The organism is Devosia sp. (assembly GCF_024707125.1).
Classification (GTDB): Bacteria; Pseudomonadota; Alphaproteobacteria; order Rhizobiales; family Devosiaceae; genus Devosia.
This window is the reverse complement of the sequence record NZ_JANQAH010000001.1, coordinates 1-98,908: the sequence shown is the minus strand read 5'-3', so window position 1 is coordinate 98,908 and position 98,908 is coordinate 1. Positions and strand designations below refer to the sequence as shown.

The 98,908-nt window shown below is 61.9% G+C and carries 97 protein-coding genes and 5 pseudogenes; 54 read left to right on the top strand and 48 right to left on the bottom strand.

All coding sequences use genetic code 11. From position 1 onward, the window contains the following. The 5 genes from sseA to NVV77_RS00490 all read right to left on the bottom strand — a co-directional run. The coding region (gene sseA / locus NVV77_RS00510; RefSeq protein ID WP_295409608.1) for a 3-mercaptopyruvate sulfurtransferase at nucleotides 1-790 on the bottom strand (790 nt) is incomplete at its 3' end. 270 nt (nucleotides 791-1,060) lie between these two features. After that, nucleotides 1,061-2,044 (bottom strand): ABC transporter ATP-binding protein, encoded by a 984-nt coding sequence (locus tag NVV77_RS00505; protein WP_295409605.1) that lies wholly within the window; start codon nucleotides 2,042-2,044, stop codon nucleotides 1,061-1,063. 2 nt (nucleotides 2,045-2,046) lie between these two features. Then, nucleotides 2,047-2,838, bottom strand: coding sequence for an ABC transporter permease (locus NVV77_RS00500; RefSeq protein WP_295409602.1), 792 nt, complete (start codon nucleotides 2,836-2,838; stop codon nucleotides 2,047-2,049). After that, nucleotides 2,835-3,719 carry an ABC transporter permease subunit gene (locus tag NVV77_RS00495; RefSeq protein ID WP_295409599.1) on the bottom strand — a complete coding sequence of 295 codons (885 nt, stop codon included), beginning with the start codon at nucleotides 3,717-3,719 and terminating at the stop codon, nucleotides 2,835-2,837. Before NVV77_RS00495 ends, NVV77_RS00500 begins: the two co-directional genes overlap by 4 nt. A gap of 125 nt (nucleotides 3,720-3,844) precedes the next feature. Continuing rightward, nucleotides 3,845-4,954 carry an ABC transporter substrate-binding protein gene (locus tag NVV77_RS00490; RefSeq protein ID WP_295409596.1) on the bottom strand — a complete coding sequence of 370 codons (1,110 nt, stop codon included), beginning with the start codon at nucleotides 4,952-4,954 and terminating at the stop codon, nucleotides 3,845-3,847. A gap of 522 nt (nucleotides 4,955-5,476) precedes the next feature. Between NVV77_RS00490 and NVV77_RS00485 the strand changes: the two genes are divergently transcribed. Beyond that, complete coding sequence (locus NVV77_RS00485; RefSeq protein ID WP_291406525.1) at nucleotides 5,477-6,406, top strand: aminotransferase class IV; 930 nt, start codon at nucleotides 5,477-5,479, stop codon at nucleotides 6,404-6,406. Further along, entirely contained in the window at nucleotides 6,403-7,134 is a 732-nt protein-coding gene (locus NVV77_RS00480; RefSeq protein WP_295409586.1) for a hypothetical protein, read from the top strand. Before NVV77_RS00485 ends, NVV77_RS00480 begins: the two co-directional genes overlap by 4 nt. Nucleotides 7,135-7,293: 159 nt before the next feature. Here NVV77_RS00480 and NVV77_RS00475 read toward each other — a convergent pair whose 3' ends face one another. Further along, on the bottom strand, nucleotides 7,294-8,313 hold the full coding sequence (locus NVV77_RS00475; protein ID WP_295409583.1) for a LacI family DNA-binding transcriptional regulator: 1,020 nt from the start codon (nucleotides 8,311-8,313) through the stop codon (nucleotides 7,294-7,296). 486 nt (nucleotides 8,314-8,799) lie between these two features. Here NVV77_RS00475 and NVV77_RS00470 point away from each other — a divergent pair, with 486 nt between their 5' ends. From NVV77_RS00470 to NVV77_RS00445, 6 genes are all read left to right on the top strand, one after another. Continuing rightward, nucleotides 8,800-10,068 (top strand): ABC transporter substrate-binding protein, encoded by a 1,269-nt coding sequence (locus NVV77_RS00470; protein WP_295409579.1) that lies wholly within the window; start codon nucleotides 8,800-8,802, stop codon nucleotides 10,066-10,068. 93 nt (nucleotides 10,069-10,161) lie between these two features. After that, nucleotides 10,162-11,142: a carbohydrate ABC transporter permease gene (locus NVV77_RS00465; RefSeq protein ID WP_295409576.1), complete on the top strand. Its 981-nt coding sequence runs from the start codon at nucleotides 10,162-10,164 to the stop codon at nucleotides 11,140-11,142. Further along, nucleotides 11,142-11,987 (top strand): carbohydrate ABC transporter permease, encoded by an 846-nt coding sequence (locus NVV77_RS00460; protein ID WP_295409573.1) that lies wholly within the window; start codon nucleotides 11,142-11,144, stop codon nucleotides 11,985-11,987. The genes NVV77_RS00465 and NVV77_RS00460 overlap by 1 nt, the downstream gene beginning before the upstream one ends. Nucleotides 11,988-12,000: 13 nt before the next feature. Further along, nucleotides 12,001-13,005 (top strand): ABC transporter ATP-binding protein, encoded by a 1,005-nt coding sequence (locus tag NVV77_RS00455; RefSeq protein ID WP_295409570.1) that lies wholly within the window; start codon nucleotides 12,001-12,003, stop codon nucleotides 13,003-13,005. A gap of 182 nt (nucleotides 13,006-13,187) precedes the next feature. Continuing rightward, nucleotides 13,188-13,976, top strand: coding sequence for a ThuA domain-containing protein (locus NVV77_RS00450; RefSeq protein WP_295409566.1), 789 nt, complete (start codon nucleotides 13,188-13,190; stop codon nucleotides 13,974-13,976). 184 nt (nucleotides 13,977-14,160) lie between these two features. Next, a complete protein-coding gene (locus tag NVV77_RS00445) occupies nucleotides 14,161-15,204 on the top strand; it encodes a Gfo/Idh/MocA family oxidoreductase (protein WP_295409563.1) in 1,044 nt (347 codons plus the stop codon). Nucleotides 15,205-15,376: 172 nt separating this feature from the next. On the opposite strand, the gene NVV77_RS00440 is transcribed toward NVV77_RS00445, so the two are convergent. Beyond that, a complete protein-coding gene (locus tag NVV77_RS00440; RefSeq protein WP_295409560.1) occupies nucleotides 15,377-16,159 on the bottom strand; it encodes an SDR family oxidoreductase in 783 nt (260 codons plus the stop codon). A 97-nt stretch (nucleotides 16,160-16,256) separates the two neighbouring features. Here NVV77_RS00440 and NVV77_RS00435 point away from each other — a divergent pair, with 97 nt between their 5' ends. Both NVV77_RS00435 and NVV77_RS00430 read left to right on the top strand, forming a co-directional pair. After that, nucleotides 16,257-16,763, top strand: coding sequence for a MarR family transcriptional regulator (locus tag NVV77_RS00435; RefSeq protein ID WP_295409557.1), 507 nt, complete (start codon nucleotides 16,257-16,259; stop codon nucleotides 16,761-16,763). 100 nt (nucleotides 16,764-16,863) lie between these two features. Further along, nucleotides 16,864-17,115: a GlsB/YeaQ/YmgE family stress response membrane protein gene (locus NVV77_RS00430; protein WP_295409552.1), complete on the top strand. Its 252-nt coding sequence runs from the start codon at nucleotides 16,864-16,866 to the stop codon at nucleotides 17,113-17,115. Between the two features lie 5 nt (nucleotides 17,116-17,120). Here NVV77_RS00430 and NVV77_RS00425 read toward each other — a convergent pair whose 3' ends face one another. Beyond that, nucleotides 17,121-17,393 carry a DUF2277 domain-containing protein gene (locus NVV77_RS00425; RefSeq protein WP_295409544.1) on the bottom strand — a complete coding sequence of 91 codons (273 nt, stop codon included), beginning with the start codon at nucleotides 17,391-17,393 and terminating at the stop codon, nucleotides 17,121-17,123. 95 nt (nucleotides 17,394-17,488) lie between these two features. Beyond that, entirely contained in the window at nucleotides 17,489-19,090 is a 1,602-nt protein-coding gene (locus NVV77_RS00420) for a bifunctional UDP-sugar hydrolase/5'-nucleotidase (RefSeq protein ID WP_295409535.1), read from the bottom strand. 250 nt (nucleotides 19,091-19,340) lie between these two features. Between NVV77_RS00420 and NVV77_RS00415 the strand changes: the two genes are divergently transcribed. Beyond that, nucleotides 19,341-19,991 carry a ThuA domain-containing protein gene (locus tag NVV77_RS00415; protein ID WP_295409529.1) on the top strand — a complete coding sequence of 217 codons (651 nt, stop codon included), beginning with the start codon at nucleotides 19,341-19,343 and terminating at the stop codon, nucleotides 19,989-19,991. A gap of 6 nt (nucleotides 19,992-19,997) precedes the next feature. Here NVV77_RS00415 and NVV77_RS00410 read toward each other — a convergent pair whose 3' ends face one another. Together NVV77_RS00410 and NVV77_RS00405 are read right to left on the bottom strand one after the other, a co-directional pair. Beyond that, nucleotides 19,998-20,636, bottom strand: coding sequence for a DUF1109 domain-containing protein (locus tag NVV77_RS00410; RefSeq protein ID WP_295409527.1), 639 nt, complete (start codon nucleotides 20,634-20,636; stop codon nucleotides 19,998-20,000). Further along, the gene (locus tag NVV77_RS00405; protein ID WP_295409524.1) at nucleotides 20,633-21,184 is read right to left on the bottom strand and encodes a sigma-70 family RNA polymerase sigma factor; all 552 of its coding nucleotides are present in this window, start codon (nucleotides 21,182-21,184) and stop codon (nucleotides 20,633-20,635) included. The genes NVV77_RS00410 and NVV77_RS00405 overlap by 4 nt, the downstream gene beginning before the upstream one ends. Nucleotides 21,185-21,345: 161 nt before the next feature. Here NVV77_RS00405 and NVV77_RS00400 point away from each other — a divergent pair, with 161 nt between their 5' ends. The 4 genes and pseudogenes from NVV77_RS00400 to NVV77_RS00385 form a co-directional block, all read left to right on the top strand. Then, entirely contained in the window at nucleotides 21,346-21,657 is a 312-nt protein-coding gene (locus NVV77_RS00400) for a hypothetical protein (RefSeq protein WP_295409522.1), read from the top strand. Nucleotides 21,658-21,751: 94 nt separating this feature from the next. Next, entirely contained in the window at nucleotides 21,752-22,600 is an 849-nt protein-coding gene (locus NVV77_RS00395; protein WP_295409520.1) for a cytochrome b/b6 domain-containing protein, read from the top strand. Then, on the top strand, nucleotides 22,597-23,388 hold the full coding sequence (locus NVV77_RS00390; RefSeq protein WP_295409517.1) for a molybdopterin-dependent oxidoreductase: 792 nt from the start codon (nucleotides 22,597-22,599) through the stop codon (nucleotides 23,386-23,388). Before NVV77_RS00395 ends, NVV77_RS00390 begins: the two co-directional genes overlap by 4 nt. A gap of 416 nt (nucleotides 23,389-23,804) precedes the next feature. Next, nucleotides 23,805-24,923, top strand: a pseudogene (locus tag NVV77_RS00385) (DEAD/DEAH box helicase); the annotation flags it as partial. Nucleotides 24,924-25,322: 399 nt separating this feature from the next. Here NVV77_RS00385 and NVV77_RS00380 read toward each other — a convergent pair. The 3 genes from NVV77_RS00380 to otsB all read right to left on the bottom strand — a co-directional run bounded on the left by NVV77_RS00380 (nucleotide 25,323) and on the right by otsB (nucleotide 28,582). Beyond that, nucleotides 25,323-26,189, bottom strand: a complete 867-nt coding sequence (locus NVV77_RS00380; RefSeq protein WP_295409513.1) for an intradiol ring-cleavage dioxygenase — start codon at nucleotides 26,187-26,189, stop codon at nucleotides 25,323-25,325. Nucleotides 26,190-26,291: 102 nt separating this feature from the next. Continuing rightward, a complete protein-coding gene (locus tag NVV77_RS00375; RefSeq protein WP_295409512.1) occupies nucleotides 26,292-27,707 on the bottom strand; it encodes a trehalose-6-phosphate synthase in 1,416 nt (471 codons plus the stop codon). Nucleotides 27,708-27,796: 89 nt separating this feature from the next. Continuing rightward, the gene (otsB, locus tag NVV77_RS00370; protein ID WP_295409510.1) at nucleotides 27,797-28,582 is read right to left on the bottom strand and encodes a trehalose-phosphatase; all 786 of its coding nucleotides are present in this window, start codon (nucleotides 28,580-28,582) and stop codon (nucleotides 27,797-27,799) included. A 223-nt stretch (nucleotides 28,583-28,805) separates the two neighbouring features. On the opposite strand from otsB, the gene NVV77_RS00365 reads away from it, so the two are divergent. Next, complete coding sequence (locus NVV77_RS00365; protein ID WP_295409508.1) at nucleotides 28,806-28,952, top strand: hypothetical protein; 147 nt, start codon at nucleotides 28,806-28,808, stop codon at nucleotides 28,950-28,952. A 123-nt stretch (nucleotides 28,953-29,075) separates the two neighbouring features. Here the strand turns inward: NVV77_RS00365 and NVV77_RS00360 are convergent, their stop codons facing one another. The 5 genes from NVV77_RS00360 to NVV77_RS00340 form a co-directional block, all read right to left on the bottom strand. Next, entirely contained in the window at nucleotides 29,076-29,639 is a 564-nt protein-coding gene (locus tag NVV77_RS00360) for a nucleoside deaminase (RefSeq protein WP_295409619.1), read from the bottom strand. Nucleotides 29,640-29,704: 65 nt separating this feature from the next. Beyond that, on the bottom strand, nucleotides 29,705-30,463 hold the full coding sequence (locus NVV77_RS00355; protein WP_295409507.1) for an META domain-containing protein: 759 nt from the start codon (nucleotides 30,461-30,463) through the stop codon (nucleotides 29,705-29,707). Nucleotides 30,464-30,535: 72 nt separating this feature from the next. Further along, nucleotides 30,536-31,045, bottom strand: a complete 510-nt coding sequence (locus NVV77_RS00350; protein ID WP_295409505.1) for an ureidoglycolate lyase — start codon at nucleotides 31,043-31,045, stop codon at nucleotides 30,536-30,538. Between the two features lie 2 nt (nucleotides 31,046-31,047). Then, entirely contained in the window at nucleotides 31,048-31,866 is an 819-nt protein-coding gene (locus NVV77_RS00345) for a bifunctional allantoicase/(S)-ureidoglycine aminohydrolase (protein ID WP_295409504.1), read from the bottom strand. Between the two features lie 76 nt (nucleotides 31,867-31,942). Beyond that, nucleotides 31,943-32,272: a helix-turn-helix transcriptional regulator gene (locus NVV77_RS00340; RefSeq protein ID WP_295409503.1), complete on the bottom strand. Its 330-nt coding sequence runs from the start codon at nucleotides 32,270-32,272 to the stop codon at nucleotides 31,943-31,945. Between the two features lie 50 nt (nucleotides 32,273-32,322). Here NVV77_RS00340 and NVV77_RS00335 point away from each other — a divergent pair. Continuing rightward, nucleotides 32,323-32,782: pseudogene (locus tag NVV77_RS00335) on the top strand (SRPBCC domain-containing protein). Continuing rightward, nucleotides 32,779-33,141, top strand: a complete 363-nt coding sequence (locus tag NVV77_RS00330) for a hypothetical protein (protein WP_295409497.1) — start codon at nucleotides 32,779-32,781, stop codon at nucleotides 33,139-33,141. The pseudogene NVV77_RS00335 and the gene NVV77_RS00330 overlap by 4 nt, the downstream one beginning before the upstream one ends. A gap of 59 nt (nucleotides 33,142-33,200) precedes the next feature. On the opposite strand, the gene puuE is transcribed toward NVV77_RS00330, so the two are convergent. Together puuE and NVV77_RS00320 are read right to left on the bottom strand one after the other, a co-directional pair. Further along, nucleotides 33,201-34,619 (bottom strand): allantoinase PuuE, encoded by a 1,419-nt coding sequence (gene puuE, locus NVV77_RS00325; RefSeq protein WP_295409494.1) that lies wholly within the window; start codon nucleotides 34,617-34,619, stop codon nucleotides 33,201-33,203. A gap of 58 nt (nucleotides 34,620-34,677) precedes the next feature. Beyond that, nucleotides 34,678-35,661, bottom strand: a complete 984-nt coding sequence (locus tag NVV77_RS00320) for a LysR family transcriptional regulator (protein WP_295409491.1) — start codon at nucleotides 35,659-35,661, stop codon at nucleotides 34,678-34,680. A gap of 155 nt (nucleotides 35,662-35,816) precedes the next feature. On the opposite strand from NVV77_RS00320, the gene uraH reads away from it, so the two are divergent. The 11 genes and pseudogenes from uraH to NVV77_RS00265 all read left to right on the top strand — a co-directional run bounded on the left by uraH (nucleotide 35,817) and on the right by NVV77_RS00265 (nucleotide 50,476). Next, nucleotides 35,817-36,170, top strand: coding sequence for a hydroxyisourate hydrolase (uraH, locus tag NVV77_RS00315; protein ID WP_035080590.1), 354 nt, complete (start codon nucleotides 35,817-35,819; stop codon nucleotides 36,168-36,170). Nucleotides 36,171-36,173: 3 nt separating this feature from the next. Next, nucleotides 36,174-37,640: a xanthine dehydrogenase small subunit gene (gene xdhA, locus NVV77_RS00310; RefSeq protein ID WP_295409486.1), complete on the top strand. Its 1,467-nt coding sequence runs from the start codon at nucleotides 36,174-36,176 to the stop codon at nucleotides 37,638-37,640. Next, nucleotides 37,640-39,970 (top strand): xanthine dehydrogenase molybdopterin binding subunit, encoded by a 2,331-nt coding sequence (xdhB, locus tag NVV77_RS00305; RefSeq protein ID WP_295409483.1) that lies wholly within the window; start codon nucleotides 37,640-37,642, stop codon nucleotides 39,968-39,970. The genes xdhA and xdhB overlap by 1 nt, the downstream gene beginning before the upstream one ends. Nucleotides 39,971-40,135: 165 nt before the next feature. Beyond that, nucleotides 40,136-40,997, top strand: a pseudogene (xdhC, locus tag NVV77_RS00300) (xanthine dehydrogenase accessory protein XdhC). A 1-nt stretch (nucleotide 40,998) separates the two neighbouring features. Beyond that, nucleotides 40,999-42,516, top strand: coding sequence for an ABC transporter ATP-binding protein (locus tag NVV77_RS00295; RefSeq protein WP_295409616.1), 1,518 nt, complete (start codon nucleotides 40,999-41,001; stop codon nucleotides 42,514-42,516). Further along, on the top strand, nucleotides 42,513-43,598 hold the full coding sequence (locus tag NVV77_RS00290; RefSeq protein WP_295409480.1) for an ABC transporter permease: 1,086 nt from the start codon (nucleotides 42,513-42,515) through the stop codon (nucleotides 43,596-43,598). Before NVV77_RS00295 ends, NVV77_RS00290 begins: the two co-directional genes overlap by 4 nt. Then, complete coding sequence (locus NVV77_RS00285; RefSeq protein ID WP_295409477.1) at nucleotides 43,598-44,518, top strand: ABC transporter permease; 921 nt, start codon at nucleotides 43,598-43,600, stop codon at nucleotides 44,516-44,518. The genes NVV77_RS00290 and NVV77_RS00285 overlap by 1 nt, the downstream gene beginning before the upstream one ends. A gap of 55 nt (nucleotides 44,519-44,573) precedes the next feature. Then, the gene (locus tag NVV77_RS00280) at nucleotides 44,574-45,659 is read left to right on the top strand and encodes a BMP family ABC transporter substrate-binding protein (protein WP_295409474.1); all 1,086 of its coding nucleotides are present in this window, start codon (nucleotides 44,574-44,576) and stop codon (nucleotides 45,657-45,659) included. Nucleotides 45,660-45,731: 72 nt separating this feature from the next. Further along, on the top strand, nucleotides 45,732-46,958 hold the full coding sequence (locus NVV77_RS00275) for a urate hydroxylase PuuD (RefSeq protein ID WP_295409471.1): 1,227 nt from the start codon (nucleotides 45,732-45,734) through the stop codon (nucleotides 46,956-46,958). Next, complete coding sequence (gene guaD, locus NVV77_RS00270) at nucleotides 46,955-48,256, top strand: guanine deaminase (protein ID WP_295409468.1); 1,302 nt, start codon at nucleotides 46,955-46,957, stop codon at nucleotides 48,254-48,256. The genes NVV77_RS00275 and guaD overlap by 4 nt, the downstream gene beginning before the upstream one ends. 57 nt (nucleotides 48,257-48,313) lie before the next feature. Then, nucleotides 48,314-50,476 (top strand): malate synthase G, encoded by a 2,163-nt coding sequence (locus NVV77_RS00265; RefSeq protein ID WP_295409465.1) that lies wholly within the window; start codon nucleotides 48,314-48,316, stop codon nucleotides 50,474-50,476. 48 nt (nucleotides 50,477-50,524) lie between these two features. Here NVV77_RS00265 and NVV77_RS00260 read toward each other — a convergent pair whose 3' ends face one another. The 4 genes from NVV77_RS00260 to ade are packed head-to-tail and all read right to left on the bottom strand — an operon-like array spanning nucleotide 50,525 to nucleotide 55,097. Beyond that, nucleotides 50,525-50,878 (bottom strand): DUF6693 family protein, encoded by a 354-nt coding sequence (locus NVV77_RS00260; protein WP_295409462.1) that lies wholly within the window; start codon nucleotides 50,876-50,878, stop codon nucleotides 50,525-50,527. Nucleotides 50,879-50,935: 57 nt separating this feature from the next. Then, nucleotides 50,936-51,697 carry a DUF2470 domain-containing protein gene (locus NVV77_RS00255; protein WP_295409460.1) on the bottom strand — a complete coding sequence of 254 codons (762 nt, stop codon included), beginning with the start codon at nucleotides 51,695-51,697 and terminating at the stop codon, nucleotides 50,936-50,938. Nucleotides 51,698-51,755: 58 nt separating this feature from the next. After that, nucleotides 51,756-53,384, bottom strand: a complete 1,629-nt coding sequence (locus NVV77_RS00250) for a CocE/NonD family hydrolase (RefSeq protein ID WP_295409457.1) — start codon at nucleotides 53,382-53,384, stop codon at nucleotides 51,756-51,758. Between the two features lie 3 nt (nucleotides 53,385-53,387). Then, nucleotides 53,388-55,097, bottom strand: coding sequence for an adenine deaminase (gene ade, locus NVV77_RS00245; RefSeq protein ID WP_295409454.1), 1,710 nt, complete (start codon nucleotides 55,095-55,097; stop codon nucleotides 53,388-53,390). Nucleotides 55,098-55,220: 123 nt separating this feature from the next. Between ade and NVV77_RS00240 the strand changes: the two genes are divergently transcribed. Next, nucleotides 55,221-55,376: a hypothetical protein gene (locus tag NVV77_RS00240; protein WP_295409451.1), complete on the top strand. Its 156-nt coding sequence runs from the start codon at nucleotides 55,221-55,223 to the stop codon at nucleotides 55,374-55,376. A 2-nt stretch (nucleotides 55,377-55,378) separates the two neighbouring features. Here the strand turns inward: NVV77_RS00240 and NVV77_RS00235 are convergent, their stop codons facing one another. Continuing rightward, nucleotides 55,379-56,860 (bottom strand): diguanylate cyclase, encoded by a 1,482-nt coding sequence (locus tag NVV77_RS00235; RefSeq protein ID WP_295409447.1) that lies wholly within the window; start codon nucleotides 56,858-56,860, stop codon nucleotides 55,379-55,381. Nucleotides 56,861-57,027: 167 nt separating this feature from the next. Between NVV77_RS00235 and NVV77_RS00230 the strand changes: the two genes are divergently transcribed. Both NVV77_RS00230 and NVV77_RS00225 read left to right on the top strand, forming a co-directional pair. Next, nucleotides 57,028-58,074: an NAD(P)-dependent alcohol dehydrogenase gene (locus NVV77_RS00230; protein ID WP_295409444.1), complete on the top strand. Its 1,047-nt coding sequence runs from the start codon at nucleotides 57,028-57,030 to the stop codon at nucleotides 58,072-58,074. Nucleotides 58,075-58,135: 61 nt separating this feature from the next. Then, nucleotides 58,136-58,684, top strand: coding sequence for an MgtC/SapB family protein (locus NVV77_RS00225; RefSeq protein ID WP_295409441.1), 549 nt, complete (start codon nucleotides 58,136-58,138; stop codon nucleotides 58,682-58,684). 253 nt (nucleotides 58,685-58,937) lie between these two features. Here NVV77_RS00225 and NVV77_RS00220 read toward each other — a convergent pair whose 3' ends face one another. Continuing rightward, nucleotides 58,938-59,384 carry a hypothetical protein gene (locus NVV77_RS00220; RefSeq protein ID WP_295409439.1) on the bottom strand — a complete coding sequence of 149 codons (447 nt, stop codon included), beginning with the start codon at nucleotides 59,382-59,384 and terminating at the stop codon, nucleotides 58,938-58,940. A gap of 279 nt (nucleotides 59,385-59,663) precedes the next feature. On the opposite strand from NVV77_RS00220, the gene NVV77_RS00215 reads away from it, so the two are divergent. Beyond that, nucleotides 59,664-61,415, top strand: a complete 1,752-nt coding sequence (locus NVV77_RS00215; RefSeq protein ID WP_295409437.1) for a hypothetical protein — start codon at nucleotides 59,664-59,666, stop codon at nucleotides 61,413-61,415. 3 nt (nucleotides 61,416-61,418) lie between these two features. On the opposite strand, the gene NVV77_RS00210 is transcribed toward NVV77_RS00215, so the two are convergent. The 4 genes from NVV77_RS00210 to NVV77_RS00195 all read right to left on the bottom strand — a co-directional run bounded on the left by NVV77_RS00210 (nucleotide 61,419) and on the right by NVV77_RS00195 (nucleotide 65,340). Continuing rightward, on the bottom strand, nucleotides 61,419-61,751 hold the full coding sequence (locus NVV77_RS00210; protein ID WP_295409434.1) for an SMR family transporter: 333 nt from the start codon (nucleotides 61,749-61,751) through the stop codon (nucleotides 61,419-61,421). Further along, complete coding sequence (gene murD, locus NVV77_RS00205) at nucleotides 61,748-63,049, bottom strand: UDP-N-acetylmuramoyl-L-alanine--D-glutamate ligase (RefSeq protein WP_295409431.1); 1,302 nt, start codon at nucleotides 63,047-63,049, stop codon at nucleotides 61,748-61,750. The genes NVV77_RS00210 and murD overlap by 4 nt, the downstream gene beginning before the upstream one ends. Then, nucleotides 63,039-64,370, bottom strand: coding sequence for a hypothetical protein (locus NVV77_RS00200; protein WP_295409428.1), 1,332 nt, complete (start codon nucleotides 64,368-64,370; stop codon nucleotides 63,039-63,041). The genes murD and NVV77_RS00200 overlap by 11 nt, the downstream gene beginning before the upstream one ends. Before the next feature lie 79 nt (nucleotides 64,371-64,449). Beyond that, nucleotides 64,450-65,340 carry a metallophosphoesterase gene (locus tag NVV77_RS00195; RefSeq protein WP_295409425.1) on the bottom strand — a complete coding sequence of 297 codons (891 nt, stop codon included), beginning with the start codon at nucleotides 65,338-65,340 and terminating at the stop codon, nucleotides 64,450-64,452. 213 nt (nucleotides 65,341-65,553) lie between these two features. Here NVV77_RS00195 and NVV77_RS00190 point away from each other — a divergent pair, with 213 nt between their 5' ends. Then, nucleotides 65,554-66,027: an NUDIX domain-containing protein gene (locus tag NVV77_RS00190; RefSeq protein WP_295409422.1), complete on the top strand. Its 474-nt coding sequence runs from the start codon at nucleotides 65,554-65,556 to the stop codon at nucleotides 66,025-66,027. Between the two features lie 3 nt (nucleotides 66,028-66,030). Here the strand turns inward: NVV77_RS00190 and NVV77_RS00185 are convergent, their stop codons facing one another. Next, complete coding sequence (locus NVV77_RS00185; protein ID WP_295409419.1) at nucleotides 66,031-66,990, bottom strand: glutathione S-transferase family protein; 960 nt, start codon at nucleotides 66,988-66,990, stop codon at nucleotides 66,031-66,033. Nucleotides 66,991-67,354: 364 nt separating this feature from the next. Here NVV77_RS00185 and NVV77_RS00180 point away from each other — a divergent pair, with 364 nt between their 5' ends. The 3 genes from NVV77_RS00180 to NVV77_RS00170 all read left to right on the top strand — a co-directional run bounded on the left by NVV77_RS00180 (nucleotide 67,355) and on the right by NVV77_RS00170 (nucleotide 69,777). Continuing rightward, the gene (locus NVV77_RS00180; RefSeq protein WP_295409416.1) at nucleotides 67,355-67,903 is read left to right on the top strand and encodes a GNAT family N-acetyltransferase; all 549 of its coding nucleotides are present in this window, start codon (nucleotides 67,355-67,357) and stop codon (nucleotides 67,901-67,903) included. A gap of 78 nt (nucleotides 67,904-67,981) precedes the next feature. Continuing rightward, nucleotides 67,982-68,602: a CoA pyrophosphatase gene (locus NVV77_RS00175; protein ID WP_295409412.1), complete on the top strand. Its 621-nt coding sequence runs from the start codon at nucleotides 67,982-67,984 to the stop codon at nucleotides 68,600-68,602. Next, a complete protein-coding gene (locus tag NVV77_RS00170) occupies nucleotides 68,599-69,777 on the top strand; it encodes a CCA tRNA nucleotidyltransferase (RefSeq protein ID WP_295409408.1) in 1,179 nt (392 codons plus the stop codon). Before NVV77_RS00175 ends, NVV77_RS00170 begins: the two co-directional genes overlap by 4 nt. 15 nt (nucleotides 69,778-69,792) lie before the next feature. Here NVV77_RS00170 and NVV77_RS00165 read toward each other — a convergent pair whose 3' ends face one another. The 4 genes and pseudogenes from NVV77_RS00165 to NVV77_RS00150 all read right to left on the bottom strand — a co-directional run bounded on the left by NVV77_RS00165 (nucleotide 69,793) and on the right by NVV77_RS00150 (nucleotide 72,561). Further along, nucleotides 69,793-69,990: a DUF1059 domain-containing protein gene (locus NVV77_RS00165; RefSeq protein WP_295409405.1), complete on the bottom strand. Its 198-nt coding sequence runs from the start codon at nucleotides 69,988-69,990 to the stop codon at nucleotides 69,793-69,795. Nucleotides 69,991-70,055: 65 nt separating this feature from the next. Then, nucleotides 70,056-71,189 (bottom strand): AAA family ATPase, encoded by a 1,134-nt coding sequence (locus NVV77_RS00160; RefSeq protein ID WP_295409402.1) that lies wholly within the window; start codon nucleotides 71,187-71,189, stop codon nucleotides 70,056-70,058. A 13-nt stretch (nucleotides 71,190-71,202) separates the two neighbouring features. Then, nucleotides 71,203-72,075, bottom strand: coding sequence for an oxygen-dependent coproporphyrinogen oxidase (hemF, locus tag NVV77_RS00155; RefSeq protein WP_295409399.1), 873 nt, complete (start codon nucleotides 72,073-72,075; stop codon nucleotides 71,203-71,205). 17 nt (nucleotides 72,076-72,092) lie between these two features. Beyond that, nucleotides 72,093-72,561, bottom strand: a pseudogene (locus NVV77_RS00150) (tRNA (cytidine(34)-2'-O)-methyltransferase). 227 nt (nucleotides 72,562-72,788) lie between these two features. Here NVV77_RS00150 and petA point away from each other — a divergent pair. From petA to NVV77_RS00125, 5 genes are all read left to right on the top strand, one after another. Beyond that, a complete protein-coding gene (petA, locus tag NVV77_RS00145; protein ID WP_295409397.1) occupies nucleotides 72,789-73,316 on the top strand; it encodes a ubiquinol-cytochrome c reductase iron-sulfur subunit in 528 nt (175 codons plus the stop codon). Nucleotides 73,317-73,330: 14 nt separating this feature from the next. Continuing rightward, nucleotides 73,331-74,584, top strand: a complete 1,254-nt coding sequence (locus NVV77_RS00140; RefSeq protein ID WP_295409394.1) for a cytochrome b/b6 — start codon at nucleotides 73,331-73,333, stop codon at nucleotides 74,582-74,584. 14 nt (nucleotides 74,585-74,598) lie between these two features. After that, a complete protein-coding gene (locus NVV77_RS00135) occupies nucleotides 74,599-75,453 on the top strand; it encodes a cytochrome c1 (RefSeq protein ID WP_295409391.1) in 855 nt (284 codons plus the stop codon). 210 nt (nucleotides 75,454-75,663) lie between these two features. Further along, a complete protein-coding gene (locus tag NVV77_RS00130; RefSeq protein WP_035080537.1) occupies nucleotides 75,664-75,858 on the top strand; it encodes a hypothetical protein in 195 nt (64 codons plus the stop codon). Between the two features lie 22 nt (nucleotides 75,859-75,880). Then, nucleotides 75,881-76,414 (top strand): adenine phosphoribosyltransferase, encoded by a 534-nt coding sequence (locus tag NVV77_RS00125; RefSeq protein WP_295409387.1) that lies wholly within the window; start codon nucleotides 75,881-75,883, stop codon nucleotides 76,412-76,414. A 69-nt stretch (nucleotides 76,415-76,483) separates the two neighbouring features. On the opposite strand, the gene NVV77_RS00120 is transcribed toward NVV77_RS00125, so the two are convergent. The 10 genes from NVV77_RS00120 to NVV77_RS00075 all read right to left on the bottom strand — a co-directional run bounded on the left by NVV77_RS00120 (nucleotide 76,484) and on the right by NVV77_RS00075 (nucleotide 84,646). Further along, nucleotides 76,484-76,882 carry a hypothetical protein gene (locus NVV77_RS00120; RefSeq protein WP_295409385.1) on the bottom strand — a complete coding sequence of 133 codons (399 nt, stop codon included), beginning with the start codon at nucleotides 76,880-76,882 and terminating at the stop codon, nucleotides 76,484-76,486. Between the two features lie 71 nt (nucleotides 76,883-76,953). Next, complete coding sequence (locus NVV77_RS00115) at nucleotides 76,954-77,352, bottom strand: VOC family protein (RefSeq protein ID WP_295409382.1); 399 nt, start codon at nucleotides 77,350-77,352, stop codon at nucleotides 76,954-76,956. Nucleotides 77,353-77,514: 162 nt separating this feature from the next. Then, nucleotides 77,515-77,688: a hypothetical protein gene (locus NVV77_RS00110; RefSeq protein ID WP_295409379.1), complete on the bottom strand. Its 174-nt coding sequence runs from the start codon at nucleotides 77,686-77,688 to the stop codon at nucleotides 77,515-77,517. A gap of 337 nt (nucleotides 77,689-78,025) precedes the next feature. Next, a complete protein-coding gene (locus NVV77_RS00105; RefSeq protein ID WP_295409375.1) occupies nucleotides 78,026-79,045 on the bottom strand; it encodes a TerC family protein in 1,020 nt (339 codons plus the stop codon). Nucleotides 79,046-79,281: 236 nt separating this feature from the next. Further along, on the bottom strand, nucleotides 79,282-79,572 hold the full coding sequence (locus tag NVV77_RS00100; RefSeq protein WP_295409373.1) for a hypothetical protein: 291 nt from the start codon (nucleotides 79,570-79,572) through the stop codon (nucleotides 79,282-79,284). A gap of 85 nt (nucleotides 79,573-79,657) precedes the next feature. Then, complete coding sequence (locus NVV77_RS00095; protein WP_295409371.1) at nucleotides 79,658-80,215, bottom strand: MaoC family dehydratase; 558 nt, start codon at nucleotides 80,213-80,215, stop codon at nucleotides 79,658-79,660. Next, entirely contained in the window at nucleotides 80,212-80,685 is a 474-nt protein-coding gene (locus tag NVV77_RS00090; RefSeq protein WP_295409368.1) for a MaoC family dehydratase, read from the bottom strand. Before NVV77_RS00090 ends, NVV77_RS00095 begins: the two co-directional genes overlap by 4 nt. Before the next feature lie 89 nt (nucleotides 80,686-80,774). Beyond that, nucleotides 80,775-83,069, bottom strand: a complete 2,295-nt coding sequence (locus tag NVV77_RS00085; protein ID WP_295409365.1) for an EAL domain-containing protein — start codon at nucleotides 83,067-83,069, stop codon at nucleotides 80,775-80,777. Between the two features lie 58 nt (nucleotides 83,070-83,127). After that, entirely contained in the window at nucleotides 83,128-83,601 is a 474-nt protein-coding gene (locus tag NVV77_RS00080) for a molybdopterin-dependent oxidoreductase (RefSeq protein WP_295409362.1), read from the bottom strand. A gap of 163 nt (nucleotides 83,602-83,764) precedes the next feature. Then, complete coding sequence (locus tag NVV77_RS00075; RefSeq protein ID WP_295409359.1) at nucleotides 83,765-84,646, bottom strand: AraC family transcriptional regulator; 882 nt, start codon at nucleotides 84,644-84,646, stop codon at nucleotides 83,765-83,767. A 90-nt stretch (nucleotides 84,647-84,736) separates the two neighbouring features. Here NVV77_RS00075 and NVV77_RS00070 point away from each other — a divergent pair, with 90 nt between their 5' ends. From NVV77_RS00070 to NVV77_RS00040, 7 genes are all read left to right on the top strand, one after another. Continuing rightward, the gene (locus NVV77_RS00070) at nucleotides 84,737-86,191 is read left to right on the top strand and encodes an alpha-glucosidase/alpha-galactosidase (protein ID WP_295409356.1); all 1,455 of its coding nucleotides are present in this window, start codon (nucleotides 84,737-84,739) and stop codon (nucleotides 86,189-86,191) included. Between the two features lie 135 nt (nucleotides 86,192-86,326). Further along, complete coding sequence (locus NVV77_RS00065; RefSeq protein WP_295409353.1) at nucleotides 86,327-86,599, top strand: CopG family ribbon-helix-helix protein; 273 nt, start codon at nucleotides 86,327-86,329, stop codon at nucleotides 86,597-86,599. A gap of 17 nt (nucleotides 86,600-86,616) precedes the next feature. After that, nucleotides 86,617-86,880, top strand: coding sequence for a type II toxin-antitoxin system RelE/ParE family toxin (locus NVV77_RS00060; RefSeq protein WP_295409350.1), 264 nt, complete (start codon nucleotides 86,617-86,619; stop codon nucleotides 86,878-86,880). A 107-nt stretch (nucleotides 86,881-86,987) separates the two neighbouring features. Then, the gene (locus tag NVV77_RS00055) at nucleotides 86,988-88,529 is read left to right on the top strand and encodes a tryptophan halogenase family protein (protein WP_295409346.1); all 1,542 of its coding nucleotides are present in this window, start codon (nucleotides 86,988-86,990) and stop codon (nucleotides 88,527-88,529) included. Continuing rightward, nucleotides 88,526-89,107, top strand: a complete 582-nt coding sequence (locus tag NVV77_RS00050; protein WP_295409343.1) for a LysE family transporter — start codon at nucleotides 88,526-88,528, stop codon at nucleotides 89,105-89,107. Before NVV77_RS00055 ends, NVV77_RS00050 begins: the two co-directional genes overlap by 4 nt. Before the next feature lie 205 nt (nucleotides 89,108-89,312). Then, nucleotides 89,313-90,410: a redox-regulated ATPase YchF gene (ychF, locus tag NVV77_RS00045; RefSeq protein WP_295409339.1), complete on the top strand. Its 1,098-nt coding sequence runs from the start codon at nucleotides 89,313-89,315 to the stop codon at nucleotides 90,408-90,410. Continuing rightward, the gene (locus NVV77_RS00040; protein WP_295409336.1) at nucleotides 90,410-90,850 is read left to right on the top strand and encodes a GNAT family N-acetyltransferase; all 441 of its coding nucleotides are present in this window, start codon (nucleotides 90,410-90,412) and stop codon (nucleotides 90,848-90,850) included. Before ychF ends, NVV77_RS00040 begins: the two co-directional genes overlap by 1 nt. On the opposite strand, the gene NVV77_RS00035 is transcribed toward NVV77_RS00040, so the two are convergent. Then, entirely contained in the window at nucleotides 90,844-91,662 is an 819-nt protein-coding gene (locus NVV77_RS00035; protein ID WP_295409333.1) for a phytanoyl-CoA dioxygenase family protein, read from the bottom strand. The two genes, NVV77_RS00040 and NVV77_RS00035, sit on opposite strands and share 7 nt — an antisense overlap. 85 nt (nucleotides 91,663-91,747) lie before the next feature. Between NVV77_RS00035 and NVV77_RS00030 the strand changes: the two genes are divergently transcribed. After that, entirely contained in the window at nucleotides 91,748-92,554 is an 807-nt protein-coding gene (locus NVV77_RS00030; RefSeq protein WP_295409330.1) for a helix-turn-helix domain-containing protein, read from the top strand. A gap of 80 nt (nucleotides 92,555-92,634) precedes the next feature. Here NVV77_RS00030 and NVV77_RS00025 read toward each other — a convergent pair whose 3' ends face one another. Further along, nucleotides 92,635-93,555 (bottom strand): helix-turn-helix domain-containing protein, encoded by a 921-nt coding sequence (locus tag NVV77_RS00025; RefSeq protein WP_295409327.1) that lies wholly within the window; start codon nucleotides 93,553-93,555, stop codon nucleotides 92,635-92,637. A 215-nt stretch (nucleotides 93,556-93,770) separates the two neighbouring features. Between NVV77_RS00025 and NVV77_RS00020 the strand changes: the two genes are divergently transcribed. The 4 genes and pseudogenes from NVV77_RS00020 to NVV77_RS00005 all read left to right on the top strand — a co-directional run. Then, the gene (locus NVV77_RS00020; protein WP_295409613.1) at nucleotides 93,771-95,798 is read left to right on the top strand and encodes an ABC transporter substrate-binding protein; all 2,028 of its coding nucleotides are present in this window, start codon (nucleotides 93,771-93,773) and stop codon (nucleotides 95,796-95,798) included. Nucleotides 95,799-95,976: 178 nt separating this feature from the next. After that, nucleotides 95,977-96,987, top strand: a complete 1,011-nt coding sequence (locus NVV77_RS00015; protein ID WP_295409324.1) for an ABC transporter permease — start codon at nucleotides 95,977-95,979, stop codon at nucleotides 96,985-96,987. Continuing rightward, a pseudogene (locus tag NVV77_RS00010) lies at nucleotides 96,984-98,170 on the top strand (ABC transporter permease). The gene NVV77_RS00015 and the pseudogene NVV77_RS00010 overlap by 4 nt, the downstream one beginning before the upstream one ends. A gap of 10 nt (nucleotides 98,171-98,180) precedes the next feature. Next, a partial coding sequence (locus tag NVV77_RS00005) for an ATP-binding cassette domain-containing protein (protein ID WP_295409321.1) occupies nucleotides 98,181-98,908 on the top strand: 728 nt, incomplete at its 3' end.

Genomic DNA, 98,908 nt, shown 5'->3' with positions numbered 1-98,908 from the left:
AGGAGCCGTCATAGACGGCGACGGTCTTGGCGCCGACCTGGTCGAGGGCGAGAGCCAGGGTGGAGGCGGTGACGCCGGAGCCGCAGGAGGTGATGATAGGTTTTGAAAGATCCACGCCGCGTTCGGCGAAGATGGCTTTGAGCGCCTCGGGGGATTTGAGGACGCCGTTTTCGGAGAGGAGGCTTACCGGGATATTGCGGCTGTTCGGAATGTGACCGGCGCGGAGGCCGGGGCGGGGCTCGGGGACTTCGGCGTGGAAGCGCGGGGCCGGGCGCGCGTCGAGGATTTGAGCGGCTTCGTCCCGGCTGCGGGCGCGGACGAAGTCGAAATCGGCGACGCGATCGGGGTGGAACTTGACGTCGAAATGCGCGGCGCGCTTGGCGACAAGGCCGGCTTCGAGCGGGCGGCGCTCGGCGCGCCATTTTGGTCCGCCGCCGGAAAGGATGTGTACTTTTTCGGCGCCGAAGGTCTTGAAGGTCCACCAGACGCGGGGGGCGCTGAAAAGGCCGAGCTCGTCATAGATGACGATGGTCATATCGCTGCCGATGCCGAGGGCGCCGACCATGTGGGCGAAGTCGGCCGGCGAGGGCAGCATGTGGGGCAGGTTGGTGGTGGTATCGGCGATGCCGTCGATGTCGAAGAAGACGGCGCCCGGGATGTGGCCAGCGAGGTATTCTGCCTGGGCGTTGCGCGCGGCGTTGGGCATGTGCCAGCTGGCGTCAACGACGATTAGGCCGGGATCGCTGAGATGAGCGGCGAGCCATTCGGTGGTGACGAAGGTGGTGTCCATGGCGCGATTCCCGGTTGTGTTGGCGGGAGAATGGGCCGGGGCGGGGTGGGTGGTCAAAGGGTATTTAGGAAGGTGCGTAGTTCGGGTGTGGGCAGACGTGCCGCCCCAATCTCGGTGTCATTCCCGCGAAAGCGGGAATCTCCGTTTCGCAAACAGGGGTTCCCGCTTTCGCGGGAATGACACCGTGGAAAGAGAGAGGCGCTGGTGCCAGATGGATTGCCGGGACAAGCCCGGCAATGACGATGGAAGGGTGGGGCTGCTGGGCGGGAACTACGCCCCCAGCGTCAGCACGTCCTTGGCGGCCAGGTGCAGCGTAACCGTGTCGCCGCGCTGGGGTGGGGTGAGGGCGTGGCTATTAAAAGTGTCGATGCTGATGGGGGTGCCGGCGACGTCGACGCGGAGGCGGACGACGGAGCCGAGGAAGCCGACGTCGGAGATGGTACCGGTCAGGGTCGTGTCGGTTTCGGGGCGCGGGGTGAGGGAAATCAGCTCGGGGCGGATGGCGCGGTTGGGGCCGAAACTGGCTTCGGGGAGCGTGTTGAGCTGGCCGACGAAGGTGGCGACGAAGCGGGTCGAGGGGCGGTTGTAGATTTCGTGGGGCGAGCCGGTCTGGTCGAGATTGCCTGCGTTCATGACCACGATGCGATCGGAGATGGACATGGCCTCTTCCTGATCGTGGGTGACGAAGACGGTGGTGATGCCCAGGTCCTGCTGGATGGCGCGGATTTCTTCGCGGAGGGAGACGCGGATCTTTGCGTCGAGCGCAGAGAGCGGTTCGTCGAGGAGGAGGAGGCGCGGTTTGGGCGCGATGGCGCGGGCGAGGGCGACGCGCTGCTGCTGGCCGCCGGACATTTCATAGGGGAAGCGCTTTTCAAAACCGGGCAAGCCGATGAGTTTGAGCATTTCCTCAACGCGGGCGCGACGTTGGTCGGCGGGCATGCCGGCGATTTTCAGGCCAAAGGCGATGTTGTCGCCAACGGTCAGGTTCGGGAAGAGGGCGTAGGCTTGGAAGACCATGCCGAGCTTGCGCTGGTTGGGCTTCAGATGCGTGATTTCTTCGCCATCGACGCGGATGGAGCCGGAGGTGGGGCGTTCGAAGCCGGCGATCATCCGGAGGATCGTGGTCTTGCCGCAGCCGGAGGGGCCGAGGAGCGAGATGAACTCGCCCTTTTCGAAGGCGAAGTTGACGCCCTTCACGACCGTATTGGTGCCGAAGGATTTGACGAGGTTCTGGACTTCGAGGAAGGCGGCCATGGTCAGTCGGTCCTGGCGGAAGTGCGGGGGGCGAAGCGGCCGAGCACGTTGATCATGCCCATGGCGCCCCAAGTGATGATGAAGGAGATGATGGCGAGTGCGGCGGGCTCATAGGCGCGATTGGTGCCGATGCCGACGAGATAGGGGCCGAAGGCCGGCCGATTGAGCAGGCTCGCAATGGTGAATTCGCCGATGACGATGGCGAAGGTCAGGAAGGCGCCGGAGAGGATGGCGACGAGAATATTGGGCAGGATGATCTGGCCGATGATCTGGAGCTGGTTGGCGCCGGCGATCTGGGCGGCTTCGGTCAGGGTGCCGATGTCGATGGTGCGCATGCCGTTGTCGACGGCCCGGTACATGTAGGGCAGGGCGAGGGTGACATAGGCGCAGGTGAGCAGGATATCGGTGCCGAGGACGGAGCCGGTGAAGGGGATCAGCGAGGAGGAGCCGTAGAGGCGGATATAGCCATAGACGAGCACCAGCGCGGGGATGACCAGCGGCAGGAGGGTGACGAATTCCATGAAGGGGCGCAGCCAGGGCATGCGCAGGCGGACGAAATAGACCGCGGGGACCACGACGAGGATGCCAACGATGATGGTGAAGAGGCCGACGACGACTGAGTAAGTGAAGCTCGAGGCGAAATAGGGGTCGGCGAAGACCGAGGCATAGGCGTCGAAGGAATAGGTGCCGCGGCGCATGCGCAGGGAGAATTCGAAGGTGGCGGCGAGCGGGACGATGAAATAGGCGCCGCCGAGGATGAAGACCAGCCAGGCCCAGAACTTGTCGGACTTCATTTCATCCACCTTTCGGCGCGGGCGGCGACAACGAGATAGATGACGTTGGCGAGCGAGGTGATGACGATCATGCCCAAAGCCAGCGCGGCGCCGAGGCCGGGGTTTTGGAGGGCATCGCCGCGGATCTGGTTGTAGAGCAGCACGGTGACGATGTTGAGGTTCGAACCGGTGAGCGCCCAGGCGGTGGCGATGGCGCCGAAGGCATTGGCGAAGAGCAGCGACAGGGTGCCGAGGACGGACGGCCAGAGGATGGGGAAGCCGATATAGCGCCAGAACTGCCAGGCATTGGCGCCGAGGGTCTGGGCGGCTTCGTTCCATTCCTTTTTGAGGCCGTCGACGGCGGGCGCGATGGTCAGGACCATCAGGGGGATCTGGAAGTAGAGATAGGTGAGGGTCAGGCCCCAGAAGGAGAAGAGGTTGAAGCCGCCCTGGCGATAGATGTCGAAGTCGAACAGCGTGCGGATGACGATGGTGACAAGGCCGAGGCGTCCGAGGGTGGCGATGAAGGCGAAGGCCAGGGGGACGCCGGCGAAATTGGAGGCGACGCCGGAAAAGGTCATTACGGCGGAGCGCAGGCCCTGGGGCAGCTTTCCGCGGATGATGGCGAGGGTGATGGCGAGGCCGATCAGCGCGCCGAGAATGGCGGAGGCGCCAGAAATCCGGATCGAAATCCAGTAGGCGGCCATGATCTGGTCGGTGAAGAGGCCGGCGATGTTATCGAGGGTGAAATTGCCGGCACGGTCGGTGAAGGCGGCGCCCATCAGCGAGAGCGTGGGCAGGAAGAGGAACATCACCGCGAAGATGACGAAGGGGAGAACCGCGAGGGAGTCCCAGGGGATGCGGCGGGGTGGTTTGGAACCGGGCAGGTCGATGCTCGACATATGACGCCTTTCAGCCGCGTCATTCCCGCGAAAGCGGGAATCTCTCTGCGTGGAGAGGGAGGGATTCCCGCTTTCGCGGGAATGACGCCGTGGGAGTTTCCACCCCCACGGCGCTGGACTGGAGCTTACTGAACCGAAGCGCCGACGGTGCTGTCCCAGCCGCCGGTGATGGTGGCCTTGTTGGTGTTCTGCTCTTCGATCGAGGGGAACACGGCCTTGGCGTAGTTTTCGGCAGCCGGGAGCTTGGCCATCAGGTCGGCCGGGAGCTTGCCGGCTTCGGCGAGGGCGTTGAAGCGGATCGGGTGGCAGTAGCCAGCGAGCCAGCCGAGCTGACCTTCGTCGGAATAGAGGTATTCCATCCAGAGCTTGGCAGAGTTCGGGTGGGGTGCGAAGGCCGAGATAGCCTGGACGTAGACGCCGGCAACAACGCCGTCGGACGGCACGACGACTTCGATCGGCGGGTTGCCGTTGAGGTTGTCGCGAGCGGCGAGCAGGTTGTAGTCCCAGTTGATGGCGATCGGGGTCGTGCCCTGGGCAATGGCGGCAGCTTCAGCGTCGACCGGGACGAAGTTGCCCTTGTCGTTGAGGGCCTTGAAGTATTCAAGGCCTGCCTGGGCAGCAGCGTCCTGAGCGGCACCGGTCGACAGACCAGCGGCGAAGACCGACATGATGGCGTTGTTGGCAGTACGCGGATCACCAGCCAGAGCGACGGAGTTGGCGAACTCGTCCTTGTTCAGGTCAGCCCAGGAAGTGGGGTTGTCGCCGGTGATGATGTCCTTGTTGATGCCGAAGGCGAGCACGCCATAGTAGTCGCCGTACCAGAAGCCATCAGCGTCCTTGGCATCGTCCGGGATTTCGTCCCAGGTCGAGACCTTGTAGGCCTGCAGCAGGCCTTCGTCCTTGGCCTGCGGGCCAAAGGCGAGACCGATGTCGAGGACGTCGGGGGCCTGCGGGCCGGTATTGCCCTTGTTGGCGCGGACGGCTTCGAGCTCGTCGGCCGAACCGGCGTCGGGGTTCAGTTCATTGACGGCGATGCCAGGATACTTGGCCTTGAAACCTTCGATCACGCCGCCATAGTTGCACCAGGAATGGGGCAGGGCGATCACGGTCAGCTGGCCTTCGGTCTTGGCGGCTTCGTAGAGCGCTGCCAGATCGGTTTGGGCGAAAGTCGGAGCCGCGAAGCTGAGCACGGTGAGAAGCGAAACCGAGGTGGTCAGCGCAGACTTGAACGTCATTCTTTGTCTCCCTGAATGAGCAGTCGCGGGCTTTCCCACGGGGAGAGCCGCTGCGAACGGGCGAGGGAGTAGAGGGGCGGCATGACAGTGCAATGACAGTTGTATGACGGCGAGGCGTCGCCCGTGAGCGGGCGATACTTGCCGCAACACCAGTATATTGCGCCTATCTGCCCATCTGCTCGCGTCCTCCCAGCCGCAAGGGGAGATTGCCCAATTGTGACAGTTTCGTCCAGATGGTCAAAAATTTCGGTTTGAAGGTGGATTGGGCGAAGGAAACAGAAGCCAACGACCACCACCGGCGTCACCCCGGCGAAGGCCGGGGCCCATCCTGAGATGATGTCGCCTCATCTGCACTTTCGGGGTTTTCGCGCGGCGGGGGATGGGCCCCGGCCTTCGCCGGGGTGACAGCCGGTGGGTGGGGAAGAAGTGCACGCGTGGGCTGAAGCATAAACTCGGCACTCGACACCGGCGGCCTGAGAGGAGATGTTTCCGGCGCGTCTAACGAATAGAAAGCCTACTCTGATGGCCTATGGCGTTCATGCCTATGCGGACGATCCGCGCAATGCTTCCATTCTTATTGCCGTCAACGACCAGCTGATGCCGCGCGACAAGGCGGTCGTGTCCGTTTTCGATTCCGGGTTCGTTTTGGGCGATGGCGTTTGGGAGGGGCTGCGGCTGCACAAGGGCGGTATTCCGTTTCTCTGGGCGCATCTTGAGCGGCTTTATGAAGGGGCGAAAACGCTCGATTTTTCGGTGGGGCTGACGCCGGACGAATTGGTGAAGCGGATTTTTGATTGTCTTGCCGCCAATGGCATGACCGATGGCGTGCATATCAGGCTGATGGTGACGCGCGGGATCAAGGCGACGCCTTATCAGGACCCGCGGGTGACGATTGGCGATGCGACCATTGTCATCATTCCCGAATACAAGGCGCCGTCGCCAAAGCCGGATGGGATTTCGCTCTTCACCTCGACGATCCGTCGTACGGCGCCGGATATGCAGGACCAGAAGCTCAACTCGCACTCGAAGCTCAATTGCATCCAGGCGTGTATTCAGGCGGCGAAGGCGGGGGCGGATGAGGCGCTGATGCTGGACCCGCAGGGGTTTGTGGCGACGTGTAACTCGACGCATTTCTTCATTGTGCGGCGGGGCGAGGTCTGGACCTCCACCGGGGATTACTGCCTCGGGGGGATTACGCGCGGGAATATCATCCGGGTCGCGGAAGCTGCGGGGATCACCGTGCGGCAGAAGAATTTCTCGCTGACGGATGTTTATGGGGCGGATGAGGCCTTTGTGACCGGCACGTTTGCGGGACTTACGTCGGTGCGTGAGGTGGATGGGCGGCGGATGGGGCATCCGCTGAAGGGGCCGGGGCCCATTCCGGGCGAGATGACGGCGCGGCTGGCCGGGCTTTATCGGGAGCTGATCGAGGCGGAGACGTTCCGGCCATGAGCGAAGTAAGAAGGATTGCCATGTGGTCGGGGCCGCGGAACCTTTCCACGGCGATGATGCGCAGCTTTTCCTCGCGGGCAGATAGTTTTGTGAGTGATGAGCCGTTTTATGCGGCCTATCTCAAAGCGACGGGGCTGGTTCATCCCATGCAGGAGGAGGTTCTGGCCTCGCAGCCGCAGGACCCGGATGCGGTGGTGCGGCATATCCTGGGGCCGGTACCGGGGGGCAAGGCCGTCTGGTATCAGAAGCATATGAGCCATCACATGGTTGAGGGCTTTCCGCTCGACTGGATGGATGAGGTCACCAATGTGTTCCTGCTGCGATCGCCGGAGCGGGTGTTGGCGTCCTATGCGCAGAAGCGGGAGAGCGTGACGCTGGCCGATATCGGGTTCGAAGGGCAGGCGATGCTGTTCGACCGGGTGGCGCAAAGGACTGGGACGGCGCCGGTGGTCGTGGATAGCGACGATATCAGGCGCAATCCGGAGGGGATGCTGCCGGCGCTTTGTGCGGCGGTGGGGCTGGATTGGGATCCGGCCATGCTGAGCTGGCCGAAAGGGCCGCATGCGGAAGATGGGGTGTGGGGGGGCCATTGGTACAATGCTGTCTACAATAGCACCGGGTTTTCGCCGCCCGACGAGATTGGGCCGCTGCCGGATCGGCTAGCTCAGATCGCGGATGAAGCACGGCCGTTTTATGAGCGGATGAAGGGGTTTAGGCTCGGGGCGTGAGGTTTTGATTCAGCCACCGAACGTCATCCTCGGGCTTGACCCGAGGACGCTTCACTTGGTCATGGTTGGTAGTGCAGAGCCCTCGGGTCAAGCCCGAGCGTGACGATTGAGACGGGCGGAGCGCTCGCGCCAAGGGCAAGCGGCTAGGCATTTGGCGCCCTAAAACAGCGGCGCCGGCCCGGAGCTTTCGCGCAGCACCAGTTCTACCGGCCAGAGCTCATGAATGTCGGCGACCGGCTTGCCGCCCAACAGTTGCAGCAGCAGTTCGGCCATGCGTTCGCCGGCCTGGCGGATGGAGGAACGGGTCGTCGACATGGTGGGGTACATGTTGTCGGCGTTGAGATAGGGGAAAACGTCGTCATGGGCGATCATGGAGACGTCGGTGCCCAATTGCATGCCGGCTTGGCGGATGGCGCGGAAGACGCCGAGGGCGGTCATCATCGAGCCGGCCAGAAAGGCCGTGGGGCGGGGGCGGAGCTCGAGCATGGACTGGGCCATGCGGAAGGCGACTTCGTCGGTGAAGACTGAATTGCCCATCAATGCCGGATCGAACGGGACGCCGCGGGCCGAGAGGGCGGCCATGTAGCCGAGCTCCCGATGCTCGGCAAAGGTGCGGCCCTTGACGCCATTGAGCAGGGCAATGCGGCGGTGGCCGAGATCAAGCAGGTGGCTGGTGGCGCGCTCGAGGGCGCCGGTATTGTCGATGTCGAGCCAGGCGACAGGCTTGGCGACATTGGTGCGGCCATGCAGCACGAAGGGGACCTTCAGCTCCATCAGCAATTCGGCCCGCTCGTCCTTGAGCGTGGGCGAATGCAGAATCATGGCGTCGACGCGCTGGCTGGCGGCAAGGCGGCGATAGGCGGCCAGCTCTTCCTGGTGCGAGGCGACGGTCGCGACAACGATGTCGATATCCTGCGTTGCCATGCGGCCGCCAAGGCCCGAGAGGAATTCGGACATGTGGGGGCCGAGTTCGTCGGCGCCGCGCAGGACAAGGCCAATGGCGCCGGCGCGGCCGGTGGCGAGGCGCAGGGCGCTGGCATTGGGGCGATAGCCAAGCTGTGCCGCAGCCTCGGAAACACGCGCACGCGTCGCTTCCTTGACTTCGGGATAGCCATTGAGCGCGCGGCTCACCGTCGTTTGCGACAGGCCGAGATGCTCGGCAAGGTCTTTCAATCTCATAGCGGCTTCTGGCCCAGATGGTTTCGGCGCCCGGTTTTCCGGGGCTTGGCCTTGCGGCCGCTGTGTTCGCCTCGCCATTAGGGCAGGCAGGGCTCTTTGACCAGAGCCTTTGCCCAACTCCTCCAAAGTGCATTCAAAGCGATTTCAATTTTTGATGCAAGAGGGCTTCAAAGTTTGAAAATGGCTGAGGTGCGTACATCAGATCGATTTTAACGATTTGGCCCAAAAGTGACGTTCTGCAATTTGTAAGATATTGAAAATAAATGTGATTTTGTAGGTGTGAGCAAAAATGGTGAAAATTGGCCGCGGTCGGTGCTTGACAGTTTTCTGCGGCTCTGGTTCCTTTTCATCCAAAGCGCTTTGAAAATCTGCCGGCGTGAACGGTGGGGTGGGTGCTTTAGGGGAGGGAATTGCGGGCTCACGCGTGCTGCGTTGGGCCGCGCCGTTTTGCCTCCCTGCGCAAGGTTTCTTTCGGGAGGATTTCCAATGACACTGAACAAGTTGCTTGTCGCGATGCTGACGAGCGTGACGCTGGTGGCTGGGGCGGCGCAGGCTGCCGAGCTCTCCATCGTTTCCGGCGATACCGGCACGGGCCTTGAGTTCCTGCGCGGCCAGCTCGACAAGTTCGAGGCCGACACGGGTCACAAGGTGACCATCGTTCCGATGCCGTCCTCGACCACCGACCAGTTCGGCCAGTACAAGCTGTGGCTGGCTGCCGGCAATACCGACATCGACGTCTACCAGACCGACGTGATCTGGGCGCCGCAGCTCGCCGACCAGTTCCTCGATCTTTCGGAAGCCGCCAAGGATATCGTGGGCGACCACTTCCCCTCGATCATCGAGTCCCAGACCGTGGGCGACAAGCTCGTGGCTCTGCCGGCCTTCACCGACGCTCCGGCGCTCTACTACCGCAAGGACCTGCTGGAAAAGTACGGCAAGACCGTTCCTGCTACCTGGGCCGAGCTTGAAGCGACCGCCAAGGAAATCATGGATGCGGAACGCGCTGCCGGCAACGCCGAAATGTGGGGCTTCCTGTTCCAGGGCAATGCCTATGAAGGCCTGACCTGCAATGCGCTTGAATGGGTCAAGTCCTTCGGCGGCGGCCAGATCGTTGAAGCTGACGGCACCATCTCGATCAATAACGAGCAGGCTGCCAAGGCCATCGACATGGCTGCTGGCTGGATCGGCACCATCTCTCCGGAAGGCAACCTGGCCTATATGGAAGAAGAAAGCCGCGGCGTCTGGCAGCTCGGCAATGCCGTGTTCCACCGCAACTGGCCCTATGCCTACTCGCTCGGCAATGGCGCGGACTCGCCGATTGCCGGCAAGTTTGACGTTGCTCCGCTCCCGGCCGGCGACGGTCCGGAAGCCCGCTCGGCTGCCACTCTCGGCGGCTGGAACGTTGCCGTTTCCAAGTACTCGCCCGATCCGGATGCCGCCATCGAACTGGCGCTCTATCTGAGCTCGTCCGAAGTGCAGAAGGAACGCGCCCTGATGCAGTCCAACCTGCCCACGATCGAAGCGCTCTATGACGACGCCGACATCGCTGCAGGCCAGCCGATCATCCCGGCCTGGAAGGAAATCTTCCAGAACGCCGTGCCGCGCCCGTCCGCTCCGACCCAGGTCAAGTACAACGAGGTCTCCTCGCTGTTCTGGAGCGCCGTGCACTCCACGCTTTCGGGCAATGGTACTGCTGCCGAGAATCTTGAAGTTCTCGAAGCCGACCTGACCGAACTCAAGGGCGACGCCTGGTAAGTCCTCCCAGGGCCCAGCAGCAAGGCGGACGGCCGGGATTTCCCGCCGCCCGCCTTGCGCAATAGATGACCATAGGCGTTGGGAGGAGCAACGATGACAACCGAAACACTGGCGTCTTCCACCAGGGTGGCCGCGCCAAAAGTGAAATCGGAACTGATGCAGCAGCGCATTCGCGCCGCGCGCCTGTTCCTCATCCCAATGCTGATTGCTCTCGCGGTGGTGGCCGGCTGGCCGCTACTGCGATCGATCTATTTTTCCTTCACCGACGCCTCGCTGAGCAATCTGGACGAGGCGCAGTGGATCGGCTTTGGCAATTACCTGCGCTGGACCGTGCTTGAAAGTGGCTCGGTGCGCTGGCGTGGCCTGTTGGTCGATCCGGCCTGGTGGAACGCGGTGTGGAACACCGTGCGCTTTGCCTTCGTCTCGGTGCTTTTCGAAGCCGTGCTCGGGATGATGGTGGCGCTGGTGCTCAATGCCGAGTTCAAGGGCCGTGGTATCGTTCGTGCCGCCATCCTGATCCCGTGGGCCATCCCGACCATCGTTTCCGCCCGTATGTGGGGCTGGATGCTCAATGACCAGTTCGGCATTCTCAATGATCTTGGCATGCGCCTTGGCCTCCTGAGCCAGAAGGTTGCCTGGACTGCGACCGCCGAAACGGCGATGACCGCAGTGTTGATCGTCGATATCTGGAAGACGACGCCGTTCATGGCGCTGCTCATTCTGGCCGGCCTGCAGATGATCCCCAAGGATATCTATGAAGCCGCCGAAATCGACGGCGTGCATCCGGTCAAGCAGTTCTTCAAGATCACGCTGCCGCTGGTTCGCCCGGCGCTGATGGTCGCGATCATCTTCCGCCTGCTCGACGCGCTGCGCATCTTCGACCTCATCTACGTGCTGACGCCCAATAGCGCGGCGACCAAGACGATGAGCGTGCTGGCGCGCGAAAATCTCTTCGACTTCGACAAGTTCGCCTATGGCTCGGCCATGTCGACCTTGCTGTTCCTGATCATCGCCGTCCTGACCATCCTCTATATCTGGCTGGGCCAAGTGAAGTTTGACGGGGGAGACCGATAATGGGTGCGACTTTCGATCTCTGGAAAGCGACCAAGTGGACGCTGTTCTACCTGCTCGTAGGCTTCATCGTCCTGGTGAGCGTGTTCCCGTTCTACTACGCGATCCTGACCAGCTTTAAGTCGGGTACGGCGCTGTTCCAGGTCAATTACTGGCCGACCTCGTTCAGCCTCGACAACTATTGGAACGTGCTCAATTCGGGCAGTTTCCCGCGCAACCTGCTCAATTCGATCTTCGTGTCCTCGGTCACGGTGATCCTGGCGCTGTTTCTTGCCATCACCGCGTCGTTTGCGCTGGCCCGCGTGCGGTTCCGGGGCAGGGGGCTGTTGCTGCTGACCATTCTGGGGATTTCGATGTTCCCGCAGATGGCGGTGCTGGCCGGCCTCTTCGAGGTGATCCGAGCCCTGGGCATCTACAACACGCCATGGGCGCTGATCTTCTCCTATACGATCTTTACGCTGCCGTTCACCGTGTGGGTTCTGACGACCTTCATGCGTGACCTGCCGGTGGAAATCGAAGAAGCGGCCATTGTCGACGGGGCTTCGCCCTGGGTGATCATTACCCGCGTGTTTATGCCGCTGATGTGGCCGGCGCTGGTGACGACGGGCATCCTCGCCTTCATCGGGGCGTGGAACGAGTTCCTCTTCGCGCTCACCTTCACCTCCAGTAACGAGACACGCACCGTGCCGGTGGCCATCGCGCTGCTCTCGGGCAGCACCCAATATGAAATCCCCTGGGGCAACATCATGGCTGCCTCGGTCATCGTCACCGTGCCTCTGGTGATCCTCGTTCTCGTCTTCCAGCGCAAAATCGTGTCGGGCCTGACGGCCGGCGGCGTGAAGGGCTAAGGAGTTTTAGAAAATGGCTGCGATCGAACTTCGCAATGTCCGCAAGTCCTTTGGCATGGTCGACGTGATCAAGGGCGTCGATCTGGAAGTCCGCAAGGGCGAGTTCATGGTGTTTGTCGGCCCTTCGGGCTGTGGCAAATCCACCCTGCTGCGCCTGATCTCGGGACTTGAGGATATTACCTCGGGCGAGATGCTGTTTGACGGCAAGCTGGTCAATGCGCTGGCGCCTTCCAAGCGCGGCATTGCCATGGTGTTCCAGTCCTATGCGCTTTATCCGCATATGACGGTCTACGAAAACATGGCCTTCGGCCTGACGCTCGAAAAGGGCAAGGGCAAGGAAGAGATCCAGCGGCGCGTGGAAAAAGCCGCCGACATGCTGCAGATCCGGCAGTATCTCGACCGCCTGCCCAAGCAGCTTTCGGGCGGTCAGCGCCAGCGCGTTGCCATCGGCCGGGCCATCACCCGCGATCCGAAGGTGTTCCTCTTCGACGAACCGCTGTCGAACCTCGACGCCGCGCTGCGTGTGGCGACCCGTATCGAGATCGCCAAGCTCCACGAGAGCATGGACCACGTCACCATGATCTATGTGACACATGACCAGGTGGAGGCCATGACCCTGGCCGACCGCATCTGCGTGCTGCGCGATGGTCTTGTCGAACAGGTCGGCACGCCGATGGAGCTCTATGAGCGCCCGGACAGCATTTTCGTTGCCGGCTTTATCGGCTCGCCCAAGATGAACTTCATTGCCGGCGACAAGGCCGACAAGTTCGGTTGTGCGACGCTGGGTATTCGCGGCGAGCACATGGACATCAAAGCCGATGGCATTTGGGAAGGCACAGTGATCCATACCGAAAATCTCGGTGCGGATTCCTATGTCTATCTCGATATGGGCCAGGAAGAACCGGTCGTGGTACGCCTCGACGGTGCGGTCAGCTATCAGAGCGGCCAGGTGCTCAAGGTTTCGCCGCAGGAAGAGCGCATTCATCGTTTCGATGCCGCGGGCAAGCCGATCCGCTAAATCAATCACAAATGCCGTGGCGGCCCTAGGGCCGCCACAAAACCAATCGCTGCGTCATTCCCGCGAAGGCGGGAATCTCCCTTGATCGATGAAAGGAGATTCCCGCCTTCGCGGGAATGGCGCAGAGAAATGAGAAAGGGCCGATGCCTCCACATCCGGCTCGTCAAACTAGGAGACTACCAATGCCGATCCGTACCCTGGTCTGGGGCGAGAACGTCCACGAGCAGAAGAACAAGACGGTTGCTGAAAACTATCCCAACGGGATGCACAACCAGATTGCCTCGCTCATCGCGCAGGATAGCAATATCTCGACCAAGACCACGACGCTGCAGGAACCGGAACACGGGCTGACCGATGCCGTGCTGGCCGAAACCGATGTTCTGGTCTGGTGGGGCCATGCGGCTCACGACAAGGTCGACGACGTCGTCGTCAAGCGCGTCATGGAACATGTGTGGCAGGGCATGGGCCTGATCGTGCTGCATTCGGGCCACCACTCCAAGGTCTTCAAGGGACTGATGGGTTCGCCGGCGAACCTCCACTGGCGCGAAGCGGGCGAACGCGAACGCCTCTGGGTCGTCAATCCGGGTCATCCGATCGCCAAGGGCCTGCCGGCCTACTTCGAGCTCGAATATGAAGAAATGTATGGCGAGCCCTTCTCCGTGCCGGAGCCGCTCGAAACCGTGTTCGTTTCCTGGTTCCAGGGCGGCGAAGTGTTCCGTTCGGGCCTGACCTATCGTCGCGGCGCGGGCAATATCTTCTACTTCCGCCCCGGCCACGAAACCTATCCGACCTATCACGACGCCAATGTGGGCCAGGTGCTGCGCAATGCGGTCAACTGGGCCTATAACGGCGACCGCCATTCGCACCTGATGAAGGCGCCGAATACGCCGGTTGGCGAAGCGATCGAAAAGATCGAAGAACGCGGCGCCAAGCTTTCGTCGGCCGACCATGCAGGCGAAGTGAAGAAGTAAGACGCAATTTCCCTTCTTTCGTCATTGGCCGGCTTGTCCGGGCAATCCAGGGGCCGCGAGCGCGGTAATGGATCGCCCGGACAAGCCGGGCGATGACGATGGGGTAGGTATCGAGGGCTACTTTGCGGCCCCGGTGAGTTGAAAACTGTTTAGCGGCTGCCGCGGCGGCCAAGGAATCAAAAGAATGCGTATCCTCATTCTGGGTACCGGCGGCATGGCCAATCAGCATGCCAAGCATTTCGCTGCCATCGACGGCGTGACACTGGTGGGCGGCGTGGACGTCGATCCGGCGCGGGTCGAGGCGTTCAACAAGGTCCACGGTATCGAGAGGGGTTTTGGCTCGCTCGACGCGGCCCTGGCCTGGGGCGAGTTCGACGCGGTGGCCAATGTCACCCCGGACAGCATCCACCATCCGACGACCATGGCGGCACTGAATGCCGGCAAGCACGTCTTCTGCGAAAAGCCGCTCGCGACGGACCATGCCAAGGCCATGGAAATGACCGAGACGGCCGAGCGGCTGGGCCTCGTTAACATGGTCAACCTGACCTATCGCAATGTCGCGCAGCTGCAGAAGGCGCGCGAGATCGTGCAGTCCGGTCAGGTCGGCGCCGTCAAGCATTTTGAAGCGAGCTACCTGCAGAGCTGGCTGGTTTCGAAGGCGTGGGGCGACTGGCGCACGGAAAGCCAGTGGCTGTGGCGCCTGTCGAAGAAGCACGGCTCAAACGGCGTGCTGGGCGATATTGGCGTGCACATTCTCGACTTTGCCGCCTATGGCGCTGGCAGCGATTTCTCGGATGTGTTCTGCCGCCTACACACCTTTGACAAGGCTGAGGGCAACCGGATTGGTGAATACGATCTCGACGCCAATGACAGCTTTGCCATGACGGCGCAGCTGGAGAATGGCGCGCTGGGCGTGGTCCATGCAACGCGTTGGGCGACCGGCCACTTCAATGAGCTGCGCCTGCGCGTCTATGGCGAAAAGGGCTCGGTGGAAGTGCAGCATCGGCATGACTGGTCGAAGCTGTTTACGTGCCTTGGCGACGATATCGAGACCGGTACCTGGACCGAGGTTGCGGTCGACCCGGTGCCGACGAATTATCAGCGTTTTGCTGAAGCGGTGCGGGCCGGGAAGAACCTCGAGCCGAGCTTCCGCCATGCGACCAATATCCAGAAGGTGCTGGATCTGGCGACGGTGACGGATAGGGATCGGGCCGAGCATAAGGTGTAAGCCGGGCGCGGTTCGCTCCTACGAGAGATGTTCTGCCGGGAACAGAGATCCCGCTTTTGCGGGAATGACACGGTGGAGGCATTTCAGGATGGGCCCCGGCGTTCGCCGGGGGGGGACATCCGTGGGTTGCGATAAAAAAAGGCCGCTCCGAAATCGGGGCGGCCTTTTTGTTTCAGGCGGCTTGGTAGCGTGAGGCCGGCTTGCCGTTCTGGGTGCCGCCGAAGAGGTTTTGGCGGGCGGTGTCGTAGGTGTTCCAGAGCTCGAGGTCGTGGACCGAGGGGAGGGTGACTTCTTCGCCGCGGTCGAGGCCGGCGAGGGCGGCGTCGACGAGGTTTTCGGCGGTCATGAAGACGGACTGGTCGAAATTGGCGATTGGTACGCCGGCGGCTTCGTAGAATTCGGTGACGGTGCCGGCGGGGAGGACGGCCTGTACCTGGATGCCGTCGGCTTGCACTTCCTGCTGGATGGCGCGGCTATAGGTCAGGACGAAAGCCTTGGTGGCGCTGTAAAGCGAGGTGGCAGGCATGGCGTGGAAGGCCATGACTGAGCCGACATTGACGATGGCGCCGGACTTGCGGGCGCGCATGGCCGGAAGGGCGGCGCGGGTGAGGCGCATGAGGGCGGTGACGTTGAGGGCGAGGGTCTGCGCTGCGGCTTCGTCGCTGAGGTCAGCGGTCGAGGAAATCGGGCCCATGCCGGCATTGTTGACCAGAAGGTCGATCTCTTCGTCGCGTAGTACGGTTTCGATGCTGGCCATGCCGGCGTCGGCCGAGAGATCGGCAGCGATGGTGCGGACGGAAACTTTGTGAGCCTGCTGCAATTGGGTCGCGAGGTCTGCGAGACGCTCGGCGCGGCGGGCGACGAGGACGAGATCATAGCCGCGGGCGGCGAGGCGCTGGGCGTAGACGGCGCCGATGCCAGAGGAGGCACCGGTGATGAGAGCGGTTTTGGACATGGAATGCTCCTTTAATTGAGTGCTCAACTAATTGGGATCGGACCATGTTCTTGTCAATGGTGATGTGCTCAACTATTTTGTCGAGTGGAGAATGACAATGGCAAAAATCACGCCCGCAGATGTCGAAAGCACTGAAGCCTATGACCCGCTCACCTGCACGCATACCGCGCTGCGGGTGGCGTCGCGGCAACTGACGCAGCTTTATGACGATGCGCTGGCCGCGTCGGGGCTGACTTCGGGGCAGGCGCTGCTGGTGGCGCGGATCGATGAGCTTGGCGGCGCGCCGAGCGGAACGGGGCCGTCATTGCAGGCGCTGGCGAAGCGGCTCTCGATCCAGATTTCTGCGCTGACGCATGCACTGCGGCCGCTGGTGCGCGATGGGCTGGTGGAGGTCGTGGTGGACGCGAACGACAGGCGGGTGAAGCGGGCGGTGTTGACCGAACAAGGGCTCAAACAGACACGGCAGATGTATGTGCTCTGGCAAGAGCTGAACGAGCGGATAGACGCGGTATTGGGGGAAGGGACGACCGAGCAATTGCGCGGGCTCGCCAACCTCGTGGCGGCGCCCGGCTTTGCCCAGAAAGTGCTGGCGCGGCCGGAATAAGCGGGAAAACTAGGGGGCACAATGCCCCGATTGCGGGTTCGCTCTTGCAAGCTTGGGAGGGCATTCCAATTTATGGCGCTGTTATCGTGGGAGCGTCGCAATGGGAATTGTCTGGGCCATCATCATTGGTTTTCTGGCTGGCCTGATCGCCAAGTGGATCACGCCGGGCGATAACAAGCCGCAGGGGTTCATCCTCACGACGGTGCTGGGCATTGTCGGCTCGGTGGTGGCGACCTGGCTTGGGCAGCAGATCGGCTGGTATGGGCCGGGCGATGGGGCGAATTTCATCGGCGCTATCGTTGGTGCAGTGGTGATCCTGCTGGCCTGGGGGCAGTTGGCACGTCGGGTTTAGCGCCCTCAGGTGGTGCCGTAGCGCTCGCGGGCTCGTTCGCGAGCCTTGGCCGCGACGACTTCGCGATCCCTGGGCGGGGCCTTGGTGTCGAGGGCGGTCAGCAGCTTGCGGACTGATTTCTCGATCTCTTCCACGGCGTCATAAAATGCCGCCTCGTTGGCATGCGACGGGCGGTTGAAGCCGGAAATCTTGCGGACGAATTGCAGGGCCGCCTCATGCATTTCGTTCTTGCTGGCGGGCGGCTCGAAATTGAAGAGCGGCTTGATGTTGCGGCACATGGTGTTTTCCGTTTGTGGGATGTCGCATCGGTCAAAAGAGATAACGCAAAAGGGCGCCCGATGGGCGCCCTTCGTGTTTGGTGTCGCGAAAAACCTTACTTCACGGTGATGCGGCCATCGAGGTAGGGCGTGTATTCGCCACCCAGCTTGGCGAGGTATTCGGCGACGACCTGTTCGAGCGGCGGGCCGAAGTCATAGGGGTTTTCGCCCGAAGCGAAGGTTTCGTAGCCGTCGCCGCCGCCGCGCACGTAGTTGTTGGTGACGACGATGTAGTCGGCTTCTTCGTCGATCGGCACCCAGGTGTCGCCTTCGCCCTTGACCAGCACGTCGCTGATGCGGCTGCCGGCGGGATTGGCGAGGGTGTAGGTGTACTTGAGGCCAGCGACCTGGGCGAAGCGGCCGGCGCCGTTTTCGATGTCGCTGACGCCGTTTTCGAGCGCTTCGATAACGTCGGCACCGCTGATCTGCACGGTAGCGAGGGTGTTGGAGAAGGGCAGGACGGTCAGCACGTCGCCGACGGTGATTTCACCGGCGTCGATGGAGGCGCGGACGCCGCCGCCGTTCTGGAAGGCGATGGTGGCGCCCTGGTCGGCAACGCGATCGAGAATGGCGTCGGCGAGGAGATTGCCCATGGAGCATTCCTGCACGCGGCAGACTTCGCGGGCGCCTTCGAGCTTGTCGGTGGTGGTGCCGATGACCTGGCTGGTCATTTCCTCGATGGGGCCGAGCAAGGTTTCGAGCTGGCCCTTGAAGTCTTCGTTGGCGACGACCGAGGCGTCGATCAGGTAGGGCTCGCCTTCAGCCTTGGTGACCACGCCATTGTCATCCCAGGTGATGGCGATATCGCCCAGATACTTGCCATACTGGTTGGCCTGGACGACGGGGACTTCCACGCCGGCCGGATTGGTGACCATGGTCGGGTAGGGGCCGGCGGCGCCTTCGGCGGTGTTGGAGAGGAGCGTGTGGCTGTGGCCGCCGACGATGACGTCGACCAGCGGCAGAGAGGCGGCGACGTTGAGGTCTTCGTTGTAGCCGATGTGGCTCAGGAGGATGATCTTGTTGACACCGGCCGCATCGAGCGCTTCGGAGGCGCCGCGTACATATTGGATGACGTCGTGGAATTCGACGTCGCCCGGTGAGGCGATTTCAGGGGTGTCTTCGGTGGTGGCGCCGATGATGCCGATCTTTTCGCCGCCGACTTCGACGACGATGGAACCCTGAACCTTGCCGCGCAGGCCTTCATCGCGGGTGACGTCGAAATTGCCGCCAATGATCGGGAATTCGGCCGCTTCGATGAATTTCAGGAATTCTTCCGGGCCATCGTCGAATTCGTGATTGCCGGTGGCAACGACGTCAAAGCCCATCTGGTTGAAGAAGTCGGAAACGACCTTGGATTTGTAGGTGGTGTAGTAGAGCGAGCCCTGGAAATTGTCGCCGGCCGAGAGCAGCAGCGAATTGCCCGCTTCGTACTTGGCGCGAGTATCGTCAATGATGGTTTTGAGGCGCGCAATGCCACCAAAGCATTCGCCGGCTGCGTCGGTTTCAGCGTCGCAATTGGAGTCCGAACCGGTGATCGGATCGAAGCGCGAATGGAAGTCGTTGATGTGCAGGATGTTGAGTGTGAATTCGGCGTGAGCGGCGGTCGAAAAACCGGCGCAGAGGGTGAGCGCGGTGGCGCCCAGCAAAAGCTTCTTCATCCCTGTGGTTCCTTCGTGATTGCAGCAAGGCCCTGCTTCGACTTCCGGCGCTCCCGACATTTTTTCGTGCCACCACTGAAGCATTAAGGGGAGTTAACCAGCTAATTGTGACAGTGGAAAGTGTTTCATTTCCGAGATTTATCCAACGGATGGCAGCGCACGAATGGGCACTGCAATCGATGCCATTTGGGGTTTCAATAGCGGATGAGTCAGGTATTCTCCGCCCCGTTTGATTTGAGGGGGTGCCCTGATGCGCAGTGCTTTGATCGTCTATGGCGGCTGGGAAGGCCATGATCCCGAGGAATGCGCGACGATCTATCGTCGCTGGCTGCACGAGGATGGCTATTCGGTGCGCACGGCGACCGAGACCAGCGCCTTTGCCGATCCCTCCATTCGCGACCTGTCGCTGATCATTCCGATCTTCACGATGAGCAAGATTGCCAAGGAAGAGGCGGAGAACCTCACCAAGGCTGTCGAAGGCGGCGTGGGTCTTGCCGGCCACCATGGCGGCATGAGCGATGCTTTCCGCGAAGCGGTGGACTATCAGTTCATGGTCGGCGGCCAGTGGGTGGCGCATCCGGGCAATATCATCGACTACACCGTCGACGTGACCAAGCCCGAGGACCCGATCATGGCGGGGATTTCAGGCTCGTTCCCCTACAAGTCCGAGCAGTATTACATGCATGTCGACCCCTCCAACGAGGTGCTGGCGACGACGACTTTTACGGGTGAGCACGCCTATTGGATCGACGGCGTGGTGATGCCGGTCGTCTGGAAGCGCCGGCATGGTAAGGGCAAGGTGTTCCACATGACGTTGGGGCATCAGGCCAAGGAATTCGAGAATTCCAACATGGCGACGATCATGCGTCGTGGCATGAACTGGGCGGCCAAGGACGAATAGTCCGGCCTACCAGCGCAGAACGAACTTTCCGATGACGGCGCCGAGGAGGGCCGTCATCGCGATCCCCAGCGAATACCAGACGGCCATGAACATCATGCCGGTTTCGCCACAGTAGAAGGCATAAGCCCAGGCGCCGAAGCCGCCTGCGACGAGGCCGGCGGCAAAGCCTGCCAGGGTGGGCGAGCGCGGCGCGGTGGTGCGTAGCGCAGAAAGCAAAGCAATCAGCACAGGCGTGCCGGCGAGCGTGATCAGCCATGGGCAGACCATGGCGGTCTGGCCCATGAGCATGGGCATCGACCAATCAGCGCGCATCCACATCATGGTGCCGCTGCCGAGGGCAAGGAGCGCGAGGAGGCCAGCGCCGGCAAGGGGCCAGATGATGAGGCCATCGGGGCGGGCGAGGACCGGCGCGGCAGCGAGGCCGAGGAGGCCGAAGGCCAGCGTGTAGCCGAATTTTACCCAGAACATCATGGCGCTATCTGCGCCGCCGAAGGATCGGCCCATCATGAGGTCGAGCACGAGATAGACGCCGACTATGGTGACGAGCACGCCGATGACGAGGGCGAGGATGAGCCGGCGCTCGATGGCGCGGGGCGGGGTGGGTTTCAGATCGGCGGCGAGGCGATTTATGAGGTCGTCGGTCATTTCTCGCCTCCGGCAAACTTGCCCATCAGAGCTTTCAAACCGCGATGAATGGAGACCTTTGCTGCGGCTTCGGTGATGCCATGGCGGGCGGCGGCTTCGGCGACGGTGGCTCCTTCGAGGCGGGTCTGGCGGATGAGGTCGGAGGTGCGCGGAGGCACCTGGCTCAGGACGGTTTCGATGTCGTGGCGATCGGCGGCATTGGCGCTGTCGTCGCTGGCGAAGATTGGCGCGTCGTCTTCTAGAGGCACCGTGGGGCGGATGGCATAGCGGCGGACGTGGTCCACGAATTTGTGGTGGGCGACGGCGTGCAGCCAGGCCGTGAAGGGCCTGGTGCGATCGTAGGTTTCGCGCCGCGTATGCACGGCCAGCAGGGTTTCCTGCACGAGGTCCTCCGCGTGCGAAGCATGAGCGGGACTGAGGCGGCGGGCAAACCAGGGACGCAGATAGCGCGTCAGGTCGGCCAGAAGCATTCGATAGGCGGTAGCGTCGCCATCGAGCGAAGCGAGCATCAGCCCGCGCAGCCGCATCTCGGTTTCGTCCGCCTGCATCACGTTCCCATTCGTCCCCTCTGCGCCAATGGTTACACGGCGGCGCAGAGAAAGTTGAGCCGATATCACGACGCGGTGATTGCGTAACGGATTGGGATGGGCAGACGAATGGCTGGGCATGGACGCGCCGGAGGGGCGGGTCTCAATGGGAGATTTTTCCGATGCACGTTTTCAAGACGATCACCCTTGCTGCCCTGATGGTTGCCGGAGCGGCGCCTGTTTTCGCCGAGGATGCGATGGCTCCGGCCATGGATGCCATGGCGCCGCAGGCCATGATCAGCGATGCCGACCTTGAGCTTTGCCTGACGCAGGCGGCGGCTATCACCTTTGCCGAGGCGATGACGGCGGCGACCGTTGCCTGCAATGGTCTCCACGAAGGCATGGATGTAATCGGGGCGATCCGATCGCTGGGCATGGACGAAAAGATGGAAGCCAATCCCATGGCGGGCGGTGCCATGGCGCCGGCGATGTAAGAAAACGCAGTCACAAACAAGTGTTGGCCGCCATTTGTCCCGTGCGTTACCGTTGCTAGTGAACGGGGCGAATGGTGCCGCCAAGGGGACGTTCATGACAGATGTAGAAAAAGCACCGCTGGCCAAGGGGCCGCTGATCTACCGTCAATCGGTGTGGACGCGCGTGACGCATTGGGTCTGGGCGATCTGCCTGTTCTTCCTGCTGCTGTCGGGGCTGCAAATTTTTAACGCTCATCCGGCGCTCTATATCGGGCAGCAGTCGGGATTTGAGTTCGACAATGCGGTGCTTGAGATCGGGGCGGTGAATACGCCTGAGGGGCCGCGCGGGCGCACGACGGTTTTTGGGCAGACGTTTGATACGACCGGTGTGCTCGGCATGAGCGGCACCGCGGAGGCGCCGCAATATGTGGGCTTTCCGGGGGCTGTCACTATTCCATCGTTTCGTGATCTGGCGACGGGACGAGTGGTGCATTTCTTCTTTGGGTGGGTATTCGTTGGCGCCCTGTTCGTTTGGTTCCTGGCGAGCTTCATCAACGGCCATTTGCGGCGCGATATCGTGCCTAAAGGGTCGGATATTTCCGGGTTGCCGAAGGATGCGCTCGATCATGCGCGGCTGAAACTGCACCATGGGCGGCGGTATTCGCCCTTGCAGAAGCTGAGCTATTTTACTGTTTTCTTTGTGCTTTTTCCGCTGATCATTCTGACGGGACTGACTATGAGCCCGGGCATGGATGCGGCATGGCCTTGGCTGCTGGACATTTTTGGTGGGCGGCAGACGGCGCGGACAATCCACTTTGGAGTGATGGTGCTGTTGGTGCTGTTCTTCGTGGTGCACATCGTCATGGTGCTGCTGGCGGGACCGCTCAATGAACTGCGGTCGATGGTAACGGGGTGGTATCGCACCAGCCCCGGTACGCCGGCCGAGGCAGGAGACAAGCCGTGAGCAACATCATTCTCAATCGGCGGAAGCTTCTTATTGGCTCGGCGGCGCTGGGATCGAGCCTGGCGCTTAGTGGCTGCAATCAGTTCGATTTTCTGGGGCAGCGCGGTAATCCCGTGCGGCAGGCGCTGGAGCAGGCCAATGTTCTTACTTATCGGGCGCAGCGGGCGCTGATCGGAGACCAGGTGCTGGCGCGGGAATATTCGGCGAGCGAGATCCGACAGGGCATGAAGCCCAATGGTTCGACCGAGCCGATGACGCCGGAATATATGTTTTTGAAGGCGCAGAATTTTGCGCCTTACAAGCTGACCATCAAGGGCATGGTGGAGCGCGAAGTGTCGTTCTCGCTCGATGAATTGCGGAATATGCCGGCGCGCAGCCAGATCACGCGGCATGATTGCGTCGAGGGTTGGAGCTGCATTGCCAAGTGGACGGGGACGGCGCTGGGGCCGGTGCTGGATATGGCGGGGGTGAAGCCGGGGGCGCGGTTCTGCGTCTATCATTGCTTCGACAATATCCAAAAGACGCTGTCGGGCGACATTTTCTACTATGAAAGCTCGGACCTGGTGGATGCCTATCATCCGCAGACGATCCTTTCTTATGGGCTCAACGACCAGGTCTTGCCGGTGAGCAATGGGGCGCCGGTGCGGCTGCGGATCGAGCGGGCGCTGGGGTACAAGCAGCCGAAGTATTTGCATACGATCGAGCTGGTGGATGACCTGACCCCGTTTGGTCGGGGGAAGGGCGGGTATTGGCCGGATAATGGGTATGATTGGTATGGAGGGATTTGAGACCGCGAAATCGTGGCTCACTGATCCTGACAGGCTCTGAGCGTTCCTAGTCCCACCGTGTCATTCCCGCGAAAGCGGGAATCTCATTGTGCAGGAAACAGGGATTCCCGCTTTCGCGGGAATGACGCGGTGGTTTTTGATGGATCGGCAGGGGCGCCGGCCTCCCACAAAGCACCCATGCGCCTGCCACACTTGCCTTTTGGGGCTATTTCCCCCATATGGGGCGTAGCGTTGCGGTCAATAGGGCCGCTAACGGGCTTCTCTTCTTACTCAAGCGGTGAGCGGCGAAGTCATCCCGGATAGCAAAGTGCTCCGGGTTTGAGCCAGCACCCGCGCGATATCTTCCTATCGCCCGATTGCAATTTTTGTTCCTGGCGCCTGCGCTTTGCAGAGCGCCCGCGCAGCTTTTGCGCATCATGAAAGATCAAGATTTGACCGATTTTTCCAGTCTCGGACTTCCTGAAAACCTGATCAACAGCCTCAAGGCTGCAGGGTTCGAGACCCCCACCAAGATCCAGAGCCAGGCCATTCCGAAGCTGCTGGAAGGCCGGGACGTGCTGGGCATTGCCCAGACCGGCTCGGGCAAGACGGCTGCCTTTGGCCTGCCGATCCTCGCCGGTATCGGCGAACTGACCGGCCGTCCGCGGCCGATGACGACGCGTGCGCTGATCCTGGCGCCGACGCGTGAGCTGGCTGTGCAGATCGAAGAAAACATCCGCAAGTTTGCCGGCAGCAAGTTCAAGCTCGACACCGTGCTCGTTCTGGGCGGCGTGTCGCGCTACCATCAGGTGCAGAAGATCGCCAAGGGTGTGGACGTCGTCGTCGCGACCCCGGGCCGTCTCAAGGATCTGCTCGACGACAACAAGATCCGTCTCAATGAGACGCGCTGGCTGGTGCTCGACGAGGCTGACCGCATGCTCGACATGGGCTTCATTGCCCCGGTGAAGGCGATTGCCAAGGCCATCGGCCTGCGCCGCCAGACCATGCTGTTCTCGGCCACCATGGCCGCGGAGGTCGAAGACCTCGCCAAGGGCCTGCTCAAGGATCCGGTGAAGGTCGAGGCGGCGCCGCAGGGCTCGACCGTCGTGAAGATCGACCAGCGTGTCATCCTCTCTGGTTCGAAGGCCAAGCGCGGCGTGCTCAATGGCCTTCTCGGCGACGAGAAGGAAGGCATGGAGCGGGTCATCGTTTTTGCCCGCACCAAGCATGGCGCCGATCGCGTCGCCAAGAACCTCGCCATCGACGGCCACGATGCTGCGGCCATCCATGGCAACAAGAGCCAGAACGCCCGCCAGGCGGCCCTCAAGGGCTTTTCCAGCGGTAGCGTGCGCATTCTTGTTGCGACCGATATCGCAGCGCGCGGCATCGACGTGCCGGGTATCACTCACGTGGTGAACTATGACCTGCCGGACGATCCGGAAAACTATGTGCACCGCATTGGCCGTACCGGTCGTAATGGCGCTGAAGGCATTGCCATCACGCTGTGCGACGGCACCGAGCGTTCCAAGCTGCGCGACGTTGAAAAGCTGATCCGCCGGACGCTGCCGCTCTCGGGCGATCTCAACATGGTTGAGGAAGCAACGGCTTCGGCGCCGCGGGCTCCGCGCAACAATGCGGGTGCTCCGGGCGGCCAGCGCACGGCGCGTAATCCCAAGCCGAGCCAGCGCAAGTTCAACACGCCGCGCCCGGGTGGCGAGCGTGGCAAGGGCGGCGCTCCCCGCGATGCCAACGCTGCGCGGGAAGCGAGTGCTGGTCCTGCCCGTGATGCCCGCAATCCGCTGGCTCCGGCTCGCTCGGTGAAGCCCCCGCGCGCCGATGGTCTCAAGGAAAAGCCGCGTTGGACAACAGCGGCGAAAAAGTCCGCTGCGCGCAATCGACGCGGCGAAGGCTAATCAGAACAAAGGGCGGCCGAGAGGCCGCCCTTTTTGTTCTAGCTATTCCCGTACCGCCGGTGTCATCGTCGAACGATCCGCCGTTCCGGTCGGGCCGCCGCCGCCCGGACCACCGGGGGGTGGGCCGCCCGCGCCACCTTCCGGTGGTTCAGGGCGATCGCCGCCGTCCATGGAAAAGCCGATGGTCGAGCTGGCGCTGGGGTCGACGCCGATGATCATGGCGGCGAGGTATTCTTCGTCCAGTTCCTTGATGAAGGCATAGGCGGCGCGGGTGGATTGGGCGGCGATGCTGTCATTGGAATTGAGGGTGTCGCGGGTGCTGGAGCGGTCGTTGTAGGGCGCAATGTTGAGGTAGATGTATTCCGAGAGCGCGTCGGGGAAGAAGATTTGTCCCGTGAGGATGACGTTCTCGGCGATGAAGACCTTGAAATGGATGTGGGTGGTGCGGCCGCGATACCAGCTTGGATAGACGGTTTCGAATTCGACGAGACCATTGGCATCGGCAAATTGGGTGCCGCGCATGAAGGTTTCGCCAGTCGTGTCGACGGAGCCATCGTCGCCCTGGCCGGCATATCCGGAATAGACGCCGGTGGCGTCGCAGTGCCAGATATCGACGCGGGCGCCCTCGATGACGGCGCATGCGGCGTCGACGACCTGCAAGCGGATGCGCAGGGGGATGCCGGGGCGGGCTTCGGTGATGTCCGTACGCTCAAGGGCGGGATCGAAATAGTAGGGGCCTTCGGTGACCTCGGGAATGATGGCGCAGACGTCGGCGCCCTGCAGAAGGGCGGCAGTCTGGCTGGCGCTGACGCCAGCTTCCTGGGCAAAGGCGCTCTGGCTCATCACGAGGCCGCCGCTGGCGGTCACGGCGAGGGCCTTGAAGGCGTCACGACGGTTCAATGTGGGCATGGTGTCCACTCCCCTGTTTGGCTTGCTGGCAAGACCATAACGCAGAACCCCCGCAGGCGGGCATTACACCTTGGTTAGTGGCATGACCATTTGGTTAGGGGCCTAGGCCACAGAGGCCATGTAGATGACGTCGCGGGCACCAGCCCCCGCTTCGCCGATGCCGGGGGACAGGCGCTCGAGGAAGCTGAGGGCCCAATCGTCGACATTGTGCGCTTCGGCGGCGGCCATGAGACCTTTCCAGCGTGCCTGGCGCTCCTCAAGCGGCATATCCAGCGCCATGCGCAGGGCCTCGGCGGTTTCGTCGGTGTCGAACGGATTGACCTGCAGGGCGTCGGGGAAAATTTCCGCGGCACCGGCAAAGCGCGACAGAACGAGGACGCCGGGATTTTCTGGATCCTGTGCGCCCACATATTCGTGGGCGACGAGGTTCATGCCATCGCGGAGGGGTGTCACGAGGGCAACGCGGGCGAGGCGATAGAGGCCGGCGAGGCTCGGCTGGCCATAGGCGCGCTTTACATAGGTGAGGGGCGCCCAATCGGGCTCGGCGAAGCGTCCCATGACGCGGCCGCACATGGCGTCGAGTGCGTCGCTGGTCTCCTGATATTCCTTGATCGTATCGCGCGACGGCGGGGCGACTTGCAGGAGATGCACGTTGCGGCGGAAGCGCTGGTTATTGGCGAGAAGTTTTTCATAGGCTTCGACGCGCTGGGGCAGGCCTTTGGAATAATCGAGACGGTCGACGCCGAGGATCAGGGCCTGGTCGCCGAGGGCGCGGTGCATGCGGTGGATCATCTTTTTGGCGGCGGGGCTGGTGGACAGCCGGGAAAAGGCTTCGGGGTCCGAGCCAATGGGGAAGGCGGCGATTTCCGTGTTGGAGAAATCGATGGCTTCGGTGGGCTGGATGGCGAAGGTCGAAGGCGCCTGATGTTCGACGAAATCGGTGAAGGCGGCCACGTCGCGATTGGCCTGGAAGCCAAGGAGATCGTAGCGCGAGGTGTCGCGCATCAGTTCGCCATGGTGGGGGATAGCGTAGAGTGCGTCGGCGGTAGGGAAGGGGATGTGGAGATAAAAGCCGATCCGGTTTTTAGCGCCAAGGGCGCGCAATTCGCTGGCCAGCGGGATCAGGTGATAGTCGTGCACCCAGATGACGTCATCGGGCTTGAGGAGCGGCATCAAAGCCTTGGCGAACTGGGCGTTGACGCGGCGATAGCCCTCGTACCAGTGGCTTTCGATGGTGGCGAGATCGAGCCGGAGATGGAAACTCGGCCAGAGGATGGAGTTGGAAAAGCCGGAATAATAGGCGCGGTGATCGTCAGGGGAGAGATCGATCTGGGCAATTTGCAGGCCGTCGATGTCTTCGAAGCGCGGCTTGCTCTCGGGGCTTTCGGTCAGCTTGCCGGACCAGCCGAACCAGAAGCCTTCGCGTTCACCCAGCACCTTTTTGAGCGCTACGGCGAGGCCGCCGGCGGCTGGCCCTTTTCCGGGTGTGCGATTGGAAACGATGACGATGCGGCTCATGGCAGACGGGCCCCCTGTATAAAAATCAAGATGAGGCCGGGCGCGAAGCGCCCGGACCGAGGTCGTGTCGATATGCGGTCAAGCGAAGATCAGTTCGCCGTGGTCTCGGTGAGTACCGGCTCTTCGCGGTGCACGAGATCGCCAAGGCCACCGATCAGGGCGCGGACCGAGGTGACATCGGCAATGCGCAGGCGGGCGGCGGTTTCTCCGGGCCCGATCTTGATGCCGACGCCACCCAATTCCTGCGCGGCGCGGAAGGCATCTTCGTCGGTGACGTCGTCGCCGATGAATATGGGCGTGCGCCCAACAAAGGGTTCTTCCTGCATGAAGGCGCGGAGAGCTGCGCCCTTGTCAAAGCCGATGGGGCGGGCCTCGTAGACCATTTTGCCTTCGACCAGCGAATATTGCGGGTGGTCGGTCAGCACTTCTTCGAGGGCGCGAAGGCAGGCATCGGCCAGTTCCGGCGCCTGGCGATAGTGGAGGGCCACGGTGCCGGGCTTGGGTTCGATCAGCAGTTCGGGATGGGCCATGGCGAGAGGCTCAATGGCCCGGGCGATTTCTTCGGCGCCGACGATCAGGTCTTCGTCGACTTCTTCCATTGAGCCATCGGCGCGGCGACGTTGTGAGCCATGGGCACCGGCAATGGGCAGATGGAGAGGGGCGAGGAAGCGGTCGATGTCGGAGATTTCGCGGCCCGTGATGACGGCGAAGGCGTTGTCGAATTCGCGGGTGATGCGATTGATCTGTTCGGCGAGATCATTGGGGACGTGAATCGAGTCCGGCGTCTCGGCGATCTCCACCAAAGTGCCGTCGAAGTCGGTGAACAGGGCGAGCGCAGGGACCTTGGCGCCGGTTTCGAGAAGCATAGGGTTCATCGGAATTCCTCACATGGCACTTCGGGGGTCATGCAGGGGAACGCCAGGGAGCGGAAAAGGTTCGCGCCACATGCCTGCCATGCACGCGGCGGGAATATGAACGAAACATTAATCACGCATTCGTGACCCATTCAGCCGTGGAGCGATATCGCTTGTTCCAACGTTGCTACAATACGTCCTGCGTCAAACGCGAGGGCGAAAAGTTGAGGGAAAACAACATCAAATGCGTCCGCTCCTGTCCAAACCCGCTCAGGCTCAAATGCTGCTATCGGCGCTGTTCGTCGCAGCCTTGAGCTTCATCACGCTCGCGGCATCCTTTGCTGAAATGCCGGTAGAAAGTGCTCCAACCCAGGCCGGCATTCATGAATAAGGCAGGGCTTTCGGATCGTGAACGGCTCACTTTGAGCCTGTGGCGCGTCGTGCTGCCCATGCCGAAAACGGCGCAAGTCGTGGCGGGCGCTGCGAGGCGTCCGCTGAAATCGCTGCGCAAGTTTCAGGCGAGCGGGATGCCCTTGTTGCCCTTGTCGCGCTGATAGACGGCCGAGAGATCGGCATAGGCGGCGCTGATATCGTCGAGGCGCGCGAGTAGGTTTTCGCGATGGTCCCGGTCGAGGCCCGCTACCATTTCCTGCAAGCCCCGGCTTTTGAAGAAGGCATTGGTGCGATTGTAGAGCGGGCGGTTCGGAGGGACGGCGCTGCGATCGGGATCGGGCACGGCGTAGACCGCCTGCAGGATCTGGATGTCGTAAGGGATGCCAAAGCTGTCGCGGCTGTCTTCGTAGGTGAAGAGATAGTAGAAATTATCGAAGCCTGACCAGGTGATGCCGGAGAGGCAGAGCGAGCAGGGCTCGTGCGAGGTCAGGAAGACGCAGTCCTTCGTTGCCGGACGCTGGTCTTCAGGCAGTTCGAAGAAGCGCTTGATGGCGTGCATTTCGCCGTGCCAGAGCGGGTTTTCCGTCTCGTTATTGGTCTCGGCGACGACCACCGACAGGTCCGACTTTCGCAATATGGCGGCGCCGAAGAGCTTGTTGCCTTGGACGACGCCGCGCGCCGTCATGGGAACAATGTCGTGCTCGATGACGTCGAGCAGGCGCGAGACGAAGTCGGCAGTATCCAAATGGATCACTCCTTGATCCGAACGAGACCGATCAGCGGCACTGCGGCCGCATCGAGAAGGCGCAGGCTATCTTCCGAGATTTCATAGCTGCTGACGGCGGCAAGGGCGGCGAAGAAGGCGCTTTCCTGCGTCATCAGATCGGGCAGGCAAGCCATGCGCGTTGAAGCGGCAAGGGCGAATTGCAGCTTGGCGCCCTCTACGGTGGCCTGGGTGAAGTAGTTGTTGCAGCCGGCGTGGCCGTTGACGCGAAGGTCCGGCGCAATGCTGAGCGTCAATGGCCGATCGCCGACGATCGGGCTGCCGCTGATGCTGGTGACCTGCCAGGCGGTATTGACCAGCGTCTGGTCGATCTCGGGCTCTGGTGCCGGCGGAGCAGGTTCGTTGCGGGTGCGGGTGACGAGGATGGAGACTGGGGCGGGGGCCGTCAGGTCGACGGGCACAGCCACCTCGTTGCGCCACATCGCGGCGCCGCCGACGCGGATTTCGGCGACGAGGCCGAAAGTGCCGCTGGATTTTGCGACATCGCTGCGTACGGCGAGCGAGAATTGCAGGGGTACCTGGCCGCTGGCGGGGATTGGGGCACCGGCACCGACGACGGATTGCCCGCCGGGCAGGGCCACGAGACCCACATGCAGGGTGGCACCGGGCGGCAGGGCCATGCGCTCGCGATAGAAAACATCGCCGGTCAGTGTCAGGTCTTGGGCGCTGGCGGCGCCGGCGAAGAGCACGAGTGTCAGCATGAGTGTCAGGAGCCGGTTCAGCATGGCAGTCCTCCCTGTTGCGCCTCAAACGTAAACCAGCATGCCTTGCCTGGCGAGGCAAAGCCGCCGAAGCGGTTAAGCACCTCGTTCGCGATGGGTGACGAGGAAGGGCGGATCGAGGGAGAATTCTTCGAGATTGTTGCCGTCGCCGCCGCGATCGACAACCAGGAAGTCGGTTTCCTTATCGAGCGTGGTGAGAACACCGTGCCAGGTGTTCATGGCGATGTTGACGCCCTGGCCGGGGCCGGGGAGGAAGGCGCGGATTTTTGTGGGGGTGCCGCTGTGGTCTTCGGCGACGACAACAAGCCAATGGGCATCGCCGATTGGGTAGAAGGCCTGGCTGCCAAGGGGGTGGCGTTCGACAAGGGTCAAGCTGAGCGGCAGGGTATAGGGCCGGCCGCGGAAGATGGAGATGAGCGGGCGGGCGTGAACGCCGCCCAGCTCTACCTTGGCGAGATCATGGAAACGCTCGGTCTTGCCGGCATTGATCGGATAGTGATGCGCGCCATTGGTTTGGATCACCTGGCCGAAGGGGGCGAAGGCGTCTGGGGTCAGCGGCTCGATGTAGATCGTGCGGTCGCTCATGGTCAGAACGGCAGCTTGGCGTGGCGGTTGACGTCCTTGTAGAGCAGGTAGCGGAAGCGCTCGGGGCCGGCATAACAGGCTTGGGGGCAGAAGGCGCGCAGCCACATGAAATCACCGGGTTCGACTTCGACCCAATCGCGGTTGAGCCGGTAGACCGCCTTGCCCTCGAGCACATAGAGGCCGTGCTCCATGACGTGGGTTTCCTCGAAGGGGATCACGGCGCCGGGCTCGAGGGTGACGATATTGACGTGCATGTCGTGGCGGATGTCGTTGGGTTCGACAAAGCGCGTCGTGCCCCAGGTGTTTTTGGTATCGGGCATCCAGCGGATGGGTTCGTCCTGCTCGTTGGTGACGAAGGCGGGCGGGATGTCGATCCCCTCGACCACTTCGTAGCGCTTGCGCACCCAATGGAAGCGGGCGGAAGACGTGGTGCGGTTGACGAGGTTCCAGTGCGTGCCGGGGGGCAGGAAGGCGTAGCCACCTTCCTTGAGGATGTGGTGCTCGCCAGCGATTGTCAGATTGATCTGACCGGCGACGACGAAGATGACGCCTTCGGCCTCGGGGTTCTGTTCCGGACGTTCGCTGCCGCCGCCGGCAAAAACCTCGACGATGTATTGCGAAAAGGTCTCGGCGAAACCCGAGAGGGGGCGGGCGATGATCCAGGCTCGCGTGTCGCGCCAATGGGGCAGGTAGGAGGTGACGATGTCGCGCATGACGCCGTTGGGGATGAGCGCGTAGGCCTCGTTAAAAGTGGCGCGGCCGGTGTGGAGGGCCATCTGAGAGGGCAGGCCGGCGATGGGGGAAGCGTAGGTCGTTGCCATGGGCTCAAGTTCGGTCAGGTCGATTCCGCTTGAGACTAGAGCCATGTGGCCGGGAAGGCCAAGACCCGGGGCCGATTTATTCGCTGCGTTCCATTTCCTGCTTCAAGCGGCTGAGCATGCTCACCGCATAGGCGGCGTAGGGGCCGATCCAGCGCTCGTGGATGGCATGGACGGGCAGGGCATCGAGATGGTTCCAGCGCTCACGACCGCGGCGTTCGGCAACGACAAGGCCAGCTTCTTCCAATACGCCGAGATGCTGCATGACGGTGCAACGATCGAGCTCTGGGAAGGCCGCGCAAAGCGCGCCGGTCGTAGCCGGGCCGGCCTTGAGCACGTCGAGCATGCGCCGCCGGATGCGGTGGCCGAGGGCCTTGAAAATGAGGTCGTCTGCGTCGTCGGTTGACATGTTATATTTTTATAACATATTGTTGGGGCCGTCAAGCAGAGGAGAGCAGCATGGCCTATGAATTCACGGTGGGTGGTCGCATCGCCAAGCCGGTGCACGAGGTGTTCGAGGCAGTGAGCGACCCCAAGCAACTGTCGCACTATTTCACGACGGGTGGCGCCGAAGGCCGGCTCGAAAAAGGGTGCGACGGTGACGTGGGATTTCCATGACTTTCCGGGTGCCTTTCCGGTGCATGTCGTCGATGTGGTGAAAGACAAGCAGATCGTGCTGCGCTGGGATGCGCCGCCGGACGGTGATCCGGCCGGGAACTACGAGACTACAGTGACGATGACTTTCGAAGGGCTGGAGGATGGCCGCACGCTGGTACGTATCCACGAGGCCGGCTGGCGCGAGAACGAAGCCGGGCAGAAGGCATCTTATGGCAATTGCGAGGGGTGGACGGGCATGCTCGCGGCGATGCGCGTGTGGCTCGAATACGGCATCCACTTTCGCGAGGGATTCTATAAATGACGGGTGCAGCCGTCGGCGGCATCAATATCGCGATGAAAGTGCCAGCGCATCAGTACGAAGCGGTGGTGGCGTTCTATCGCGACGTTCTGAAACTACCCGAGCTTGAGGGCGGTAGCGACGTGTCGTTTGCCTATGGGCCGAACCGGCTCTGGATCGACAATGTGCCCCAGATGTCGCAAGCCGAGCTGTGGCTGGAACTCGTCACTCCAAGCTTTGACGATGCGGCTGCGACGTTGGAGGCGGCAGGCGTGACGCGCAATGATGGGATCGAGCCATTGCCCAATAGCGATACGTTTCGGGGTGGTTGGTTCTTTAACCCCGCAGGCATCGTGCACCTGTTGAAGCAAACGAAGGCCTGAGGGACGGCAGATCGCCGATTGTCACTCCGAAGTGGTGCGACAGTCGGCAATGTGGCGGCTCAGGGCAGGAGTGCCTTGAGCCTCAACAGGGCGATGCGTTCGACCTGGGCGCAGGCCGTGGCGAATTCCTCATCGGCGCTGTTGGAGACACGCTTCTCGAAGGCTTCGAGGATGCTGGCCTTGGTGTTGTCGCGGACGGCGATGATGAAGGGGAAGCCGAATTTTTGCACATAGGCCGTGTTGAGCGCGGTGAATTTCTCGCGCTCGGCGTCGGTCAGGGCGTCGAGGCCGGCGGAGGCTTGCTCGGCGGTGGAGTCGGCAGTCAGGCGCTTGGCGGCGGCGAGTTTGCCGGCAAGGTCGGGGTGGGCGCGGAGGACGGCGAGGCGCTCCTCCGGCGTGGCGGCGCGGAACTGGGTGCGCAGTGCAAAGTGAAGGCCGACGGCGGTGTCGTTGGCGGGCGCCAATTCACCATCCCAGGCGCGTTCGGCGATCCAATGGGAATGTTCGAAGATGGAGCCGTAGCGGGTGACGAAGTCGGCGCGGTCGAGTTGGCTGGGGATGACTTCGGGGGCGACGAACGGATGCACTTTGGCCCAGTGCTGGGCGATGTCGAGGCGAGTCGGGACCCAGACTTTGTCGAATGACTTGATGTAATCCACGAACTTCTTGAGGCCCTGGAAGCGGCCGGGTTGGCCGACGAGGCGGCAATGGAGGCCGAGGGACATCATCTTGGGACTGCCGGCTTGGCCTTCGGCATAGAGGCAATCGAAGGTGTCCTTGAGGAACTGGAAATATTCCTCGCCATTGTCGAAGCCCGGACCGGTGACGAAGCGCATGTCATTGGTCGAGAGGGAATAGGGGATGATCAGCTGCGGCTTGCCGTGGATGACTTTCCAATAGGGGAGGTCGTCGTCGTAGGTGTCTGAAATATAAGCGAAACCGCCCTGTTCGGCGACGAGGTCGACGGTGTTGAGCGAGGAGCGGCCGGTGTACCAGCCGAGGGGGCGCGAGCCGGTTGCCAGGGTGTGGATGTGGATGGCTTCGGCAATCTGGGCGCGCTCTTCTTCGGGCGGCATGTCCTTGTGCTGTACCCACTTGTAGCCGTGGGAGGCGATTTCCCAGCCGGCTTCCTGCATGGCGGCGAGCTGTTCGGGTGCGCGCATCAGGGCGGTGGCGACGCCGTAGATGGTGACGGGCAGGTTTGCCTCAGTGAAAAGGCGATGCAAGCGCCAGAAGCCGGCGCGGGCGCCGTATTCGTACATACTTTCGACATTGGCGTGGCGTTGGCCGGACCAGGGCGCGGCGCCGAGCACGTCGACGAGAAAGGCTTCGGAGGCGGCATCGCCGTGGAGGATATTGTTCTCGCCGCCCTCTTCGTAATTGAGCACGAATTGCACCGCCACATGGGCACCGCCCGGCCAGTTCGCATTGGGAATATTGCGGCCATAGCCTTGCATGTCGCGGGGGTAGCGGTTCATCGGGGACTCGTTCGTCGGAAAATTCAGTGTTCAGGTAAGCGCAAGTTTGGTGATTGCGCTAGATGGCGCCCGGCAGTTGCAGCTCTTCGAAATAGCCTTTGGCGTGATCGAAGAAGATGGCAGGCGCCAGATGGAGCGATGTGCCGGCGCGGACGAGGATGCCGAAGCGATTGGTTGGCAGGCCGCCATCGTTGAGCGGTTTGAAGATCAGCTTGCCGTCGGCGATTTCGTTTTGGGCGCCGATGGGGGTCATGATCGAGAGGTAGTGGCCGCCAAGGGCCAGCTCGACCAGCATGCGGATGGAATTGACTTCCACCATTGGCGGCAGCATGGCGCCGGAGCGGCGGAGGAAGGGTTCGATCACCTCGCGGATGGAGATTTCGGGTCGGGCTATGGCGAGGGCGTGGTCGAGGCACTGGTCCATGGTGAGATTTTGGGCGGATGCCAGCGGATGGCCGGGCGTCATAATGGCGCCGATATGCACATCGCGGCGGAAGGCGACGTCGACCTGACGCGGCGGCTTGGCGATGAAGCCAAAGCCGATGTCGACGCGCTCTTCGACGAGGCGCTCGACGACTTCGCTGGAGGAGACGATCGACACATCGATGGTCAGGCGCGGATAGCGCTGGCCGAAGTCGCTGATGAGGCGGGGCAGGAAGGAGAGGCCGACGCTTTCCACCGTGCCGATGCGAACGACGCCGGCGCGGACGCCGCGTAAAAGTTCGATTTCGGAGACGGCGGCTTCCATGGGGGCCGTCAGGCGGCGCGAATGGCGGAAGAGGATTTCTCCGGCGGGGGAGAGGCGCATGCGGCGCTTGTCGCGGAGAAAGAGCGCGATGCCGAGGGCGTCTTCGAGCTGGGCGACCTGTCTTGTGACGGCGGAGGAGGCGACGTTGAGGCGGCGGGCGGCTTCGCGGATGGAGAGATGCGTGGCGACGGCGTTGAAATAGAGCAGCGAGGGCTGGTGGAAGACGCGAGCGAGGAGGCCAGCGGAAAGCGCGTGTTCGCGGGGGCGGTCGGCGGTTGGGCTCTTGTCGGTCATTGTGGGACTTGCTGTTGCCGTTTCGGCAGCATAGTGCTTCCAATTTGAGAGTATCAAGAGCAGATTCAGGGTTCTATGGTGCTGTCAGGGGAAACGAATTGCGCATGCCGAACCGAAACGGCCCCACGTTCGGACGGCGTGCATAGGAGCAGCATATGGCCGGTGGACGCCTTACCACTCACGTTCTCGACACGATGGCGGGCAAGCCGGCGCGCGGCATGCGCTTGGAACTGCACTTCGTGCATGGTGACCACACGCATCACTTGGGCGACAGCTATACCAATGCCGACGGACGGGTGGATCAGCCGCTCTTGGCGGACGATCAGTTCCAGCAGGGCGAGTTTGAAATCCGCTTCCATGTCGGGCAGTATTTTGAGCGGATCGGCGTCGAGTTGGAGACGCCGTTCCTCGATGTGGTGCCGATCCGCTTCACCATTTCCGAGGACAAGCACTATCATGTGCCGTTGCTGGTGAGCCCCTTCGCCTACTCCACCTATCGGGGGAGCTGAGCCATGGTTGAGGTTGCGAACGCCATTCGGTTCCTCCTCAATGGCGAAGAGATCAGTCTCACCGAGGTTGCGCCTGATCTGACGCTGCTCGATTGGCTGCGGCTGGAGCGGCGTCTGCGTGGGTCGAAGGAAGGCTGCGCCGAGGGCGATTGTGGGGCTTGTACCGTGCTGGTCGGGCGGCTCTTCGGCGACGAGATCATTTATGACTCGGTGACGGCCTGCATCCGGTTCGTCGGTAGCCTCCACGGGACGCATGTGGTGACTATCGAGCATTTGCGCGGCGAGAATGGTGCGCTGCATCCGGTGCAGCAGGCCATGGTTGATCATCATGGGTCGCAGTGTGGGTTCTGCACGCCGGGCTTTGTCATGAGCCTTTATGGGCTGTGGATGCGCAATCCCAGCCCGACGCGGCCGGCGATCGAGAAGGCGCTGCAGGGGAACCTTTGCCGTTGCACCGGCTATGCGCCGATCATTCGGGCGGGCGAGTCCATGGGGTCTTATGGGCAGCCGCAGGGTGATGTGCTCTGGGCCGAACGCATTGCCGTGAAGGAGAAGGTCAAGGCGTTCAACGATGGACGGCGGGTTGTCATCGGAGATGGTGACAAGCAGATCATCGTTCCGGCCAGCCTCGATGATTTCGCTGCCGTTTATGAAGCCAATCCGAATGCGCGGATCGTGGCTGGCTCGACCGATGTCGGGCTGTGGGTGACGAAATTCATGCGCAATATCGGGCCGGCGATCTTTATCGGTCATCTGCAGGAACTGAAGCGCATTGCCGAGAATGCTAGCGAAGTTCGGTTCTATGCCGGGGTTTCCTATTCGGAAGCGCTGCCGGTTATTCAGGCGAATTTTCCGCAGCTGGGTGAGCTCTGGAACCGCATTGCCGGTGAGCAGATCCGCAATATGGGGACAATTGGCGGGAACATCGCCAATGGTTCGCCTATTGGCGACACGCCGCCGCCGTTCATCGCGCTGGGGGCGAAGCTGCATCTGCGACGGGGTGAGCATCGGCGCGAGATCAAGCTTGAGGACTACTTCGTCGCTTATGGCAAACAGGATCGGCAGCCGGGCGAGTTCGTCGAGAGCGTGACGCTGCCGCTGCTGCCGGCGGGCGAGAAGTTTGCGACCTACAAGATTTCCAAGCGCCGCGAGGAAGACATTTCGGCGCTGTGTGGGGCGTTCCGGATTTTCGTCAATGATGCCGGTGTGGTCGGCATGGCGCGGATTGCCTTTGGTGGCATGGCGGCGACGCCGAAGCGGGCCAAGGCAGTCGAGGCGGCGCTGGTGGGCAAGCCTTGGACGATGGAGACGGTGGAGGCGGCGCTGCCGGCCTTTGCTGGGGATTATCAGCCGATCAGCGATATGCGTGCCTCGGCAGAATATCGGCTTCTTACTGCGCAGAACCTGCTCAAGCGGTTTTTCCTTGAAACGTCGGGGCAAGGTGAGCGGCTCAAGAGGGAGGTGGCGTGATGAACAAGCATCAGGCTCCCATCAATCTGGCGGTGCTGCATACCAATACGCGGCACGATAGCGGCCCCAAGCACGTCACCGGCACGGCCGAATATATCGACGATATAGCCGAGCCGGTGGGCACAATGCATGCCTATCTGGGGCTCTCGACCAAGCCGCATGCCGAGATTGTCGGCATGGATTTTTCGGAGGTGCTGAAGGCGCCGGGGGTCATTGGTGTGCTGACCAATGACGATGTGCCGGGGGAGCTGGATATCAGCTCGGCGCATGTGCATGACGAGCCGCTATTTGCCCAGGGTGTGACGCATTTCTGGGGCCAGCCGCTTTTCGCCGTGGTGGCCGAGACGCGCGATCAGGCGCGGCGGGCGGCGCATCTGGCGAAGATCGAGTACAAGGACCTTTCCTATTTCACCGATGTGCGCTCGGCCCAGGCGGCCGGCGGCAAACTGGTGACGCCGCCGTTGAAGCTTGAGCGGGGTGATGTGAAGGCGGGTCTCTCCGGAGCGCCACGCCGGGCCAAGGGTGCGATCACCATTGGCGGGCAGGACCACTTTTATCTCGAAGGGCAGATTGCGCTGGCGATCCCCGGCGAGGACGAGGACGTTGTCGTCAATTCCTCGACCCAGCACCCGACTGAAGTGCAGTTGATCGTCGCGCATGCGCTGGGCATTCGTCAGAATGCGGTGACGGTCAATGTGCGCCGCATGGGCGGGGGTTTTGGCGGCAAGGAAACGCAGGGCAATCTCTTTGCCGTGGTGGCGGCGCTGGCGGCCAAGAAGTGGAACCGGGCCTGCAAGATCAGGCCGGACCGCGACGACGACATGAGCGCGACGGGCAAGCGGCACGATTTCGTGGTCGATTATGATGTCGGCTATGACGAGACCGGCAAGATTCATGCGGTGGATGCGGTCTATGCGGCGCGGGGCGGTTTTTCGGCCGATCTTTCGGGGCCGGTGACGGATCGTGCGCTGTTCCACTGCGACAATGCCTATTGGTATCCCAATGTGCGGGCACGGTCGGAGCCGCTTTATACCAATACCGTCTCCAACACGGCCTTCCGTGGCTTTGGCGGGCCGCAGGGCATGGTGGGGGCGGAGCGCTGGATCGAGGATATTGCCTATGCACTGGGCAAGGACCCGCTCGATATACGCAAGGCCAATTTTTATGGCACCGATACCGACAATGTGACGCCGTACCATCAGGTGGTGGAGGACAATATCATCCACCGGGTGGTGGATGAGCTGGAGGCCTCGTCGGATTATCAGGCGCGGCGCAAGGCGATTGTTGAGTTCAACAAGACCAGTGCGGTGCTCAAGAAGGGGATTTCGCTGACGCCGGTGAAATTCGGCATCTCCTTCACGGCGACCTGGTACAATCAGGCCGGGGCGCTGGTGCATGTCTACAAGGATGGGTCGATCCATCTTTCCCATGGCGGCACCGAGATGGGGCAGGGGCTCTACATCAAGGTGGCGCAAGTGGTGGCCGATGCGTTCGGGGTGAACCTCGACACGGTCAAGATCATGGCGACGTCCACGGGCAAGGTGCCGAATACGTCGGCTACGGCCGCGTCGTCGGGCTCCGATCTCAATGGCATGGCGGCGTATGACGCCTGCCGGCAGATCAAGGAGCGGCTGGTTGCTCATGCGGCCAAGCTCCATCAGGTCGAAGAAAGCGCCTGCGAGTGGGTGCAGGGCGGTATTCAGGCGGGGCCGAAGTTTGTTGGTTTCGCTGAACTGGCCGCCTCCGCCTATATGAACCGGGTGCAGCTTTCGGCGGCTGGCTTTTACAAGACGCCGAAGATCCACTGGAACCGCGCTACGGGGCAGGGGCATCCGTTCTACTACTTTGCCTATGGCGCTTCGGTGAGCGAGGTCACCATCGATACGCTGACGGGCGAGTACACCGTTGATCGCGTGGATATTCTGCATGACGTGGGTAAATCGCTGAATCCGGCTATCGATCTGGGTCAGGTGGAAGGCGCCTTTGTGCAGGGCATGGGGTGGCTGACGACGGAAGAGCTGGTCTGGGATGCCAAGGGGCAGCTGCGGACGCATGCGCCTTCGACGTACAAGATCCCGCTCGCGAGCGATGTGCCGCCGGTTTTCAATGTGAAGCTGGCGGAATGGTCGGTGAACAGGGAGCCGACGATCGGGCGGTCGAAGGCGGTGGGTGAGCCGCCATTCATGCTGGCGATGAGTGTGCCTGAGGCACTGGGCATGGCGGTGGCGAGTGTGGCGGATTATCGGATCGCGCCGCAGCTCGATATGCCGGTGACGCCGGAGCGGGTGCTGATGGGCGTCGAGCGGCTGAAGAAGGAGGCGCGGGGGTGAAGCTGGCGCGCGTGGCCCCACCCCCTCCCAGCCTCCCCCATCTAGGGGAGGTGCCGTATCGAGTTTTTGGCATGCCTCGCGCTCGCATCTGAAATTGTCTCGGCGTCGTGAGATTCCCGCTTTCGCGGGAATGACACGGTGGGTTGTGGGAGGCTCGTCGGTTCGATGACCACGTCCGCCACTCTCGAGACTTTCCTTGCCGCCAACTCCGATGTCATTGCCTGCGAACTCACCGCCGTTCGCGGCTCCTCGCCGCGCGAGGAGGGCACGTTCATGCTTGTGGCGCTGGGGGCCATTTTTGGGACCATTGGGGGCGGGGCGCTCGAATATATGGTCATCGACCATGCGCGGCGGTTGATTGCCGAGGGGCGCGCGGAAGAGGCCATGGATGTGCCGCTGGGGCCGGAGATCGGGCAATGTTGCGGCGGGCGGGTGAAGGTCGAGCTGCGCTATGCGGATGCCGTCATTCGCCGCGACTATGCCGCGCGGCTCGAGGTCGAGATTGCTTCGACACCACAGGTTTATGTCTTTGGCGCGGGGCATGTGGGGCGGGTGTTGGCGCAGATGCTGGCGCTGCTGCCGGTGCGGATGGAAGTCATCGATACGCGGCAGGACGAGCTGGACCAATTGCCGCCCGGGATTGCGCATCGGCGTGTGGCCATGCCGGAGGCGGTGGTGCGGTCGGCGCCGAAGGGCAGTGCCTTTGTGATCATGACGCACGACCACGCGCTCGATTTTCTGATTGCCGCTGAGGCGCTGAACCGGCTCGACAGCCCCTATGTCGGCATGGTTGGCTCGAAGACCAAACGCGCCAAGTTTGCGAGCTGGTTCGTGGAGCAGGGGGGGCGACAAGGCGCTTTTGCAGCGGCTGGTGTTACCTATTGGGGCGCAAGGGCTTGGGGATAAACGACCATCGGTTATTGCAGTACTAGCCGCGGCTGAAGTTATGGTCCAGATTGGGGGACGGGAAGCATCGAACGGGCGCACGCCCACCCCCGGGAAACAGGGGGTGGCGAGTGGATTTTGATATGCCCAATCGGCTCGAACTGACCGGCATTACCAAGCAATTCCCCGGCGTTCTGGCCAATGACCATGTGTCATTTGCGGTAAAGCCTGGCGAAATCCACGCGCTCCTTGGCGAAAACGGCGCCGGAAAATCCACCCTCGTCAAAATGATCTATGGCATCATGCAGCCTGATGCCGGCGAAATCCGCTGGAATGGCGAGCCCGTCGTGGTGGCCAATCCCAAGGCAGCGCGAAAACTCGGCATCGGCATGGTGTTCCAGCATTTCTCGCTGTTCGAAGCGCTGACGGTGCTTGAGAACATTGCGCTCGGCATGGATGCGAAAATCCCGTCGCGCGAACTCGAAAGCCGTATTCGCGAGGTCATGGAGACCTATGGCCTGGCGCTCGATCCTCATCGGACGGTGGCGACGCTATCGGTTGGTGAGCGGCAGCGTATCGAGATCGTGCGTGCCTTGTTGCTCAATCCGCAGCTGCTGATCATGGATGAGCCGACTTCGGTGCTGACGCCGCAGGAAGTGGAGCAGCTTTTCACGGTCCTGCGTAAGCTCGCGGCCGAGGGTTGTTCGATCCTCTACATTTCGCACAAGCTGCATGAAATCAAAGCCTTGTGCGATACGGCGACCATTTTGCGTGGGGGTAAGCTGGTCGATACCTGTGATCCCAAGCAGGAGACGAGCCGCTCTATGGCCGAGAAGATGATCGGCGCGGGGCTCAAGGATATCGTGAAGGCTGAGGGGCGGACGTTTGGGCCGCCCAAGCTGGTGGTGAACAAGCTTTCGACCATTAAGACCGGGCACTTCGATGTGGCCGTCGACAATGTCAGCTTTACCGTGCGGGCCGGCGAAATCCTCGGTGTCGCTGGTGTTGCCGGCAATGGCCAGAATGCATTGCTTGACGCGCTTTCGGGCGAGCTTATCGGCGATGACCGTGAGGCCATCACCATCGATGGGTTTGGCATTGGCCTGATGAACACGACCGAGCGGCGCCGCAGGGGGCTTTGCGCGGTGCCGGAAGAGCGCAATGGCCACGCTGCGGTGGGCGACTTTTCGCTCTCGGACAATTCGGTGCTGACGGCGCGCGACCGGCTCGGCATGGTGGTGCTGGGGCTGATCAATTCGGGTGCGGCCAAGACCTACACGGGCAAGGTGATTGCCGATTTTGCCGTAAAGGCGCTGGGGCCGGCTTCGACGGCGGGTTCGCTTTCGGGCGGGAACCTCCAGAAATACATCATGGGCCGCGAGATCCTGCAGAAGCCGACAGTGCTGGTGGTCAGCCAGCCGACCTGGGGTGTCGACGCTGGCGCTGCAGCGGCTATTCATCAGGCGCTGGTTGATCTGGCGGCGGCGGGTTCGGCTATCGTCGTCATCAGCCAGGACCTCGACGAGCTGCGCGCGCTTTGCGATACGCTGGCGGTCATCAATATGGGGCGCCTCAGCGCGGCCCGGCCGGTGAAGGAATTCAGCGTGGAAGAAATTGGGCTGCTGATGGGCGGCGTACACGGTTCAATGGAGACCGCATGATGCGCTTCCGGCTTGAAAAGCGTCCAGAACCCTCCAAGCTGATGCTCTATGGTACCCCGGTCGCTGCCGTGGTGCTGACCATGATCCTGGGATGCCTGCTGTTTTCGGCCATTGGCTACAATGGCCTCCGGGCTGTGCAGGAGATCTTCTTCACGCCTCTGACCAACCCCTACAAGTGGCAGGACCTTGGGATCAAGGCGGCGCCGCTGATCATCATCGGTACGGGCCTGTCGGTCGCCTATCGCGCCAATGTCTGGAATATCGGCGCGGAGGGGCAGTACATCATCGGCGCCCTGGCGGCGACCAGCATTGCGCTTCTCACCTGGGGCATGTCCGGCTGGTGGATCCTGCCGCTCATGGCTATTGCCGGCATGCTGGGCGGCATGGCCTATGCCTCCATTCCGGCCTTTCTCAAGACCCGGCTCAATGTCAACGAAATCCTGACCAGCCTGATGCTGACTTATGCATCGGTGCAGCTGATCTACTACCTCATCCGCGGTCCGTGGAAGGACCCGATGGGTATCGGCTTTCCGCAATCGCGCCTCTTCTCCGAGGCGGCGCGCCTGCCCAACATCATTCCCGGCACCATTGTGCATCTGGGTGTGCCGATTGCCGTGATCGTGGCGCTGATTGCCTGGTTCGTGATGAGCAAGACGGTGTTCGGCTATCGCATGCGCGTGGTTGGCGCTGCGCCGCATGCAGCGCGCTATGGCGGCTTTTCCGAGAACAAGACGATCTGGCTGGCCATGCTGGTCAGCGGTGGGTTGGCGGGTCTTGCGGGTATGCTGGAGGTGGCGGGGCCATTCCAACGCATGGTGCCCGGCTTTCCGACCAATTACGGCTTCACGGCCATTATCGTTGCCTTCCTCGGGCGGCTCAATCCGCTGGGCGTGATTGTTGCCGGTGTGGTGCTCGCCATCACTTTCGTCGGCGGGCAGGTGGCGCAGACCACCATTGGCCTCCCCGACGAAGCCACCGGCATTTTCCAGGCGATGATGCTCTTCCTGCTGCTCGCCGGCGATATTCTGGTGCGCTATCGCATCCGCCGCATCAGCCCTGAAGCCAGCGCGGGAGCGGCATGATGGACCTGACGATCGCAATTCTCGTGACCGTTGTCGGCGCCTCGACACCCATCCTGATTGCAGCGCTGGGCGAACTGGTTGTCGAGCGTTCGGGCGTGCTCAATCTCGGTGTCGAGGGCATGATGCTGCTCGGTGCCATTGCAGGCTTCGTAGTGCAATTCCATACCGGCAATCACTATCTCGCGCTGCTGTGCGGCGCGGCGGCCGGCATGGCGGCGTCGCTGATTTTTGGCTTTTTGACACTGTCGCTGTCGGCCAACCAAACGGCGACCGGCCTGGCGCTCACGATCTTCGGTACCGGTTTTTCGGCGCTGGCTGGCGCGTCCTATTCGGCACGGCCGGTGGCGTTGATGTCGCCGATTTTCCCAGATCTCGCCACGCATCCTGTTCTGCGCGTGCTCTTCGGATATTCGTTTCCGGCCTATTTCGCGCTTTTCATGGTCTTTGCCATCTGGTTCTTCCTCAAGAAGACCCGCGCGGGGCTGATCCTGCGCGCTGTGGGTGAGAATGACCTGTCGGCGCATTCGATCGGCTATTCCGTGATCCAGGTGCGCTATTTTGCGGTGATGTTCGGCGGTGCCATGGCTGGCGTCGCCGGGGCTTGCTTCCCGTTGACGCTCACGCCGCAATGGGCCGAAGGCATGACGGCGGGGCGCGGCTGGATCGCCGTGGCGCTCGTGGTCTTTGCCTCGTGGCGGCCGTTCCGCCTGCTTGGCGGCGCCTATCTCTTTGGTCTCGTGATGACCATGGAGCTTTATGCCAAGGCTGGCGGCGGCCCGCTTTCGGCTATTCCGTCCGAACTCTGGGCGGCCTTGCCCTATATCGCCACTATCGCCGTGCTGGTGCTGATTTCGCTCCGGCGCGATGCTTCTACCAATGCTCCGGCCTGCCTCGGCAAGCCGTTCATGCCCAGCAATTGAGGCGGCGTCCAATGACCGCCTCATGCAATCGGAACGTCAGTCAGGAGAAACAAATATGACTCTATCCCGTCGTGGATTTATCAAGGTCGGCGGCGCTGCCATGACCTTGCCGCTGCTTGGCGGCACCGCTTTCGGCCAGGCCGAAAAGCTCAAGATCGGCTTCATCTATGTCGGTTCGATCAACGACAACGGCTACAACTATGCCCACAACCAGGGCCGCCTCTACGTCGAGGAAAACCTTGGCGATGCGGTTGAGACCATGTTCGTCGAGAACGTGCCGGAAGGCCCGGATTGCGAACGCGTCGTGCGCGAACTGGCCCAGCAGGGCTGCAAGCTGATCTTCGCAACCAGCTTCGGTTTCGGTGACTCGGTGATCAAGGTCGCGCCGGAATTCCCGGACGTCGCCTTCGAGCACGCCACCGGCTACATGAAGGCCGACAATGTGGGCCTCTACAACGCCCGCTTCTACGAAGGCCGCGCCGTTTGCGGCGTGATTGCCGGTCACATGTCCAAGACCGCCAAGGCTGGCTACATCGGCTCCTTCCCGATCCCGGAAGTGGTGATGGGCATCAACTCCTTCGTGCTCGCAGCGCGCCAGGTGAACCCCGAATTCACCATTACTCCGGTCTACATCTCGACCTGGAACGACCCAGCCAAGGAAGCTGACGCTGCCCGCGCCATGATCGACCAGGGCATCGATATCGTTGCCCAGCACACCGACGGTCCGGCTGCCCTGCAGGTTGCCGCCGAACGCGGCATCGTGGGTGGTTTCGGCCAGGGTGCCGACATGAGCGCCTTCGCTCCCGATACCCAGCTCACCGCCATCATCGACCACTGGGGCCCGCACTACCTGGCCTCGGCCAAGGCCGTGATCGAAGGTACCTGGGTTCCGGGCGATACCTGGGAAGGTCTCAAGGAAGACGTGGTCCAGATGGGCCCGTACAATGCGAAGGTTCCGGCCGATGTCGTTACGGCGGCTGAAGCCATGCGCACCGGCCAGATCGATGGTTCGGTCCACATCTTCACTGGCCCGATCAACGATCACACCGGCACCGAGCGCGTTGCCGCTGGCGTGACCATGACCGATGCCGAACTCCTCAGCATGGATTGGTACGTCGAAGGCGTCATTCCGCCCGCCTGATTGCGGCCGGAATTCTGACATTTGGGGGCGGGCTCACGCCCGCCCCTTTTCACGACTGAAGAGGACGGGGCGATGGGCGATCTGGCAATTTTCTACGAGTGGCTGATGTTCGCCGTGCGCTGGTTGCACGTGATCACGGCTATCGCCTGGATCGGTTCGTCTTTCTATTTCATCGCGCTCGATCTTGGCCTGCGCAAGACCCCGAGCCTGCCGCCGCTCGCCCATGGCGAGGAATGGCAGGTGCATGGGGGCGGATTTTATCACATCAACAAATATCTGGTGGCGCCGGAATTCCTTCCGGAGCACCTGACCTGGTTCAAATGGGAAAGCTATTGGACCTGGATGAGCGGCGCGATGCTGCTGGCGCTGATCTATTATGTTGGCGCCGATCTCTATCTCGTTGATCGCAATGTGCTCGATATTCCGAGCTGGGGTGCGATCCTGCTTTCGATTGGGTCGATCGTGCTGGGCTGGGTGCTTTATGATGCGCTCTGCAAGTCGCCTATTGGGCAATCGACGACCGGGCTGATGCTGGTGTTGTTCGCTATCCTGGTGGCGGCGAGCTGGGGCTATACGCAGCTTTTCACCGGGCGCGCGGCCATGCTGCATATGGGCGCGTTTACCGCGACCATCATGGCGGCAAACGTGGCCATGATCATCATTCCCAACCAGAAGATCGTGGTGGGCGACCTCAAGGCGGGCAAGGTGCCCGATGCCAAATATGGCAAGATCGCCAAGCAGCGCTCGCTGCACAACAACTACCTGACGCTGCCCGTTATTTTCTTCATGCTCTCGTCCCACTATCCGCTGGCGTTCGCCACGCAGTGGAACTGGATCATTGCCTCGCTGATCTTCCTCGTCGGTGTGGTCATCCGGCACTATTTCAACACGCGCCATGCAAGGAAGGGCAATCCGCACTGGACCTGGGGCGTGGCGGTCATCCTGTTTCTGGTGATCGCATGGCTGTCGACGGCGCCGAAGCTGCCGGGTCTCGATACCGAGACGTTGGCCAGCGCGACGGGCGAGCGCTTCATGGCGACGGAGCACTTTGCTTCGGCGAGCCTGACCGTGCAGACGCGCTGCGCCATGTGCCATACGGCGGAGCCGGCCTGGCCAGGTGTGTTCGAGGCGCCCAAGAACGTCATTCTCGATAATGATGTTGCGATCGCCAACCATGCCAAGGACATCGTCATGCAGGCGGGCTATGCCCATGCCATGCCGCCGGGCAATGTCACCGAGATGACGGCCGAGGAGCGGGCGCTGCTGGTCGAGTGGTTCCGCGAGGGTTCGCGCTCATGAGCCGCACTATTCTTCGTGGTCGCGTGTTGAGTTTTTCGCGCGCGCCCGAAAGCATCGAGGATAGCGAGAGCTATCTTTATCTCGATGATGGCGCCGTCAGTATCGAGGATGGCGTCATTGTCGCCGTCGGTGATTTTGCTGGGGCGGACAGGGCGGGCGCGGTGGTCATCGACCATCGGCCGAACTTGATCATGGCCGGTTTCATCGACATGCACCTGCACTATGTGCAGAGCCAGATGATGGCCTCCTATGCCGGGTCGCTGCTGGAGTGGCTCAATACCTACACCTTTGTGGAAGAGCAGAAGTTTTCCCAGCAGGGGCATGCCGATGCCGTGGCCGTTGATTTCTATGATGCGCTGATCCGGCATGGCACGACCACGGCTGTCGCCTATTGCTCCAGTCATCCGCGCTCTGTCGACGCCTTCTTTGCCGAGGCGCAGCGGCGCAATATGCTGATGGTCGGCGGCAAGGTGATGATGGATCGCAATGCGCCCGAAGACCTGCTGGATACGGCGCAATCGAGCTATGACGACAGCAAGGCGTTGATCGCGCGCTGGCACAAAAGGGGCAGGGGCCTCTATGCCATCTCGCCCCGGTTCGCGATCACCTCGACGCCCGAGCAGATGGAAATGGCGCAGGCGCTGGTGGCCGAGCACGGCGATTGCCATGTGCAGACGCATCTCAGCGAAAATGACGCCGAGATTTCCTATTCCATGGAGCTCTATCCGGATGCTCCGGACTATACGGGTATCTACGAGCACTACGGCCTGCTGACCGAACGGACGCTGCTCGGTCATTCCATTCATCTCAACCATCGTGAGACGGCGGCGATTGCCAATGCTAGGGCTGTGGCAGTGTTTTGCCCGACGTCGAACCTCTTCCTCGGTTCGGGCCTGTTTGATCGCGACCGGATGGTGAAGCAAGGGGTGCGGATCGGGCTTGCGACCGATATTGGCGCGGGCACCAGTTTCTCCATGCTCAAAACCATGGATGAGGCCTTCAAGGTGCTGCAGCTGCGCGGGCAGCGCTTCAATCCGCTTGCCTCGTTCCACCTCGCGACGCGCGGCAATGCCGAGGCGCTGGGGCTGGCCGATACGATCGGGAGCGTGGCGCCGGGGCGGGCTGCGGACCTCGTCGTGCTCGATGCGCGGGCGACGCCGACCATGCGGATGCGCATGGCAACGGTCGAGACGCTGGTTGAGGAATTGTTCCTTCTGCAAACGCTTGGCGACGACCGCGCCATTGCCGAGGTCTATGTTGCTGGCGCAAGGGCGAAGTCAACTTTAGGCGGGTTGTGAGGCAGGCCGCGATGGCCTAAAGCTGTCGCCAAACTGTTATCGTTAGGACCCCCTGGCATGAGCACCTATCTGACGAAATCCGGCCTTTCCCTGCACCCTCTGCTGGTGGATTTCGTAGAAAAAGAAGCGCTCAAGGGGCTCTCCATTTCTGCAGATCAGTTTTGGGACGGCTTTGCGAATCTGCTGCGTGCGCATACCGCGACCAATGCGCGGCTCCTGGCCAAGCGTGACGATCTGCAAAGCCAGATCGACGAGTGGCACCACAAATATGGTCCGGTCACCAACAACCCGCAGGGTTATGAATTCTTCCTGAGGGAGATCGGCTATCTCGTTGCCGAGCCTGGTGATTTCACGATCGAGACGGAGAATCTCGATCCCGAGATTTCGAGCATTTGTGGGCCGCAGCTCGTTGTGCCGGTTTCCAATGCTCGCTATGCGCTGAACGCCGCCAATGCCCGCTGGGGCAGCCTCTATGATGCGCTTTATGGCACGGATGCCATTTCGCGCGACGGTGAGCTGGCGCCGGGCAAGGGTTTTAATCCGGCCCGCGGCGCAGCTGTCGTTGCGCGCGCTGCGCAGTTCCTCGATCAGAGCTTCCCGCTGGCGACCGGCAGCCATGCTGATGTTACCGGCTACCATGTGGTCAAGGAGGGAGAGACTCGTCACCTGCAGGTCGATACTGCTGCGGGCCGTACGGGGCTGCGCGATCCGTCCGCCTTTGTGGGGTATGGTGGGACCGAGGATAGTGGCGAGCTGGTGTTGCGCCACAATGGCTTGCATGCCGTTCTGGTCATCGATCCGAAGAGCCCGATTGGTTCGACTCACAAGGCGGGGCTTTCCGATGTCATCGTCGAGTCGGCGCTGACGACCATCCAGGACTGCGAAGACTCGGTTGCGGCTGTCGATGCCGAGGACAAGGTTGGTGTCTATCGCAACTGGCTGGGCCTCAACAACGGCACGCTGGAAGATACGTTTGAAAAGGGCGGCCAGACTGTTACGCGCCGCCTCAAGGCCGATCGGACCTACAAGGACGTTAACGGTCAGCCGCTGGTGCTCAAGGGGCGCTCGCTGCTGCTGGTGCGCAATGTCGGGCACCTGATGACGACCGACGCGGTGCTGCTCGATGGCAAGCCGGTGGGCGAGGGCTTGATGGATGCCGCCGTGACGGCGCTTTGCGCGCTGCACGACAAGGGCAACAATTCGCGGACCGGCGCGATCTACGTTGTGAAGCCCAAGATGCATGGGCCGGAAGAAGTCGCCTTTGCCTGCGCCATTTTCGCTTCGGTGGAAGCTTTCCTGGGGCTCAAGCCGAACACGATCAAGATCGGCATTATGGACGAGGAGCGTCGCACCTCGGCCAATCTCAAGGCTGCGATCTATGAAGCGCGTAGCCGCGTCTTCTTCATCAATACCGGTTTCCTCGATCGTACTGGCGACGAAATCCATACCTCTATGGAAGCGGGCGCTGTGCTGCGCAAGGATGAGATCAAGTCCGAGCGCTGGATTTCGTCTTACGAAGACCGCAACGTGCTGATCGGGCTTGCCTGCGGTTTTTCGGGTAAGGCGCAGATCGGCAAGGGCATGTGGGCGCGACCGGACGATATGGCCGCGATGCTTGATGCCAAGATCGGTCATCCCAATGCGGGCGCCAACACCGCCTGGGTGCCATCGCCGACGGCCGCGACGCTGCATGCGCTGCACTATCATCAGGTCAATGTGTTCGAAGCGCAGTCGCGCCGCCACAACCAGGCTGTGCCGGGACTATCCGAGCTTTTCTCCATGCCGGTGCAGGCGCCTTATTCGCTAAGCCGCGAGGAAATCACGCGCGAACTCGAAAACAATGCGCAAGGCATTCTGGGCTATGTGGTGCGCTGGGTGCAGCAGGGCGTTGGCTGTTCCAAGGTGCCCGACATCAACAATGTCGGCCTGATGGAAGACCGGGCGACGTGCCGCATCTCTTCGCAGGCGGTGGCCAATTGGCTGCGCCATGGGCTGGTGAGCCGAGACGAGGTGACGTCGACGTTCGAGCGCATGGCTGTCATCGTCGACCAGCAGAACGAAGGCGATCCGATCTATCGGCCGATGTCGGAGAACTATCAGTCGGTGGCGTTCCAGGCGGCGCTGGATCTGGCACTCAAGGGGGCGGACCAGCCCAGTGGCTATACCGAGCCACTTCTCCACGCCGCACGCCGCAAGGTGAAGGCGCGCGACGCGAAGTAGGTTGCAGACACAAAATCCCCGCGAAAGCGGGGATTTTCGTTTGTGGGATCAGTAGTAGACGATACGCGTGTCGTTCAGCAGGACGCGAAGAATTCTGTAGGCGTAGAAGAATGCTGCAATGCCTAGCGTCACGACGATCAGCAAGAACCAGATGATTGCGTGGCCGATGGATGAGCCGAGATTGAACTGGCAGTCGAGCTTGCCAATGGCCCGGCCGCTGGCGTCGATGACTTCGGTGCGGTTGAGCACGGCTTTGTTGAAGTAATAAGGAAAAACCAGCAGGGCCAAGCCGAGCGTGACGATGGTCAGCAGAACCCAGATAATGACTTGCCCGATGGTCTCAACAAGCCCGAAGTCGCACCGGAATTTGGCCGGCGCGCTTGCGTTTCCAAACGATGACATGATTTGCCCCCAGATATAGCGGGGCAAATTTAGTTTGGCGTCATCTGGTTGGCTAGGTCAGACTTCCATGAAGGCGACGCGCGCGGCGCGGGCCATCTGGACCAAGACGATGTGCATGTCCTGCGGGACGGTGATCGGCTTTTCAAAGAAGATGCGCCTGACATCGTCGCCATCGGCGATGTCGATGCCCTCGGCGTCGATGCCGGTGAGGACCCATTTGCCCGATGGCGCCTTGGCGTAGTGGCGGGCGTAGAGGTCGACGGCCTCAAAATGGTCTTCGTTCATGTGATCCACGGCATTGCCTTCGGCCGCGGCGAGAGCGGGGTCGCCGTTGGAAAGCAGGTCTTCGGCAGTGAGGGCGAAGGCCTTGCCGAAGCCGCCATTGAGGCTGGCCGAGCGCGGCTCCAAGCGCACGAAACGGAAATCGCCCAGTTCGGCATAGAGCTTCGCCTTGGGCTGATGGGCGAGATAGCGCGCGGCGATGCGCTGGCTATCGGGATCGTCTCGCTCGAGGATTTTGGCTTCGGCGGCGATAGAAATGCGCGGGTGGGCGAGGGGATCGCCCTTGCCAGTTTCGCCGAGCAGCAGTGAGCAGCGGCCATCCGCCTTGAGGGCCGGGAAGTGGGCGGCGAGGCCCGAGATCAGGAGGACCGGGGCGCCGTCGAAATCGGTGGAGACGCCGACGCGGGTGACTTGTGGAGCACCGGTTTGCGGATCGAGCGTTGCCAGCGCGCCATAGCGGGCCGAGCGGAGCAGGGTTTTGGCCTGGCGCCGGGCTTCGTCGCTGGTCGGCTGCAATACGGACTTTTCTTCCGCCATGGTCGGGCTCCCTCAAATGCTCCAGCGGCACTAAGGGATTAAATGCTGATCGTCAATGTCAGATTAGTTCGTGGGTGGGCAGGGTGATGCCGGTGCCCTCGTGGAGAATCTCGATGTCATTGGCGAGCAGCGTCTTGGCGGTGCTGATGGGCTCGCCGGTGCCGGGATTGCGAGCGTAGCGAGGATGGGCGCCGGAGGCGATTAGCAGGCGCAGGCGATGGCCGGCGAGGAAGCTATGGGCTGTGGCGTGGAGGGGGAAGGTGAGCGTCCAGCTGCCGTCGGCTTCGGTTTTGGTTTCCGGCGTGACGCGGAGGAAGCCATCGCAGATATTGGTCGAGGCACCATTGGGGTCGACATCGGAGAGACGCACGAAGAAGTCGGCGTGGGGCAGGCTGGCGCGGGCGCGGAGGCGCACCTGGCACTGGCCGATGATGGTCAGCGGTTTCAGAAGCGCGGGGCCGGTATAGGTGAGAACGTCCGAGCGGGCTTCGAGCGGCGCATTGTCCTGGGCGCCAGCGCCGGTAAAGGCGAAGATGGCGCCGCCTAGATTGGGCGTGGGGTCGCTTGGGTCGTAGCGATAGCTATCGCTGCCGGTAGTAGTGTTGCCGCCATCCAGCAATTGGCGGTCTGGGCCGATGCTCAGGTTGATCGGCGCGGGTGGGCCCGGAGGGTAGCGCTCGAATTCATGCCATTCGTCCTTCCCCGAAATGTGGATACGAACCGGGTTCTTGCGGAGGCCAGTTGTGTCGCCGAGGAGCTTGGCGCGCATCCAGGTCAGGGTTTCGCTGAGATTGTCGCGCTGCAATTCCTCGGCGATGTGAAACCAGGTGCCGATGGTGAGGTAGGGTGTGTGCCCAAGCTCGACCAGCCGCTGGTAATCGGCGAGGAGGGGATCGAGCATGAAGTCGTACCAGCCGGAGATGAAATGCACCGGCGGTGTTGTCTTTGACAGGCGATGGCTGTGGTCGATCTCTTTCCAGAAGTCGTCATTGCCGATGGCGTGTTCGAACCAGTGGCGCCAGAAGCCGATCTTGTGGCCTACGGCGATCTTGTCGGCCTCGATCAATGGCAGCGCGCCGGCGGCGCGATCGGTGCGGCGCTCGATATCGCCGGAGAACATGCGGGCGGCCGTGGCCAGCGGGCGGCCGCGTAGACCTTCGATGACCTGCACCCAGCTTAGCCAGAGGTTAAGGTGGAACGCGCCGGAGGGGAAGACGACGGGCCGGAAGTTGGAGGTCGTCACCTTGGTGGCCATGGCGGCGACCGGCGGCAGGGCGTCGGAAATGGCCCATTGGGCATAGCCGAGATAGCTGGGGCCGGTGAGGCCGATGCGGCCGTCGAACCAGGGTTGCTCCTTGATCCATTTGAGCGTGGCGAGGCCGTCGGCGCGCTCATTGGCAAAGGGGTCGAATTCGCCGCCCGAACGTTCGGTGCCGCGGCAAGCCTGGATGACGACGTGGAAGCCGCGCTCGGCATAGGCCTCGCAAATGGCGCTGAAACCGCGCCGGCCGTAGGGCAGGCGCATCAGGATGGTCGGGTGGGGGCCGTCGGCACGCGGAGCATAGTGGTCGGTCTTGAGGATGACGCCGTCATCCATGGTGAGGGACAGTCCGCGCGTTTTCTTCACGCCGTTTAGCCGGGGAGGCAGGTCTTCGACCCAGGCGAGATAGAGCGAGGACAGGCTCATGGGTCAGCTCACAAAGTCGAATTTGTCGACGTCGAAGAGGCCGCGATCGGTCATTTTCAGATGTGGGATGACAGGGAGGGCGAGGAAGGCGACCTGCAGGAAGGGTTCGGGCAGGACGCAGTCTAGCGCCTTGGCGGCATCGCGCAGGTGGTGGAGGTCGTGGGCGACGTCTTCGAAGCTCTTGAGACTCATGAGGCCGGCAATGGGGAGGGCCAATTCGGCTGTGACCTTGCCGCCATCGGCGGTGACGAACCCGCCGCCGAGCTCGATCAAGCGATTGACGGCGACGGCCATATCTTCGTCGGTGGCGCCGACCACGGTGATGTTGTGGCTGTCGTGGCCGACGGAGGAGGCGATGGCGCCGCGCTTGAGGCCGAAGCCGGTGACGAAGGACCGGCCGATATTGCCGTTTTTGCCGTGACGCTCGATGACAGCGACCTTGATGACGTCGGCGTCGGTGTCTGGTTGCAGGCCGTTCTCGGTCGAGGCCAGGGTTGCTTCCTCGCGGAAGGTGAGGATCAGGCCGGGCTTTACGCCGATGACTGGGACTCGGTTCTGACCGGGTTTGGGTTCGGTGATGAAGGCTTCGGCGGTGACAGGCTTTGCCTTGACCGAGGTCAGGCCGACGGGAGCGACCGTGCCGCGGGTTTCGAACAGTGCGGGGGTGACCACGCGGCCGGCAGCGATGACGTCGGAGACGCGGCAGTCCTCAAGGCTGTCGACGATGGCGATGTCGGCGCGCCAGCCGGGGCCGAGGAGACCGCGGTCCCGGAGGCCGAAGATGCGGGCGGCCGAGTGGCTGGCGGCGCGATAAACGTGGTGCAGCGGGCGACCCATGGCGATGAGGCGGCGGATGGAGCTGTCGAGATGGCCTTCCTCGGCGATGTCGAGGGGATTGCGATCGTCAGTGCAAAGGGCGACGAAGGCCGAGGTGTTTTCGTCGAGGATTTCGGCGAGGGCCTTCAAATCCTTGGAGACCGAGCCTTCGCGGATGAGGATGGCCATGCCCTTGGCCAGCTTTTCGCGGGCTTCGGCGGCGCTGGTGGCCTCGTGGTCGGTGCGGATGCCGGCGGCGAGATAGCCGTTGAGGCCTTGGCCGAGAAGGAGTGGGGCGTGGCCGTCGATGTGGTCGCCCTGGAAGGCGACGAGTTTGGCGAGAATTCCGGGATCGGCGTTGAGGACGCCCGGAAAGTTCATCATCTCCGCAAGGCCCAGCACTTTGGGGTGGCTGCGGAAGGGCAGCAGGTCTTCCACTTTAAGCTGGGCACCGGCGGTTTCGAACGGAGTTGCGGGCACGCAGGAGGAGAGGTTGACGCGCACATCCATGATGGTGCGCTCGGCGCTGTCGAGGAAATAGCGGATGCCCTCGGCGCCAAGCACATTGGCGATTTCGTGCGGATCGCAAAGCACCGTCGTTACGCCGTGTGGCAGCACGCAGCGATCGAATTCCAGCGGGGTTACCAGCGAGGATTCGATGTGGAGATGGGTATCGATGAAGCCCGGAACGGCGAACCGGCCGGTGCCGTCGATCTCGGTTTTGCCCTCGTAGCGGGCGTGCGTGCCCACGATGCGGTCAGCGACGACGGCGATGTCAGTGGTGGTGACGGTGCCGGTGATGACGTCGAGCATACCCACATTGCGGATGACGAGGTCTGCCGGTTCCTTGCCCTGTCCGGCCGTGATCATGCGGGTGAGGAGGGCAGGGGTGGTCATAATTGAGGACTCTGGTCTGAACATGCCGAAAGGTCGGTCGGCCCGTTCGCCGCGTCAAGCCCCCGCCACGGAACTCTGCCGACCCGCAAACGTTGGATTCGAGGGGCTTTTCGGGAGAGCGTTATGAAAACCTACGATCCCCACAAGAGTGCGACCGAACTGCGTCAGGCCAACTCACGCAAAATGAATTCGCGTGTGCTTGCCATGTCGCTGATCGGTGTCGTGATCGCTCTGGTGGTCATCTACATCATTTACAGCATCGCCATGCCGGCGGCCTAAAACTAGGCCGTGGCGCGACGGGCGGCAAAGGCGTCACGCAATTGCGTGTCGATCCGGGCCGGCTCGCTGGCTGGGGTGGCGCTGTAGAGGCAATATCGGTTGCGACCGCCATTCTTGGCGCGGTAGAGCGCGTCGTCTGCAAAGCGCACCAAATCGGTTTCGTTGTGGGCCATGTCGGGCGCCGTGGCAATGCCGATGCTGACGCCGACCGTTGCTTTGCCTGCCGCCAGGCTGATGGGTTGGGTCAGCGCTTCCACGATGGATTGAGCCAGTGCCTGGGGCGCTTCGTGGCTCCTAATGCCGGGCTGGATGATGGCGAATTCGTCGCCGCCGAGGCGAATGAGCGTGTCGTCCTGGCCCAGCAGGGGTTTTATGCGCGCGCCAATCTGAACCAGCAGTTCGTCGCCCGCCTGATGGCCGAGCGTGTCATTGACCTGCTTGAACTTGTCGAGATCAAGCGCAAGCACGGCGAGGCGCGGTTCGCCCTCGGATATGGCATTGAGGCATTCGTTCAATCGCGTCTGAAACAGGGCGCGGTTGCCGAGGCCGGTGAGCGGGTCGTGCTGGGCTCGATGGCGGGCCTCTTCGCGTTCGGCTTGAAGCTGGAACAGAGCGCCGCGGAGGCTGCGTAGTAGCAGCCCAACGATGATGATGCCGATGGCCAGGGCGGCCAGCAGCGCGGGCATGGCGGCTCCCACAAGGCGAGCGCCGGGGCGCTCCGGTTGCCAGATTAGCCATGCAAACGCCTGGCCCTCGGCGTTGAGAATGGGAAGTGCGGCGTCGGTGTCGGCCGGCGGTTCGACGTCGATGAATTTGGGTTGGTCGATGCGGTATTGATCGCCGAAATAGGCGGCGAGCTCGTCGCCGAGCAGTCCCACCGAGATGTAGAAGCCCTCTTCGCCGACGGTCGGGGCGTTATCGCCGCTATAGGAAAGGATGGGCATGACCGCGACGAGGGCCGGGAGGCCCTCAAAGAGCGTGAAATCGATCGCTTGAGGCAGCGTGTCCGACACGCCGGCATTGTAGGCGGAAATTGCGGCTTGGGTATCGAGGCTGCGCAATTGCTCGAAGAAGGGCGCAAGCTTTTCGATAGCGTCGGCGGATGATTTGGCCGGCACCTGGCCGCCATCGCGGGTCGCCATGATGGGTTTTAGGGCGTTGTCGACGACGAAGCTGCGATTGTGCCCGTAGAAGTCGAAGGCATAGACGCCGAGATTGTCGACCAGCCATTGCAGGTCGCTGGTTTCGACGGCCACGACAGCTTCGTCCCACACCGCCAGTTCTTCCTGGGCGATGTACATCTGCGACTTCTGTTCTTGCAGAGCGCGTTCGAGCAGCAGCTTTTCTCGCGCCAGCGCATCGTCATCGATGCGTTGTGCTGACCAGGCGAGAAAGCCGGCCAGCGCCAGAATTGTGATGCCGGTCACCACCACGATGGGCAGGAGGAACCGGGTCGTGAAATGCGTTGTGTCCCGCAACTGCATTGTCGCCCCCAGAATGTGCAGGAACTCTCGGTCGACGGCCGTTAGCGGAGAGTGAATCGTCCCGGGGGCTCCAAAATCTGAGTTAACGGCCTGTTTCGCCAGTGCGAGGTGCTGGCCGTTGCCCAGGCGATGGGCTAATGCTCGGCTGGTCGATTCAGGAGGATGTCATGGCCAAGGTGCGCGCGCTGGTTCTGGAAAAGCAGCATGAACTCGGTCTGCGGGAAATTGACCTGCCGCTCGAGGTTGGGCCGGGCATGGTGCGGATCGCTATCCACACGGTCGGCGTCTGCGGCTCGGACGTGCACTACTATACCCATGGTCGCATCGGGCCATTCGTCGTCGATGCACCCATGGTGCTGGGCCACGAGGCGGCGGGTACCGTGGTCGAGGTCGGCGAAGGCGTGAGCCATCTCAAGGTGGGTGATCGCGTCTGCATGGAGCCGGGTATTCCGGACCCCAATTCGCGCGCCAGCCGCCTCGGCATGTACAATGTCGATCCCGCAGTGCGCTTTTGGGCGACGCCGCCGATCCATGGGGTTCTTACTCCCGAAGTCGTGCATCCGGCTAATTACACATTCAAGCTGCCAGACCATGTGAGCTTTGCCGAAGGCGCGATGGTCGAGCCCTTTGCGGTGGGCATGCAGGCGGCGACCAAGGCCCGCATCACGCCCGGCGATACCGCCGTCGTGCTCGGCGCCGGTCCGATCGGCACCATGGTGGCCTTGGCGGCGCTGGCCGGCGGCTGCGCTCGCGTCATCGTTGCCGATCTGGCCCAGCCCAAGCTCGACATTGCCGCGCAGTATCAGGGCATCATTCCGGTCAATATTCGTGAGACCAAGCTCGTCGACAAGATTGGCGAACTGACCGAGGGTTGGGGCGCGGATGTGGTGTTCGAATGCTCGGGCTCGCCGCGCGCCTGGGAGACCATCATGGACCTGCCGCGGCCTGGTGGCTGCATCGTGGTGGTTGGTCTGCCTGTCGAGCCGACCAAGGTCGACATCGCCGCGGCTTCGACCAAGGAACTGCGGATCGAAAACGTCTTCCGATATGCCCACCAATATGACCGCGCCATTGCGCTGATCGCCTCGGGCAAGGTGGATTTGAAGCCGCTGATTTCCGAGACGTTTGCCTTCGAAGATTCCAAGGCGGCTTTCGACCGTGCCGTTGAAGCGCGCCCAGACGACGTGAAGCTACAAATCCGCGTCGCTTCCTGAGGCGGAACCAAGTCCATGCCCCGGCGATTGTGACGGCAGCGTCACTTTCGGATTTTGGGGCATGGATACAGGCAATAGTTTCGGACTAACCCAGACTTATCTTCCCGAACACATCATCGCCATCAGACTGATCATCGCTGCGCTCTGCGGAGCGGTGATCGGCTTCGAGCGCGAGGTGCGCACGGCGGAAGCCGGGTTGCGCACCCATATCCTGATCGCGGTCGCGGCTGCGCTCTTCACCATCCTCACCTTCGAGATTTTTCACACCATTGGCGGCGGGGCGGGCACGCAGGCCGACCCCATTCGCGCGGTCGAGGCTGTCACGGCCGGCATAGCCTTCTTAGGCGCGGGCGCGATCTTCCGTTCGGGAGGAACAGTGCAGGGGCTGACGACGGGCGCGGGAATGTGGATGGCCGGTGCCGTAGGGGTCGCCTGCGCCCTGGGATTTTACACCCTGGCTGTCGGCACAACCATTCTGGCCGTTCTCGTGCTCGCCGCGTTGCGCGCCGTGGCGCATCGACTCATCGGCAACAAGGAAGATGAAGACGATGAGGCGGATAAGGGGAGGGGAGAGGAAAAGTTGGGCCGCGGGGAGAAGCATAATAGGTAGCCTGGCGGCGCTGAGGGACAGTAGCGCTGCCGGGCGAGATGCTTCTCCCCGTACGGTTGCGATCGGGAGGTATCGCAACCGTGCCCCCACGCCAGTTCACTTGGAGCTGAACCAGCCGTGTCAGACGTCGATGGTGCAGACCGACGCCTGTATTTCGAAGACGGAGAGCAACGCTTGGGAATGCAGGACACGGTGGGAACCGTGGCTCGCAGCGATGCTCTCCGTCCAGGCACGCAACCTGTGGACGCAGGAGTCACATGCCAACAGCATCCAGGCGCTCACTACGCGCCCAGAAATTCGCAATGCCCGCCAGTTCGTGCCGATAGGCATCGGCCTCTGGCTGGCGGAAGAAGACGGCAGCAGCGCCGGCTTCGAGATAGATCATGCGCCCGGCCCGATCGGTGGGGGGCACCATCACCACCAGCGCGACACCCTTTTGGTGCAGCCAAGCCTGATGGCGGCGGACAAACTCGAGGGTAGCGTAGCTGTGGTCCTTGAGGTCCACGACCAGCAATTCCGGCCAATGCGATTGCGGATCGCCCAACACTTGGGCGAGATCTGCAAACCCTTCCTCTTCGTCGCCATAATGGCGAACCGAGGGGCCATCATTGGCCGCCAGCACACGCATGAACAGGCGAGCCGAATGGCCGTCGTCATCGATCAGCCCGATGAAGGGCGCCTGCGCAAATGGACTGGTCACACGCTTACCTCTGCCCGAACCGCACCGGGCAAATCACACTTGTGGAAAAACATGCGGCCGCCGCGCCGCATGCTGGTTCAGAAACACTTTGGTGGTCTCATGGGTCCAGCAGGGCCTATCTGCCGGGAACCGTGTCAGGTTCATTGAATTCATTGAACCGACATCCGCCATATGAGGGAGGGCGGGCGATGCGGATAGGCAAACTCGCGTAAAATAGACGTAAGTCGGGGTTGCTTTTTACATGTAAGCAAGGACTATTAACCTCCATACGGGGGTAAAATGGCCGAGGCCAAAGACGATAGAGATGCGGTGCTGGCGGCGCTGGATCGCCTGACGGCTTGGCCTGAAATGGCCCGGTCGCCCCAGTTGACTCGTTTTCTCGACTACATCGTCAACCGCCGACTCGATGGCGATACGCAATCGATCAAGGCTTATTCCATTGCCGTCGATGTCTTCGGCCGCCCGGCCGATTTCGATCCGCAGAGCGATCCCATTGTTCGCGTGCAGGCTCGCCGCCTCAGGGCACTTCTAGACCAGTATTATCGCGGTCCGGGCGCTGACGAGACGCTGCGAATCGTGTTGCCCATCGGGCGCTATGTGCCTGATTTCATTGAGGTCGATGCGAGCACTCAACCCGTTCCGGCGCAAGCGGCACCGCGTTTTTTCGACCTTGATGCAAACGAGAACCCTGCGCCGCGCGGGCATGTCACCGTGTCCTGGTTTGTGCTCCTGATCATTGCCATAGGCGCTGCGGCGCTGGCTTATTCGCTCTCAACCTGGGGGCCGCGGCAGGAGCAGCAGGTGACGCAGAATGGCGTCATGCAGCAGCCGAGCCTGCGGGTGATGGAGTTTCAAAACCTCACCGATGACCCCTCGATCACTGCATCGGTGTCCGGCGTGGCGGTTGAACTGGTTGACCGTCTGCAGCCACTGAGCTTTCTTACCGTCGACTATGGTAGCCGCGGGGAAGCAAATGCTGAGCCGGTTCGGGCCGACGGCTACGTGCTCACCGGCATCATCCGGCGTGACCCCGGGGCGCCGTCCAATTTACAGTATAGCGTCATCCTCACGGACCTAACGACCAATAGCGTGGTCTGGAATCGCTCGCTCGTCGTCTCGGAGCGGCAATTGTCCGACCCCGGACGAATCGACCGGATCTCAAGCGACATCCTGGATGTGCTCGGCAATCCGCGCGGGCCGCTGCATACGCGGGCGCGCCTGTTTCTTACCCAGAACCCGCTTTCGGGCGGTGAGAACCTCTATCTCTGCCGCCTGTTGTTCACGATGTATCGTGAGAGCTCGACGCTCGGCGCCGCAGAGCGCGCGAGGTCCTGTTATGCCGCGCTACCGGAGAGCGATCAGAAGACGGGTATTGCACTTGCGGCAGCTGCGAGCCTCCTGGCCGAGGAAACAGATAGCGGCAAGCCATCAGCCACCGCGCAGCTCGACAGGTATCGAACAGCCAACGAGATGCTTGGCGAGGCCGTGCGCATTCTGCCGACCAACAGCTTTGTCTGGGAGCAGCGTGCGCGTCTGCATGAGGTGCTTGGTGAGCATGGTCTGGCCGAGGCCGCCTATGGCACGGCGCTGCAATCGAACCCCTCAAATTTGGATGCGCTCGCCGCACATGCGCGGCATATGGCGTTCATCGGGCGACTCGAGCAGGCCATTCCCTTGGCCCAAAGGGCGCTCGACGCCCATACGATCATTCCGGATTGGTATTACGGCGTGCCGACACTCGTCGCCATTCGAGAGGGCGATTTCGCCAAGGCCGGGCGCTACGCTGAAGTCTATGCTCGCTCCGACCGCGAAATGGGACCGATCCTTGCCATTCTCGCCGCTGAGGGCGCCGGCGATCAGGCGCAGGTCATGCGGCAATTGCCACGCGTGCTGGAGGTTCCCAGTTTCCGCAGTGTCGGCATCGTGACGCAACTACGGCGACGCATTACCGATCCAGCGCTGCTCGATCGTATTCGCACTGTGCTCGCCGAGGCCGGAGTGCCGCCGCTATCCCTCGTGACGGCCTACTAGCTCTCAGTGAGCGCTCGACTGGCTGAAGAGGTTGATGACCAACACGCCGGCGAGAATGAGGCCTATGCCGATCAGGGCCGGCAGGTCCAGCGTCTGGCCATAGGCGAAAAAGGCGATGATCGAGACGAGGATGATCCCAACGCCCGACCAGATGGCGTAGCCGATGCCGACTGGAATGGTCTGCAGGGCGAGGGAGAAGAAGTAGAAGGTCACACAATAGCCCACGACCACGACGATGGAGGGCACAAGCTGGGTAAAGCCGGCCGAGGCGCGCAGGAATGAGGTGGCGATCACCTCACCGACAATGGCGATGCCGAGATAGAGGGCGCCGTTCATGATTGTGCGTCCGAAAAATGGGTCCGGCAAAGCTCGACGAAGCGCAGGCCGCGTTCTTCGAAATTCTTGAACTGATTGTAGGAAGGCGCGCCGGGCGACAGGATGATCGTGTCGAATTTTTCGCGCTTTTCTTCGAGAGTGGCCACGGCCGTTTCGAGGTCTGGCACTTCGGTCACCTCGATATCCGGGGCTGCTTGGCGGGTGGCCGTGGCGAGGCGTTGTCCGGTCACGGGCAGGGTCACCAGTGTGGTCACACCACGTGGCGCCAGGAGAGTGGCGAGCTCGGCATAGTCCTGCTCCCGCTCGTGGCCGCCGGCGATCAGTGCGATGCGTCGGCCGGGATAGGCGGCCAGCGCGGCCTTGGTGGCTTCAGGTGTCGTGGAGATGGAATCGTTGACAACGGTCACCGAGCCAATGCGGTGCTCTTCGAGGCGATGGGGCAGGGGCCGGAAGGCGGCAATGCCGGCAAGAATGCCGTCCATGGTCGCGCCGGCCGTCAGGGCGATTTCTGTTGCGAGAATGGCATTGTCGAGATTGTGCGCGCCCTTGAGCCGCGAGCGCGATACGGCGGCCTCGAGAGCGATGGCCTGTTCTTCTGAGAGTGGCTTCACCAGTCGGCGATGGTCGCGCACGGCCTTGGCGACGCGGGCATTGCTGGCGGCGGCGTGGCCCAGCGCGACGGCGAAGCTGCCATCGCGGTCAACCAGGTTGAGCTTGTCGTCGTAGTAGCGCTCGATTGAGCCGTGCCAGTCGACGTGCTCGGGATAGAGATTGGTGATCGCCGCGATGTCGGGAATGAAACCCATGTCGGCGGTCTGGTAACTCGACAGCTCAAACACGACGATGGCGTGTTTGTCGGCGATTTCGAGTGGGGCGAGGCCGACATTGCCGGCAAGGCCTGCATCCAGCCCTGAACGCGCCAGCATGAGGTGGACAAGCGTCGCCGTGGTCGATTTGCCCTTGGTGCCCGAAATGGCAATGACGGTGCGGTCCCTACGATAGGTCGCGCCCCACAGATTGAGGTTCGAGGTCACCACAATTCCGGCACCGGCAGCCGTGGCAAAAATCGGTTTGTAGCGCGACACGCCCGGGCTTTTCACGATGGTGCCGAAGCGCCGCGCGGCCATGGCGGCGGGCAGATCTGCGGCGGCGATGGTTTCCGTCTCCGGCACGTCGGCGGCGCCAGAGTCCACGGTCACGAAGACCTGCAGATCGGGCTGGATGCGCTTGAGGAATTGCCGGGTCGAATTGGCTTCGCGCCCGGCGCCGTAGAGCAGGACGGGTTCGTCAAACCGCATAGGCGGCCACCTTCGCGGCGAGCGCCGGGGGGATGTGGTGGTCATGGCTATCGGTCAGGCATTCGGCCATGGCCAGTTGCAGCCGCTCCTCGCCATATTGGGCGAAAAGATCAGCCTTCACGGCGCGCACGACGGCGTCCTGATGCCAGTCGGCATGGCGGGTGAGCGTGTAGAAGCAGGCGGCGGCTTCGAGGATTTCGCCCACACATTCCCAGGGCTTCTGTCCGGCAAGGCCTGCAAGTTCGCGGAACGAGCCTTCATATTCCGGCACTTCGAGCAGATTGCGGCCGAAGATTTTCAAGAGCCGTTCCTTGGCCATGAAGGGCGCAAAGATCAGGAAGACGAAGTGGCATTTTGGGCATTCGCCGCACCAGAGAGGGCCGTCATTGCCGGTCAGGCGGAAATTGCGGTTGCAGCTTGAGAATACTGCATCAAAGCGCGTGCCCTGGTTGAAAAGCGAGGCAATGCGCGCTTCGGAATAGGGGCGCAGCAGCGAGAAGTATTTCAGCGCGCCGCCGGTGGCGTTGCCGAGAGTGTCGGCGATCAGCAGTTCGAAGCCCAGCGACTTCGAATATTGATGATTGGTCTCGCGTCCGTCGAACACGACATTCCCCTCGCTGGCCGAGCGCTCATTGCTGAGCACGATCTGGTCGTAGCCGAAGAGCAGGGCGCAGAGCGAGGCGATCATGGAATTGATCGCGGTGGAGGGGACGTGGCCATTGTAGTAGCCCGGCTCCTTGCCGAGGCGGATCATTTCAGCGTCGAGGGTACGCGTTACATAGATTGGCGCGCGGCCGATCGCGTCCACCGAGGTCAGGATCGGGCCTTTTGGATTGACGGCGAAGGGTGTGAAATCGACACCGACATGGCTCAGAAGTTCAACGCTGACGAGCGAATCCTTGCCGCCACCGATCGGCAGCAGCGTGCGCTCGGGGAGGTCGGGTGCGGGCTTGCGTTCCAGCGGGTCGTCGGCGGTCGAAAGGTTCAGTCGGCCGAAACGCGCCAGGTTGTTGCGGGCATAGAATTCGCCGAGGCCGTTTTCGTATACGTCGATGACGAAGGCCTTTTCGGCGGCGGTGAGCGCCAGGTTTGGCGCCACGATGTCCAAGGGCGCGCGGAGCTTGAAGTAGCTCACGCCCAGCACGAAGGCGGTCAAGTCAAGCAGCTTTTGGAAAGCGGGGCCCTCTGCCAGCTCCGCCTTGGCGCCCTTGGGCAGGCCCAGCACTTCGGTAAAGTTCAGCGCTCCCAGGCGATACGGAAAGCGGGCCTCGCCGCTTGCCGGGTCAAAACTGGGGGGCAGGATTTCAAAGGATTCGGTCACGGGCAACTCACGCGGCTTTGCACTACCATATAGGTGATTTGCGGCGATGGCGGGAGTGGGGCGAAAGCGCTGCGCGCGCTCAATAGATCCGCATCTGCATGCGCATGACGATTTCGCTGCCGATGCGCTGAAAACCGTATTCGCGCATGGTGCAGGACCAGCCGTTGCCGTTCTTTTCGATGCGGAAGAGGTTGTAGCGGGCCGGATCGTCCAGCGTTCCGCCTTGTGCAGCGCTAGCGGCGGCGACGCCGATCACCGGGACTTCGTGGTCCAGCCCCGGAATGTGGTGCAACGAGGAGCGGTGCGTGTGGCCGTGCAGGATCATTTCGGCGCCGCGATTGGCGATGACCTGGCGGAAGATGCGGTGGCCCTTGAGGCCGAAGGAGGGGTGCTGCAACTCGGCATTGGGCGGGTGGTGGATCAGCACCACGCGGAAATAGCCAGCGTCGCCCAGGAGTTTCAGAATGCGGTCGAGCCGTGCTGCCTGCTTTTCTTCAAAGCGGCCGATGGCGAAGAAGGGGGCGGTGGGCACGGCGCTGGAACAGGAAATAATCGCGACGTCGCCAATACGGCGCACGAAGGGGAAGGGGGCGCCTTCAAGCGTCTCGCCCTTGAGATAATCGCCCCACATGTCGCGGGCCATTTCGAGCGCGCCGGGCACATAGGCATCGTGATTGCCGGGGCAGACGGCTGTGCGCTCGCTGTCGCCCAGGTCCTGCAACCACTTTCCGGCGCGGCGTATTTCGGTTGGCAGCGCGAGGTTGGTGAGGTCGCCGGTGACGGCCGTGAAATCCGCCTTCTGGTCCTGCATGTGAGCGACGAGGCGGGTCAGCGTTTCGGAGTTGAGTTCGCCGTGGCGCTTGAGCTTCCAGTTGAGATAGCCGGTCAGACGCTTGCCGACGAGATCGCCTAAAGACACCTCCGGCATGGGTGAGAGGTGAATGTCCGATATGTGCGCAAGCGTTGTCATCGGGAGGGGTTTTGCCAGAAGGTGCCGCGCAGGGAAACGGTCAATCGACCGCGATAGACGGATTTTCCGGGCAAAATCTGGTGACCGGCCCGGAAGACGTGGGCGTCAAACGCATGAATGCGCGCTTGGCTGCATTGGAAAAGCGCGAAAAGCGCTATCGACTTTTGCGCAGGAAACGCTACCCCTGCGGCAAGTTCGACGGAGAAGCCAGTCATGATGAACCGATTCCAGCGCGTGCGCGCCAAGGTGTTTCTCACCATTATCGGGATCATACGCCACATGACCATCGGTACGCGCGTCATGCTGGTCGATGGTAACAAGGTCTATCTGATCCGCCATACGCTCATTCCGGGCTGGCAATTTCCCGGTGGCGGGATCGAGCCGGGCGAAACGGCAGAGGCTTCTGCTGCGCGCGAAACGCTGGAGGAAACCGGGCACCGTGTGACCGGCCCGATGGAACTCTTTGGCGTCTATCACAATTCGAGCTCGGTGACGAACCGGGACCACGTGCTCTTCTATGTGGCGCGGTCGCACGAGTTTGTTTTTGTGCGCAAGAAGGACCACGAGATTTCCGAAGGCGGCTGGTTCGAGATCACCAAGCTGCCGGAGGGCGTGACCCCCGCAACGTCCCAGCGCATCGACGAAGTGTTCGACTGTGCGCCCAAGCGGGACGTCTGGGGGTACTGAGCCTTAGTCCAGGAACGAGAGTTCCGGACCAATCGGCACGATGCGGTGCGGATTGATGGTGATGTGGCTCCAGTAGTAGTGCGTCTGGATGTGGCCGATATCGACCGTTTCCTTAACGCCGGGAACCTCGTAGAGCGCCTTCAGGTAGTGCGACAGGTTCGGATAGTCGGCGATACGGCGACGGTTGCACTTGAAGTGGCCGAAATAGACGGCGTCGAAGCGCACCAGCGTGGTGAAGAGGCGCCAGTCCGCTTCGGTGATGCTGTCGCCGGTCAGATAGGCGTTTTCGCTTAGTAGGCCCTCAGCCCAATCGAGAGCGTCGAAGAGCTTGTTGGCGGCTTCTTCATAGGCGGCCTGGGTGGTGGCGAAACCGGCCTTGTAGACGCCATTGTTGATGTCGTCATAGACGCGGGCATTGATCGTATCGATCGTCTCGCGCACTGCCTCGGGATAGTAATCGTCCGTGTTGCCTGTCAGCTCGTTGAAGGCGGTGTTGAACATGCGGATGATTTCCGCACTTTCATTGGACACGATGGTGTTGGTCTTCTTGTCCCAGAGCACGGGCACGGTCACGCGACCGGTATAGTCGGGCTTGGCCGCCGTATAGACCTGGTGGAGAAAATCCTTGCCGAGGAGGGTGTCGCCGGTCGAGCCTTCGTCGGTCTTGAAACTCCAGCCGGTCTCGTCGGGCATTTTGGGTGAGACGATGGAGACCGAAATCAGGCCTTCCAGTTCCTTGAGCTTGCGGAAGATCAGGGTGCGATGGGCCCAGGGACAGGCGAGGGATACATAGAGATGGTAGCGACCGGCTTCGGCCGCGTAGCCGCCTTCGCCGGTTGGGCCGGGGCTGCCGTCGGCGGTGACCCAGTTTCGGAAGCCGGAGGTGGACCGGACGAATTTACCGCCGGTCTTGCTGGTGTCGTACCACTTGTCCGACCATTTGCCGTCGATCAATTGTCCCATCTTTGGTCCTTTTTCGTCATCTTGCTGTCGGCATTGTCCGCTCACTTGCGTCCATGCCGTGCTGCGTCGTTTCTCTTGTCGGCAAACTTAGTTGTCGCGATCAGAACCGATAAGGCACGTCAGGCGCAACAATGCGTTGTGCAATTGGGATACACCGATCCATTCGAAACAGGAATTTCAGCCATGATGCCGATATTCCCATTTACGGGCGACAACGCTGGTGCTAATGCGGATTCAGACGTGGAGGCGTCCAGGATGGTGAAGGTTTTGCAGATGTTCCGACGACCCTAGTTGGTCGTTCTCGCGCGGTGCCCAAGGGGCGACCGCATGCCCATTTGCACATAAATCTTCCCTGGATAGACCCATGACCACGCTCGTTGCGGCCGAGGCCGACGCTACCCCTGTCTCTGGCCAGCCTGTTGTTCGGCCCGCTACCCCTGCCGATGATGCATTTGTCGAAGACCTGCAGGCGATTGCCTTTGGTCCCGGCCGGTTTGCGCGCACGGCGTTCCGGGTGCGCGAGCGGTTTCCGATCGATCCCAGCCTGAGCCTGATTTCGGAAGTCGATGGTACGCCGTCCGGCTCGGTCTGGATGACCCCGATCAGCGTTGGCGGCATGAAGGGCTATCTCCTGGGGCCGCTGGCTACGCATCCGAATTTCCGCAAGCGCGGCGCCGGCAAGCTGCTGGCTCGGGAAGTGAGCAAGCGGGCCCTGGCGCGGGGCGAAGGCCATTTCGTACTGCTCGTCGGCGATCAGGACTACTACTGCCCGCTTGGTTGGGTGCCGACGACCCCGGGCAATATCCAGTTCCCGGGACCGGTGGATACGAGCCGCGTGCTGCTGCTGGCCGATGATCCGGAACTGGCCAAGACGCTGACGGGTTCGATCGCCGCTTTTGAAGCCGGCGTCTGAGGGCGATCAAAACGGGTGCATCGGGGCAGGGGCTCGCATAAACTCCTGCCCGAGATGCTGAATCATCCGGACGCTCCCTTGCCCTTCGATACGCCGATTGCCGAGCTGCTTTCTGGCCGCTTGCTGGTTTCCCCACCGGTCTTGCCGGCTGGCAATGAACTCATACCCGACTGGGCGCCGCTCGAACCTTTTTCGCGGCCGCCGACACCTGCAGCGGTGCTGATCGGCCTTGTGCGCCGGCCAGAGGGCCATACTGTTCTTTATACCGAGCGCTCGCCTGATCTGCGTTCGCATTCCGGCCAGGTGGCCTTTCCCGGTGGCAAGATCGATGCTGCGGATGCGCATGCGGGCGCAGCGGCTCTGCGCGAGGCCAATGAGGAAGTCGGGCTCGAGCCGGCCGAGGCCAATATTCTGGGCTATATGGAGCCCTATTTTACCGGCAGCAATTATCTGATCACGCCGGTCATCGCCGAAGTGATGCCGAGCGGGCCTTTCGTGCCAAATCCGGGCGAGGTTCATTCGGTTTTTGAAGTGCCGCTCAAGCGTATTCTCGATTCCGCCAGCTATGGCCGGTTTCGGATCAAGCGGGGCGGCAAAGAGCATTCCACCTGGCAAATCGACCACGATGGCCATGTCATCTGGGGCATTACCGCCAATCTCACCCGCAAATTCCGCGATCTTATTTTGGGTGAAACATGATCCCCGACCACCTGCCGCAGACCGAATGGCTTGCCCGTCCCGATGTGCAGGCGATTTTTGCCGCGCTCGATGCGCAGGAGGGGAGGACACGCGCTGTCGGGGGAATCGTGCGCGATACCCTGATGGGGCGGCTGCGCCCCGAAGCTGATATCGACATGGCAACCGAGCTTTTGCCTGTCGTGGTGATGCAGCGCGCCAAGGCGGCGGGCATTTCGACCTATCCCACCGGTATCGACCATGGGACGGTAACGCTGAAGCTCAACGACACGACGGTCGAAGTCACGACGCTGCGGCGCGATGTCGAGACCGACGGGCGGCATGCGCAGGTGCAGTTCGGCACCGATTGGACCGAGGACGCCAAGCGCCGGGATTTTACGCTCAACGCCATCTATTGCGGTTTTGATGGCAAGCTTTTCGATCCGCTCAAGGGTGCGGGGGATGCTCTCGCTACGCGTGTGCGTTTTATCGGCGATGCGGCCGAGCGCATTGCCGAGGACGGTTTGCGCGTCTACCGGTTCTTCCGTTTTTCGGCGAGCCATGGCGGCGAGAAGCTCGATGCTGAGGGGTTGTCGGCCTGCCAGCTGGCGGTGGGGAAACTCGATCATCTGTCGGCAGAGCGTGTCGGCTCGGAAATGCTGCGCATGCTGGCTTTGCCCAAGATTGCGCTGACCATCGCGGTCATGAACGAGATCGGGCTTTTGTCGTTGTCGCGCAGCGAGTTGTCGGCCGTGTTGCGATACGAGGTGCTTGGCGGCCACAATCCCGCGGCGCGGCTGGCGCTACTGGCGGGCAGTGATATCGACGCGCAGCAGGAACGCTGGCGGCTCTCCAATGCATCAGTTGAAGCCGCGCGGCGCGTTTTCGCGGCCGCCCAGCTGATGTCTGAGGATCAGGTGGCGCTCGGGGTCTATCGCTATCGCGATGAGGCGATTGAGGGATTGGCGGTGGCTGCGGCCCAGCACAATTGGCCGCGGGACCGCCTCATGGAAGCAGCGCGCGAAATAGCGCGCCTGCCCAACCCGGATTTTCCGGTTTCGGGCAAGGACATAGTGGCAAACGGCGTCGAACCCGGGCCAGAAGTAGGAGCGACTCTGGCCCGGCTGGAGACGCTTTGGGTTCAAAGCGCCTTTTCGCTGACGCGGGATGAGCTGTTGGAAACCTTGGACGTCCGATAGCTCGGCGCGTGGAAGTCAGTGCTTCGTAGTGCCCTTGGCATCTACGTCCACGATGCGTTCCTTGATCCGCTCAACCATTTCCGGGCGAACCTCGGTTTCACCATGGAAATTCTTGAGGTTTTCCACGGCACGGCGCACCACTTCCGCCTCGCTTTCGGCTTCGGCCTTCCAGGTCGATCCGGGGATGAGCGTACCGGAATCAAAGCGTTTCATTGCGTTTTCCTCCTTTGAATCTCAAGGGTAAGGGAGGGAACGAAGCGGTTGGACCAAGGGTTCCATTATTCGTCGGCAAATATGCCCAGCTCTGAAAGCCCCAAGATGGAGGTGCCACCGTCTTTGCGGATCGCGGTTCGCGGCACGATGCCGGTCTGATCCGCGATGGCATCGGCGAGAATTTGCGAATGCGTCACCACCCAAACCTGCGTCCGTTCCGCCGCCTTGGCGATGGCGCGGGCCAGCGCGGGCAATAGGTCCGGGTGGAGGCTCGCTTCGGGTTCATTGAGAGCGATGAGCGGTGGCAGGCGGTAAGAGAGCAGGGCGCCCAGCAGGGCCAGAAATTGCAGCGTGCCATCGCTGAGTTCGCCCGCGCCGAAGGGGCGGTTGGGCAGGTCGGGAAAGACCAGCGAGAATTCGGCCGTCTTGCCCGGCGGCGGCACGACCAGTTTGGCGCCGGGAAAGGCCGCGTCGATGGCGGCGTCCAGTTCGAGCGTATCGCCGCGGATATGCGTCAGCGTCGCAAAGACCGCCGCGAGATTGCCGCCGTCGGCGTCGAGCAGTGGTGCTGTGACGGCCAGAGAGGGGCGGCGCAGCGGTGCATCCTGATCGGTGCGGAAGCCGTGATAGAAGCGCCAATTGGCGAGGAGATGCCGGACGGCATCGAGTTCGGGCACCGTGCCACGGACCGCGGACAGGGCAGTTTCACTGGCGAGCAAGAGATCTTCGAACTGGCGGCGCGCACCGCTATCGTCGCGATACCAGCCGGCCGGTCCCTTGCGCTCCAGCAGCGTCACGGCGCGACGTCCGGGAAGTACGAGGCTCTCGAGCTTGATCTGCGGCTCTTCTGCAAAGACCGCCTGGTATTTGGCATCGCCAAAGCCGATCTCGACGCGATAGCGCGGCAGGAAGGCGGTATCTTTCTCCAGTCCATCCATGTCGAGGCCAACTTCGAGGCAGAGCCGCGGTCCCTCGGTGACGCGGCGATGGCCGGCCCAGAGGACCGAGGCCAATCCCCCTTCGCGCGCGATAGACATAGCGAGGTCGCCGGTCGCTGCTGCCCGCACCAGTTCCAGACCGCGATAGATATTGGTCTTGCCGACACCATTGGCGCCCACCAGCACAGTCAGCCGTCGCACCGGCAGGCGCAGATTGCGGACCGAGCGATAGAATTCGATGTGGAGGTCGGTCAGGCTCATCGCTAGCCTTGGTTCAGGGCCACTTCACCGCGGGCGGCATGGAGGAGAGAATCGAATTGACGTTGCCGCCGGTCTTGAGGCCGAAGGTCGTGCCCCGATCATAGAGCAGGTTGAACTCGACGTAGCGGCCGCGGCGCACCAATTGCTCGTCGCGTTCCGCTTCAGTCCAGTTCGTTTCGAAGTGGCGGCGGACCAGCTTGGGATAAATGGTGTTGAACGCCTCGCCGACGGCCTTGGTGAAGGCGAAGTCGGCGTCCCAGTCGCCGGAATTGAAGTGATCATAGAAAATCCCGCCGATGCCGCGCGGTTCGTTGCGGTGGGGCAGGAAGAAGTATTCGTCGCACCAGGCTTTGAAACGGTCGTAGTCGACGCCGGGGCGGCCCTCGCAGGCCTCGCGCATGGCGGCGTGGAATTCAATCGTGTCGGTATCGTCCTGGGTGCGCTTGCGGTCGAGCACTGGTGTCAGGTCGGCGCCGCCGCCCCACCACTGTTTGCCGGTGACGATCATGCGCGTGTTCATGTGCACGGCTGGAACATGGGGGTTCCACGGGTGTATGATGAGCGAAATGCCCGAACTCCAGAAGGCGGTGCCCGCTTCGGTGCCCGGCATCTGCTTGGCAAAATCTTCGGAGAAATTGCCGTGGACCGAGGAGATATGGACGCCTGCCTTTTCGAAGACGCGACCATGCAGCATGGACATTTCGCCCCCGCCGCCCGCGGCGCGATCCCAGGGGGTGCGCTCGAATTTGCCGGCGGGCATGTGGGCATTGGGGCCGGTGACTTCGGCTTCGATGGCTTCAAGGCCGGCACAGATCTGGTCGCGCAGTGCGCGGAACCAGGCTGCGGCGGCGGTCTTTTTGGTTTCGATATCGGCAGGGAGGGTCATAACGGGGAAATGGACCTTCAGGAAAGCTCTGTAAAGCGGCCAATCTGTCTCATGGCTTCGCCAACTATCATGCTGCCGGCGAGCGCCACATTGATCGAGCGCAAACCGGGGCGCATGGGAGTGCGGATGCGCAGATCGCTGCGCTCGGCAACAGAATCAGGAACGCCGGCGCTTTCGCGGCCCAGCATAAATGTCTCCGGAAGCGAAACGCGTGTCATAGGCCGATTGGCTGGACTTGGTGGTGAGCAACACCAGGCGGCGGCCTTGCTGGGCCCGCCACGCCTCAAAGGCCTCAAAACTGTCGTGCTGCTGGATCACTGCGTGCTCCACATAGTCGAGTCCGCTGCGCGCCAGGTTTTGTGGCGTAATGGGAAAGCCGGAGGGGTGGATGATATGGACGGCGAGCCCGAGGCAGGCGCCCAGGCGCACAAGCGTGCCGGTATTGTTGGCAATGTCAGGCTGATAGAGGGCGAGATCGAGCGACAAGGGCGTTGTCCCCGGGTCGTGCCCGGTCCATCCGAGAGGGTCGGCGTTAGGATATAGTTGCGCTTGAGCAAACTGTCACCCGTCGCGCACTGGACAAGCCCGCCCGACAGTGCAAAAAGAACCCCAACTGACGGACCGCTTGAGGGCGGCTGGCTTGTCGATTCTGCTTATGGTGTCGAGGGCTGGAGCCGGTTCCGTCATTTAGTGCATCGTACGGGGAAACGGACTTGTCCACGCAAGCAGAACACTCATCCACCAACCGGCGGGATTTTCTCTTCGTCGCCACTGGCGCCGTCGGCGCTGTTGGTGCCGCCGCGGTGGTATGGCCGCTGATCAATCAGCTCAATCCGGACGCGTCCACGCTGGCGCTTGCCAGCATTCAATATGATGTGGGCCCGATTGCCGAAGGGCAGTCGGTGACCATCATGTGGCGCGGCCTGCCGGTTTTTGTCCGTCACCGTACGGCGGCCGAGATCACGGAAGCCCAAGCTGTCCCGCTCTCCGACCTCAAGGACCCGGAAACCGACGAGGCACGCACCAAGCCCGGCCACGAACAGTGGCTGATCATGATCGCCAACTGCACCCATCTGGGTTGTATCCCTGTTGGCGAAGCAGGCGATTTCGATGGCTGGTTCTGCCCGTGCCACGGTTCGCACTATGACTCGGCTGGTCGTATCCGCCGCGGCCCCGCACCGAAGAATCTGGTTGTGCCGCCGTATGAATTCCTCAGCGATACGCTGGTCCAGATCGGTTAGTGGGGGCTTTTCCGATGTCAGAACATTCGACTTACGTTCCGGGAAATGCCGTTGAGAAGTGGCTGGACGACCGCCTGCCGGTGGTGCGTTTCGCCAAAGAACATCTCATGGACTTCCCCACGCCGAAGAACCTCAACTACTGGTGGACTTTCGGTGCCATTCTCGTGATGTGCCTTGGCGTTCAGATCGTCACCGGCATCATCCTTGCGATGCACTACACGCCCAACGTGGCGATGGCGTTCGACTCGGTCGAGCACATCCGTCGTGACGTCAATGGCGGCCGCATCATCCAGGCAACCCACGCTGTTGGCGCCTCGATGTTCTTCATCGCGCTCTATATCCACATGTTCCGTGGCCTCTTCTATGGTTCGTACAAGGCACCGCGCGAAATCCTCTGGATCCTCGGCGTCGTGATCTTCCTGCTCACCACTGCCACTGCGTTCATGGGCTACATCCTGCCCTGGGGCCAGATGAGCTTCTGGGGTGCGACGGTTATCTCGAACATCTTCACGGCCATTCCCGTGGTCGGCGAAAATATCAAGCAGCTCGTGCTCGGCGGCTTTGCCGTGGGCAATCCGACGCTGAACCGCTTCTTCTCGCTGCACTACCTGCTGCCGTTCATCATCGCTGCCGTCGTGGCGCTGCACATCTGGGCGCTGCACGTTCCGGGCAATAACAACCCGGTCGGCGTCGAGGTGAAGGACAGCCGTGATACCGTGCCCTTCCATCCGTACTACACGATGAAGGATCTCTACGGCATGGTGCTCTTCATGATCCCGTTTGCCTGGTTCGTGTTCTTCGCACCTGATATTCTGGGTCACCCCGACAACTACATCATGGCGAATGCCCAGGTGACGCCGGCTCACATCGTGCCCGAATGGTACCTGCTGCCGTTCTACACGATCCTGCGCGCCATCGACTTCAACGTGCTGTTCATCGACTCCAAGCTCGGCGGCGTGATCGCCATGGGCGGCGCGATGCTCATGCTGCTGATCGTGCCGTGGCTCGATACGTCCAAGGTCCGTTCGGGTGTGTTCCGCCCGATGTTCAAGTGGTTCTTCGCGCTCTTTGCCATCAACTTCGTTGGCCTGATGTATCTGGGCGCGCAGCCGGCCGAGGGCATCTATACCGTCCTCGCCAAGGTCTGCACGGGCTACTACTTCCTGTACTTCCTCGTGATCCTGCCGGTGCTGTCGCGTATCGAAACGCCAAAGCCCCTGCCAACCAGCATTTCCGAGAGCGTTCTCGGCAAGACTGCACACGCGTGATCGGGGCGAATAACATGAACATCCGTAAGCTCATCATCGCCGCAGCAGCGCTTGTCGCCGGTCTTGCCATGGCTCCGGCCCAGGCAGCCGAGGGCGGTGCCCATGTCGAACGCCAGGCCTGGTCGTTCGGCGGCATCTTCGGCACCTACGACACCAACCAGCTCCAGCGCGGCTTCCAGGTTTTCCGCGAAGTCTGCTCGAGCTGCCACAGCGCCCACCTGATCTCCTTCCGCAATCTGATGGAGCCCGGTGGCCCCCAGTTCTCGGAAGCGCAGGTTCGTGCCCTCGCGGCTGAATATGAAGTGGCCGACATCACGGCTGACGGCGGTCGTCGTCCGGCCGTGCCGGCCGATCGCTGGCCGTCGCCCTTCGCCAACGATGTGGAGGCCCGCGACGCCAATGGTGGTTCGCTGCCCCCGGACTTCTCGGTGCTGGCCAAGGCCCGCGGCGTGACCGATCCGTTCCCGACCTGGATCTTCAACTACTTCACCGGTTACCAGGAAGGCGGCACGGACTATATCCATGCGCTGCTGACCGGCTACCATGAAGAAGTGCCGGAAACTGCGCCGCACGATTTCCAGCTGCCTGAAGGCAAGTACTACAACGACTACTTCCCCGGCCACGCCATCGGCATGGCGCCGCCGCTGGCGGATGGTTCGGTCGACTATGCCGAAGGCGAAGATGGCCAGTCTGTGCCGGAAACGCTGGAACAGTACTCGACCGACGTCGCTGCCTTCATGATGTGGATGGCCGAGCCGCACCTCGTTTCGCGCAAGCAGACCGGGTTTGCCGTGCTGATCTTCCTCGTGCTGTTTGCCGGCCTGATGTACGGCACCAAGCGCAAGATCTGGGCTGGTATCGAACACTGACCACTGGCCGCTCTGCGGCAAAATCGCCCCAGTGGGGCGATTTTATGTGGTCAGGCCCGAAGAGCTACGCTCGCAGGGCATACACTGAAGTTTAGGATCGGGGCCCGTTGGGCCCCTTTTCTTTTTCCCGTCACACTCTCGCAAGGCCCTTGCCATTCCGGCCCTCAAACGCAATATGGAACTATATTGGTTTTGTGGGAGGAGGTTGCCTTGTCCGCCATTCGCCTGGCTGTCACCGTCGTGTCCGCCGCCATGACCATGAGCCGCCATCCGGCCGTCCGTGCCGGCATTCAGGCCGTGGCCAACAATCCCAAGGCCCGCGAAGCCGCTGCCAATGCCACGCGCAATGTCGCCTACAATGCCGGCGTCATCGCCCGCCACATTGTCGGTCGCCGCACTCCCTGACCCAAGTCTTACAAGGCCTTCCATGTCGCTCGACCTGAAGTCGCTCGTCCGCACGATTCCGGACTATCCCAAGCCGGGGATTCTCTTTCGTGACATCACCACGCTGATCGAGCACCCGGAAGGGTTCAAGGAAAGCGTCGAGCGTCTCGCTGCCGCCCACCGTGGGCTGGGCTTTACCCATGTTGCCGGTATCGAAGCGCGCGGCTTTATCTTCGGCGCGGGCGTTGCCATTGCGCTGGGCGTGGGCTTCGTGCCGGTCCGCAAGCGCGGCAAGCTGCCGGGCACGACGATCGGCCAGAATTATGCGCTGGAGTACGGTGTCGACACGATCGAGATCCATGCCGACGTGCTGAGCGATGTGCACAAGGTGCTTATCGTTGATGACCTGATCGCCACAGGCGGCACAGCCATTGCTGCGGTTGGCCTGATCCGCCGTACCGGCGCCGTCTGCGATCACGCCGCCTTCGCCATCGATCTGCCGGACCTCGGCGGCGCTGACAAGTTGCGCGCGGAAAAGGTCAATGTGAACGCGCTGATGGCCTTCGAAGGGCACTGAGCCCGTCTCCAGAGGCGTCGCCATTCGGCGTTGAGAGATCCCCGCGAAAGCGGGGATTTTTGTTTGGGCCTACCAGTTGTTCCGGCCGTCCATCTTCTCGATTTTCACATGCGACCAATCGAGCGAATCGACAGCATTGAGGTTGATGGCGAGGCTACGCTTGCTGGGCATGACGCCCGGTTCGCCCTTGGGCGTGCCGTCGGCATTGTAGGCCGATGCCCAATCCGGCGAACTGCCCCAGGTGTGGATGCCGCAGTTGGAGCAGAAGTGGTGCTCGTTCATGCCGCCACTTGCCGAATAGATCTTGTCGCTATCGAGCGAGTTGAACTCGAGCTCGCCCTCTTCGAAATAGGCCCAGACCGCGCCTGTGCGCTGGCAGAAGGTGCAGTTGCAGCTTTTGATGTCGGTGGGCAGATAGGGCAGGGTGATGCGCGTGGCGCCGCAATGGCAGGTTGCGATCAGCGACATGGGTCTCTCCTCGAATTGGATGGTCCCTATGTAGCGGCGGGCGCTGACAACGCGTGTCAGCACCTTTGCGATCAGGCCGCTGCCATTTCCGTCATGCGGGGATCGACGAGGCAGAACTGGTTGCCCTCGGGGTCGCGCATCACCGTATAGGTGGGCAGAACCCGGTCTACCGTGGCGCCAGCTGCCTTGAGCCGTTCGACCTCGCTGCTGCGATTGCCGGTCTCGACGTCGAGATGCACGCGGTTATTGTCATAGACCCGTCCATCGACATTCTGGAAACAGATCGAAGGGCCAGGGCCATCGACCATCACGGTCGTATCCGTTTCCGGCGTCAGGCCGAGGGCTGCAAGGCGAGCAATCTCGTCCGCATCATAGGGTCGCACATCATAGCCATCGAGAAGTTCGGCCCAGAAACGAGCGAGAACGGCCGGCTTGTCGCAGTCGAAGACGATCTCGTGGATCACACCCATTTGCGCTTCTCCTTTGTCATTATGACAATTCTGCTATTGGGCAAATGCGGCAAGTTTAGAGCACTGCTTTGCTTGCGAAGCGCTCGACTGTGCTCAAGCAAACGAAGCTCTTGTTGGCGCTTGGAAAAGTGAGGCCGGTGTTTTCCACCGGCCTCACCCATTTTAGTGGTGTTGTTGGTTGCCCAGCAGCTTTTCGAGCGGCGGCAGGCCGGGCTTTTGGGCCGGAACCTTGGATTTTGCCTGCAGCTTTTGGGGCTGGGGCTGCTGTAGTCCGTGCCGTGGCACGTTGTGCGAAGGGGTGATCGGCTGCGGACGCTGGAATGGGTTTTTCGGCATAAGTCTATCCTTCTGGCCCCGGCTATTTTCCGGTGGCCAAGCAAGTGAAACAGGGCGCGCCGAATGGCACGCGGATGCGGAAAAGCAGAGACGCCGATGGGGCCGGGCAGAGGTAGACTAGGGAGAGATTTGGGCCGTCCGTAGATCGACCGCTGCCACGCGCGCCATCATGACTGGCCGGTCCCCGATGCGGGGGTGCCAAGACAAGTCAGAAGCGTCAGGGGTGCGGTTTCAGATCATTTCTGGACAAGGCCTCCAAAGCGCGTTGCGCAGAGAAATATACAAAAAAGAGGCGGCCCGGGTCAACCGGGTCGCCTCTTTGAGTAGTCAGGCCCGATCAGGGTTCGAGATGGCCCTGCTTGGGGTCTTCTTCGACGCTGATATTGGGCTCGTTGCGCGTCTTCCACAGCGAGTAGAAAACGCCGCCAGCGAGGATGCCGATGGTCACGCCAAGCGAGAGCAGCGTATCGATGTGGATATGCAGCGGCACGAGGAAGATCTTGATACCGATCAGCACGAGGATGATCGCCAGCGAGACCTGCAGGTAACGGAAGCGGTTCATCGCTGCAGCCAGCGCGAAGTAGAGCGCGCGAAGGCCAAGGATAGCGAAGATGTTCGAGGTGTAGACGATGAACGTGTCCTGCGTCACCGCGAAGACGGCGGGCACCGAGTCGACGGCAAAGATCAGGTCGACGATTTCGACCATGATCAGCGCCACGGCGAGCGGGGTCAGCCAGGTGACCAGCTTGCCGGTGGTCGGGTGGGGCTGCTTGACCGTAAAATTGCGGCCATGGAGCTGCTTGGTGATGCGGAAGCGCTTGTTGAGGAACTGGAAGATCTTGTTGTCTTCCATGCTCGGCTCTTCATCCTCATGCTTGAACATGCGGATGCCGGTGAACACCAGGAAGGCGCCGAAGAAGAAGAGGATCCAGTTGAACTGGTAGACAAGCGCAGCGCCAACGCCGATCAGGACGGCGCGGAAGGCGATGACGCCCAGAATGCCCCAGAAGAGCACGCGGTGCTGGTAAAGCCTTGGGATGCCCAGGAAACCGAAGATCGTCGCGATGACGAACATATTGTCCATCGCGAGCGATTGCTCGATCAGGTAGCCGGTATAGAATTCAAGACCGGCTTCCGCGCCGCGCTGAAACCAGACCCAGGCGCCGAAGGCGAGGGCAATCAGGACGTAGAAGCCATAGAGCAGCAGGCTCTCCTTGGCTTCGATCTCGTGCTCATCCTTGTGCAGAATGCCGAGGTCGAAAACAAGCAGACCAATGACGATCGCGATGAACGCGATCCAGAAATAGACGGGGGTTCCGAGAAAATCGCCCGAAAGGGCGGCAAGAAGCGTTTCCATACGCCGGACCTTCTCCATGTAACGAGGTGGAGCAATTCCGACATCGCCATGGAGAACCCATGACCAGAGGGGCCCGGCATTGCCCCTCTAAATTGTGCAATCGGCGAAAAAGGTCAAGCCCCTACCTTTTGGAGGGGCTCCAGAGACTGGGGAATGTGGGAGAGCTTCTCTATTGTTATTGCCGGGCTCGACCCGACACGCGCTAGTGCGCGGCTGGGATCGATGGGAAAACCGGCTCAGCGCGGCGTGCAGAGCATGACGATGGTGTCGGCCGTTTCAAGCTGCACAGCGACGCCGTTGACGGGGTCTTCCACCATACGGGCGGCCTGGACGCCGAGATTGGCCTTGAGGTTGCCGTCGTTGAAGCCGACGCCGTCCTGATAGGGCGTAACCGTTCCGGTGCCCGAATTGGGGTCGGCCATGGTGCGCGAGGCCCAGCCATAGACATTGCCGTAAATCGTCAGAATGCCGACGCGATTGGTCGTCGCGTCCCGGCAGGACCAGTTGCCTTGATAAAGTTGCGCCATGGAGGGCACGGACAAGGCGGGAAACAGCAATAGAGCAAGGGCGAATCGGCGCATGCAAGGAGAGTGCCGGTGTGCCCTCTGCCTTTCAAGTGCTCCGCCGCAGAAGCGGGCCGATCACCGGCACTCTGGTGAGCGCGAGCAACACTTTTAGTTTGAGCGGCATGGAGTAGTCGCGCAGCTTGGAAAAGCCCACGATTTCGGCGCGATAGACCAGTTCGCCACGCTGGTTGGTCGCCGTGAGGCGGTTGAAGAGCAGACCCCAGCCGGGAAGAGAATTGGATGGCCGTTTGCCGGTCACGATCAGTTCATAGGTGACCGTATCGCCGGGGCGGACCGGCACCTTGAACTCCATGGAATTGACGCCGGGGGAGGGGCCGGAAACGCCGGGCTCGTCGCCCTGGGCCTTGAGACGGTCCGCTTCCACATCGAGTGCATCCACCATTTTTCGATGTCCGACGCTGACCGTGTGCCAGCCGCTCGCTACGAGGCCGCCGAAGTGGCTGTGCTTGGCCAGCGCAGGATCGATGTGGAAATATTGCGGATCGTAGAGCTTTCCGAAGCGGATGATTTCTTCCTCGGAAAAGGTGTGGTCGCCGAGGGGGAAGGCCTCGTCGATGACAATGTCTTCGAACCAACGGGTCATGCTGCGACCCCGCGGCATTCGACGATATTGGAAAGCCGCATGCTCATCACCGGCTTGTCGCCCTGATTGCGAATGTCGAAATCGAGCGTCACGATCCCCCATTGCGGGTGGCTGCCCGAGCGCCGAAGGCCGGTAATGGTCACAGTGCCGCCGATGGTGTCGCCGGCCATGACCGGGTTTTTCCATTTCAGGTCCTGAAAGCCCAGGCCGCCGGCCGAGGCGATCTTGTTCAGGAAGCTGTCGACGAGCATGCGGAGGCTCAGGGCGCCTGTTTGCCAGCCGCTCGAGGCTAAGCCGCCGAGCAGGCTCTTCTTGGCCGCTTCTTCGTCGATGTGAAAGGGCAGGGGGTCGAATTCCCGGGCAAAGGTGAAGATCATTTCCTTGGTCACGGTCGTCTGGCCGAGATTGATGACTTCGCCCACAACGAGATCCTCGAAATGGCGTCGATCTTGGGTGACAGGATTGGTCATTGTCTTTCCCTTTACGTCAACGTGGTTTTCGCACGGGGACGGTTCGAGGGCAAGACTGGGAATAGGCGCAAGCCCAATCCAGATAGCGTTCAGACGTCGGCGCTCACCCGGTCTTCGCGCATCAGCATGGCGCGGAATTCTGCTTCGGGCATGGGCGCGCCGAAGAAGTAGCCCTGGGCTTCGGTGCAGCCGGCGCGGGTGATGATATCGAGCTGGGCCTGGGTTTCCACGCCCTCGGCGGTAGTGGTCATCCGCAGGTTACGCCCGAGGGTGGCGATCGACTGCACGATGGAGAGGCTGTCTGGCCGGTCTGCGAGATCGCGCACAAAGCTCTGGTCGATCTTGAGTTTGTCGAAGGGGAAGCGCTGGAGGTAGCTCAACGAAGAATAGCCGGTGCCGAAATCATCGAGCGCGACCGTGAGGCCCAATCCCCGTAGCTGGTGCAGGGATTCGAGGTTGACTGCGTTGTTTTGCAGGAGGACCGACTCGGTGATTTCGAGTTCGAGTCGGCGGGCGTCGAGTTCGCTCGTCGCCAGCACCGCCTTGACGATGTCGACAAGACCCGCACCGCGGAACTGGACCGGCGAGAGATTGACCGAAACGCGCACATGATCGGGCCAGTTGAGTGCGTCCTGGCAGGCCTGTTGCAGCGCCCATTCGCCCAGGACTTCGATGGCCCCGGTCTCTTCGGCGAGCGGAATGAACTGGGCCGGCGAAATCAGGCCGTGTTCGGGATGGCGCCAGCGCATCAGCGCTTCGCCGGATACGACGCGGCCGGTATCGAGGCGCACCAACGGTTGATAGTACAGTTCGAACTGGCCGAGCTTGATGCCGCCACGCAGGTCCATTTCGAGGTGGCGCCGGTTCTGCAGCGACTTTTCCATCTGCGGGGAGAAGAAGCGATAGGTGCCGGCGCCTTCCGCCTTGGCGCTATAGAGCGCGAGGTCGGCATTTTTCATCAGCTGATCGGCGTCGCTGCCATCGACCGGCGCCATGGCGATGCCGACGCTGGTGCTGACGACGATCTCGTTGTCCTCGATATGATAGGGCTGGGCGATGCTGGCGATGATGCGCTCGGCAAGCGCCTGCGAACTGTCGGCGGACGTGTCGAGGCAATAGTGGAGCACGGCGAATTCGTCGCCACCGAGACGCGCAACCATATCGCGCGCCGATGACGTGGCCCGCAGGCGTTCGGCAACTTGGCGCAGCAGGGCGTCGCCGACCGGGTGGCCCAGCGTGTCGTTGACTTCCTTGAACCGGTCGAGGTCGAGATAGAGGATGGCGAAGGGTTGGGCGCGCGTCGAGAGCCCGCGTACGGCCTGGCCGATGCTCTCCCAGAAGCGCAGGCGATTGGCCATGCCGGTGAGGTTGTCATGGTGCGCCATATGCACGATGCGGTTCTGTGCGCGATGGCGTTCGGTCACGTCTTCGAACGTGCAGACCCAGCCGCCTTCCGCGGTGGGTTCGCGCGAGATTTCCAGCACCATGCCATTGGGCAGGTGACGGGTGTGGTTGTTGAGCAAAGCGAAGTCCGCATTGTCACCCGACTGATCGTCCTCATGGTCGACAAGCAGGTCGGCGTCGATCAGATCGGCGATCGCAGTGCCCGGCTTTGCGCGTGCCGTGTTGAGGCCGAAAATGGCGAGAAAGCGAGGATTGCAGACGATGACGCGGTTGTGCGCGTCGAGGAGGCAGAGGCCAAGCGACATGGCATCAAGCGCCGCGTCAAAGCGCGCATTCTGCAGGGCCAGGGTCCGCTCCTTCTGCTGCAGGACTTCCTGCGCGCGACCCAGGAGACCATTGTGCAGCAGCAGCAGGGCGGTGAGAAACACACCGCAGACGATCATGCCGATGGAAACATAGGTGAAGGCCCATTGCAGGGTGAACAGGCCCTGCCTGTCGGCCTCGATCCGCGCCACGTTCCACACATTGGCGTCGGTCGAGAGCCGGGCCAGCTTGGGATAAATCGGCTCAAGAATGGTCAGGATTTTTGCCGGCGTGCCGGGAACGTCGAGTTCGGCCAGCAGGGGCCGTGCATTCTCGAGCGCCACTTCCAGATCGTCGAGCGTCTTGCCGACGCGCGGATCCGCGAGCGCAAAATTCTCGACGTCCTTGGTGCGCAGGGTCTTGAGGCGATTGACGACGATGTCGAAGCGCAGCTTCACCTCGTCGGCGGAAATGTTGGGGTCGCCCGCCGCAAAAGCGCTGACGCGCTGTTCGAGCCGGGCGAATTCGCTGGGGGCCTGGGCCACCATCCAGGTGACATTGCCCAGGCCAACGCCTTCAAGGGCGGTCTGGCGCTGGAAGACCAGCGCAGAGATATAGATCGCCGAGGCTATGAAGCCCAGGATGACGACGGTCAGCGCTATGCGAAGGAACCGCATGGTGACGGCTTCATCCTATCTTTTGCCGGCCTGCCCTCTCCCAGGGGCAGACAAGCCACTATTGGACCGTGATTTCCTTGACCTGCCAGACGGCCCGCCCGTAATAGGGCTGGCCCTGCAGAACTGGATTGGAATCAAAGGGATAGATCACAAAGAAGGGCCCCTGATCGTCGACCGGCATGTAGTCACCATTGCGCTTGACCGCAAGGATGGTGCCGAACTCGTCGAAATCGGCGGTGGGCACGTCGACGCTGTAGTCATTAAGCGCGATGACGGTGGCCGTTTCGCCCGTGGCATTGGCCTTTTCCAGCAGCGCCTTGAGCGGCACGCCTTCGAAGTCGACCACGCCTTCATTCCAGGGGGTGGTGGTCTTGACCGAGACCAGGCCCATGGCTTCGAGTTCGTTACGATCGAGAGTGACGGATCCAGACGCGCTGCTGATCGTCACGGCCGGAACATCCTGCGCGAATGTGGGCATGGCGAAAGCGAAGGCGGCGAGAACGAGGGCGGGTATCAATCGCATTGAGATCATTGGCGTGCTCCTTTGCACATTCCTTCAGCCTGCGCCTTGAACTCTTAAGAGCGGTTAAGTTGCAAGTGATCGTGGTGGCAGGATTAACAGGACGTCACCTCTATGCATCGATTTGTCGGGAATGCGGCGGTCTTGAGGCGCACGATCGGAGGCGCTGTGGCCCTTAGAGACTGGCCCGTCGCCCCGCAGCGCGGAATTCGAGTGGTGCCATATTGCGGTGTCGGCGCAAGACTTTAGCCATGTAATTTCCATCAGCGAATCCGCTTGCTTCAGCGATGGCGGCGACGGGCATTTCCGTCGCCAGCAGCAGGCGTTCCACCCTTTCGAGCCGTTTTTCAACAACGTAGTCGGAGGGCGCTTTCCCCAGGGTCGCGCCGAAGCTGCGGACGAAATGGGCCCGACTCATTTCGGCGATTCCGGCGAGTCGGTCGACGGGAAGCGGGGCCGAGATATTGGCGTCGATGTATGACACCACTCGGGCAATGCCTGGTGGCAGCTTTCGTTCCGGCGCCGGGCGGCTGCCGAAGATGGTGTCGTGGAGGCTGGTCATGGCCGCGTAGGCTGCGGTGGACGCCAGGCCCGGCGAGGGTTCGGGCATTTGCAGCAGGGTGAGGCAGGCGTCGGCCAGGCGGTCGATCTGGGCTGCGGTTGGTTCGAGCACCGGACCGGCATTTTCGAGGATTTCGCGGGCGAGTCGGAGGGCTTCGCGGCCGTTGAGCAAAAGCCAGAAATATTCCCATTCGCCGCCGCGTTCGAGCCAGTAGCGGTGGGCATGCGGCATGGTGACAAGCATTGTTTTTCCGGGGGTTAGCCGGTGTCGCGTGCCCGCATAGTCAAGGCGGCCTTCGCCCAGGGTGGTGTGCTGGATGACGAGGAAGGGCGCGGTGCCGCGCTGCATACCATCCCAGGAATAGACCTCGTTGCGGCGCTGCTCGTAGCCGGCGCTGACGCCCATGCAATGGAGCGGGGCGGCGCTGCGCGGCAGGTTCAGCGAGCGGATGTCGTGGCCGTGGTCGAGAAGCTGGGAGAGCACAAAATTACCCATGATCGCACAAGCTTTCTCTACACCAATGGGTGCCCAACCGCTACCTATTGCTAACAGACTGCTACCGCTGAGCGGTGCGTGGGAGGGAATATGTCATTCAAGGTTACGGTGATCGGCGCGGGTTCGGTCGGCTTTACCAAAACGCTCATTTCGGACCTGTTGAAGGTGCCGGAATTCGCCGATGTCGAGTTTGCGCTCACGGACATCAATCCGCACAATCTCGACATGGTGCGCCAGATCATCGAGACCATCGTGTCGGTGAACAAGCTGCCGGCCAAGGTGACAGCGACGACCAACCGCCGTGAGGCGCTGACGGGCGCACGCTACATCATGAGCTGCGTGCGTGTCGGCGGGCTTGAGGCCTTTGCAACGGATATTTCCATTCCGCTCAAGTATGGCGTCGACCAGTGCGTGGGCGACACCATCTGCGCCGGTGGCATTCTTTATGGCCAGCGCAACATTCCGGTGATCCTCGACTTCTGCAAGGACATCCGCGAAGTAGCGGAACCGGGCGCGCTGTTCCTCAACTATGCCAACCCGATGGCGATGAACACCTGGGCGGCCGATCTCTATGGTGGGGTCAATGTCGTTGGGCTCTGCCATGGCGTGCAGCACGGGGCGCACCAGATCGCCGAAGTGCTTGGTGTGACCGACGATGAGCTGGACTATGTCTGTGCCGGCATCAACCATCAGACCTGGTATATCGATGTCCGCGCCAAGGGCCGGAAGATCGAGAAAGAGGAACTGATCGAAGGCTTTGAGCGGCACCCGATCTATTCAAAGACCGAGAAGGTCCGCATCGATGTGTTGAAGCGGTTCGGCGTCTATTCGACCGAAAGCAACGGGCACCTGTCCGAATACCTGCCCTGGTATCGCAAGCGTCCGGACGAGATCAACCGCTGGATCGACATGAGCCACTGGATCCACGGCGAGACCGGCGGGTATCTGCGCTATTCGACCGAGCGCCGCAACTGGTTCGAAACCGATTTTCCGATGTTCAAGGAACAGGCCAACAAGCCGCTTTCCGAACACAAGCGGACCAGCGAACACGCCAGCTACATCATCGAGGCTTTCGAGACCGGACGGCCCTATCGCGGCCACTTCAACCGCCGCAACAATGGCATCATCACCAATCTGCCGGATGACGCCATCATCGAGAGCCCCGGCTATGTCGATCGCTTCGGCATCAACATGATCGAAGGCATCAAGCTGCCGACCGCGGCAGCGGCGACATGCTCGGTTTCTGTGTCGGTGCAGCGGCTCTCGGTCGAGGCGGCGGTGACCGGCAATCTCGACACGCTGAAACTGGCCGTGCTGCATGACCCGCTGGTGGGCGCGATCTGCACGCCGGACGAGGTCTGGGCCATGGTCGACGAAATGGTTGTCGCCCAAGCCGAGTGGCTGCCGCAATATGCCGACGCCGTGCCGGCCGCCAAGGAGCGGGTTGCAAAATCGACGGTCAAGACCCGCGACTGGGAAGGCGCCGCCCGCAAGCGCGTTCGCTCGGTCGAGGAGCTGCGCGAGCTATCCGGCGGGCATCAGTGACGTTTCTGTTTGACGCGACCTCCCGAGCGTCATCTGGCCCCGGCGAAAGCTGGGGCCGTTTTCTTTTGGGGGTAGTGTCATGGACGCCGGAGCAACAAGGGACTATTGTATCAATAGGTAATACCGGAGGTCGCTATGGCCGTTTCAATCAAGCTCGATGACGATATGCGCGAGCGCGTTCAAACCGTCGCCGACAGCAAGCAGCGCTCAGCGCATTGGGTGATGCGGGAGGCCATTCGCACTTACGTCGAGAAAGAGGAGGCTCAGCAGAGCCTCGATCGGGCCGCTGAAAAGGCGTTGGAACATTATCGCGAGACGGGACTGCATGTCACGCACGCTGAAGTCACCAAGTGGCTGAAGAGCTGGGGCACTGACGAGGAACTGGATCCGCCGCAGTGCCACACCTGATCTATTCAGACCAGGCAATGAACGACCTTCGCCGGTTGCGCGTGTTCTTGATGGCCAAGAATGCGCCGGCGGCGTCTCGGGCGAGCAAGACGATATTGTTCCACCTCGACGTTTTGCAGGTGGCACCGGACATTGGCCGTCTTGTTGGCGAGGGCCCCGGCCGTGAGCTCATCATACCCTTTGCCAATGCGGGCTATGTGGCGCGCTATCAGCATCTTCCGGTCGACGATGTCGTGTTGGTGCAAACCATCAGGCACCAGCTTGAAGAATCCAAGAGGTAGCTCCTGGCCTCTTCATGTCGGTTTTTCCCGCACTTGGTCCGGTTTTCACAGGAGTGCTTGCCGCCGTCGTTTCGGCAAAATAGCGTGGTCCTGGGGAGGACTAACGCATGGCGAAGCCAGCACATTTTGTCATTGTGGGTGGAGGGACGGCCGGCTGGATCGCGGCGTTCATCATTCAGGATGAGGCGCGGCGGCGCGGGTTCGATTTCAAGATTTCGGTGGTCGAGAGTTCGCGCATTCCCACGGTGGGTGTGGGGGAGGCGACGACGGCCGCGTTCCGGGTGCTGCTGAAGCATTTTGGGATCGATGAGTTCGAGTTTTTCCGCAAGACTGACGCCAGCTTCAAGCTCGGCATTCGGCACGAGGACTGGCGGCGGAAAGGCTATACCTATTACGGGCCGATCGACGATCCGCATCAGGTGGTGCAGGCGCCGCTGGGGGCGCCTTCGGATTATCTGAATGTATATGCGGTGGCGGCGGGCAGGGCGGTGCAGGAGATGCACATGTTCCAGCCGCTCTTGGAACAGAAGAAGGCGCCCTATGCGCTGAAGGCTGATGGGTCGTTGATCCCGCTGGGGCCGTTTCACCACGCCTATCATTTCGATCAGGCGCTGGTGGGCAAGTTCTTTGCCAGCAAATCCAAGGGCGTCGACAAGGTCGATGCGCTGGTGGCGGGCGTCGAACGGAATGGCGAGACCGGGGATATTTCGGCGCTGGTGCTTGATGATAATTCGCGGCTCGAGGGCGATTTCTTCATCGACGCGACGGGGTTTCGCAAGCAGATCATCGTCAAGGCGCTGGAGGCGCCTTGGAAGTCTTACGCGCATGAGCTGCCTGTCAATCGGGCGCTGCCGTTCTGGGTGGATTTGAAAGAGGGCGAGGAGCTCGCGACCTATACACGGGCCTGGGCGCAGAGTTCGGGCTGGATGTGGCAGATCCCGACGCGGCAGCGCTATGGCTGCGGCTATGTCTATTCCGATGAATTTACGACGCCGGAACAGGCCAAGGAGGAGGTCGAGCGGGTTCTGGGGCATCCGATCGAGGTGCGCAGCGATATTCGCTTCCAGATCGGGCGGTTGGAGAAGGCGTGGATCGGCAATTGCGTGGCGGTGGGGCTGAGTTCGAGCTTTCTGGAACCGCTGGAATCCACCTCGATCCATGGCACCATCGTGCAGATGATGCTGTTTGCGCAGCGCTATATGGATGAGCCGGGCAAGATCACCGAGAAGGCGCGGGACGACTATAATGCGCGGGTGGGGCGGCAGGTTGATGATTTCCGGACCTTTGTGAACACGCACTATATGACCGAGCGGGACGACACGCCGTTCTGGCGGGAAGTGCGGGCCAATCGCATTCATCCCGAGACCAAGGAGAGGCTGGCGCGCTGGCAGAAGGAGATGCCGCGCAACGAGCATTTTCCGAATTATCTCGGCGGACTGCCGCATATCGAGACGCAGTTGCACTATCCGGTGCTCAACGGGCTTGGGCTGCTTGACCAGAACGTGGCGCGCAACGAAATGGAGGCCGATCCGAAACTGCGGCGCTTTGCGCAGCAGGCGTTCGATGGGCTGGTGAAGGAATATCGGGCGGCTGCTCAGCAGGCGCTGGGGCACCGGGAATTCCTCGAAATCGTGCAGGGTATGAGTTGAGCGACTGGACTGCTTTTATTCTCGCCGTGCTTGGCCTGTTGGCGACGCCCGGGCCCACGAACACGCTCATGGCGGCCAGTGGGGCGCAGCGCGGGGTGCGGAACTCGCTGCATTTGCTGGTGGGTGAGCTGGGCGGCTACGCGATTGCGATCACGGTCTGGATCGAAATCGTCGGGGCGGTGGCGGCGAAGGAGCCGATAGTGGCGGTGGTTGCCAAGTTGGTGGCCGTGGCGTTTCTCTACTGGTCGGCCTGGAAGCTTTGGCGCAATGCCGGGCATGCTGACTTTGGGCAGCGGGGGATCACGCTGGGCCGGGTCTTCGTGACGACGCTGCTTAATCCCAAGGCGCTGGTGTTTGCTTTTGCGATCTTTCCCACGGTCGGGTTTGTGGAGCGGTTGCCTTATGATGGGGTGTTTGCGCTGCTCGTGGTGATGACGGCGGTGGGGTGGATGATGCTGGGGTCTTTGGCGCAGCGGGGATCGGCTGGGCTTCTTACGTCGGCGCGGGTGGAGCAGCTTACGGCGGTGGCGCTGGTGGTGTTTGCGACGGTGTTGGCGGTGCAGACGCTGAGCCAATAGGTGCGTCTCGTCAGGCCACCTTTCCGCAGCGTCATTCCCGCGAAAGCGGGAATCCCTCGCACGGAACGGAGATTCCCGCTTTCGCGGGAATGACGCCGTGGGAATGGCAACATCGGCAAGGAATAGGGCGTCTGCCTGATGCCCACGGATTGACATCCACCTCAAACCGACCCAATTGAAACCCAACAATTTCCCGGAGTTTCCCATGGGCTTTAAAATGGGCATCGTCGGCCTGCCGAATGTCGGCAAGTCGACGCTTTTCAATGCACTGACCCGCACGGCTGCGGCCGCCGCCGCCAACTTCCCGTTCTGCACCATCGAGCCCAATGTGGGCGATGTGCCGGTGCCTGATGCGCGGCTGCAGAAGCTCGCGGCCATCGGCAAATCGGTCAATATCCTGCCGGCTCGCATGAGCTTTGTGGATATTGCGGGTCTGGTGAAGGGCGCATCGAAGGGCGAAGGGTTGGGCAACCAGTTCCTGGCGAACATTCGCGAATGCGACGCCATTGCCTATGTGCTGCGCTGCTTTGAAGACGGCAATATCATCCACGTCGCCAACAAGGTCGATCCGCTGGCTGACGCCGAAGTCGTCGAAACCGAGCTGATGCTGGCCGATCTCGAAAGCCTTGAGAAGCGTCGTAGCGGCGTGGAAAAGAAGGCCAAGGGCAATGACAAGGACGCCAAGCTGACGCTCGAGCTGATCGATCGGTCGCTGGTGCTTCTCCGCGACGGCAAGTCGGCGCGCTTTGTCGAGCGTTCGGCCGAGGAAGAAAAAGCGTTCCAGGAGCTGCAGCTGCTTACGTCGAAGCCGGTTCTCTACGTTTGCAACGTGGACGAAGGTTCGGCCGAGAACGGCAATGCGATGAGCGCCAAGGTGGCTGAATATGCCAAGGCGAATGATGCCGGTGTCGTCATCATCTCGGCAGAGATCGAAAGCCAGCTGGCGCAGCTGCCGGATGCCGAGCAGAACGAATATCTGGAATCGCTGGGGCTGCATGAGCCGGGGCTGAACCGCCTTATCCGCGAAGCCTATGACCTGCTTGGGCTGCAGACCTATTTCACGGTCGGGCCGAAGGAAACGCGCGCCTGGACGATCCACAAGGGCGACAAGGCTCCGCAGGCGGCCGGCGTCATCCATACCGATTTCGAGCGCGGGTTCATTCGTGCGCAGACGATTGGCTATGATGATTTCATCACGCTGGGCGGCGAAGTTCCGGCCAAGGAAGCGGGCAAGGTTCGCGACGAAGGCAAAGAATATGTCGTCAAAGACGGCGACGTGATGCTGTTCAAGTTTAACACCTGATGATCAGGCTGGCCGCATTCGATCCGGATGCGGCCGGCTTTTCCGCTCTGCTCGCCGAGAGCCAGAGCGAAGGGCATCGCATGGTTTTGCGACTTGCCGAGAATTGGGCCGATGGGTCCAATCGTTTTGCGCTTCCCGGTGAAATCATGCTCGGCGCCTGGTCAGGTGACGTGCTCGTTGGCGTCTGCGGGCGGAATGTTGAGCCTTATGATCCCTATCCGCGGGCCGGCCGGGTGCGGCATCTCTATGTGGCGCACGGGGCGCGGCGGGATGGGGTGGGGCGGGCGCTGATTTCGGCGATCTGCGACGGCGCGGCCGGGCACTTTGATTATCTCAATACCAATGCGCCCGAGACGGCTTTTGCCTTTTACGAGCGCATGGGGTTTGTGCGGCTTGAGGGCGGTGGGCACGCGACCCACCGGCTGTCTCTCGCTCAGTGAGGGCCCATTGCCGGCTGGTTTGTGCCGCAGGGGCCACCGTCCATGTTGATGGCGATGTCCTGCTTGTCGCCTTCAAAGCTGAGGGCTTCGTACCAGTGGCTGATTTCCTTGGTGCTGGCCGGGATGTAGTGGAAAATCAGGGAGCGGCGGAAGCGGTCCTCGCTGGTGTTCGGCGTCGAGCCGTGAATGACGCTGCCGTTGAAGAAGAGGACGTCGCCGGCCTTTAGCTGCATCATTTGCGGTTCGAGGCCCGGAGGAGGCTCGACGTGTTCGGTGGTGAAGAACAGGGCTGGGTCAGCTTGTTCGGGGCAGGCGATGTCGAGCATTGATGTCTGGGGAACGCACATCATGCCGCCATTGCCGGCATCGGCGTCGTCGACGGCGATCCAGGCGGCCATGCAGGTGCCGGGTTTGACGCGCAGGTAGAAATTGTCCTGGTGCAGGTCCTGGCCGCGGGCGCCGGGCGGCTTGAAATAGAACATGGACTGGCAGGCGAAGGGCTCTTCGCCGAAGAGGTCGGCGAGGATGGGGCGCAGGCGCGGATCGAGCATGTAGCGCATGGCGAGCTGGCCGACGTCTTTGTCGGGGTGCTTGTGTGGGTGCATCATGCGCGGGTAGCGGCTGAGGGGATCGTTGGGCGTGTTGCCGCGCGGCGTGTCGGAGAGGCCGGGGACGGGGCCATTGGCGGCCTGGTCCATGAAGGTTTGGCGGATTTCGGCGACTTCTTCGGGTGAGATCAGGCCGCGGATGGCGAGGAAGCCGTCGCGCTCGAATTGGGCTGCCTGGGTTTCGTTGAGAAAAGCATATGTCATTTCGTCCTCCCCTTTTGACTGAGGGTATGAGGGCGGGGTGTGGTTGGCCATGGAACATGCTGCCAATGATATGTAATATCCTGCTATGAGTGAGATTGCAGAAAGCCCGTATCAGGCGACGCGACGGCTTCTTACCGGCCACTTTCATGAGACATCGGGCTATCGCGCCGTGCGGCGGCGCGGGGTGGGTGATTGGCTGCTGGTGCATACGACGGGCGGGCGAGGCCGGTTTGGGTATGCGGGTGGGGAGCTGATCGTCGAGGCGGGGGACTGGGTGCTGCTGCGGCCGGGGACGCCGCATGATTATGGGGTCGAGGCAGAGCTGGAGCGGTGGGAGCTGGTCTGGGCGCACTTTCAGCCGCGGGCGGATTGGGCGGAGTGGCTGGACTGGCCGGCGGTGGCCGATGGGCTGATGCGGCTCAGGATCGAGGATGAGGGTTTGGCCGCGCAGTTCGTGGCGGTGCATGGACTGCTCAATAGTTCGCATGCGCGGCGGGAGGCGATGGCGTTCAATGCGCTGGAGGCGCTGTTGCTGGGGTGTGATGCGTTCAACCAGCGGGGGGATCGGCCGGGGGATGAGCGTATTCGGCGGGCGGTGGAGTTCATCGAGGACCGGCTGGCGGAGAAGCTGTTTATCGATGATGTCGCGGAGGCGGTGGGGCTGTCGCCGTCGCGGCTGGCGCATTTGTTTCGCGAGGAGACGGGGACGACGGTGCAGGGGCATATCGAGGCGCGGCGGATGCAGATGGCGGCGGATCTGCTGCGGCGGACAAGCTTTCCGGTCAAACAGGTGGCGGCGTCGGCGGGGTTCGAGAGCCAGTTCTATTTTTCGCAGCGGTTCAAGCGCTGGATGGGTGTCTCGCCGTTGCAGTTTCGGAGAGAGGGGGAGTAGGGGCACGCCCTCGTGGTTCGAGGCTGCGCTTCGCTACGCACCTCACCATGAGGGCTACTGGAAGGCTATGGGCGGGCTGGTTAGCCCTCGATGGTGTCTTTGCGCATCTGGCTCGGTGTCATGCCGTAGGCTTTGCGGAAATGTTCGTAGAATTGAGTCTGGCTGACGAAGCCGGATTGGAAGGCGACGTTGGCGATGGAGAGGCTGCCGTCGAAGAGGAGACTGCGGGCGCGGATGAGGCGCATGCGGGTGACGAATTTTTGTACCGAGATGTGCATCACCTTGGTGAAGAGGTTCGTCGCGTAGTTGGGGTGAAGGCCGACGACTTTGGCGATGTCTTCGGCGCTGAGTGGGTCGGTGATGTTTTCGACGATGTGGCGGACCATGCGCACGACGTAGCGAACGGGGGTGGCGGTGCGGGTGCGGGTGCCGGATTTTTCGAGCCAGGCGGGGAGCAGGGTGTCCCAGCCGGTGATGGCGGCGCGGCGGAACATGGTGGCGATTTCGGCGCGGACGAGGTCGGAGCGCAGGGAATTGCCGCTGCGGTAGTCGCCGTGCCAGCGTTCGAGGGTTTCGAGGCCGATGCAGTCGGGGGTGAGCTGGATGACGCCGCCGCCCATCAGGGTTTCGGTGAGGCGGCCGAGCTGCGGCATTTCGAGGAAGGCGTCCATCGGCAGATAGATGTTGAGCTGCTTGCCGTCGCCGATTTCTCGCAGGTCCACGGTCTGGTGCGGGATGCCGGCCCAGAAGGCGACGAGGCGGTTGGCTTCGACGGTGACGGAGCCGCCGTCGAAGACGTAGTCCATGTGACCCTCGGTCAGCCAATTGAACTCGATGTGGCCATGGCTATGGGGAGCGGGCATGATCTGGGGCGGAAAGGCGCGGATGCCGAAGCGGCCGAAGGCTTTTCCCGACGCATAGAAACTGCGGTCGGGGCGCGGGGTCGGGCGTGGCGCCTTTTCGCGCAGGCGGGGGGCGGGGGTGGTTTCGACAACAGTCATACTTATCAGCGCAGTTCTTAGAAACCCGGAATTAGTCTCTATCATTCCGGATTGTTTCGCCCGATGCAAGTCGTAGGCTCTCAATCATGCACGGGGCCCAGAGTCAGTGGGAGTGACTGGCTCGACGCATGAAACGCGTCCCGTTGCGAAGGGAGGTTCTATTGAGAAAGCCTATCTATGCCCTTGGCGGGGCAGGACTTTTGCTGTCCGTTTCAATGCTTGCCATTCCGGCGCAGGAACTGACCGGCGAGCTGCCGGATCCGCCTGCGTTCGCCGCCCAGAGCGAGCCGGTCTTCGTTTCCGTTGGTGATATCCTCGAATACAAGGCGCTGCCCGAATATCACGAGCCGGCCTGGGTCACCTCGAAATATGTCGACGCCGGCACGCTGCCGCCGGTTGCCGAGCGTCTGCCCAAGGAGCCGCTGGTCTACAAGATCGGCAATATGCCCGACGGCGTTGGCGTCTATGGCGATACGATGCGCCACGTGATCGGCGGCCGGCCGGAAGGCTGGAACTATATCGGCGGCCAGAGCCAGGGCTGGGGCGGCATCGACATCGGCCTGTCCGAATGTCTGACGCGCACCGGTCCGCTCTTCACCATCAAGGCTGACGAACTCGAGCCCATGCCGAACCTGGCCAAGAGCTGGGAATGGTCCGAGGACGGCAAGACGCTGACGATGAAGCTCATCGAAGGCGCAAAGTGGTCTGACGGCGACGCGTTCGACGCTGAAGACGTGATGTTCTACTGGGAAGACAATATCCTCGACACCAATGTCTCCCCGCTCAATGGCGGTACGCCGGAGACGTTTGGCGTCGGCACGACGCTGGAAGCGCTTGATCCCTACACGATCAAGTGGACCTTCCAGGAAGCCTTCCCCACCCAATATCTCTATGCCATGGCCTATGGCACGTTCTGCCCGGGCCCGAGCCATATCCTCAAGCCGCAGCATCCCAAGTACAATGCTGACAACACCTATGAGGAATACAAGAACGCCTTCCCGCCGGAATATATGAACATTCCGGTGATGGGTGCCTGGGTGCCGGTCGAATATCGTCCGGACGATATCATCGTCATGCGCCGCAACCCCTACTACTGGAAGGTCGACGAGAACGGCAACCAGCTGCCCTATCTCAACGAGATGCACTACCGCCTCTCGACCTGGGCTGACCGTGACGTTCAGGCCGTTGCCGGTTCGGGCGACTTCTCGAACCTCGAACAGGCCGAAAGCTATGTCGAAGCGCTGCGCCGCTCGGCTGAAGACAGCGCTCCGGCCCGTCTGCAGTTTGGTGCCCGTACCATCGGCTATGCGCTGCGCATGAACCTGTCGGCCAATGGCTGGGGTGAACCCGACGAACGCGCCCAGGCTATCCGCGAACTCAACCGCAATCTTGATTTCCGCAAGGCCATCTCGATCGCCGTCGATCGTCAGCGCCTCGGTGAATCGCTGGTTCGTGGTCCGTTTACCGCCATCTATCCGGGCGGCCTCTATGCCGGTACGACCTATTACGACAAGGCGTCGACCGTCTACTATCCGTTCAACCTGGAAGCCGCCAATGCGCTGCTCGATGGCCTGAACCTGGTCGACACCGACGGCAATGGCATCCGTAACTTCCCCGAAGGCACCGCTGGCGGCGCCGATGTGGAAATCACGCTGCTCGCCAATACCGACTACGGCACGGATACCAACCTTGCCGAAGGCGTTATTGCCCAGCTCGAACCGCTTGGCATCCGCGTGATCGCCAACTTCCAGTCGGGTACGGCTCGTGACGACATGGCCCAGGCTGGTCAGTTCGATTGGCACGTTGAACGCCAGGGCGCCGAAATGGTGTCGGTGGTGCAGGGTACTGCCGGCCTCGCGCCGACCGGTCCGCGCACCCATCCGTTCCACCGCGCCGGTACCGATGGCACGGTCGACCTGCTGCCCTTCGAGCAGGAACTGGTCGATACGGTGAATGCCTTTATCGCCACCAGCGATAATGCCGAACGTGCCGAACTGATGAAGCAGTACCAGCACATCTTCACCGAGAACGTCTACTCGGTGGGTCTCACCCAGTATCCGGGTGCGCTGATCGTCAACAAGCGCTTCGCCAACATCCCGGCCGGTGCTCCGATCTTCATGTTCAACTGGGCTGAAGACAACATCATCCGCGAACGCGTCTTCGTACCCGAAGACAAGCAGGGTGACTTCGAGCTGCATCCGGAAACGCTGCCCGGCGCTCCGGGCGGTGCTGGCCCGGTCTGATCCAAACTTGGGGTGGCGGCGAGATCGCCACCCCTCACCCCACCTCTTTCCGCAAGAGGCGAGGGGACCCATTCAGTGACCTTGGCATGATCGCGCTACGTCCGCGATCTGCCCCCTCGGACCCCACTGGGGCGAGGGTTGGGGGAAGGGGCTTTGTCCCTAGCCAGTGAGGCCGTCTATGCTTCGATTTCTCGCCATGCGCATTCTGGGCGCGATACCGCTGCTCTTTCTGCTCAGCGTCGTGACCTTTGCCATCATCCAGGCGCCTCCGGGCGACTATGGTGACACGATCCGTTCCATGTTGATGAACCAGGGCGGCGTGCCCGCGGCACAAGCCGAGGCGCAGGCTGAGATCTATCGTGAGGCCAATGGCCTCAACGATCCCATGATCATGCAGTATTTCCGTTGGATCACCGGCATCGTGACCCGGTTCGATTTCGGCCACTCGTTCTTCTACAACAAGCCCGTGGGGCAAGTGGTGATGGAGCGCCTGCCGGCGACTATCGCGCTGGCGCTGGTGTGCCACGTCCTGGCTTCGGTGCTGGGCATTGGCCTCGGCATCGTCGCGGCGACCCGCCAGTATTCCTGGGCCGATACGCTGCTTGGCATCGTCTCCTTCCTCGGCATGACAGTGCCGCGGTTCCTGCTGGCGATCATCATTCTCTACCTGCTGGTCTTCCGACTCAATGTCAGCGAGGTGGGCATGTTCTTCTCGGCCAAATATGGCGGTGCGCCATGGAGCTGGGACAAGTTCGTCAACCTCGTGCAGCATGTGTGGCCGGTGGTGTTCATCGCCACGTTTGGCGGGCTCGCCTACAATATGCGTGTGATGCGGGCTAACCTGCTCGACGTGCTCAACAGCCAATATGTCGAGACGGCGCGGGCCAAGGGGCTGCCGGAAAGCGCCGTGATCATGAAGCATGCCGTGCCCAATGCGCTGCATCCTCTGGTTGCCTATCAGGGCGTGGTGCTCCCTTACATGCTCACGGGCGAAATCGAAGTCGCGATCGTCTTTGGTCTCGCGACGGTCGGGCCGGCCATTGTCGGCTCCATGGGTGTCGGCGACGTCTATGTGACCGCCACCTTCATGCTGGTGCTCGCGACGACGCTGATCATCGGCAATATCATCGCTGACCTGTTGCTGGTCGCACTCGATCCACGCATTCGCCTGGGAGGTAAGGCCGAATGACCAAGGTCGATACACACTCGTCCATTCCGTTGCCGACCGATGTTGCGGGCGGCCCCGCGCCAACCCCGGCTGAAGAGGCTGATGTTGCACCTGTCGTCTCGCGTTATGGCTCGGGCAATGAAACCTATGCCGCGCTGGTCTGGCGCCGGTTCAAGCGCTCGATCATGGGCGTCATCGGACTGGTTCTGGTTGCGCTGCTGATCTTTGTGTCCATCTTTGCCGACTTTTTTGCGCCGATGGACCCCAAGGCCACCAACCTGCCGTTTGCGCCGCCGGACGTCATTTCCTTCACCGATCCAGACGGCAATTTCAGCCTTATCCCGTGGGTTTATCCCATTGGAGATACGGGGAATTCGATCCGGTGACGTTCCAGCCGCTGACCGGACCGGTGCTGGATAATCCGACGCCGACAGGGTTCTTCGTTCAGGGGCATTCGTACAATATCCTGTGGCTCATTCCGTCCAATATCCACTTCTTCGGCTCGACCGATGGGCGACCGATCCAGCTACTGGGCACGGACAAGTTCGGGCGGGATATTCTCTCGCGTGGCATTGTCGGCTCGCGGATTTCGCTGACCATTGCTCTCGTGGTGGTGGCGCTGACGACGGTGGTCGGCACGCTGGTTGGCATCAGCTCGGGGTATATTGGCGGGCGGCTTGATGCCTGGGTGCAGCGGTTTGTCGAGTTCGTCCTGGCCTTCCCGCAATTGCCGCTCTACCTGGCGCTGACCTCGCTCATTCCTGTGACCGCGCCATCCAATGTGTTTCTGACATTCGTCATTTTCGTCATGGCGGTGTTGGGATGGGCGCAGCTTAGTCGCGAAGTGCGGTCTAAGACGCTGTCGCTGGCGCGGATTGACTATGTGCGGGCGGCGATTGCGGTGGGCTCGTCGGATGGGCGCATCATTACGCGGCATATCCTGCCCAACGTTTTGAGCCACATCATCGTGTCGATCACGCTGGCCATTCCGAGCGTGGTGCTGCTCGAAAGCTTCCTCGGGTTCCTCGGCTTTGCCGTGAAGCCGCCGCTGATTTCTTGGGGGCTCATGCTGCAGGATACGGGCACGTTCTCGGTGATCGGGTCCTATCCGTGGATCCTCTCGCCGGTGATCTTCGTGCTCATCACCGTCTTTGCCTTCAACGCGCTGGGTGACGGCCTGCGCGATGCCATCGACCCCTATTGAGGACGCGAAAATGACAACAAGCAATTTTGCGCCTGCCGAACGGCATGACCTGGGATCGCATGGACGCGAACTGATCCTCGATGCTCGCAATGTCGCCGTCGACTTCAAGGTCGAGGGCGGGGTGGTGCAGGCGGTGAAGGACGTGTCGTTTCAGCTGCATAAGGGCGAGACCATTGCCCTTGTGGGCGAGAGCGGCTCGGGCAAGTCGGTGACGGCGCGCACGCTGATGAAGCTGCTGACGAAGCGCGCCACCATCGGCAAGAACACGCGCATTACGCTCTCGGGCAAGAATGTCGTGACGATGAATGATCGCGATATGCGCAAGCTCCGTGGCAATGACATCGCCATGATCTTTCAGGAGCCGATGAGCTCGCTGAACCCGGTCTATACGATCGGCCAGCAGATCTGCGAGATCATTCACCTGCACAACAGGGTTTCGGCCAAGGAAGCCATGGTGCGGGCGGAAAAGCTGCTCGAGGAAGTGAAAATCCCCGAGCCGGCGGCGCGGTTGAAGCAATATCCGCATCAGCTTTCCGGCGGGCAGCGGCAGCGTGTGATGATCGCCATGGCACTGGCCAATCGGCCCGACGTTCTCATTGCCGACGAGCCGACGACGGCGCTCGACGTGACAGTGCAGGCGCAGATCCTCAACCTCATCAAGGAGTTGAAGGACAAGTATGGTATGGCGGTGATCCTGATCACCCATGACCTGACGGTCGTTCGGCAGTTTTCCGACTA

What these genes read in the sequence shown, in the direction of transcription:
- NVV77_RS00160 (WP_295409402.1), bottom strand. Translation starts at nt 71,189, where the DNA reads ATGAGCCTGACCGACCTCCACATCGAATTCTATCGCTCGGTCCGCAAT.
- NVV77_RS00445 (WP_295409563.1), top strand. Translation starts at nt 14,161, where the DNA reads ATGCGTATCCTCATTCTGGGTACCGGCGGCATGGCCAATCAGCATGCC.
- NVV77_RS00280 (WP_295409474.1), top strand. Translation starts at nt 44,574, where the DNA reads ATGACTCTATCCCGTCGTGGATTTATCAAGGTCGGCGGCGCTGCCATG.
- NVV77_RS00115 (WP_295409382.1), bottom strand. Translation starts at nt 77,352, where the DNA reads ATGGGTGTGATCCACGAGATCGTCTTCGACTGCGACAAGCCGGCCGTT.
- ychF (WP_295409339.1), top strand. Translation starts at nt 89,313, where the DNA reads ATGGGCTTTAAAATGGGCATCGTCGGCCTGCCGAATGTCGGCAAGTCG.
- uraH (WP_035080590.1), top strand. Translation starts at nt 35,817, where the DNA reads ATGGCCGGTGGACGCCTTACCACTCACGTTCTCGACACGATGGCGGGC.
- NVV77_RS00135 (WP_295409391.1), top strand. Translation starts at nt 74,599, where the DNA reads ATGAACATCCGTAAGCTCATCATCGCCGCAGCAGCGCTTGTCGCCGGT.
- NVV77_RS00105 (WP_295409375.1), bottom strand. Translation starts at nt 79,045, where the DNA reads ATGGAAACGCTTCTTGCCGCCCTTTCGGGCGATTTTCTCGGAACCCCC.
- NVV77_RS00015 (WP_295409324.1), top strand. Translation starts at nt 95,977, where the DNA reads ATGCTTCGATTTCTCGCCATGCGCATTCTGGGCGCGATACCGCTGCTC.
- NVV77_RS00275 (WP_295409471.1), top strand. Translation starts at nt 45,732, where the DNA reads ATGGGCGATCTGGCAATTTTCTACGAGTGGCTGATGTTCGCCGTGCGC.
- hemF (WP_295409399.1), bottom strand. Translation starts at nt 72,075, where the DNA reads ATGACCCTCCCTGCCGATATCGAAACCAAAAAGACCGCCGCCGCAGCC.
- NVV77_RS00195 (WP_295409425.1), bottom strand. Translation starts at nt 65,340, where the DNA reads ATGACAACGCTTGCGCACATATCGGACATTCACCTCTCACCCATGCCG.
- NVV77_RS00165 (WP_295409405.1), bottom strand. Translation starts at nt 69,990, where the DNA reads ATGAAACGCTTTGATTCCGGTACGCTCATCCCCGGATCGACCTGGAAG.
- NVV77_RS00410 (WP_295409527.1), bottom strand. Translation starts at nt 20,636, where the DNA reads ATGACCGACGACCTCATAAATCGCCTCGCCGCCGATCTGAAACCCACC.
- NVV77_RS00040 (WP_295409336.1), top strand. Translation starts at nt 90,410, where the DNA reads ATGATCAGGCTGGCCGCATTCGATCCGGATGCGGCCGGCTTTTCCGCT.
- NVV77_RS00125 (WP_295409387.1), top strand. Translation starts at nt 75,881, where the DNA reads ATGTCGCTCGACCTGAAGTCGCTCGTCCGCACGATTCCGGACTATCCC.
- NVV77_RS00500 (WP_295409602.1), bottom strand. Translation starts at nt 2,838, where the DNA reads ATGAAGTCCGACAAGTTCTGGGCCTGGCTGGTCTTCATCCTCGGCGGC.
- NVV77_RS00350 (WP_295409505.1), bottom strand. Translation starts at nt 31,045, where the DNA reads ATGAGCGACCGCACGATCTACATCGAGCCGCTGACCCCAGACGCCTTC.
- NVV77_RS00430 (WP_295409552.1), top strand. Translation starts at nt 16,864, where the DNA reads ATGGGAATTGTCTGGGCCATCATCATTGGTTTTCTGGCTGGCCTGATC.
- NVV77_RS00260 (WP_295409462.1), bottom strand. Translation starts at nt 50,878, where the DNA reads ATGTCATCGTTTGGAAACGCAAGCGCGCCGGCCAAATTCCGGTGCGAC.
- NVV77_RS00295 (WP_295409616.1), top strand. Translation starts at nt 40,999, where the DNA reads ATGCCCAATCGGCTCGAACTGACCGGCATTACCAAGCAATTCCCCGGC.
- NVV77_RS00170 (WP_295409408.1), top strand. Translation starts at nt 68,599, where the DNA reads ATGATCCCCGACCACCTGCCGCAGACCGAATGGCTTGCCCGTCCCGAT.
- NVV77_RS00235 (WP_295409447.1), bottom strand. Translation starts at nt 56,860, where the DNA reads ATGCAGTTGCGGGACACAACGCATTTCACGACCCGGTTCCTCCTGCCC.
- NVV77_RS00455 (WP_295409570.1), top strand. Translation starts at nt 12,001, where the DNA reads ATGGCTGCGATCGAACTTCGCAATGTCCGCAAGTCCTTTGGCATGGTC.
- NVV77_RS00505 (WP_295409605.1), bottom strand. Translation starts at nt 2,044, where the DNA reads ATGGCCGCCTTCCTCGAAGTCCAGAACCTCGTCAAATCCTTCGGCACC.
- NVV77_RS00415 (WP_295409529.1), top strand. Translation starts at nt 19,341, where the DNA reads ATGCGCAGTGCTTTGATCGTCTATGGCGGCTGGGAAGGCCATGATCCC.
- NVV77_RS00090 (WP_295409368.1), bottom strand. Translation starts at nt 80,685, where the DNA reads ATGACCAATCCTGTCACCCAAGATCGACGCCATTTCGAGGATCTCGTT.
- NVV77_RS00030 (WP_295409330.1), top strand. Translation starts at nt 91,748, where the DNA reads ATGAGTGAGATTGCAGAAAGCCCGTATCAGGCGACGCGACGGCTTCTT.
- NVV77_RS00095 (WP_295409371.1), bottom strand. Translation starts at nt 80,215, where the DNA reads ATGACCCGTTGGTTCGAAGACATTGTCATCGACGAGGCCTTCCCCCTC.
- NVV77_RS00330 (WP_295409497.1), top strand. Translation starts at nt 32,779, where the DNA reads ATGACGGGTGCAGCCGTCGGCGGCATCAATATCGCGATGAAAGTGCCA.
- NVV77_RS00230 (WP_295409444.1), top strand. Translation starts at nt 57,028, where the DNA reads ATGGCCAAGGTGCGCGCGCTGGTTCTGGAAAAGCAGCATGAACTCGGT.
- NVV77_RS00395 (WP_295409520.1), top strand. Translation starts at nt 21,752, where the DNA reads ATGACAGATGTAGAAAAAGCACCGCTGGCCAAGGGGCCGCTGATCTAC.
- NVV77_RS00285 (WP_295409477.1), top strand. Translation starts at nt 43,598, where the DNA reads ATGGACCTGACGATCGCAATTCTCGTGACCGTTGTCGGCGCCTCGACA.
- NVV77_RS00375 (WP_295409512.1), bottom strand. Translation starts at nt 27,707, where the DNA reads ATGAGCCGCATCGTCATCGTTTCCAATCGCACACCCGGAAAAGGGCCA.
- NVV77_RS00465 (WP_295409576.1), top strand. Translation starts at nt 10,162, where the DNA reads ATGACAACCGAAACACTGGCGTCTTCCACCAGGGTGGCCGCGCCAAAA.
- NVV77_RS00060 (WP_295409350.1), top strand. Translation starts at nt 86,617, where the DNA reads ATGAACGACCTTCGCCGGTTGCGCGTGTTCTTGATGGCCAAGAATGCG.
- NVV77_RS00035 (WP_295409333.1), bottom strand. Translation starts at nt 91,662, where the DNA reads ATGACATATGCTTTTCTCAACGAAACCCAGGCAGCCCAATTCGAGCGC.
- NVV77_RS00180 (WP_295409416.1), top strand. Translation starts at nt 67,355, where the DNA reads ATGACCACGCTCGTTGCGGCCGAGGCCGACGCTACCCCTGTCTCTGGC.
- guaD (WP_295409468.1), top strand. Translation starts at nt 46,955, where the DNA reads ATGAGCCGCACTATTCTTCGTGGTCGCGTGTTGAGTTTTTCGCGCGCG.
- NVV77_RS00405 (WP_295409524.1), bottom strand. Translation starts at nt 21,184, where the DNA reads ATGCAGGCGGACGAAACCGAGATGCGGCTGCGCGGGCTGATGCTCGCT.
- NVV77_RS00020 (WP_295409613.1), top strand. Translation starts at nt 93,771, where the DNA reads ATGCTTGCCATTCCGGCGCAGGAACTGACCGGCGAGCTGCCGGATCCG.
- NVV77_RS00190 (WP_295409422.1), top strand. Translation starts at nt 65,554, where the DNA reads ATGATGAACCGATTCCAGCGCGTGCGCGCCAAGGTGTTTCTCACCATT.
- NVV77_RS00055 (WP_295409346.1), top strand. Translation starts at nt 86,988, where the DNA reads ATGGCGAAGCCAGCACATTTTGTCATTGTGGGTGGAGGGACGGCCGGC.
- NVV77_RS00420 (WP_295409535.1), bottom strand. Translation starts at nt 19,090, where the DNA reads ATGAAGAAGCTTTTGCTGGGCGCCACCGCGCTCACCCTCTGCGCCGGT.
- NVV77_RS00265 (WP_295409465.1), top strand. Translation starts at nt 48,314, where the DNA reads ATGAGCACCTATCTGACGAAATCCGGCCTTTCCCTGCACCCTCTGCTG.
- otsB (WP_295409510.1), bottom strand. Translation starts at nt 28,582, where the DNA reads ATGAACCCTATGCTTCTCGAAACCGGCGCCAAGGTCCCTGCGCTCGCC.
- NVV77_RS00240 (WP_295409451.1), top strand. Translation starts at nt 55,221, where the DNA reads ATGAAAACCTACGATCCCCACAAGAGTGCGACCGAACTGCGTCAGGCC.
- NVV77_RS00250 (WP_295409457.1), bottom strand. Translation starts at nt 53,384, where the DNA reads ATGAGCCTGTCCTCGCTCTATCTCGCCTGGGTCGAAGACCTGCCTCCC.
- xdhA (WP_295409486.1), top strand. Translation starts at nt 36,174, where the DNA reads ATGGTTGAGGTTGCGAACGCCATTCGGTTCCTCCTCAATGGCGAAGAG.
- NVV77_RS00120 (WP_295409385.1), bottom strand. Translation starts at nt 76,882, where the DNA reads ATGTCGCTGATCGCAACCTGCCATTGCGGCGCCACGCGCATCACCCTG.
- NVV77_RS00450 (WP_295409566.1), top strand. Translation starts at nt 13,188, where the DNA reads ATGCCGATCCGTACCCTGGTCTGGGGCGAGAACGTCCACGAGCAGAAG.
- NVV77_RS00070 (WP_295409356.1), top strand. Translation starts at nt 84,737, where the DNA reads ATGTCATTCAAGGTTACGGTGATCGGCGCGGGTTCGGTCGGCTTTACC.
- NVV77_RS00225 (WP_295409441.1), top strand. Translation starts at nt 58,136, where the DNA reads ATGGATACAGGCAATAGTTTCGGACTAACCCAGACTTATCTTCCCGAA.
- NVV77_RS00460 (WP_295409573.1), top strand. Translation starts at nt 11,142, where the DNA reads ATGGGTGCGACTTTCGATCTCTGGAAAGCGACCAAGTGGACGCTGTTC.
- ade (WP_295409454.1), bottom strand. Translation starts at nt 55,097, where the DNA reads ATGACCACCCCTGCCCTCCTCACCCGCATGATCACGGCCGGACAGGGC.
- NVV77_RS00320 (WP_295409491.1), bottom strand. Translation starts at nt 35,661, where the DNA reads ATGACCGACAAGAGCCCAACCGCCGACCGCCCCCGCGAACACGCGCTT.
- NVV77_RS00435 (WP_295409557.1), top strand. Translation starts at nt 16,257, where the DNA reads ATGGCAAAAATCACGCCCGCAGATGTCGAAAGCACTGAAGCCTATGAC.
- NVV77_RS00085 (WP_295409365.1), bottom strand. Translation starts at nt 83,069, where the DNA reads ATGCGGTTCCTTCGCATAGCGCTGACCGTCGTCATCCTGGGCTTCATA.
- NVV77_RS00340 (WP_295409503.1), bottom strand. Translation starts at nt 32,272, where the DNA reads ATGTCAACCGACGACGCAGACGACCTCATTTTCAAGGCCCTCGGCCAC.
- NVV77_RS00475 (WP_295409583.1), bottom strand. Translation starts at nt 8,313, where the DNA reads ATGAGATTGAAAGACCTTGCCGAGCATCTCGGCCTGTCGCAAACGACG.
- NVV77_RS00440 (WP_295409560.1), bottom strand. Translation starts at nt 16,159, where the DNA reads ATGTCCAAAACCGCTCTCATCACCGGTGCCTCCTCTGGCATCGGCGCC.
- NVV77_RS00100 (WP_295409373.1), bottom strand. Translation starts at nt 79,572, where the DNA reads ATGGCGCAACTTTATCAAGGCAACTGGTCCTGCCGGGACGCGACGACC.
- NVV77_RS00110 (WP_295409379.1), bottom strand. Translation starts at nt 77,688, where the DNA reads ATGCCGAAAAACCCATTCCAGCGTCCGCAGCCGATCACCCCTTCGCAC.
- NVV77_RS00380 (WP_295409513.1), bottom strand. Translation starts at nt 26,189, where the DNA reads ATGCCCACATTGAACCGTCGTGACGCCTTCAAGGCCCTCGCCGTGACC.
- NVV77_RS00210 (WP_295409434.1), bottom strand. Translation starts at nt 61,751, where the DNA reads ATGAACGGCGCCCTCTATCTCGGCATCGCCATTGTCGGTGAGGTGATC.
- NVV77_RS00480 (WP_295409586.1), top strand. Translation starts at nt 6,403, where the DNA reads ATGAGCGAAGTAAGAAGGATTGCCATGTGGTCGGGGCCGCGGAACCTT.
- NVV77_RS00255 (WP_295409460.1), bottom strand. Translation starts at nt 51,697, where the DNA reads ATGGCGGAAGAAAAGTCCGTATTGCAGCCGACCAGCGACGAAGCCCGG.
- NVV77_RS00425 (WP_295409544.1), bottom strand. Translation starts at nt 17,393, where the DNA reads ATGTGCCGCAACATCAAGCCGCTCTTCAATTTCGAGCCGCCCGCCAGC.
- NVV77_RS00080 (WP_295409362.1), bottom strand. Translation starts at nt 83,601, where the DNA reads ATGATCTCAATGCGATTGATACCCGCCCTCGTTCTCGCCGCCTTCGCT.
- NVV77_RS00355 (WP_295409507.1), bottom strand. Translation starts at nt 30,463, where the DNA reads ATGCTGAACCGGCTCCTGACACTCATGCTGACACTCGTGCTCTTCGCC.
- xdhB (WP_295409483.1), top strand. Translation starts at nt 37,640, where the DNA reads ATGAACAAGCATCAGGCTCCCATCAATCTGGCGGTGCTGCATACCAAT.
- NVV77_RS00470 (WP_295409579.1), top strand. Translation starts at nt 8,800, where the DNA reads ATGACACTGAACAAGTTGCTTGTCGCGATGCTGACGAGCGTGACGCTG.
- NVV77_RS00025 (WP_295409327.1), bottom strand. Translation starts at nt 93,555, where the DNA reads ATGACTGTTGTCGAAACCACCCCCGCCCCCCGCCTGCGCGAAAAGGCG.
- NVV77_RS00345 (WP_295409504.1), bottom strand. Translation starts at nt 31,866, where the DNA reads ATGGCAACGACCTACGCTTCCCCCATCGCCGGCCTGCCCTCTCAGATG.
- murD (WP_295409431.1), bottom strand. Translation starts at nt 63,049, where the DNA reads ATGCGGTTTGACGAACCCGTCCTGCTCTACGGCGCCGGGCGCGAAGCC.
- NVV77_RS00490 (WP_295409596.1), bottom strand. Translation starts at nt 4,954, where the DNA reads ATGACGTTCAAGTCTGCGCTGACCACCTCGGTTTCGCTTCTCACCGTG.
- NVV77_RS00365 (WP_295409508.1), top strand. Translation starts at nt 28,806, where the DNA reads ATGCGTCCGCTCCTGTCCAAACCCGCTCAGGCTCAAATGCTGCTATCG.
- NVV77_RS00065 (WP_295409353.1), top strand. Translation starts at nt 86,327, where the DNA reads ATGGCCGTTTCAATCAAGCTCGATGACGATATGCGCGAGCGCGTTCAA.
- NVV77_RS00075 (WP_295409359.1), bottom strand. Translation starts at nt 84,646, where the DNA reads ATGGGTAATTTTGTGCTCTCCCAGCTTCTCGACCACGGCCACGACATC.
- NVV77_RS00140 (WP_295409394.1), top strand. Translation starts at nt 73,331, where the DNA reads ATGTCAGAACATTCGACTTACGTTCCGGGAAATGCCGTTGAGAAGTGG.
- NVV77_RS00290 (WP_295409480.1), top strand. Translation starts at nt 42,513, where the DNA reads ATGATGCGCTTCCGGCTTGAAAAGCGTCCAGAACCCTCCAAGCTGATG.
- NVV77_RS00485 (WP_291406525.1), top strand. Translation starts at nt 5,477, where the DNA reads ATGGCCTATGGCGTTCATGCCTATGCGGACGATCCGCGCAATGCTTCC.
- puuE (WP_295409494.1), bottom strand. Translation starts at nt 34,619, where the DNA reads ATGAACCGCTACCCCCGCGACATGCAAGGCTATGGCCGCAATATTCCC.
- NVV77_RS00400 (WP_295409522.1), top strand. Translation starts at nt 21,346, where the DNA reads ATGCACGTTTTCAAGACGATCACCCTTGCTGCCCTGATGGTTGCCGGA.
- NVV77_RS00215 (WP_295409437.1), top strand. Translation starts at nt 59,664, where the DNA reads ATGGCCGAGGCCAAAGACGATAGAGATGCGGTGCTGGCGGCGCTGGAT.
- NVV77_RS00360 (WP_295409619.1), bottom strand. Translation starts at nt 29,639, where the DNA reads ATGACGGCGCGCGGCGTCGTCCAAGGCAACAAGCTCTTCGGCGCCGCC.
- NVV77_RS00185 (WP_295409419.1), bottom strand. Translation starts at nt 66,990, where the DNA reads ATGGGACAATTGATCGACGGCAAATGGTCGGACAAGTGGTACGACACC.
- NVV77_RS00495 (WP_295409599.1), bottom strand. Translation starts at nt 3,719, where the DNA reads ATGTCGAGCATCGACCTGCCCGGTTCCAAACCACCCCGCCGCATCCCC.